This is a genomic window from Microbacterium sp. STF-2, assembly GCF_034650155.1.
Taxonomy (GTDB): Bacteria; Actinomycetota; Actinomycetes; order Actinomycetales; family Microbacteriaceae; genus Microbacterium; species Microbacterium maritypicum_A.
This window is the reverse complement of sequence record NZ_JARKMW010000001.1, coordinates 285,075-397,958: the sequence shown is the minus strand read 5'-3', so window position 1 is coordinate 397,958 and position 112,884 is coordinate 285,075. Positions and strand designations below refer to the sequence as shown.

At 67.7% G+C, this 112,884-nt stretch carries 104 protein-coding genes, 1 tRNA gene and 1 other RNA gene (1 of these 106 cut by a window edge); 55 read left to right on the top strand and 51 right to left on the bottom strand.

Annotated elements, in window-relative coordinates:
• Positions 1-20: 20 nt before the first annotated feature.
• Positions 21-1,142 (bottom strand): alkaline phosphatase family protein, encoded by a 1,122-nt coding sequence (locus MicroSTF_RS01910; RefSeq protein ID WP_168440988.1) that lies wholly within the window; start codon positions 1,140-1,142, stop codon positions 21-23.
• Between the two features lie 44 nt (positions 1,143-1,186).
• Here MicroSTF_RS01910 and MicroSTF_RS01905 point away from each other — a divergent pair, with 44 nt between their 5' ends.
• Positions 1,187-3,628: a DNA gyrase/topoisomerase IV subunit A gene (locus MicroSTF_RS01905; RefSeq protein WP_297553756.1), complete on the top strand. Its 2,442-nt coding sequence runs from the start codon at positions 1,187-1,189 to the stop codon at positions 3,626-3,628.
• Positions 3,629-3,711: 83 nt separating this feature from the next.
• Here MicroSTF_RS01905 and MicroSTF_RS01900 read toward each other — a convergent pair whose 3' ends face one another.
• Positions 3,712-5,832 carry a DNA gyrase/topoisomerase IV subunit B gene (locus tag MicroSTF_RS01900; RefSeq protein WP_021200688.1) on the bottom strand — a complete coding sequence of 707 codons (2,121 nt, stop codon included), beginning with the start codon at positions 5,830-5,832 and terminating at the stop codon, positions 3,712-3,714.
• A 181-nt stretch (positions 5,833-6,013) separates the two neighbouring features.
• On the opposite strand from MicroSTF_RS01900, the gene MicroSTF_RS01895 reads away from it, so the two are divergent.
• On the top strand, positions 6,014-6,232 hold the full coding sequence (locus tag MicroSTF_RS01895) for a hypothetical protein (protein ID WP_021200689.1): 219 nt from the start codon (positions 6,014-6,016) through the stop codon (positions 6,230-6,232).
• Positions 6,233-6,291: 59 nt separating this feature from the next.
• On the opposite strand, the gene MicroSTF_RS01890 is transcribed toward MicroSTF_RS01895, so the two are convergent.
• Both MicroSTF_RS01890 and MicroSTF_RS01885 read right to left on the bottom strand, forming a co-directional pair.
• Entirely contained in the window at positions 6,292-7,332 is a 1,041-nt protein-coding gene (locus MicroSTF_RS01890; protein WP_322953209.1) for an alanine racemase, read from the bottom strand.
• A complete protein-coding gene (locus MicroSTF_RS01885; protein WP_315073460.1) occupies positions 7,329-8,033 on the bottom strand; it encodes an alanine racemase in 705 nt (234 codons plus the stop codon). The genes MicroSTF_RS01890 and MicroSTF_RS01885 overlap by 4 nt, the downstream gene beginning before the upstream one ends.
• A gap of 80 nt (positions 8,034-8,113) precedes the next feature.
• Between MicroSTF_RS01885 and MicroSTF_RS01880 the strand changes: the two genes are divergently transcribed.
• Positions 8,114-9,130 (top strand): sugar-transfer associated ATP-grasp domain-containing protein, encoded by a 1,017-nt coding sequence (locus MicroSTF_RS01880; RefSeq protein ID WP_322953205.1) that lies wholly within the window; start codon positions 8,114-8,116, stop codon positions 9,128-9,130.
• A 77-nt stretch (positions 9,131-9,207) separates the two neighbouring features.
• Here the strand turns inward: MicroSTF_RS01880 and MicroSTF_RS01875 are convergent, their stop codons facing one another.
• The 3 genes from MicroSTF_RS01875 to MicroSTF_RS01865 form a co-directional block, all read right to left on the bottom strand.
• On the bottom strand, positions 9,208-9,903 hold the full coding sequence (locus MicroSTF_RS01875; RefSeq protein ID WP_021200693.1) for a coenzyme F420-0:L-glutamate ligase: 696 nt from the start codon (positions 9,901-9,903) through the stop codon (positions 9,208-9,210).
• Positions 9,900-11,138, bottom strand: a complete 1,239-nt coding sequence (locus tag MicroSTF_RS01870) for an RNA polymerase sigma factor (RefSeq protein ID WP_017830477.1) — start codon at positions 11,136-11,138, stop codon at positions 9,900-9,902. Before MicroSTF_RS01870 ends, MicroSTF_RS01875 begins: the two co-directional genes overlap by 4 nt.
• Before the next feature lie 168 nt (positions 11,139-11,306).
• A complete protein-coding gene (locus MicroSTF_RS01865; RefSeq protein WP_021200694.1) occupies positions 11,307-12,248 on the bottom strand; it encodes a proteasome assembly chaperone family protein in 942 nt (313 codons plus the stop codon).
• 113 nt (positions 12,249-12,361) lie between these two features.
• On the opposite strand from MicroSTF_RS01865, the gene MicroSTF_RS01860 reads away from it, so the two are divergent.
• The 3 genes from MicroSTF_RS01860 (at position 12,362) to sucB (ending at position 17,045) form a co-directional block, all read left to right on the top strand.
• Positions 12,362-13,834 (top strand): leucyl aminopeptidase, encoded by a 1,473-nt coding sequence (locus tag MicroSTF_RS01860; RefSeq protein WP_322953200.1) that lies wholly within the window; start codon positions 12,362-12,364, stop codon positions 13,832-13,834.
• Positions 13,835-13,837: 3 nt separating this feature from the next.
• Positions 13,838-15,211, top strand: coding sequence for a dihydrolipoyl dehydrogenase (gene lpdA / locus MicroSTF_RS01855; protein WP_029259306.1), 1,374 nt, complete (start codon positions 13,838-13,840; stop codon positions 15,209-15,211).
• 67 nt (positions 15,212-15,278) lie between these two features.
• The gene (gene sucB, locus MicroSTF_RS01850) at positions 15,279-17,045 is read left to right on the top strand and encodes a 2-oxoglutarate dehydrogenase, E2 component, dihydrolipoamide succinyltransferase (RefSeq protein WP_322953197.1); all 1,767 of its coding nucleotides are present in this window, start codon (positions 15,279-15,281) and stop codon (positions 17,043-17,045) included.
• 11 nt (positions 17,046-17,056) lie between these two features.
• Here the strand turns inward: sucB and MicroSTF_RS01845 are convergent, their stop codons facing one another.
• On the bottom strand, positions 17,057-18,568 hold the full coding sequence (locus MicroSTF_RS01845; RefSeq protein ID WP_322953195.1) for a hypothetical protein: 1,512 nt from the start codon (positions 18,566-18,568) through the stop codon (positions 17,057-17,059).
• A 161-nt stretch (positions 18,569-18,729) separates the two neighbouring features.
• On the opposite strand from MicroSTF_RS01845, the gene MicroSTF_RS01840 reads away from it, so the two are divergent.
• Positions 18,730-19,440, top strand: coding sequence for a DUF4191 domain-containing protein (locus tag MicroSTF_RS01840; RefSeq protein ID WP_322953194.1), 711 nt, complete (start codon positions 18,730-18,732; stop codon positions 19,438-19,440).
• 62 nt (positions 19,441-19,502) lie between these two features.
• Here the strand turns inward: MicroSTF_RS01840 and MicroSTF_RS01835 are convergent, their stop codons facing one another.
• Entirely contained in the window at positions 19,503-20,690 is a 1,188-nt protein-coding gene (locus MicroSTF_RS01835) for a RimK family alpha-L-glutamate ligase (protein WP_017830470.1), read from the bottom strand.
• Between the two features lie 20 nt (positions 20,691-20,710).
• Between MicroSTF_RS01835 and MicroSTF_RS01830 the strand changes: the two genes are divergently transcribed.
• Complete coding sequence (locus MicroSTF_RS01830; protein WP_322953190.1) at positions 20,711-21,202, top strand: ATP-dependent zinc protease; 492 nt, start codon at positions 20,711-20,713, stop codon at positions 21,200-21,202.
• A gap of 17 nt (positions 21,203-21,219) precedes the next feature.
• Here the strand turns inward: MicroSTF_RS01830 and MicroSTF_RS01825 are convergent, their stop codons facing one another.
• On the bottom strand, positions 21,220-21,648 hold the full coding sequence (locus MicroSTF_RS01825; RefSeq protein ID WP_029260307.1) for an RDD family protein: 429 nt from the start codon (positions 21,646-21,648) through the stop codon (positions 21,220-21,222).
• A 147-nt stretch (positions 21,649-21,795) separates the two neighbouring features.
• Between MicroSTF_RS01825 and glnA (MicroSTF_RS01820) the strand changes: the two genes are divergently transcribed.
• Entirely contained in the window at positions 21,796-23,220 is a 1,425-nt protein-coding gene (glnA, locus tag MicroSTF_RS01820; RefSeq protein WP_021200702.1) for a type I glutamate--ammonia ligase, read from the top strand.
• 85 nt (positions 23,221-23,305) lie between these two features.
• On the opposite strand, the gene MicroSTF_RS01815 is transcribed toward glnA (MicroSTF_RS01820), so the two are convergent.
• Entirely contained in the window at positions 23,306-24,247 is a 942-nt protein-coding gene (locus MicroSTF_RS01815) for a DUF1214 domain-containing protein (RefSeq protein WP_322953185.1), read from the bottom strand.
• Positions 24,248-24,452: 205 nt separating this feature from the next.
• On the opposite strand from MicroSTF_RS01815, the gene MicroSTF_RS01810 reads away from it, so the two are divergent.
• Complete coding sequence (locus MicroSTF_RS01810) at positions 24,453-25,928, top strand: helix-turn-helix transcriptional regulator (protein WP_021200704.1); 1,476 nt, start codon at positions 24,453-24,455, stop codon at positions 25,926-25,928.
• A 106-nt stretch (positions 25,929-26,034) separates the two neighbouring features.
• Positions 26,035-27,168, top strand: coding sequence for an AI-2E family transporter (locus MicroSTF_RS01805; protein WP_231479814.1), 1,134 nt, complete (start codon positions 26,035-26,037; stop codon positions 27,166-27,168).
• A gap of 27 nt (positions 27,169-27,195) precedes the next feature.
• Here MicroSTF_RS01805 and MicroSTF_RS01800 read toward each other — a convergent pair whose 3' ends face one another.
• Genes MicroSTF_RS01800 through MicroSTF_RS01785 form a run of 4 tightly spaced genes read right to left on the bottom strand, consistent with a single transcriptional unit; the run spans position 27,196 to position 32,716 of the window.
• Positions 27,196-28,116 carry a diacylglycerol/lipid kinase family protein gene (locus MicroSTF_RS01800; protein ID WP_029260275.1) on the bottom strand — a complete coding sequence of 307 codons (921 nt, stop codon included), beginning with the start codon at positions 28,114-28,116 and terminating at the stop codon, positions 27,196-27,198.
• Positions 28,117-28,166: 50 nt separating this feature from the next.
• Complete coding sequence (locus tag MicroSTF_RS01795) at positions 28,167-31,142, bottom strand: bifunctional [glutamine synthetase] adenylyltransferase/[glutamine synthetase]-adenylyl-L-tyrosine phosphorylase (protein WP_315073088.1); 2,976 nt, start codon at positions 31,140-31,142, stop codon at positions 28,167-28,169.
• Between the two features lie 9 nt (positions 31,143-31,151).
• Entirely contained in the window at positions 31,152-32,489 is a 1,338-nt protein-coding gene (gene glnA / locus MicroSTF_RS01790; RefSeq protein ID WP_021200708.1) for a type I glutamate--ammonia ligase, read from the bottom strand.
• A 2-nt stretch (positions 32,490-32,491) separates the two neighbouring features.
• The gene (locus tag MicroSTF_RS01785; protein WP_021200709.1) at positions 32,492-32,716 is read right to left on the bottom strand and encodes a hypothetical protein; all 225 of its coding nucleotides are present in this window, start codon (positions 32,714-32,716) and stop codon (positions 32,492-32,494) included.
• 68 nt (positions 32,717-32,784) lie between these two features.
• Here MicroSTF_RS01785 and ppgK point away from each other — a divergent pair, with 68 nt between their 5' ends.
• Complete coding sequence (gene ppgK, locus MicroSTF_RS01780) at positions 32,785-33,531, top strand: polyphosphate--glucose phosphotransferase (protein ID WP_021200710.1); 747 nt, start codon at positions 32,785-32,787, stop codon at positions 33,529-33,531.
• A 263-nt stretch (positions 33,532-33,794) separates the two neighbouring features.
• Here ppgK and MicroSTF_RS01775 read toward each other — a convergent pair whose 3' ends face one another.
• The 5 genes from MicroSTF_RS01775 to MicroSTF_RS01755 form a co-directional block, all read right to left on the bottom strand.
• The gene (locus MicroSTF_RS01775) at positions 33,795-34,373 is read right to left on the bottom strand and encodes a hypothetical protein (protein ID WP_021200711.1); all 579 of its coding nucleotides are present in this window, start codon (positions 34,371-34,373) and stop codon (positions 33,795-33,797) included.
• Positions 34,374-34,495: 122 nt separating this feature from the next.
• An RNA gene (rnpB, locus tag MicroSTF_RS01770) (RNase P RNA component class A) lies at positions 34,496-34,852 on the bottom strand.
• Positions 34,853-34,895: 43 nt separating this feature from the next.
• Positions 34,896-36,596, bottom strand: coding sequence for a bifunctional 3'-5' exonuclease/DNA polymerase (locus tag MicroSTF_RS01765; protein WP_315073095.1), 1,701 nt, complete (start codon positions 36,594-36,596; stop codon positions 34,896-34,898).
• Positions 36,597-36,618: 22 nt separating this feature from the next.
• Positions 36,619-37,353, bottom strand: a complete 735-nt coding sequence (locus MicroSTF_RS01760) for a zinc ribbon domain-containing protein (protein WP_029260271.1) — start codon at positions 37,351-37,353, stop codon at positions 36,619-36,621.
• 36 nt (positions 37,354-37,389) lie between these two features.
• Complete coding sequence (locus tag MicroSTF_RS01755; RefSeq protein ID WP_315073097.1) at positions 37,390-37,812, bottom strand: YchJ family protein; 423 nt, start codon at positions 37,810-37,812, stop codon at positions 37,390-37,392.
• 42 nt (positions 37,813-37,854) lie between these two features.
• Here MicroSTF_RS01755 and MicroSTF_RS01750 point away from each other — a divergent pair, with 42 nt between their 5' ends.
• The gene (locus tag MicroSTF_RS01750) at positions 37,855-38,703 is read left to right on the top strand and encodes an aldo/keto reductase (protein ID WP_136024267.1); all 849 of its coding nucleotides are present in this window, start codon (positions 37,855-37,857) and stop codon (positions 38,701-38,703) included.
• Between the two features lie 11 nt (positions 38,704-38,714).
• On the opposite strand, the gene MicroSTF_RS01745 is transcribed toward MicroSTF_RS01750, so the two are convergent.
• On the bottom strand, positions 38,715-39,551 hold the full coding sequence (locus tag MicroSTF_RS01745) for a helix-turn-helix transcriptional regulator (protein ID WP_322953172.1): 837 nt from the start codon (positions 39,549-39,551) through the stop codon (positions 38,715-38,717).
• 100 nt (positions 39,552-39,651) lie between these two features.
• On the opposite strand from MicroSTF_RS01745, the gene MicroSTF_RS01740 reads away from it, so the two are divergent.
• Entirely contained in the window at positions 39,652-40,416 is a 765-nt protein-coding gene (locus MicroSTF_RS01740) for an SDR family oxidoreductase (protein ID WP_029260267.1), read from the top strand.
• A 34-nt stretch (positions 40,417-40,450) separates the two neighbouring features.
• Here MicroSTF_RS01740 and MicroSTF_RS01735 read toward each other — a convergent pair whose 3' ends face one another.
• The 6 genes from MicroSTF_RS01735 to MicroSTF_RS01710 form a co-directional block, all read right to left on the bottom strand.
• Positions 40,451-41,404, bottom strand: a complete 954-nt coding sequence (locus MicroSTF_RS01735; RefSeq protein WP_322953169.1) for an L-lactate dehydrogenase — start codon at positions 41,402-41,404, stop codon at positions 40,451-40,453.
• A 74-nt stretch (positions 41,405-41,478) separates the two neighbouring features.
• Complete coding sequence (locus MicroSTF_RS01730) at positions 41,479-42,366, bottom strand: TIGR01777 family oxidoreductase (RefSeq protein WP_322953167.1); 888 nt, start codon at positions 42,364-42,366, stop codon at positions 41,479-41,481.
• 82 nt (positions 42,367-42,448) lie between these two features.
• Positions 42,449-43,006: a dihydrofolate reductase family protein gene (locus MicroSTF_RS01725; RefSeq protein WP_029265052.1), complete on the bottom strand. Its 558-nt coding sequence runs from the start codon at positions 43,004-43,006 to the stop codon at positions 42,449-42,451.
• 75 nt (positions 43,007-43,081) lie between these two features.
• Positions 43,082-44,512 (bottom strand): PepSY-associated TM helix domain-containing protein, encoded by a 1,431-nt coding sequence (locus tag MicroSTF_RS01720; protein ID WP_322953164.1) that lies wholly within the window; start codon positions 44,510-44,512, stop codon positions 43,082-43,084.
• Between the two features lie 166 nt (positions 44,513-44,678).
• Entirely contained in the window at positions 44,679-45,284 is a 606-nt protein-coding gene (locus tag MicroSTF_RS01715; RefSeq protein WP_051667816.1) for a hypothetical protein, read from the bottom strand.
• Positions 45,285-45,335: 51 nt separating this feature from the next.
• Positions 45,336-45,408, bottom strand: a tRNA-Val gene (locus MicroSTF_RS01710).
• Positions 45,409-45,561: 153 nt separating this feature from the next.
• On the opposite strand from MicroSTF_RS01710, the gene aceE reads away from it, so the two are divergent.
• The 6 genes from aceE to MicroSTF_RS01680 all read left to right on the top strand — a co-directional run bounded on the left by aceE (position 45,562) and on the right by MicroSTF_RS01680 (position 53,179).
• Positions 45,562-48,288, top strand: a complete 2,727-nt coding sequence (aceE, locus tag MicroSTF_RS01705) for a pyruvate dehydrogenase (acetyl-transferring), homodimeric type (RefSeq protein WP_021200723.1) — start codon at positions 45,562-45,564, stop codon at positions 48,286-48,288.
• 31 nt (positions 48,289-48,319) lie between these two features.
• Positions 48,320-49,516 (top strand): PucR family transcriptional regulator, encoded by a 1,197-nt coding sequence (locus MicroSTF_RS01700; RefSeq protein ID WP_297558547.1) that lies wholly within the window; start codon positions 48,320-48,322, stop codon positions 49,514-49,516.
• A 92-nt stretch (positions 49,517-49,608) separates the two neighbouring features.
• Positions 49,609-50,529: an ACP S-malonyltransferase gene (locus tag MicroSTF_RS01695; protein ID WP_322953159.1), complete on the top strand. Its 921-nt coding sequence runs from the start codon at positions 49,609-49,611 to the stop codon at positions 50,527-50,529.
• Positions 50,526-51,527 (top strand): beta-ketoacyl-ACP synthase III, encoded by a 1,002-nt coding sequence (locus MicroSTF_RS01690; protein WP_136024273.1) that lies wholly within the window; start codon positions 50,526-50,528, stop codon positions 51,525-51,527. The genes MicroSTF_RS01695 and MicroSTF_RS01690 overlap by 4 nt, the downstream gene beginning before the upstream one ends.
• Before the next feature lie 68 nt (positions 51,528-51,595).
• A complete protein-coding gene (locus tag MicroSTF_RS01685; protein ID WP_017830435.1) occupies positions 51,596-51,844 on the top strand; it encodes an acyl carrier protein in 249 nt (82 codons plus the stop codon).
• 96 nt (positions 51,845-51,940) lie between these two features.
• Entirely contained in the window at positions 51,941-53,179 is a 1,239-nt protein-coding gene (locus MicroSTF_RS01680; protein ID WP_322953146.1) for a beta-ketoacyl-[acyl-carrier-protein] synthase family protein, read from the top strand.
• Between the two features lie 138 nt (positions 53,180-53,317).
• On the opposite strand, the gene MicroSTF_RS01675 is transcribed toward MicroSTF_RS01680, so the two are convergent.
• Positions 53,318-53,983 (bottom strand): hypothetical protein, encoded by a 666-nt coding sequence (locus MicroSTF_RS01675; RefSeq protein WP_322953145.1) that lies wholly within the window; start codon positions 53,981-53,983, stop codon positions 53,318-53,320.
• A 95-nt stretch (positions 53,984-54,078) separates the two neighbouring features.
• Between MicroSTF_RS01675 and MicroSTF_RS01670 the strand changes: the two genes are divergently transcribed.
• Positions 54,079-55,482 carry a PLP-dependent aminotransferase family protein gene (locus MicroSTF_RS01670; RefSeq protein ID WP_021200729.1) on the top strand — a complete coding sequence of 468 codons (1,404 nt, stop codon included), beginning with the start codon at positions 54,079-54,081 and terminating at the stop codon, positions 55,480-55,482.
• A gap of 134 nt (positions 55,483-55,616) precedes the next feature.
• On the opposite strand, the gene MicroSTF_RS01665 is transcribed toward MicroSTF_RS01670, so the two are convergent.
• Together MicroSTF_RS01665 and MicroSTF_RS01660 are read right to left on the bottom strand one after the other, a co-directional pair.
• Entirely contained in the window at positions 55,617-56,120 is a 504-nt protein-coding gene (locus tag MicroSTF_RS01665) for a DUF3145 domain-containing protein (protein WP_017830431.1), read from the bottom strand.
• Positions 56,121-56,305: 185 nt separating this feature from the next.
• Positions 56,306-57,079 (bottom strand): hypothetical protein, encoded by a 774-nt coding sequence (locus MicroSTF_RS01660; RefSeq protein WP_322953138.1) that lies wholly within the window; start codon positions 57,077-57,079, stop codon positions 56,306-56,308.
• Between the two features lie 176 nt (positions 57,080-57,255).
• Between MicroSTF_RS01660 and MicroSTF_RS01655 the strand changes: the two genes are divergently transcribed.
• The 3 genes from MicroSTF_RS01655 to MicroSTF_RS01645 are packed head-to-tail and all read left to right on the top strand — an operon-like array spanning position 57,256 to position 60,847.
• Positions 57,256-59,259 carry a DUF262 domain-containing protein gene (locus tag MicroSTF_RS01655; protein WP_297558452.1) on the top strand — a complete coding sequence of 668 codons (2,004 nt, stop codon included), beginning with the start codon at positions 57,256-57,258 and terminating at the stop codon, positions 59,257-59,259.
• A gap of 2 nt (positions 59,260-59,261) precedes the next feature.
• Entirely contained in the window at positions 59,262-60,509 is a 1,248-nt protein-coding gene (locus tag MicroSTF_RS01650) for an alpha/beta fold hydrolase (RefSeq protein WP_416338458.1), read from the top strand.
• 56 nt (positions 60,510-60,565) lie between these two features.
• Positions 60,566-60,847 (top strand): hypothetical protein, encoded by a 282-nt coding sequence (locus MicroSTF_RS01645; protein WP_021200733.1) that lies wholly within the window; start codon positions 60,566-60,568, stop codon positions 60,845-60,847.
• 89 nt (positions 60,848-60,936) lie between these two features.
• On the opposite strand, the gene MicroSTF_RS01640 is transcribed toward MicroSTF_RS01645, so the two are convergent.
• The 3 genes from MicroSTF_RS01640 to glgA form a co-directional block, all read right to left on the bottom strand.
• Positions 60,937-61,194, bottom strand: coding sequence for a type B 50S ribosomal protein L31 (locus tag MicroSTF_RS01640; protein ID WP_021200734.1), 258 nt, complete (start codon positions 61,192-61,194; stop codon positions 60,937-60,939).
• A 91-nt stretch (positions 61,195-61,285) separates the two neighbouring features.
• Positions 61,286-62,071 (bottom strand): ABC transporter ATP-binding protein, encoded by a 786-nt coding sequence (locus MicroSTF_RS01635; protein ID WP_021200735.1) that lies wholly within the window; start codon positions 62,069-62,071, stop codon positions 61,286-61,288.
• 17 nt (positions 62,072-62,088) lie between these two features.
• Positions 62,089-63,273: a glycogen synthase gene (gene glgA / locus MicroSTF_RS01630; RefSeq protein ID WP_322953124.1), complete on the bottom strand. Its 1,185-nt coding sequence runs from the start codon at positions 63,271-63,273 to the stop codon at positions 62,089-62,091.
• 46 nt (positions 63,274-63,319) lie between these two features.
• Here glgA and glgC point away from each other — a divergent pair, with 46 nt between their 5' ends.
• The 3 genes from glgC to MicroSTF_RS01615 are packed head-to-tail and all read left to right on the top strand — an operon-like array spanning position 63,320 to position 65,988.
• Positions 63,320-64,561 (top strand): glucose-1-phosphate adenylyltransferase, encoded by a 1,242-nt coding sequence (gene glgC, locus MicroSTF_RS01625; RefSeq protein ID WP_021200737.1) that lies wholly within the window; start codon positions 63,320-63,322, stop codon positions 64,559-64,561.
• Positions 64,562-64,610: 49 nt separating this feature from the next.
• Positions 64,611-65,246: a phosphoserine phosphatase SerB gene (gene serB / locus MicroSTF_RS01620; RefSeq protein WP_136024279.1), complete on the top strand. Its 636-nt coding sequence runs from the start codon at positions 64,611-64,613 to the stop codon at positions 65,244-65,246.
• A gap of 46 nt (positions 65,247-65,292) precedes the next feature.
• Positions 65,293-65,988: an alpha/beta fold hydrolase gene (locus tag MicroSTF_RS01615; RefSeq protein WP_322953118.1), complete on the top strand. Its 696-nt coding sequence runs from the start codon at positions 65,293-65,295 to the stop codon at positions 65,986-65,988.
• Positions 65,989-66,003: 15 nt separating this feature from the next.
• On the opposite strand, the gene MicroSTF_RS01610 is transcribed toward MicroSTF_RS01615, so the two are convergent.
• Positions 66,004-66,714 carry a beta-ketoacyl-ACP reductase gene (locus tag MicroSTF_RS01610; RefSeq protein WP_017830420.1) on the bottom strand — a complete coding sequence of 237 codons (711 nt, stop codon included), beginning with the start codon at positions 66,712-66,714 and terminating at the stop codon, positions 66,004-66,006.
• A gap of 139 nt (positions 66,715-66,853) precedes the next feature.
• On the opposite strand from MicroSTF_RS01610, the gene MicroSTF_RS01605 reads away from it, so the two are divergent.
• The 4 genes from MicroSTF_RS01605 to MicroSTF_RS01590 are packed head-to-tail and all read left to right on the top strand — an operon-like array spanning position 66,854 to position 68,787.
• Positions 66,854-67,387, top strand: coding sequence for a DUF4190 domain-containing protein (locus MicroSTF_RS01605; RefSeq protein WP_322953115.1), 534 nt, complete (start codon positions 66,854-66,856; stop codon positions 67,385-67,387).
• A 52-nt stretch (positions 67,388-67,439) separates the two neighbouring features.
• On the top strand, positions 67,440-67,787 hold the full coding sequence (locus MicroSTF_RS01600) for a DUF3099 domain-containing protein (protein ID WP_031207707.1): 348 nt from the start codon (positions 67,440-67,442) through the stop codon (positions 67,785-67,787).
• Complete coding sequence (locus MicroSTF_RS01595) at positions 67,784-67,978, top strand: hypothetical protein (protein WP_081859644.1); 195 nt, start codon at positions 67,784-67,786, stop codon at positions 67,976-67,978. Before MicroSTF_RS01600 ends, MicroSTF_RS01595 begins: the two co-directional genes overlap by 4 nt.
• Positions 67,975-68,787 (top strand): SURF1 family protein, encoded by an 813-nt coding sequence (locus MicroSTF_RS01590; RefSeq protein ID WP_021200742.1) that lies wholly within the window; start codon positions 67,975-67,977, stop codon positions 68,785-68,787. Before MicroSTF_RS01595 ends, MicroSTF_RS01590 begins: the two co-directional genes overlap by 4 nt.
• A 4-nt stretch (positions 68,788-68,791) precedes the next feature.
• On the opposite strand, the gene MicroSTF_RS01585 is transcribed toward MicroSTF_RS01590, so the two are convergent.
• The 4 genes from MicroSTF_RS01585 to abc-f are packed head-to-tail and all read right to left on the bottom strand — an operon-like array spanning position 68,792 to position 72,215.
• Positions 68,792-69,241 (bottom strand): cupin domain-containing protein, encoded by a 450-nt coding sequence (locus MicroSTF_RS01585; RefSeq protein ID WP_021200743.1) that lies wholly within the window; start codon positions 69,239-69,241, stop codon positions 68,792-68,794.
• Positions 69,238-69,861 (bottom strand): pyridoxine/pyridoxamine 5'-phosphate oxidase, encoded by a 624-nt coding sequence (locus MicroSTF_RS01580; protein ID WP_051671192.1) that lies wholly within the window; start codon positions 69,859-69,861, stop codon positions 69,238-69,240. The genes MicroSTF_RS01585 and MicroSTF_RS01580 overlap by 4 nt, the downstream gene beginning before the upstream one ends.
• Positions 69,862-69,905: 44 nt before the next feature.
• Entirely contained in the window at positions 69,906-70,574 is a 669-nt protein-coding gene (locus tag MicroSTF_RS01575) for an HAD family hydrolase (protein ID WP_322953109.1), read from the bottom strand.
• A 42-nt stretch (positions 70,575-70,616) separates the two neighbouring features.
• A complete protein-coding gene (abc-f, locus tag MicroSTF_RS01570) occupies positions 70,617-72,215 on the bottom strand; it encodes a ribosomal protection-like ABC-F family protein (RefSeq protein WP_029261766.1) in 1,599 nt (532 codons plus the stop codon).
• 162 nt (positions 72,216-72,377) lie between these two features.
• On the opposite strand from abc-f, the gene MicroSTF_RS01565 reads away from it, so the two are divergent.
• From MicroSTF_RS01565 to MicroSTF_RS01550, 4 genes are all read left to right on the top strand, one after another.
• Positions 72,378-72,995 carry a DedA family protein gene (locus MicroSTF_RS01565; RefSeq protein ID WP_322953106.1) on the top strand — a complete coding sequence of 206 codons (618 nt, stop codon included), beginning with the start codon at positions 72,378-72,380 and terminating at the stop codon, positions 72,993-72,995.
• Positions 72,996-73,000: 5 nt separating this feature from the next.
• Positions 73,001-74,263: a sensor histidine kinase gene (locus MicroSTF_RS01560; protein WP_322953104.1), complete on the top strand. Its 1,263-nt coding sequence runs from the start codon at positions 73,001-73,003 to the stop codon at positions 74,261-74,263.
• Positions 74,260-74,931 (top strand): response regulator, encoded by a 672-nt coding sequence (locus MicroSTF_RS01555; protein ID WP_021200749.1) that lies wholly within the window; start codon positions 74,260-74,262, stop codon positions 74,929-74,931. The genes MicroSTF_RS01560 and MicroSTF_RS01555 overlap by 4 nt, the downstream gene beginning before the upstream one ends.
• A 98-nt stretch (positions 74,932-75,029) precedes the next feature.
• Positions 75,030-76,355, top strand: a complete 1,326-nt coding sequence (locus MicroSTF_RS01550) for an acyltransferase (protein WP_322953102.1) — start codon at positions 75,030-75,032, stop codon at positions 76,353-76,355.
• A 1-nt stretch (position 76,356) separates the two neighbouring features.
• Here the strand turns inward: MicroSTF_RS01550 and MicroSTF_RS01545 are convergent, their stop codons facing one another.
• Both MicroSTF_RS01545 and MicroSTF_RS01540 read right to left on the bottom strand, forming a co-directional pair.
• Positions 76,357-76,950, bottom strand: coding sequence for a CbiQ family ECF transporter T component (locus MicroSTF_RS01545; protein ID WP_136024284.1), 594 nt, complete (start codon positions 76,948-76,950; stop codon positions 76,357-76,359).
• Positions 76,947-77,645 (bottom strand): energy-coupling factor ABC transporter ATP-binding protein, encoded by a 699-nt coding sequence (locus MicroSTF_RS01540; RefSeq protein WP_029260243.1) that lies wholly within the window; start codon positions 77,643-77,645, stop codon positions 76,947-76,949. Before MicroSTF_RS01540 ends, MicroSTF_RS01545 begins: the two co-directional genes overlap by 4 nt.
• A gap of 62 nt (positions 77,646-77,707) precedes the next feature.
• Between MicroSTF_RS01540 and MicroSTF_RS01535 the strand changes: the two genes are divergently transcribed.
• Positions 77,708-78,292, top strand: a complete 585-nt coding sequence (locus MicroSTF_RS01535; RefSeq protein ID WP_297558424.1) for a TetR family transcriptional regulator — start codon at positions 77,708-77,710, stop codon at positions 78,290-78,292.
• Here the strand turns inward: MicroSTF_RS01535 and MicroSTF_RS01530 are convergent.
• From MicroSTF_RS01530 to sufB, 7 genes are all read right to left on the bottom strand, one after another.
• Positions 78,255-79,622, bottom strand: coding sequence for an MFS transporter (locus MicroSTF_RS01530; RefSeq protein WP_322953096.1), 1,368 nt, complete (start codon positions 79,620-79,622; stop codon positions 78,255-78,257). The two genes, MicroSTF_RS01535 and MicroSTF_RS01530, sit on opposite strands and share 38 nt — an antisense overlap.
• Complete coding sequence (locus tag MicroSTF_RS01525) at positions 79,619-80,773, bottom strand: MalY/PatB family protein (protein ID WP_322953094.1); 1,155 nt, start codon at positions 80,771-80,773, stop codon at positions 79,619-79,621. Before MicroSTF_RS01525 ends, MicroSTF_RS01530 begins: the two co-directional genes overlap by 4 nt.
• A gap of 89 nt (positions 80,774-80,862) precedes the next feature.
• Positions 80,863-81,192, bottom strand: a complete 330-nt coding sequence (locus tag MicroSTF_RS01520) for a metal-sulfur cluster assembly factor (RefSeq protein WP_021200756.1) — start codon at positions 81,190-81,192, stop codon at positions 80,863-80,865.
• A gap of 9 nt (positions 81,193-81,201) precedes the next feature.
• Positions 81,202-81,972 (bottom strand): Fe-S cluster assembly ATPase SufC, encoded by a 771-nt coding sequence (gene sufC / locus MicroSTF_RS01515; protein WP_021200757.1) that lies wholly within the window; start codon positions 81,970-81,972, stop codon positions 81,202-81,204.
• A gap of 3 nt (positions 81,973-81,975) precedes the next feature.
• Positions 81,976-82,302 carry a non-heme iron oxygenase ferredoxin subunit gene (locus MicroSTF_RS01510; protein ID WP_017830403.1) on the bottom strand — a complete coding sequence of 109 codons (327 nt, stop codon included), beginning with the start codon at positions 82,300-82,302 and terminating at the stop codon, positions 81,976-81,978.
• The gene (sufD, locus tag MicroSTF_RS01505) at positions 82,299-83,516 is read right to left on the bottom strand and encodes a Fe-S cluster assembly protein SufD (protein WP_322953082.1); all 1,218 of its coding nucleotides are present in this window, start codon (positions 83,514-83,516) and stop codon (positions 82,299-82,301) included. The genes MicroSTF_RS01510 and sufD overlap by 4 nt, the downstream gene beginning before the upstream one ends.
• Positions 83,516-84,934 carry a Fe-S cluster assembly protein SufB gene (gene sufB, locus MicroSTF_RS01500; RefSeq protein WP_021200759.1) on the bottom strand — a complete coding sequence of 473 codons (1,419 nt, stop codon included), beginning with the start codon at positions 84,932-84,934 and terminating at the stop codon, positions 83,516-83,518. The genes sufD and sufB overlap by 1 nt, the downstream gene beginning before the upstream one ends.
• A 233-nt stretch (positions 84,935-85,167) precedes the next feature.
• Here sufB and MicroSTF_RS01495 point away from each other — a divergent pair, with 233 nt between their 5' ends.
• Together MicroSTF_RS01495 and MicroSTF_RS01490 are read left to right on the top strand one after the other, a co-directional pair.
• The gene (locus MicroSTF_RS01495) at positions 85,168-86,274 is read left to right on the top strand and encodes a COX15/CtaA family protein (protein WP_322953078.1); all 1,107 of its coding nucleotides are present in this window, start codon (positions 85,168-85,170) and stop codon (positions 86,272-86,274) included.
• 66 nt (positions 86,275-86,340) lie between these two features.
• Entirely contained in the window at positions 86,341-86,862 is a 522-nt protein-coding gene (locus tag MicroSTF_RS01490) for a hypothetical protein (protein ID WP_322953076.1), read from the top strand.
• A gap of 76 nt (positions 86,863-86,938) precedes the next feature.
• On the opposite strand, the gene MicroSTF_RS01485 is transcribed toward MicroSTF_RS01490, so the two are convergent.
• Positions 86,939-87,844, bottom strand: coding sequence for a heme o synthase (locus MicroSTF_RS01485; RefSeq protein WP_021200762.1), 906 nt, complete (start codon positions 87,842-87,844; stop codon positions 86,939-86,941).
• Positions 87,845-88,064: 220 nt separating this feature from the next.
• On the opposite strand from MicroSTF_RS01485, the gene tkt reads away from it, so the two are divergent.
• From tkt to pgl, 6 genes are read left to right on the top strand one after another with little or no spacing between them, the layout of a single operon-like run.
• A complete protein-coding gene (tkt, locus tag MicroSTF_RS01480; protein WP_322953073.1) occupies positions 88,065-90,176 on the top strand; it encodes a transketolase in 2,112 nt (703 codons plus the stop codon).
• Complete coding sequence (gene tal / locus MicroSTF_RS01475; RefSeq protein ID WP_167253984.1) at positions 90,173-91,285, top strand: transaldolase; 1,113 nt, start codon at positions 90,173-90,175, stop codon at positions 91,283-91,285. Before tkt ends, tal begins: the two co-directional genes overlap by 4 nt.
• Positions 91,282-92,889, top strand: coding sequence for a glucose-6-phosphate isomerase (locus MicroSTF_RS01470; RefSeq protein ID WP_029265026.1), 1,608 nt, complete (start codon positions 91,282-91,284; stop codon positions 92,887-92,889). The genes tal and MicroSTF_RS01470 overlap by 4 nt, the downstream gene beginning before the upstream one ends.
• 21 nt (positions 92,890-92,910) lie before the next feature.
• Positions 92,911-94,461, top strand: a complete 1,551-nt coding sequence (zwf, locus tag MicroSTF_RS01465; RefSeq protein WP_021200766.1) for a glucose-6-phosphate dehydrogenase — start codon at positions 92,911-92,913, stop codon at positions 94,459-94,461.
• A complete protein-coding gene (locus MicroSTF_RS01460; protein ID WP_029260234.1) occupies positions 94,458-95,393 on the top strand; it encodes a glucose-6-phosphate dehydrogenase assembly protein OpcA in 936 nt (311 codons plus the stop codon). The genes zwf and MicroSTF_RS01460 overlap by 4 nt, the downstream gene beginning before the upstream one ends.
• A gap of 5 nt (positions 95,394-95,398) precedes the next feature.
• The gene (pgl, locus tag MicroSTF_RS01455) at positions 95,399-96,178 is read left to right on the top strand and encodes a 6-phosphogluconolactonase (protein ID WP_029260233.1); all 780 of its coding nucleotides are present in this window, start codon (positions 95,399-95,401) and stop codon (positions 96,176-96,178) included.
• 52 nt (positions 96,179-96,230) lie between these two features.
• On the opposite strand, the gene MicroSTF_RS01450 is transcribed toward pgl, so the two are convergent.
• Positions 96,231-97,340, bottom strand: coding sequence for a DMT family transporter (locus MicroSTF_RS01450; protein WP_021200769.1), 1,110 nt, complete (start codon positions 97,338-97,340; stop codon positions 96,231-96,233).
• A 61-nt stretch (positions 97,341-97,401) separates the two neighbouring features.
• Here MicroSTF_RS01450 and def point away from each other — a divergent pair, with 61 nt between their 5' ends.
• Positions 97,402-97,968, top strand: a complete 567-nt coding sequence (gene def, locus MicroSTF_RS01445; protein ID WP_322953068.1) for a peptide deformylase — start codon at positions 97,402-97,404, stop codon at positions 97,966-97,968.
• 168 nt (positions 97,969-98,136) lie between these two features.
• Positions 98,137-98,604 (top strand): septum formation family protein, encoded by a 468-nt coding sequence (locus MicroSTF_RS01440; RefSeq protein WP_231479813.1) that lies wholly within the window; start codon positions 98,137-98,139, stop codon positions 98,602-98,604.
• Between the two features lie 60 nt (positions 98,605-98,664).
• Here MicroSTF_RS01440 and MicroSTF_RS01435 read toward each other — a convergent pair whose 3' ends face one another.
• Positions 98,665-100,083, bottom strand: a complete 1,419-nt coding sequence (locus MicroSTF_RS01435) for a PucR family transcriptional regulator (protein ID WP_136024290.1) — start codon at positions 100,081-100,083, stop codon at positions 98,665-98,667.
• A gap of 113 nt (positions 100,084-100,196) precedes the next feature.
• Here MicroSTF_RS01435 and MicroSTF_RS01430 point away from each other — a divergent pair, with 113 nt between their 5' ends.
• Entirely contained in the window at positions 100,197-101,294 is a 1,098-nt protein-coding gene (locus tag MicroSTF_RS01430; RefSeq protein ID WP_322953065.1) for a Zn-dependent alcohol dehydrogenase, read from the top strand.
• 56 nt (positions 101,295-101,350) lie between these two features.
• Complete coding sequence (locus MicroSTF_RS01425; RefSeq protein WP_322953064.1) at positions 101,351-102,787, top strand: APC family permease; 1,437 nt, start codon at positions 101,351-101,353, stop codon at positions 102,785-102,787.
• Positions 102,788-103,218: 431 nt separating this feature from the next.
• On the opposite strand, the gene MicroSTF_RS01420 is transcribed toward MicroSTF_RS01425, so the two are convergent.
• Positions 103,219-104,112 (bottom strand): hypothetical protein, encoded by an 894-nt coding sequence (locus MicroSTF_RS01420; protein ID WP_322953062.1) that lies wholly within the window; start codon positions 104,110-104,112, stop codon positions 103,219-103,221.
• A 334-nt stretch (positions 104,113-104,446) separates the two neighbouring features.
• Between MicroSTF_RS01420 and MicroSTF_RS01415 the strand changes: the two genes are divergently transcribed.
• The 7 genes from MicroSTF_RS01415 to MicroSTF_RS01385 form a co-directional block, all read left to right on the top strand.
• Positions 104,447-105,160 (top strand): hypothetical protein, encoded by a 714-nt coding sequence (locus MicroSTF_RS01415; RefSeq protein ID WP_259977646.1) that lies wholly within the window; start codon positions 104,447-104,449, stop codon positions 105,158-105,160.
• Complete coding sequence (locus MicroSTF_RS01410; RefSeq protein ID WP_259977647.1) at positions 105,157-106,983, top strand: ATP-binding protein; 1,827 nt, start codon at positions 105,157-105,159, stop codon at positions 106,981-106,983. The genes MicroSTF_RS01415 and MicroSTF_RS01410 overlap by 4 nt, the downstream gene beginning before the upstream one ends.
• Positions 106,984-107,861: 878 nt before the next feature.
• Positions 107,862-108,359, top strand: coding sequence for a DUF3515 domain-containing protein (locus MicroSTF_RS01405; protein WP_259977648.1), 498 nt, complete (start codon positions 107,862-107,864; stop codon positions 108,357-108,359).
• Positions 108,356-110,200, top strand: a complete 1,845-nt coding sequence (locus MicroSTF_RS01400) for a bifunctional copper resistance protein CopD/cytochrome c oxidase assembly protein (protein ID WP_259977649.1) — start codon at positions 108,356-108,358, stop codon at positions 110,198-110,200. Before MicroSTF_RS01405 ends, MicroSTF_RS01400 begins: the two co-directional genes overlap by 4 nt.
• A gap of 169 nt (positions 110,201-110,369) precedes the next feature.
• Positions 110,370-111,032, top strand: coding sequence for a copper resistance CopC family protein (locus MicroSTF_RS01395; RefSeq protein WP_259977650.1), 663 nt, complete (start codon positions 110,370-110,372; stop codon positions 111,030-111,032).
• Between the two features lie 688 nt (positions 111,033-111,720).
• On the top strand, positions 111,721-112,386 hold the full coding sequence (locus MicroSTF_RS01390) for a DsbA family protein (RefSeq protein WP_031207733.1): 666 nt from the start codon (positions 111,721-111,723) through the stop codon (positions 112,384-112,386).
• On the top strand, positions 112,383-112,884 hold the 5' end (the start) of the coding sequence (locus MicroSTF_RS01385; RefSeq protein ID WP_259977652.1) for an NAD(P)-binding domain-containing protein. It continues 527 nt past the right edge of the window; 502 of the gene's 1,029 nt are visible here — the first part of the coding sequence; the start codon lies at positions 112,383-112,385; its stop codon lies off the right edge, out of view. The genes MicroSTF_RS01390 and MicroSTF_RS01385 overlap by 4 nt, the downstream gene beginning before the upstream one ends.

Here is a 112,884-nt window from a genome sequence, read left to right as displayed (position 1 = left end):
AGCATACCGGGCGATCGTCGTCAGCGAGCGAAAGCGCCGAGCCTGACGACGGGGACCTGCCGCTCCTCCGGTGTGAGTGCACCGTGCTGGCCGACCATTCCGCGACCGCGCTGGTCCGCAGCCGTGCCGTCATAGACCGCCCACGACCCACGCGCGATCGCGAGCACGTCACCGATCCGAGGCGAGGCCGCCTCGGAGACCGTGGGTCCGAAGAGGCCCGCACGCACGGCCTCCTCGCGGGTGACGACATCGGCGACCCCCTCGAGATCCGCACGCCAGCGCGATACCAGCGAGACGCCATCCGCATCGGGCTCCAGATAGGCGTGCAGCATCCGCGGTTCACCACCCACGTGTCGGACGCCTTCGAGGTGGTCCGCTTCGAGCACGATCTGTCGGTTCGGCGCCACATCGACCATCCCATGATCCGACGTGACCACGACCCCGACGCCCGGGGGCACCCGTGCGGAAAGAGCGGCATCGACGTCCTCGAGCGCCGCGACCCATTCGGACGAGGCGATGCCGTACTTGTGGCCGGCCTTGTCGACCTCTGGAAGGTAGCAGTAGACCAGCGAGCCCGGATGGGACTGAGCGAGCGCATAGGCGGCTTCGATACGCGACGCCGCTGTGGTGGCTGCGACGAACTCGGCACCTCGGAGAGTGGCTTTGGTGAAGCCGCTGTGCGCGTATCCGGCGAACCCCACGGCGAAACTCTCGTGGCCGGCACCACCGGCGCGCTCGAAGATCGTGGGAGCCGCCTGCCACGTATACGGGTCGATCCCGTCGGTCTCCCAGCCGCTGAGCTGGTTGACGAGCACGTCGCGGGTCGGATCGAGCACTCGGTAGCCGACGAGGCCGTGCTCCCCCGGCCAGACACCGGTGACGATGCTGGTCAGCGCCGCCGCGGTGGTGGAGGGGAAGACCGACTGCGCGACGTCCTTCTTCGCCATCCCCGCCGTCAACGCACGTGCGTGACCGGCGTGTGCCCGCAGACTGATCGCTCCGAGCCCGTCGATTACGACGAGCACGGCCGAGTCTGCGCGCGGCAACAGCGCCGATTCGCCGCGGAGGGCGGCGAGCAGGTCGTCCGCCACCCCGACGACACTCCGGGCACTCGGCGACGCGGACGGTAGCATGAAGGACATCCGAGCCAGTCTGACACAGGCTCCCGTATGCCTTCAGGAAGTCCATGCCGAAAACCCCGCCGCCCGAGCCTGTCGAGGAGCGCATCCAGGACATCGACCTCTCCACCGAGATGCAGGGCTCGTTCCTCGAGTACGCATACTCGGTGATCTACTCGCGCGCGCTCCCCGATGCGCGCGATGGTCTGAAACCGGTGCAACGCCGCATCCTGTACCAGATGGCCGAGATGGGCCTTCGCCCCGACCGCGGTCATGTCAAGAGCGCCCGCGTGGTCGGCGAGGTCATGGGAAAGCTCCACCCCCACGGCGACTCCGCGATCTACGACGCGCTGGTGCGCCTCGCGCAGGAGTGGGCGCTGCGCGTCCCTCTGGTCGACGGACACGGCAACTTCGGCTCCCTCGACGACGGTCCGGCCGCGGCTCGATACACGGAGGCACGGCTCGCCGCCGCCGCCCTCGCGCTCACCGAGAACCTCGACGAGGACGTCGTCGATTTCATCCCGAACTACGACGGCCAGTTCCAACAGCCGGCTGTCCTGCCCGCTGCTTTCCCGAACCTCCTGGTCAACGGAGCGAGCGGCATCGCGGTCGGCATGGCGACCAACATGGCGCCGCACAACCTGATCGAGGTCGTCGCGGCCGCCACGCATCTCCTGGAGAACCCGGACGCGACCACCGAGGACCTGATGGAGTTCGTTCCCGGTCCGGACTTCCCGTCGGGCGGGATCCTGATGGGACTGGACGGGGTCAAAGACGCCTACACGAACGGACGCGGCGCGCTCAAGGTCCGAGGGAAGACCTCGATCGAGCCCCTCGGCCCTCGACGCACCGGCATCATCGTGTCGGAGCTGCCGTACATGGTCGGCCCCGAGCGTCTGCTGGAGAAGATCCGCGACGCCGTGCAGTCGAAGAAGCTGCAGGGCATCAGCGACGTCACCGACCTCACCGACCGCAACCACGGACTCCGCGTCGCGATCGGCATCAAGACGGGCTTCGACCCGAACGCCGTCCTCGAGCAGCTCTACCGTCTGACGCCGCTGGAAGACTCGTTCAGCATCAACAACGTCGCTCTGGTCGAAGGCCAGCCGCGCACGCTCGGGCTCAAGGAGATGCTGAGCGTCTACGTGGGCCACCGCCTCGAGGTCATCACCCGGCGCAGCCGCTACCGCCTGAAGCGGCGCGAGGAGCGTCTGCACCTCGTCGAGGGGCTGCTCATCGCGATCCTCGACATCGACGAGGTCATCCAGGTCATCCGCTCATCCGACGACTCGGAGCAGGCCCGCACCCGCCTGCGCTCGGTCTTCGATCTGAGCGAGCTGCAGGCGGAGTACATCCTCGAACTGCGTCTGCGCCGTCTGACGAAGTTCTCCCGCATCGAGCTCGAGACCGAACGAGACGCGTTGCTGGCCGAGATCGCCGCCCTCCGCGAGCTGCTGGGGAGCCCCGTGCTGCTGCGCGCCGCGGTCGCGAAGGAACTCGATGCCGCGGCCGACGCGTACGGCACGCCCCGGCGCACGCTGCTCATGAACGCCGCACCGCCCAAGCCCCGCGCCACCAAGGGCGCGGTCGACCTGCAGATCGCCGACGCCCCCACGGCGCTCATCCTCTCGACCACCGGGCGCACGGTCCGAGTCGACCTCGGCGAAGGACAGGAGCTCACCGCCCCGGCACGTCGCAGCAAGCACGACGCGATCCTGACCACGGTCGAGACCACGGTCAGGGCCGAGCTCGGAGCGCTCACGAACCTCGGACGCGTCGTCCGCTTCTCCCCCGTCGACCTGCCTTCCGTGCCTGCCACCTCGGTTCAGCTCGCTGCCGGCACGCCGTTGCGCGACTATCTCGGGATCACGACGAAGGGCGAGCGGGTGCTCGGTTTCGTGCGGTTCGACAGCGATACGCCGATCGCCCTCGGGACCGCCCAGGGAACGGTCAAGCGCATCGTCCCGTCAGCGCTTCCCGTGCGGCCCGACCTCGAGGTCATCGGCCTGAAGCAGGGCGACACGGTGGTGGGCGCGGCCGAGGCGCCGGACGACGCCGAACTTGTGTTCGTCACGACCGACGCGCAGCTGCTGCACTTCTCGGCCTCCTCCGTGCGCCCGCAGGGGGCGCCGGCCGGCGGCATGGCCGGCGTCAAGCTCAGCTCCGGGGCATCGGTCCTCTTCTTCGGTGTCGTCGATCCCGCCACCGAGTCGGTCGTCGCCACCGTCTCCGGAGGCGACAGCGCACTTCCCGGCACGGAGCCGGGGCGCGCGAAGGTCTCGTCGTTCACCGAGTACCCGGCCAAGGGTCGCGCCACGGGCGGCGTGCGCGCGCACGCATTCCTGAAGGGTGAGGATCGCCTCACGGTCGCGTGGGTCGGGCCCCAGCCACCGCTGGCGGTCGATCCGACCGGTGCCGTGCGCAAGCTTCCCGAGACCGGCGCACGTCGCGATGCCTCCGGACAGCCCGTAGAAGGCGTGATCGGCAGCATCGGCCGCACCCTGGTCTGAGTGCTCCGCAGGCGGGGTGACCGCCTGCAGCGAAGAAGCCGGCATGGGATGACCCGTGCCGGCTTCTTCCGTGTCTCCGGGGCTCAGGCGTCGATCGACTCGCGCGACAGCCGGTCGGAGGAGTCGATGATGAACTCGCGGCGCGGGGCGACCTCGTTGCCCATCAGGAGCTCGAACACGCGGCCCGCGGCCTCCGCATCCTCCATGCGCACGCGACGCAGCAGCCGTCCGGAACGGTCCATCGTGGTGTTCGCCAGCTGTTCTGCGTCCATCTCACCCAAGCCCTTGTACCGCTGGATCGGCTCGTGCCAGCGCTTGCCCGCCTTGCGGAGCTTCGCCAGCAGCGTGTGCATCTCCTGCTCGCTGTAGGTGTAGATCGTCTCGTTCGGCTTCGAGCCCGGGTTCATCACGATGATCCTGTGCAGCGGCGGGACGGCGGCGAACACGCGGCCGTGCTCGATCAGCGGTCGCATGTAGCGGAAGAACAGGGTGAGCAGGAGGGTGCGGATGTGGGCGCCGTCGACATCGGCATCGCTCATCAGGATGATCTTGCCGTAGCGAGCCGCATCGATGTCGAAGGTCCGGCCGGAGCCTGCACCGATCACCTGGATGATCGACGCGCACTCCGCATTCGACAACATGTCGCCGACCGACGCCTTCTGCACGTTGAGGATCTTTCCCCGAATCGGCAGCAGCGCCTGGAACTCGCTGTTGCGCGCGTTCTTGGCGGTGCCGAGCGCCGAGTCTCCCTCGACGATGAAGAGCTCGCTGCGTTCGACATCGTTCGTGCGGCAGTCGACGAGCTTCGTCGGAAGGGTCGACGACTCCAGTGCGTTCTTGCGGCGCTGCGTCTCCTTGTGCGCACGTGCCGACACGCGCGCCTTCATCTCCGAGACGATCTTGTCGAGCAGCTGCGACGCCTGGTTCTTGTCGTCGCGCTTGGTCGAGCTGAATCGCTGGGCCAGGTCCTTGCGGATCACCTGGGCGACGATCTGCCGGACGGCCGGAGTGCCGAGGATCTCCTTCGTCTGCCCCTCGAACTGCGGCTCGGGCACGTTCACCGTGAGCACCGCTGTGAGGCCCGCGAGGACGTCGTCCTTCTCGAGCTTGTCGTTGCCGACCTTGAGGCGACGCGCGTTCTGCTCGACCTGGGTGCGGAGAACCTTGAGGAGTTCTTGCTCGAAGCCCTGCTGATGGGTTCCGCCCTTGGGCGTCGCGATGATGTTGACGAACGACCGCACGCGCGTGTCGTAACCGGTGCCCCACCGCAGCGCGATGTCGACGGCGCACACGCGCTCCACCTCGGTGGCGACCATGTGCCCGTCGGCCTGCAGAACGGGAACGGTCTCCTTGAACGTCCCCTCCCCCTGGATGCGCCAGTTGTCGGTCACCGGCGGATCGACCGCGAGGTAGTCGACGAACTCCGAGATCCCGCCCTCATAGAGGTAGGACGTCACCGTCCCGGTGGCATCCGCATCCTCCGAGCCGAGCTCGGGAGCATCCGGACGATTCGTCCGCTTGTCGGCGACCTCGATCTCGAGACCCGGGACGAGGAACGCCGTCTGTCGGGCGCGGGTCTCGAGCTCGGAGAGCTGGAAGGCCGCGTCCTTGGTGAAGATCTGCCGATCGGCCCAGTAGCGAACCCGCGTACCGGTCACGCCGCGGGGCGCCTTGCCGATGACGCGGAGCTCGCTCTTCTCCTGGAAGGGAGTGAACGGCGCGTCGGGACGCTTCTCTCCGGAGTCTGCGAAGACCCCCGGTTCGCCACGATGGAACGACATGGCGTAGGTCTTGCCGCCGCGATCGACCTCGACGTCCAGGCGCTCGGAGAGCGCGTTCACCACGGAGGCGCCGACACCATGCAGACCACCGGATGCCGCGTACGACCCGCCGCCGAACTTCCCACCGGCGTGCAGTTTGGTATAGACCACCTCGACGCCGGTCAGACCGGTGCGCGGTTCGACGTCCACCGGGATGCCGCGGCCACGGTCGTGGACCTCGACACTGCCGTCGGCATGGAGGATGATGTCGATCTTCGTGCCGTTGCCGGCCACCGCCTCGTCGACGGAGTTGTCGATGATCTCCCAGAGGCAGTGCATGAGTCCGGGCGACCCGTTCGACCCGATGTACATCCCTGGGCGCTTGCGGACGGCCTCGAGGCCTTCGAGCACCTGGAGATGATGGGCGGAGTACTCGGCATTCACAATATCCGAGTCTAATCTCGCTAGTCGTTCCGGCTCCGCAGACACTCCCCGCGGAGGGCTACTCGACGGGGGTCGCGTACGCGCTGAGCGAAACACGCCGCAAACCGGGCATGCGCACAGGTGGGGCGTGGTTGTATTGACCAAATCCCCCAGCGAAGCCGACACCCGAGGAGGCACCGAGATGAACGCAACGACCGAACGTGACACCTCCACCGTCGAGTTCCGCCTGACCGCCATGGATCGCTGTGATTCATGCGGCGCTCAGGCGTACATCGCCGCTGAGGTCAACGGATCCGAGCTCCTGTTCTGCGCCCACCACGGCCGCAAGTACGAAGAGAAGCTCCGCAGCATCGCCACCAGCTGGCACGACGAGACCGCCCGCCTCGTCGAGACGGTCTGATCGAATCCTGACGCACGTCGGCTGGTCCTGGTCAGTCGACTGCGGTCAGCGGACACGAATCAATCGGCGACGACTCTCCGCACACGTGATGTGAGCCGGGTGAGGATCTCTTCTCCCACGGTATCGATACGCTCAGCGAGGGTCGTCGCCGACGTCTCTCCGTGCGTCCCGGCGCCGAAGACCACGACCTGATCCCCCGCTGTCGCTCCTGCCCAGCCTTCGACAGTCGACGTCGTGTGTCCCACCGACGTGAGGGTGCGCGTTCCTGCAGAGGTGCCGACGCGACTTCCGGCCAGTGTCGAAGGGAATCCGTCGAAACTGCCGATGCCGATGGTCACGTCGTCCCGCTGGACGCTGATGACGGGCGCGACGAGGCTCGCAGCCGGGAGGATGCCTTCGAGTTCCGGTCCGTCCGCGGATCGGATGCCATAACAGAAGGCTCCGATGCGCGAGACCGTTCCGCGCAGTTCGGGGCGCCACCAGGACGCCGCCGACGCGGTCAGGTGAAGCGCGGCAGGAGTCGTCCCCGAATCCTCCACGGTACGGACCGCTTCGAGGAACACCGATTGTGCGACGTCGTCGTCCGCGTCGCTCGCCTCGGCGATATGGCTCCACACCCCCTCGAACTCCAGGAGTCCTGCGCGCTCGGCGTCGCGCGCGACAGCGACGGCCGCAGCCCAGTCGTCGGGCAGGATGCCGTTGCGATGAAGGCCGGTGTCGATCTTCAGGTGCACGCGCGCGGACGTGCCGAGCGCCTCTGCGCGCGCGATGATCCGCCGAAGGTAGTCGCTCGTGCCCACCCCGAGGTCGAGCCTCTGCATGAGGGCGTCGTCGATCTCGGCGTCCGTCGACGTCACCCACGCGAAGATCCTGGCGTCGCCGCCGGCGATCCTGCGCACGGTCAACCCAGTACGGATGTCATAGCTGCCGAACCACGTGACGCCCGCGTCGGCCGCGGACTCGACGGCCCACGAGAGTCCGTGGCCGTATGCGTCGTCCTTGAGCACGAGCATCAACGTCGACGGCGCCACTCGGGCGCGTACCGCGTCGATGTTCGCCCGGAACGTGCTGCTGCTCAGGCGCAGCTCCGGACGGCTCATGCCTCCCACCCCCGCACGGCATGTGCGCCGGCCACGGTGACGAGTTCCGCCGGGCTCATTCCGGTGACGGCGGCCCAGTGCGCGATGGAGGATCCCGCCTGACCCTCGCCGCCGAAGTACGTGACCTCCGCGCCCGCCTCGGCATCCGCGCCTTGGAGGTCGACGACGCAGACGTCCATGGCGACCCGGCCGACGATGGGGCGAGCTGCGCCGTCGATCTCGACCTCGGCACGGTTTCCGAGCGCGCGCACGATGCCTTGGGCGTACCCACCGGTCACCAGCGCCACCGTGGTCTCACGCGAGGCGCGGTAGGTGTAACCGTAGGAGACGGCGTCTCCCGGCCGGAGCCCCTTGGTGGAGAGGACGCGACCCGTCAGCCGCATCACCGGTCGCGTCCTCGTGCGTCCGGTCGCATCAGGAAGACCGTAGAGGAGCGTCGCGTCGATGTCCGGCTCACCCGTCGTGACGCCGTCGATTCCCTCGAGCTGCAACGCCTCCACCTCTCCGCGGGCGTCGACGAGCACTCGCTCGGCTCCTGCGGCCGTCACGAGCTGCGCGACGGCGAGAACACCATGACCCCAGGCGTCACGCCGAAGATCGGCGACTCGGCCGCCTGCCGACACGGCAGCAAAGGCGCCCGCGGCCAGGGCCGAACGGGAGATCATCGCACGCGGCAGGGCGCTGGAAGTCGTCTCACACACGTCTTCCACCCTAGCTTCCGGCTCTCAGGTCGGCCGTCCCGGCCCCCGTAGACTGGTGGGGACCCCGACCCTGGAGCCTCATGTCTCGTCTTTCCCTCGCGCCCCGCATCCGCTATCTGATGGGACGTGCCCGCCGCATCGACGTCGGATCGGTGGTGGAACGCGCCAAGGAGGCATCCGCTCAGCATCACAAGGCCGTCCCCGCCATCGTCGTGGACATGCTCTGGTCGGCCGCGCGCCACAACGTCGGGTTCCAGGACTACATCGACTACGACTTCGCGATGCTGACGAAGGCCGAGCGCGACACCTACATGACGCATCCCGTCTCGAACCAGCTCTCGCAGCGGTATGACCACCCTGACTACCGCTGGATCTTCCAGGACAAGGTCGAGTTCGACAAGCAGTTCTCCGACCACCTGCACCGCGAATGGATGGTCGTCGACCAGGGCAACGCCGACGCGGTGCGCGAGTTCACACAGCGACTCGGCACGATCGTCACGAAGGAACCGGTGGGACAGGCCGGAACCGGAGTGCATCGCTATCACGCCGCCGACATCACCGACTGGAACGATTTCCACCAGGGGCTCCTCGCTCGAGGCGAGCTGCTGATCGAAGAGGTGATCCGCCAGCACGACGCGCTTGCGGCCGTGTGCCCCGGCACGGTGAACACCACCCGCATCACCGCGTTCTTCGATGGTGAGAAGGCGCACATCCTCGCCATGGCCCAGAAGTTCGGTCGCGGTGCGGTGAGCGATCAGATGACCTTCGGCGGCTTCTACACGATGCTCGACGAGAACGGTCATGCCGTCGGTGCCGGGTACGACTCGCACGGGCACGTGCACGAGACGCACCCGGACTCGGGTTTCCGCATCGCCGACTTCCAGCTGCCCTACATGGACGAGGTGCGCGCGTTCATCGACGAAGTCGCCCGCGTCGTGCCCCAGGTGCAGTACGTCGGTTGGGACGTCGTCGTCTCCCCGGACGGTCCCGTCCTCGTCGAGGGCAACTGGGGCGCCGGAGTCTACGAGAACAAGCCCAGCGTCACCGGTATCCGCACGGGCCACAAACCTCGGTACCGCGAAGTCATCGGTTTCTGAGACAGAGATGACGAAGGCCCCGGATGCCGAGCATCCGGGGCCTTCGTCATCGTTCTGAGCGGATCAGATGACAGAGGTCAGACTGCGCGGACGATGCCGAGCGGTGTGGACTCGAGCCCCTGTCCGAGCGGGTTGTCCCCGAGGATCTTGACCAGACGACGCTCGCCGTCCTTGTCGAGCGTCGACCCGAGGATGTTGCCGCCGAGGTCGTTGATATCGACCACTGCCACCTCTGCCTGGCCACCGATCAGTGCCTTCAGCCGCGCGGCCACGCCGTCGGGATCCTTCGGTCCGAGCACGACAGCCTCGTTGTACGGAGGGATGGTGTGCTTGGTGGGACCGTCGATGGCCCGCGCCTTGTCACCCGCGATGCGGTAGAAGTCACCACGACGACCGAACGCCTTGGTTACCGCTGCCACGGCCGACGCGAACAGGATCCGCGGAGTGCCGCACTCCCGCAGCGCCATCTCCATCGTCTCCGGCATGCCGAGCCCGATGCCGTACGGCGTGCGGGTGACGTACTTGGAGAGGAACAGGGCGAGCTTGCGCGGCTTGATCTCGTCGAGACGGTACGACCGCCCCTGGGTGATCGCCACGATCTTCTCGGTCACGAACAGCAGGTCGCCCGGCTGCACGGCGTCCTTGGCGTACTCCGTGATGATCGCATCGAGGTCGTCCTCGGGCATGACCACACGGGTACGCAGCGGGATACGCGCATAGCTCTTGCCGTCGACGCTCGCCTCGAGCGCCTTGCCGTCGTTCGCCTGGCTCATTCGAGGTAGTCCCGCAGGGACTGCGAACGGCTCGGGTGCCGGAGCTTCGCCATGGTCTTCGACTCGATCTGACGGATGCGCTCACGCGTCACGCCGAAGGTGTCGCCGATCTGGTCGAGAGTCTTCGGCTGACCGTCGCCCAGGCCGAAGCGCATCCGGATCACGCCGGCTTCGCGCTCGGAGAGCGAGTCGAGCAGCTGTTCCAGCTGACGCTGCAGCATGGTGAAGCCCACCGCGTCGGCCGGAACCACGGCCTCGGTGTCCTCGATCAGGTCGCCGAACTCGCTGTCGCCGTCTTCACCCAGCGGCGTGTGCAGCGAGATCGGCTCGCGGCCGTACTTCTGCACCTCGACGACCTTCTCGGGCGTCATGTCGAGCTCACGGCTGAGCTCTTCCGGCGTGGGTTCGCGGCCGAGATCCTGCAGCATCTGACGCTGCACTCGCGCGAGCTTGTTGATGACCTCGACCATGTGCACCGGGATGCGGATCGTGCGGGCCTGGTCGGCCATCGCACGGGTGATCGCCTGGCGGATCCACCACGTGGCGTACGTCGAGAACTTGAAGCCCTTGGTGTAGTCGAACTTCTCGACCGCGCGGATGAGGCCGAGGTTGCCCTCCTGGATCAGGTCCAGGAACTGCATGCCGCGGCCCGTGTAGCGCTTGGCGAGCGAGACGACGAGTCGGAGGTTCGCGCCGAGCAGGTGGCTCTTGGCACGCTGTCCGTCGCGGGCGACCCACTGCAGGTCGAGTCCGAGCTGGCTCGTCTTCTCGGCCGCGGTCATCGCCGACAACTTCTCCTCGGCGAACAGACCCGCCTCGATGCGCATCGCGAGCTCGACCTCTTCGGCCGCGTTCAGGAGCGCGACCTTTCCGATCTGCTTCAGGTAGTCCTTGACAGGGTCGGCAGTCGCACCGGTGATCTGCGTCGAGTAGACGGGAACGTCTTCATCGTCGTTCGACGAGATGACGATCGCGCCGGTCGGCAGCGGCTCGGTGAACTTCGGCTTCGCGTCCTCGTCCTCGTCGTCCTCGACCGCAGCAGCGGCGGGGGCCTCGTCTTCTTCGACGACGTCCTCGGACTTCTTCTTCTTGACGGGGGCGCGCTTCGCGGCAGCACGCTTCGCCGCGCTCAGGGGCGCGGGCTTCTCGGGCGCATCGGCCTCGACCGGAGCGTCGGCGGTCGTCTCTTCGGCAGCCTTCTTCGTCCGGGTGTTCTTCGTCGTGGCAGGAGTCACGTTTCGCCTTTCACGGAGCTGCTGTGTAGCCCCGGGACATTTCGGACACTAGTAAGACCCTTGTCAAGTCCAGCGCTCGAAAACACTGATTGACAACGGGTCAGAGTCCTAGTATCGCACACGTGTGGCGATGCGGATGCATTACGACGAAGTTCTCGCGGATCCGTGTCAGTTGCGACCGGGCTTGTCCTCGTCGCCCGACGGACGCGACGCCAGGTAGCGCTCCAGTTCCGCAGCGAGCTCGTCGGCGCTGGGAAGGTCCCGCTCACTGAACCCGCCCTCGTCGTACGAATCGTCATCGGGATTGCGTCCCGCCATGTACGCGTCATATCGGCGCTCGAGGTTGTGCACCATCTGCTGCAGCTCATCGTTCCCGGCGACCTGCTCGTCGACGCGCGCCAGGTAGTCCTCGCGGCGCTCCTGAACGGCGTCCAGCATCAGCACCAGACCGGTCGAGGCCATCAGCCTCTCTGCCGCGGCGATCACCGCTTCTGGATTCTCGGTCTCGGCGAGGTAGTGCGGCACGAGGAGCACGAATCCGACGGCGGGGTCGCCGCGCTCGACGAACCGGAACTCGAGGAGGTGACCGGCGGTCGCCGGCACCTGGGTGCGCGGACGCCAGACGGAGTGCGCGACCGTGAGCTCACGGCGGTTGCCGCTGACGGTCGTACCGATCGGACGTGTGTGCGGAACAGGCATGGCGATCGAATGCACCCAGTGCAGCCCCGACACCTCGAACTCCGCCGCCAGGGCGAGGACGGTGCTCGCGAAGCGGTTCCACGCGAAGTCGGGCTCGTACCCGGCGAGGAGCAGGAAGGGACGACCGAGCGCGTCCGTCGCAAGCGACAGCTCGAGACGCGGCGGCCGGAATTCGGTGAGGTGGTCCTGGTCGAAGGCGATCACCGGTCGACGGGCGCGATAGTCCAGCAGCGCATCGTTGTCGAACACCACGACGGTTTCCGGCGACGCGGTCTCCCTCAGGTGGTCGATCAGGCCGGACACCGCGCTGCCCGCGTCGGTGAAACCGGTGAGAAGCAGCACCAGGGGCAGGCCGTGCGGCACTGTCGGCGCATTCGCGACGCGTTCGTGGATCTCACCGGAGAAGGGCATGTGTCCATGCTACGAGCAGGGCTGGGGGCCGGGGCGCAGAGCATCATGCTGAGAGCGAACACGCGCCACGAGGGCGCGCGACCATGCTGCGACAGAGATCCTAGGATGGAGGCATGACGCTTCCCGTGCTCTCGCACACCACCGCTCAGTTCCCCGGAAGCGCTGCAGATGCCGCAGTGCTCGTCGTCGCCGCTCTCCCTGATTCGGCGGATTCACTGGCCGGTTATCCCGGCCTCGCCGATGCGTTGGCCGGTATCGGCTTCACCGGCTCCGCAGGATCGTTCGCGCGCGTGTACGCCCCGGAGGTGACGTCGTTGCCGCTGGCCGTCGTCGGCGTCGGCAACGTGCCTGACCCCGCTGCGGTGCGCAATGCGACCGGGACAGCGCTGCGCACCCTCGCCGGTTTCGAGCACGTCGCCATCGCCCTCGCCGACGGCCTGGAGTCCTTCGCCGCGCCGGCAGCAGAAGGCGCGGTGCTCGGCGGACACAAATTCGACGGGTACCGGACGGAGAAGGGCAAGGCTCGCGCCACCAGGATCACCCTGCACGCCGCCCTCGACGACGAGGACGCCGAGCATGCTCAGGTCCTCGGCGACGCCGTCGCCCTCGTCAAGGACCTCGTGAACGTTCCCGCCGAGTGGCAGAGCCCTGCCCAGCTCGCCCAGAGCGCCGCCGACAGCGTCGCCGACCTCGACGTCACGGTCGAGATCCTCGACGAGAAAGACCTCGCCGATCACGGCTTCGGGGGCATCCTCGGCGTGGGGCAGGGCTCCGACCGCCCCCCGCGCCTGGTCCGCCTCGACTACTCCCCCGCCGACGCATCGCGACACATCGCGCTGGTCGGCAAGGGCATCACCTTCGACACCGGCGGGCTGTCGCTGAAGCCCGCCGCATCGATGGTCGGCATGAAGTTCGACATGGCCGGAGCAGCGACATCTCTCGCCGCGATCCGCGCGATCGCGACTCTCGGGCTCCCTGTCCACGTGACGGCCTGGCTCTGCATCACCGACAACATGCCCTCGGGCCGCGCTCTGCGCCCCGGCGACGTCATCCGCATCCTCGACGGCACCACGGTGGAGGTGCAGAACACCGACGCTGAGGGCCGCCTCGTCCTGGCGGACGGTCTGGTCGCCGCGAGCCGAGAGAATCCCGACGTCATCATCGACGTGGCGACCCTCACGGGTGCCATCGTCGCCGCGCTCGGCCACCGGCACACCGGTGTCTTCGGCGACGTCGAGACGGTCTCCGCGTTCATCTCCGCGACCGCACAGGTCGACGAACCGGCCTGGCACATGCCGCTGCCGGAGTACATGGAGGAGTCGCTCGAGTCCCCCATCGCCGATCTCCAGAACGCCAACATGGGCGACCGGATGGGCGGTGCCTCCTATGCCGGCCTGTTCCTGCGCCGGTTCGTCGGGCGCACGTCGGAGGCCGAGGACGCCCCGCGCATCCCCTGGGTGCACCTCGACATCGCGGGCTCCGGCGAACACGCCGGCGCCCCGTACGGCTTCACCGAGAAGGGCCCCACAGGGGCGATGGTCCGATCGATCGTCGCCTTCGCCGAAGCATCCCACACGGAGGCATGACATATGACAACCCACACCTTCGACATCGTCGTCCTGGGCGGCGGAAGCGGCGGCTATGCCGCTGCATTGCGCGCGAGTGAGCTCGGCAAGTCCGTCGCGTTGATCGAGAAGGACAAGGTCGGCGGCACCTGCCTGCACCGCGGCTGCATCCCGACCAAGGCACTCCTGCATGCGGCCGAGGTCGCCGAGCATGTGCGCGATGCCGCGTCGGTCGGTGTGACGGCGTCCCTGGAAGGCATCGACCCCGTCGGCGTCCGCACGTATCGCGAGGGCATCGTCGCCAAGAAGTTCAAGGGTCTCGAAGGTCTCGTCAAAGCTCGCGGCATCACCACCGTCACCGGGCTCGGTCGACTGAATCCAGACCGCAGCATCAGCGTCGGCGATGACATCTACGTCGGTGCGGACGTCGTGCTCGCGACCGGTTCGTACAGCCGATCGCTCCCCGGCCTCGAGATCGGCGGACGGATCCTCACCAGCGAGCAGGCGCTCGCTCTGGATGTCGTCCCCGACCGCGTCCTGATCCTCGGCGGTGGTGTCATCGGCGTCGAGTTCGCGAGCGTCTGGCGCTCCTTCGGCTCCGAGGTCACCATCATCGAAGCGCTGCCGCACCTCGTCCCGAACGAGGACATCGCGCTCAGCAAGGGCCTGGAGAGGGCATTCCGCCGCCGTGGCATCCAGTACTCCCTCGGGACCCGCTTCCAGACGGCCACGCAGGACGACTCGTCCGTCACGGTCACGCTCGAGGACGGCAAGGAGTTCACGGCCGACTACCTGCTCGTCGCCGTCGGACGCGGGCCGGCGACGGCCGACCTCGGCTTCGCAGAGGCCGGTGTCACTCTGGACCGCGGCTTCGTGATCGTCGACGACGACCTGCGCACCGGGGTCCCGGGGCTCTGGGCCGTCGGCGACATCGTCCCCGGCCTCCAGCTCGCGCACCGCGGATTCCAGCAGGGCATCGCCGTCGCCGAACGGATCGCCGGCCTCTCCCCCGTCAACGTTCCCGATCTGCAGATCCCCAAGGTCACCTATTCCAGCCCCGAGGTCGCGTCGGTCGGAGTGACCGAGGAAGCCGCCGCTGCTGAACACGGCGCGGACGCGATCGTCGCCTACGAGTACAACCTCGCCGGGAACGGCAAGAGCGAGATCATCGGAACGGGTGGTCTCGTGAAGGTCGTCCGCCTCAAAGACGGCCCCGTCATCGGTGTGCACCTGCTCGGCGACCGTGTCGGCGAGCTCATCACCGAGGGGCAGCTCGCCGTCGCCTGGGAGGCGCACCCGGAGGACATCGCTCCTCTGATCCACGCACACCCGACCCAGAGCGAGGCACTCGGCGAGGCCTTCCTCGCCCTGGCCGGCAAGCCCCTGCACGCCCTCTGAGCACCAACCGGTGCCCGAGTCACTAAGCTAGACAAGCGTCATACAACTTCCTGAAGGAGACTCAGTCATGAGCACATCCGTCGTCCTCCCCGCTCTCGGCGAGAGCGTCACAGAGGGTACGGTCACCCGCTGGCTCAAGCAGGTGGGAGACACCGTGCAGGCGGACGAGGGCCTGCTCGAGATCTCGACCGACAAGGTCGACACCGAGATCCCCTCCCCCGTCAGCGGCGTGATCGAGGAGATCCTCGTGGCCGAGGACGAGACCGTCGAGGTCGGCGCGCTCCTCGCGCGCATCGGCGATGGCAGCGCCGCGGCTCCGGCCGCAGATGCTCCCGCCGCCGCCGCACCCGCTGCGGAAGAAGCGCCAGCCGAGGCATCTCCCGCTGCCGAAGAGACCCCGGCTGCAGAGGCTCCGACCCCCGCCGCAGAAGCACCGGCGCCCGCCGCTGAGTCCGCACCTGCCGCACCCGCCGGCGATGCGACAGACATCGTGCTTCCCGAACTGGGCGAGAGCGTCACCGAGGGAACCGTCACCCGCTGGCTGAAGCAGGTCGGCGACACCATCGCCGTCGACGAGGCCCTTCTGGAGATCTCCACCGACAAGGTCGACACCGAGATCCCGTCGCCGGTCGCCGGCGTACTGCAGGAGATCGTGGCCGGCGAGGACGAGACCGTCGCCGTCGGCGCTGTGCTCGCACGTGTCGGTTCCGGAGCAGCGCCCGCTTCCGAGGCACCTGCTGCTCCGGCACCCGCTGCTGCTCCGGCACCCGCTGCTGCTCCGGCGCCTGCCGCTGCTCCGGCACCTGCCGCTGCACCGGCCCCGGCTGCTCCGGCACCTGCCGCTGCACCGGCCCCGGCTGCTCCGGCACCCGCTGCTGCTCCGGCCCCTGCCGCCGCTCAGCCCGCATCGAAGCTCGCGCTCCCCACCGAGAACGACAACCTCTATGTGACCCCGCTCGTGCGCCGACTGGCGTCGCAGCAGGGCGTGGATCTGGCTTCCGTCACCGGAACCGGTGTGGGCGGTCGCATCCGCAAGGAAGACGTGCTGAAGGCCGCGGAGACCGCGAAGTCGGCGCCCGCTGCGGCAGCGGCGGCCCCTGCTCCGCTCGAGGTGTCGCCTCTTCGTGGGACGACCCAGCCGATGTCGCGTCTGCGCAAGGTCCTCGCCAAGCGCGCTGTCGAGTCGATGCAGCAGACGGCACAGTTGACCACGGTCGTCGAGGTCGATGTCACGGCCCTCGCCGAGTACCGCGACAGCGTGAAGGCGTCGTTCCTCGAGAAGACGGGCGACAAGCTCTCCTTCCTGCCGTTCTTCGCTCTCGCCACGGCCGAGGCCCTGCAGGCGTTCCCGATCGTCAACGCGACGGTCGACGGTGAGAACATCGTCTACCCGGCCAGCGAGAACGTCTCGATCGCGGTCGACACCGAGCGGGGCCTGCTGACGCCGGTACTGCGTGACGCGGCGTCGAAGAACATCGCCCAGATCGCCCACGAGATCGCCGATCTTGCGGCACGGACCCGCGACAACAAGCTGAAGCCCGACGAGCTGGCCGGTGGAACGTTCACGCTGACCAACACCGGTTCGCGTGGTGCCCTGTTCGACACGCCGGTCGTGTTCTTGCCGCAGTCGGCGATCCTGGGCACCGGAACGGTCGTCAAGCGTCCGGGTCTCGTGAAGGTCGGAGGCACCGACGCGATCGCTGTCCGGTCGTACGTGTACCTCGCTCTCTCCTATGACCACCGCATCATCGACGGTGCAGACGCCGCCCGCTTCCTGGGCGCCGTGAAGGCGCGACTCGAGTCGGCACAGTTCGCCGCTCAGCTCGGCGCCTGACGGGCGAAGAGTCATCCTGGCTGGTCCGCGACGTCGTAGACGTCGCGGACCAGCCATTTCTCTCCTGTGCGGATGAGCACGACGATCGTCTGATCCGAACCCTCGTCTTCCTCCCCGCCCTCTTCCCCCTCCGCGCCTCCCTCCCGACCTGCCGATGCGAGGCGCACCACCGCGACGTCGCCGTATTCATCCACCAGTTCCGCGGCCGAGGGCGGCAGCCCGTCGAGGGCCTTCATCACTCGCGCGGCGTCGCCGGACACCGCGTCTGCGCACGAGGTGTCTCCCGCGGCCCGACAATCCGCGATCGCGCGGAGGAGCGATGAGGCCGCCGCCACGGGATCGATGCCCGCGGCCGACTCCTCGGGCTCTGAGCCCTCGGGGGCTGAGTCCTCAGGGTCGGAGTCCTCGGTCTCTTCCGGGGCCCCGATCACGGAAGCCGAGGCCGCCGGAGACGCATCTTCGGGCGAAGACGATGCCCGCGCCTGACCACTGCCACCAGACAGGTCAGCGCCCTTACCCGACGCTTCTCCCTCCGGCAGCAGCAGTCCGCCGGCAAGCACAAGCGCCGCAGCCGCGCCCGCGACGAGCAGGGAACGTCGACGCAGCTTCCCGGTCTCAGCGGATCGCCCACGGCGTACGCTCTGGCGACCGGTTCGCGAAGCCTGCGTTCCTCTCATGCGATCCACACGCGCAAGAACCTCGCCGATCGATGAGCGCATCGCATCGCCGATCGCCTCCCGCGCGCGGCTTCCGCGACGCGACCCCCTGCTCGGAGTCCGGTCCGCGCGCAGACGTCGCCCCCCTTCGTGAAGGCCAGAGACGTGCGGAACGACGGCACGGGCGACGTCCCGCGCTCGTTCCGCAGCATGGATCTCGCGTTCGAGCGGCTGCGGCGCGGCGACGTCGAGCATCGACTGCTCCCACGCCTCGGTGAGCCTGCGGGGCAGACGCGGCTGGGCGATGACCTTCCGCAGGGCCTCCTCGATCGCACCGGTCGCGCGTCTGAGCACTTTGTCCGAACTGCGCTCCGCCAGCTGTTCCAGGATCTCCACGGTCCCCGCCCTCGCGTCCGTGCCGTCCCCCAGCACGAACACCGGTCGCCCGCCATCCGTCAGCCACCATGCCCCGGTGCGCATGCCGTCGATGCCCTCTCCCAACTCGTCGAGTCCCCGCAGGAGACTGACGACGAGAGTGGTGGTTTCGCCCGGCGTGATGCCCCCTCCTCCCACCGAACGGCGGCCCAGGAAGCTGCTCACACGCTCCGTGCACCACGGAAGCAACACGTCGTGCCCTCCCTGGCGCCGGACGACATCGATCGGCGCAGCGATGTGTTCGGCGCCGGAGAAACCCCATCCCACCCACCCGCCGAGCGCCGCCGCGTCCACTCTCACGGCGACGCCGTCCCCGTTCGCGACGAGAGTGCCGGGGAAGGGCCCCTCCGTCGCATCGAGCGTTCTCACCACGCGATGCGCGCCCGGTACGAGCGGCCCGCCCCGGCCGTCGTCGATCGCGATGTCTTCCATTGCTCCATCACAGCGCAGACCTCAGCCCGATCCCGGTGCCCGGGGACGATCGCGACGGATTCCGCCGAATCCTCTGATGTGCAGGAGTGGTGGCGCCGGTCCCCTCCGCTTCGCGCGAACGCCGACATCAGGAGGCTCCGGGACTCGGTAGGCTGGTCCTCATGGCAAAGCGTGCTCCTGAACCCGAAAAGCGTCCTGGGTTCTTCTCCCAGATCAAGTCCCTCTTCCGGTTCACACGTGAGGCATACTCCTGGTTGCCGTGGGCGCAGGGTGCCATCCTCATCGGCGGCGTGCTGCTCGGCCTCGTCGCCGGCTATCTCATCCCGCCCTTCCAGATCTGGACGCTCGTCCTCTGGGGGATCACCGGTCTCATGCTCGGCATCCTCGGTGCCCTGTTCCTGATGACGCGCCTCTCGACCTCCGCCATGTACAGCAAGATCGACGGCATGCCCGGCGCCACCGGACACGTGCTCAGCACAAGCCTCGGGCGCAGCTGGCAGGCATCCGAGACTCCCGTCGGCATCAACCCGAAGACCCAGGAGGCTGTGTACCGCACCATCGGGCGCGGAGGCATCGTCATCGTCGGTGAAGGTGCACGCGGCCGATTGACGCGTCTCGTCAACGAGGAGCGCAGCAAGGCACAGCGTGTCGCGCACGGCGTCCCGGTCACCGTCCTCTACGTCGGTCACGGCGACGACGAGGTGGCGATCGCCGATCTCTCGAAGACGATCAAGAAGCTCCCGAAGGCGATCGACAAGGCCACGATGGCCGCCGTCATCCGCCGCGTGGACTCCGTCTCCCAGTCGCTGTCATCGCTGCCGATCCCGAAGGGCATCGACCCGACCAAGGTGCGCTCCCAGCGTCCTCGTTGACTCTCCGCACCTCAGAAGCACCGAGCGCGGCCATCCTCCTGTGAGGGTGGCCGCGCTCTCTTTCACTCGGAGAGAGGCTGTCGCGGCAGCCTGCGGACTTTGGCGCGCCGACGACGACGCTCAGGAACCATGGAGCGCATCTCGTCGAGCTTGCCGAAGCAGAACAGCCGGTCATCGGCTTCCAGGACGACGTGCTTGCGCGGGTTGGGAATGACACTGACTCCTCGGTGCAGCGTGAGGACCGTGATGTCGCGTTCCCAGAGCCCGGCCTCCCCCAGGGTCTTCCCGACGAGGTCGACCGCGCCGTGGACCATCAGCTCGGCGACGCCATAGCCCGTCGAGACGGTGAGACGCTGACGCACGTCGATCTCGGGGAAGGCGACCTGACCGGCGATGTAGTCGATGATGGCGCCGGCGACGTCGAGCTTGGTGGCCGTCTCGATGCCCTGTAGCCCGGGTGAGGAGTTGACCTCCATGACGAGCGGGCCGTCGTCCCCCTCGAGCATGTCGACACCGGCCACACGCAGGCCCATGATCTGGGCCGAGCGCACGGCCGCACGCTCATAGACCGGATCGAGCTCGATGGCCTCGACCGATCCGCCACGGTGCACGTTGGATCGGAACTCGTCACCGGCCGCCGATCGTCGCATCGCCGCGACGACACGGTCACCGACGACCAGCGCCCGGATGTCGCGACCGCGGCTCTCCGAGATGAACTTCTGGATGAGCACGTTCTGCTTGGTGGAGTGCAGGGTCTCGATGATGGCCTCGGCGACCTTCACCTGAGGGGCGAGGATGACCCCGATCCCCTGTGTACCTTCCAGGAGCTTGATCACGACCGGAGCCCCGCCCACGCGCTCGATCGCCGGACGGACGTCGGCGCGGTTGCGCACGAACGCGGTCGGCGGCATCGCGATGTTGTGGCGCGAGAGGATCTGGTTCGCTCGCAGCTTGTCACGTGCGCTCGAGATCCCGTTCGCCGTGTTCGGCGTGTAGACGTCCATCTGCTCGAACTGGCGCACGACGGCCGTGCCGAAGTACGTGATCGAGTTCCCGATGCGCGGGAGGATCGCGTCGTAGTCGCTGAGCTGGCGACCCCGGTAATGCAGGTCCGGTTCCTCGGCGGTGAGATCGATCGCGAAGCGCAGAGTGTTGAGCACCTTGACGTTGTGTCCGCGTTGAAGCGCGGCTGCACGCAGCCGCTGGGTGGAGTACGCCTGCGGCGCGCGGGAGAGCACTGCGATCTTCACGGGGGATTTTTCCTGCCAGGATGTATCAGGTGAGTAGGACTACCCCCCATTCAAACACCCTTACGGGGTGGCGAGAATGGGTGAGCCTGCCCGATCTCGGAGTGGACTGGCTGAAGGCCAAGATCGACACGGGTGCGCGCACGTCGTCTCTGCATGCTTTCGACATCGTGGAGTTCGAACAGGACGAGCAGCCGTGGGTGCGGTTCAAGGTCAAGCCCTGGCAGGACAGCCAGGAGGACGCGGTCGTCGTCGAATGCCCGATCCATGATCGTCGTGCGGTGCGGAGCTCGTCCGGGCACGCCCAGGAACGCCTCGTGGTCGAGCTGCTGATCCGGCTGGTGGACCGCGAGGTGCTGGCGGAGGTCACCCTGAGCAACCGCGACGAGATGGGCTTCCGGATGCTCATCGGCCGGGAGGCGCTGCGCCGCGGCTACGTGGTCGACCCCGCCCGCTCGTTCCTCGGCGGACGAGCCCCGCGCGAAGCACGTCGGCGCAACCGCGGGCGAAACTGACGGCAGCCCGCCGCAGGTCAGGTGCGGATCAGAACCGTGCCGACGGCCTTGTCGTGGAGACCGCGCTGATCGGCATCCCAGATCACCGCAGGCACGACGACCACGAGCAGAAGCGTGCGGACGATCGGACGCCACAGACCGACCCAGCTCCCGTCCATGCGAGCAAGACGCATGCCGAGGATACGGTGTCCCGGGCTGCCGCCGGCGGTCGGGATGAAGACGATCTGCAACACGGCGAACACCAGCATCGGAGCGAACTGGCTCAGGCCGGCTTCCGTCGGCAGTGCGAACTGGTTGAATCCGAGGAATCCGGTCGCGATGATCGTCGCCGCGGTGTAGTCGATCAGGAGCGCTCCGATGCGGCGTCCGGGACGGGCGATGCTCCCGGAGCCGGATTCGGGGAGTCCGAGTCGTTCACCGGGGTACGTGTTCACAGCATCCGTCACTCCCCCAGCCTACCGAGCGCGAAATGCCGCTCTGACGTCTTCGCGCCTGTAACACGCCCGAAACAAAGCGGATACCGTAGAGAAATCCCCCGTCCGTACTCTGCAGAGTGGCCGTGAAGCCATCGATCCGCATTACAGGAGTCGTACATGTTCAAAGATTCGTCCGAGGTACTGAGCTACATCAAGGAGAACGACGTCAAGTTCCTTGACATCCGTTTCACCGATCTCCCGGGTGTTCAGCAGCACTTCAACATTCCTGCATCGACGGTCGACGAGGCTTTCTTCACCGACGGCCAGCTGTTCGACGGCTCGTCGATCCGCGGCTTCGCGAGCATCCACGAGTCCGACATGCAGCTCATCCCCGACGTCACGACGGCGTACGTCGACCCGTTCCGCGAGGCGAGCACGCTCGTCATGCTGTTCGACATCTACAACCCGCGCACCGGCGAGATCTACTCGAAGGACCCGCGTCAGGTCGCCAAGAAGGCCGAGAAGTACCTGACCTCGACCGGCATCGCCGACACCGCCTTCTTCGCCCCCGAGGCCGAGTTCTACATCTTCGACGACGTCCGCTACAACGTCACGTCCAACTCCAGCTTCTACAGCGTCGACTCGGAAGAGGGCGCCTGGAACACCGGTCGCGAGGAAGAGGGCGGAAACCTCGGCAACAAGACCCCGTACAAGGGTGGGTACTTCCCGGTCAGCCCGGTCGACAAGACAGCCGACCTGCGTGATGACATCACCCTCAAGCTGATCGACGCCGGGTTCATCCTCGAGCGCTCGCACCACGAGGTCGGCACCGGCGGCCAGCAGGAGATCAACTACCGCTTCGACACGATGGTGCACGCGGCGGACGACATCCTCAAGTTCAAGTACATCGTCAAGAACACCGCCGAGGAGTGGGGCAAGGTCGCGACCTTCATGCCCAAGCCCCTCTACGGTGACAACGGCTCGGGCATGCACACCCACCAGTCGCTGTGGAGCGACGGCAAGCCGCTGTTCTACGACGAGGCCGGCTACGGTCAGCTCAGCGACATCGCGCGCTGGTACATCGGTGGCATCCTGGCGCACGCGCCGGCCCTGCTCGCCTTCACCAACCCGACCCTGAACAGCTACCACCGCCTGGTCAAGGGCTTCGAAGCTCCGGTGAACCTGGTCTACTCGGCCGGAAACCGCTCCGCCGCGATCCGCATCCCGATCACGGGCTCGAACCCCAAGGCAAAGCGCATCGAGTTCCGTGCCCCCGACGCCTCCGGCAACCCGTACCTCGCCTTCGCCGCGCAGCTGATGGCAGGGCTCGACGGCATCAAGAACCGCATCGAGCCGCACGAGCCGGTCGACAAGGACCTCTACGAGCTTCCGCCCGAGGAGGCCAAGGACATCCCGCAGGTTCCGAACTCCCTGCTCGACTCGCTCGACGCGCTGGCGGCCGACCACCAGTTCCTCCTCGAGGGCGGCGTGTTCACCAAGGAGCTCATCGAGACCTGGATCTCCTACAAGTACGAGAACGAGATCCTGCCGATGGCGCAGCGTCCGCACCCGTTCGAGTACGAGCTGTACTTCGGCGTCTGACGACCGCGGAGCATCACGAAGAGCCCGTCCCCGCTTCTGCGGGGACGGGCTCTTCTGCGGTGGGGGTGGCGGCGCGGGGCCTCACTCAGATCGTTTCGGGCCGGGGCGCGACCCACGTGCCGTCGAGCACGGACAGGCGCGGTCGGTAGAGGCGCAGTGTGTAGTTCCACCCCGGCATGACGACCAGCGCGTTCGTGAGGCCGGCAGGGTGCGCACCGAAGTGGATGGTGATCCCGCCGTCGTCGTCCGCGGTCGCCGTCAGGCTGTTGATACTGTTCACCCCGAGCTCGTTCTCCTCGAAGTAGCCGGCGGCGTTGTAGAGCGAGACGGACCAGAAGGCGTCGACGGGAACGTCCGTCAGGCGCAGACGATAGTCCCCGACCGGCAGGCCCTCGTCAACGCTGATGTAGGTCGCCTCGTACTCGGGCAAGCCGCCCCATCCGCCGGCGACGCCCAGCAGGTGCATGACGGGATCCACTTCCTCCCTCGTGCCGAACGCACGATCGTAGGTCGAGACGCCGCGCCCGAGAGTGAGCAGAGCATCACGGGTCTCCGACTGCGACGGCTCGTCGTACTCAGGGAGCGGGAACTCCCCCGATCCGCCGCCCACGAGACGAAGTGCGTCCTGGAGGCGATTCACCTCGGCGATGTCTTCGGCGTCGTTCGGGTCGACGAGGATGCGGATCAGGACCGCCGCGTAGTCGGTTCCGACGGCTGCGCGTGTGAGCGCATGGTCGCCGGGCTCGCGTAACAGGAACGGCGCGTAGTGATCCTGATTCACGACGAAGGCGGAGACGTAACGACCGCCCGTGTCGGGCAGCGTGAGCGTGACTCCTTCGCGCACATCGATGACGGCACTGCTGTAGAGAGTGTCCCGGTTCTGCCGGATGATGGGCTGATCATCGAGCGATTTCAGCTCTCGCGTGTGATTCCAGGTCCCGAGCGTGCTCCCGGCGGCGAGCCGGGAGAACATCAAGTCGGACTCGGCACGAGCGAAGTTGCGGACGTTCACCTTCGTGGCTGACATGTCGTCGTTCCTTTCTCTCGCGGCGCAGGCTCACCGCGAAGCATGGGTCGGGGTCGGATGGGCCGGCCCTGACACGATCCGGCAGCGCGGGCCCCGTTGCGATTCTGTTCGCCTCGTCGGTCTCCGGACGCACACGTCATCCTCATCGGATGAGATCTGCCGACCCCACCAACATCACGGATTCCCACGCCGATATCGTTGTCCCGTGATCGATGCCGTCCGCGAGGCCCTGTCTCCCAGCGATCCGGCACTCGCCCGCGCGGCGCTGCGCCGGAACTGGCTCCGTCTCATCCTCGAATCCCGCACCCGCGAACTCGAACAGCTCTGCCTCGCCCACCCCGAGCCGCACGACCCGCACGTCCTCCTCATCCGTGCCTGCTGCCGCGACCTCCTCGGCGATTCCCACGGTGCCACGTTCCTTCGCGGCCAAGGAATGCGCATCGCTGACGATGACTTCGTAGTCTGCTTCACCGAGCTCCTCCTCGCTGCCGACACCCTGACGAAGGCCACGGTCGCCGATCGCGCTCGAGAAGCTCTGACCGAGTGCGGGCCCGACGACGACTATCCCTCGGCGCTCTTCCTCCTCGGCTGGACGGAAGTGCGCCTCCGTCGCGACCTCTCCGGTGCCATCGGCCTCCTGCGCTCAGCCTCAGACGAAGCCCGCTTGCGCGGCCGACCGGAGACCTACCGCCTCGCCCAGTCCAATCTCGCCTTCGCCTTGACCCACGCCGGTCTCTTCACCGCTGCCGAGCAGACGCTCGATGCGCTTCCCGTCTCGCGCGAGCCGTCGGACTGGGACATCTTCGAGGGCGGGCTCCCCCAGGCGAACCGCGGCACCATCGCATACTGGCGAGGCGACTACGACGAAGCGATCGCCCACCTCGAACAAGCAGTGGACGACGGCGCTCCCGGCAACAACTTCGAAGCCCTCGCTCGGCTGTACCTGGTCATGAGCATCATCGCGCTCAGGCGCGAAGACCGATACTTCGCCGCGGCCGGCCTGCTCCACGGGGTGAGCAAGGACGATAAGCACGGCATCCCCTGGGACACGCTGCGACGCGTGATCTCCGCACTGCTCGCGCACGCCGAGGGACACGACGACCGCGCTCGAACCATCGCGGCGCCGGCACTCGCCCGCCCCGGTGCCGCCGTCGCCCACGCGGTGCTCGCGGAGCTCTATCGTGTCCTCGAAGAACCCGCGTCGGCTGCGCAGGCGCTGCGGCTGGCGATATCGGGCGCGCTGCCACGCTACGCGCGGGCGAGCACGCTCGTCACTGCAGCGGCCCTGCGCTCCACCGCAGGGCATGGAGCGGACGCGCACGAACAGCTCGACAGAGCCCTCGAATCCGCAGCCCCCGAGCGGATCCTCACTCCATTCCTCTCGGATGATCCGCTCATCGGCGATCTCCTGATCGCCCATGCCCACCGCGGATCCCGCCACGATGAGTTCCTCGGAACGATTCTCGAACGACGGGGAGAGCTGGCCCGACGACGGACGGGCGTCCTCACCCCGCGCGAGAGCGAAGTCCTCGCATACCTGCGCACGACGATGACCGCCGAAGAGATCTCCACGCGTCTGGGGGTCGCCTATCCCACCGTCAAGACCCACATCCGCTCCATCTATCGCAAGCTCGGCGTGACCTCGCGACGGGGGGCCGTCCTCACCGCCGACGCGAGGTGAGGAATCAGACGTCGCCACGCCGCGCCACCGGCTTGACCGCGCGGGATCCAGGGTGATCAACTGGTGAGTCTGACCATCGACCGGGGGAATCATGCGCCGTAGAAGAGTGACCGCGAACACCGAGCTGCGCGCGTCGGCAGAGCCGCGTTCATCGCAGCCGTCGAATGCGGTCGCCGCATACGCCAGGACCAACCCGTTCATGTTCGGCCTGCTGGGCGCCCTCGGAGTCCTCGTGGCGCTGGGGATCGGCAGCATCGTCGGGCAGCTCGCGACCGTGCTCGTCTACATCGGCGTCGCCGTGTTCCTCGCACTCGGGCTCGATCCGATCGTCACCTTCATCGAGAAGAAGCTCCCCCGCCCCGCGGCCGTCACCATCGTGGTCGCCGCGGTCATCCTGGCGTTCGCCGGCGTCATCCTCGCGATCGTCCCGCTGCTCGTCGAGCAGATCAGCAACCTGATCAAAGACGGACCGCAGATGATCAAGGACTTCATGGCCAGCGACTGGTTCAAGGACGTCAGCGGTCAGTTCGGCTCGACGATCGACGACGCCGTGCAGGGCATCCTCGGCTTCGTGCAGGACCCCAACAACTTCCTCGACATCGGGGGTGGTGTGTTCGCCGTGGGCGCGGGTATCGCCGGCGGCTTCACCGGGATCACGATCGTCCTGATCCTGACGCTGTACTTCATGGCGTCCCTGCGCAGCATGAAGCACGTGGCCGCCCGCTTCGTGCCCGCCTACCAGCGCGACACCTTCAGCGGCCTCCTCGAAGACGTCTCCGGCGCCGTGGGCCGCTACGTCATCGGCCAGGTGAGCCTCGCACTCATCAACGGCATCCTGAGCCTCATCTTCCTCAGCATCATCGGCGCCCCGGTTCCGGCCCTGCTCGCCCTGATCGCCTTCATCGGCTCGATGATCCCGCTGGTCGGCACGCTGACCGCGTCGATCATCAACTCGCTGATCTGCCTGTTCGTCTCTCCGCTGACCGCGCTGATCGCGATCATCTACTACCTCATCTACATGCAGATCGAGGCATACGTGCTGTCGCCGCGCATCATGAGCAAGGCCGTCGCCGTGCCGGGTGCGCTCGTCGTGATCGCCGCGGTGGCCGGCGCCGCGCTGGGCGGCATCCTGGGCGCCCTGGTCGCGATCCCCGTGGCCGCGAGCATCATCATCATCATCCAGAAGGTGACGTTCCCCGCGCAGGACCGCAAGATCGTCCCCCCACCCATCACCCGCTGACACGGGGACGGGACGGGGCGTTCGACCTCAGCGGACCAGGAGGGCGCCCGGCTCGACGCGGACGTCGAACGCGGTGACCTCGCCCATCTCCTCGCCGTCGATCTCGAACACGAGGGGCGTCTTCAGCTCGACCGAGATGCTCTCGACCGGAAGGTGGCGGGCGGACTCGGTGCTCACGGCCTCGTCGGTGGCACCGAAGAGACGGCGGATGCCGTTGTCCCAGACGAAGGAACGGAGTGTGTCGAGCCACTGCAGCGCACCGTCCGCGCTGATCATGAGCACGTCGAGCTTGCCGTCGTCGAGCACCGCATCGGGAAGCAGCCGGATGCCGCCCTGCACCATCCCGCAGTTGCCGATGAGCATCGTGTGTCCCCGCACGGCCACGGCCTTCTCCCCGTCGATCGCCAGAGTGATGTCGGTCATCTCGGTGCCGGCGAGTGCGCGGCCCATCGCCTCCACGTAGGCCAGCCAGCCGGCCTTGGACTTGAGGTCGTCGTCGGTCTCCACCAGCATCTGCGCATCGACGCCGAAGCCGACCATCACGGCGAAGGCGTGCTCGGTGCCGTCGTACGAGACCCAGCCGAGGTCGATCCGACGGGGCTCGGCGTCGCGCACGCGCTCCAACGCCGCCTTCACGTTGTTCAGCGGAACGTCGAGGTTACGCGCAAGCAGATTGCCCGTCCCCTGCGGCACGATCCCCAGTGCTGTGTCAGACCCCGCCAGGGACTCCGCGACGGCGCGTACAGTGCCATCGCCGCCGACGGCGATCACGATGTCCCGGCCGTCTTCGCGGGCCTCACGAGCCATGCCCCGGCCCGGGTCCTCCGGAGTCGTCTCCCACCAGCGGATGTCGTACTGAGCGTCGAACACGCCGCTCACGGCGGTCTGCAGGACCTCCTGCTCGACCTTCGAAGGGTTCCAGACGATGCCGATACGTGCGTGGGTCATATCGTCAGCTTGGGACACCTCGCCCGATACCGCAAACTCAGGCTGCGGACTCAGCCGTAGAAGAGCTGCTCGAAGGTCTTCCGCGCGCGTCGGGTGACCCCGAGGTAATCCTCTTCGAGCTCGGTCGCCGATCGATCGGGGTAGCCCAGGAGCCTGCCGATCGCGTCGAGCTGTCGACGATCCGCCGGCAGCACGTCACTCGTCTGCCCCGTGAGCAGGGTGATCGCAGAGCGGAGACGGCTGGACAGGAGCCAGGCTTCACGAAGGCGCAGCGCGTCCTCCTCGGAGACGAGATCAGCGGCGACGGCAGCCTCGAGGGCACCGAGCGTCGACGTCGTGCGCAACCCGGGAACCGCGTGCGCATGCTGCAGCTGCAGCAGTTGCACCAGCCACTCCACGTCGCTGAGCGAGCCGGGACCGAGTTTCAGGTGACGCCGCGGATCGGCGCCCTGCGGCAGCCGCTCCCCCTCGACCCTGGCCTTGATCCGCTTGATCTCACGTGTGCCCTGCAGATCGACGGACTCGGGATAGCGGATCGTGTCGGCCAGGGCGGTGAAACGCGTGATCAGCTTCGCGCTCCCGGCGACGCCGCGGGCGCGGAGCAGGGCCTGCGCCTCCCACGACAGCGACCAGCGTCGGTAGTACTCCGTGTACGCCTCGATGGATCGCACGACCGGCCCGTTGCGTCCCTCCGGCCTCAGATCGGCATCGAGGTCGAGCGGGAGGCGATGATCGGTCAGGTGCTCGCGCAGCCCCGCCACGATCTGCGTCGCCAGCTTCTGGGCGCGCTGCGGATCGACGCCGTTCGCGTCGTACACGTAGAGGATGTCGGCGTCGGACCCGAAGCCGAGCTCGGCGCCACCGAACCGTCCCATCGCGATGACGGCGAAGTCCAACGCCTCGTCTTCGAGCGGGACCACCTCGCGGATCACCGCGCGCAGGGCGGCTTGAATCGTGGCCTCGGTGATCTCGGTGAGTGCGGTGGCCACCTCTTCGATGGTGAGGACGTCGAGGACTGCTCCCATAGCGGTGCGCAGGAGCTCACGCCTGCGCAGCGCCCTGACGGCGCGCAGCGCATCGCCGATGGACTCATGACGCGTCTGTATCGCACGAGCCTCCTCGTCGAGCGCTGCCGCGCCCCGAGGGCGCAGACGCCCCGTGCTGTCCAACCATGCCACGGATTCGGGGATCCACTCCAGGAGCTCCCCGACGTAGCGTGAGGATGACAACAGGCGGGTGAGGCTCTCGGCGGCCCCTGAGGAGTCCCGCAGCATCCGCAGGAACCAGGGAGTGTCCCCGAGACGCTCGCTGATGCGCCGGAATGCGAGGAGCGCATAGTCGGGGTCGCTGCCGTCCGCGAACCACCGCACCATGATGGGCATCAGGTGGCGTTGGATCGTCGCCTTACGGCTCAGTCCGCTCGTGAGGGCGCCGATGTGCCGGAGAGCTCCCGCCGGGTCACGGAACCCGATCGCCGCCAGGCGGTCGTGCGCCTGGGCTGCGGAGAGCGTGCGCTCCTCCTCCGGCAGCCCGGCGACGGCGCTGAGCAGCGGCCGGTAGAACAGGCGGGTGTGGATCTCGCGCACCTCGCGACGCACGCTCTCCCAGCGCGCCCACACGCCCTCGCCGCTCTCGGCCAGTCCGGTGCCTCGCGCCAGGATCCGAAGACCGGCAGGAGTGCGCGGCATCAGATGCGTGCGGCTGAGCTCCCTGAGCTGGAGGCGGTGCTCCATGAGCCGCAGCAGGCGATAGTCGTCGGCGAACGCGGCTGCATCGACGCGTCCGATGTAGCCGCCCTCGACGAGTGCGTCGAGACTCTCCAGGGTTCCACGCGTGCGCAGCGATTCGTCGGTGAGACCGTGGACCAGCTGCAGCAGCTGCACCGTGAACTCGATGTCTCGCAGACCGCCGGCTCCGAGCTTCAGCTGATACGGCGCATCCTCGGGATCGATGTGCTCCATCACGCGCTCCCGCATGCGCTGCACGCTCTCCACGAAGTCCTGTCGCGCCGCGCTCGACCAGATCTTCGGCTGCACCGCGGCGATGTACTCGCCCCCGAGCTCGGCGTCTCCCGCGATCGGACGGGCCTTGAGCAGCGCCTGGAACTCCCAGCTCTTCGCCCAGCGGTCGTAGTACGCGAGGTGCGACGCGAGCGAGCGGACCAGTGCACCCTGCTTGCCTTCGGGGCGGAGAGCGGCGTCCACCTCCCACAGCGGCGGCTCCACCTCGATGGCGTCGAGGTTGCGCATGGTCTCGCGCGCGAGTCGCGTGGCGATATCGATCGCCCGCGCCTCCGAGAGGATCTCCTCGTCGCTACTCCCGCCGACGAAGATCACATCGACGTCGCTGACGTAGTTCAGCTCGCGAGCCCCGGCCTTGCCCATCCCGATGACGGCGAGACGCGTCGCGGCCACTTCCGCACGGCCCATCGATGCCTGCAGTCTGGTCCTGGCGACGGCGAGCGACGCTTCGAGGGCGGCACCCGCGATGTCCGCCAGCGCCGCAGACACCGGTCCGACGATCGACTCCGGGTGCGGATGCGAGAGATCATAGGCGGCGATCGCGGCGAGATGCCGACGATACGCGATTCTGATCGCGACGACCGCATCATCGTCACCCGACTGCGCGAAGCCGTCTTCCGCGCCCACCGCAGCCAGCAGGCGCTCCTGCAGCTCCGCCGACGAGGGCAGCCCGACGATCGGCCCTTCCAGGACCGAGAGCTGATCCGGGTGGCGGAGGAAGAACTCGGCGAACCCTTCCGACGCGCCGAACACCCGCCATACCCGCCGACGGGTCTCCTCGTCGACCAGCAGCCGCCGCAACGGCTCCTCGTCGCGGCGCGCCACCCGCAGGAGTCCGCGCACCGCTGCATCGGGGTCGGCGGCGTCGGCCGCCTCGAGCAGGACCGAGCGCGGCTGATCCAGAATGGCCGCCAGCTCAGCGAGAGAGGCCGCGGCTTCACTCAGCTCGGAGAAACCGAGCCTCGCCAGCGCGGAGAGGGAGACCGAATCGTCAGGACGCGCCATCTGTGCGGATCAGAGCAGTTCGAGATTGCTCTTCAGCTCGAACGGGGTGACCTGACCTCGGTAGGCCTCCCATTCCTTGCGCTTGTTGAGCAGCACGTAGTTGAAGACCTGCTCGCCCAGCGTCTCCGCGACGAGCTCGGATGCCTCCATGTACTCCAGGGCATGGTCGAGACTCGCCGGCAGCGCCTCGTAGCCCAGTGCACGCCGCTCGGCGTCGCTCAGCGACCACACGTTGTTCTCGGCCTCGGGCGGGAGATCGTATCCCTCCTCGATTCCTTTGAGCCCCGCTGCGAGCAGGAGTGCGTACGCGAGATACGGGTTCGACGCCGAATCGATGCCCCGGTACTCCACGCGGGACGACTGGCTCTTGTTGGGCTTGTACATCGGCACGCGGACGAGAGCGGAGCGGTTGGCGTGGCCCCAGGTCACGAAGCTCGGCGCCTCGTCGCCGCCCCACAGGCGCTTGTACGAGTTGACGAACTGGTTGGTGACTGCAGAGATCTCGTTCGCATGACGGAGCAGGCCCGCGATGAAGTGCCGCCCTGTCTTCGACAGCTGGTACTTGGCGCCTTCTTCGTAGAAGGCGTTCTGGTCGCCTTCGAACAGCGACATGTGCGTGTGCATCCCGCTGCCGGGCTGGTCGCTGAGGGGCTTCGGCATGAACGTCGCATAGACGCCCTGCTCGATCGCCACCTCCTTGATCACCGTGCGGAAGGTCATGATGTTGTCGGCTGTCGTGAGTGCGTCCGCGTAACGGAGATCGATCTCGTTCTGCCCGGGGCCGCCTTCATGGTGGCTGAACTCCACGGAGATGCCGAGGTCTTCCAGCATCCGCACCGAGCGGCGGCGGAAGTCGTGTGCCGTGCCACCGGGAACATTGTCGAAGTATCCGGCCGAGTCCACGGGCACGGGGCCGTCGGGACCGAACGAGGAGGACTTCAGCAGATAGAACTCGATCTCCGGATGCGTGTAGAACGTGAATCCGGCGTCCGCGGCTTTCGCGAGCGTGCGCTTGAGCACGTGACGCGGGTCGGCGACGGCCGGCTGCCCGTCGGGCGTCGTCAGGTCGCAGAACATGCGCGCGGTCGGGTCGATCTCCCCGCGCCAGGGCAGCGTCTGGAACGTCGTCGGATCGGGCTGCGCGAGCAGATCGGATTCGTAGGTGCGTGTCAGCCCCTCGATCGCCGAACCGTCGAACCCGATGCCCTCCGCGAAGGCGCCCTCGACCTCGGCCGGCGCGATGGCCACCGACTTGAGTGTGCCGATCACGTCCGTGAACCATAGCCGCACGAACTTGACGCCGCGCTCCTCGATGGTCCGGAGGACGAAGTCCCTCTGCTTGTCCATGGCTACTCTGCGCCCTGGCCCTTTGCGTCGCCCTTGACATCCCAGCCCTGCTCGACGGCCTCTTCCTCGGCCCAGGCGCGCGAACGCTCCTTGACGACCTCGGGCGCACGGCGGGCCTCGGCCTCCGTGTCGAACGGACCGATGCGGTCGATGGAGGGCGAGATCATGCCGAACTCGATCTCGCCGGTCGTGGAGTTGTACCAGTACTTGTGGTCGCCGTCAGACATGTCTGCCCCTTCTTCACGTGATGTCATCGATCCTACTGGCGCGCACCGCGGTCGCTAAGCTATCGCCCATGGCAAAAGCGATCGGCGTCGACATCGGCGGCACGGGTATCAAAGCAGGAATCGTCGACCTCGAGCACGGAATCATGGCATCCGACCGGGTGCGGGTCCCCACTCCCGAGGGCGCATCGCCGCAGGATGTGCTCAACGCCGTGCAGACCGTTCTGAAGACGCTCGACGTCCACGACTCCACCCTTCCGCTCGGTGTCGCCTTCCCGGCGATCGTCAAGCGCGGCAAGACCCTCTCCGCCGCGAACGTCTCGAAGGAGTGGATCGACTTCGACGCGGAGCGGTTCTTCCGGGACGGCCTCGGCCGCAACATCGTCTTCGTCAACGACGCCGATGCCGCCGGCGTCGCGGAGGCCCGCCATGGAGCCGCCAGGGACGTGCGCGGCTTCACCCTTCTGACGACCCTCGGCACCGGTATCGGATCGGCTTTCCTCTACGACGGTGTGCTGCTGCCGAACACCGAGCTCGGGCACCTGAACTTCCGTGAGTACGAGTCGGTCGAGACGTACGCCGCGACCTCGGCGCGCGAGCGCGAGAACCTCACCTGGGCCGAGTGGGCCGAGCGCCTGCAGGCGTTCTACTCGCACATCGAGTTCCTGTTCAGCCCCGACCTGTTCGTGGTCGGCGGCGGCGTGTCGAAGAATGCGGGCGACTTCCTCCCGCTTCTCGATCTCAAGACCCCGATCGTCCCGGCGATCCACCGCAACAACTCCGGCATCATCGGCGCGGCGTCCCTGGCCGGGGACTGATCGCCACGACACCGGACACCCGAAGGCCCCGCTGACTCTGCAGTCATCGGGGCCTTCGTTCGCCTTCGGGGACGATCAGCCGCTGGATGGTGGACCCCCTGGCGGTCTTCGGTGGGCAGATCCACCCCCCGCGAGCCTCGCGGAGGTCACCGAATCCTCGTGCACCCACCGGGGGTGGGTCGACCAAGTCCGGTGAGGTGAATGGCCCGACTCATACGGGCGACGTCCCGCCTCTCGTCCGGGGGCAAAACGCCCGCGGCCGGTCAGCGCTGCGGCGGCAGGACGAACGTGGTCTCGTACGCGTGCACTTCGCCGTTCACATCCCCCACGCTCGTGATCGTGTACGGGCTGAGGTTCAGCGTGTCACCGGCGTAGAGCGGGGTCAGGTACGTCTGGTTCGTGGGGTCGACAGAGTGCAGGCTCCCGCGACGAACCGCGTTCAGGGCTTCGTACGAGTACGGGCCGAGACAAAGCCGTTCGAGGATCGCATCCTTGTAGTCGCCCGACGCGACCAGGTACGACGCGAGCGAGCCGTCATCCGCGGACACGACGGTCCCATTCGCTCCTGCGCGCGATCCCAGGTCGACCATGCCGTCGTACAGACCGACGTCCAGCGGCTCGCCGTTGGAGATCGTCCCATCTCCGCCTGGCCGCCGGCACTGGGGTGTGGCCGCGGGGACCGGGTCGGCGCCCGACGTCGGCTGGATGCTCGGTGCCAGGGTGGGCTGAGCCTCGGCAGGTGACTCGACGGCTCCCGGGGTCGGCGCGCCACAGCCGGTGAGCGCTGCGGTGGACAAGCCGAGGAGAAGCGCCGTGGTCGCGGCGGGCGTGCGGTACGACATGAACGAACGCTACAGGGCAGCCGGCATACGAACCAGCAGCGAACGCCGAGCGTGTCACTGCGAGGTCCCCACGCGCCACCTCGACGTACAGAATCGAAATGAACTTGATCAGATCGTGAATGCGAATGGGCCGACCTGTACGCCGGGTTCTGTTCCGGGGTTCTTCGCCCCTTCGACGGCCATCTCTCTCGGCGACACGTTGCCGTGGCACTCTAGCGGTCTACCCGAGGACTCGGCGAGCCGCGTCAACATCCTCTGTCTGACCTTGCTCCGGACGAGGTTTACCTGGCGGGCCATGTCACCATGGCCCCCGGTGGTCTCTTACACCACCCTTTCACCCTTACCCCTTGCGGGGCGGTCTACTCTCTGTGGCACTTTCTCGCGGATTGCTCCGGGTGGGCGTTACCCACCGTCCTGCCCTGAGGAGCCCGGACGTTCCTCGGTGCGGTCACCCGCAACGCGGCCGTCCAGTCGACCCATTCGCGTCTCCAGTCTACGTTCTCCGGATCCCGCGGCCTGCGACTACTTCTCCGCCGACTCCGCGATGCGCAGGTCGAGGGGCACATCGATCGGGAAAGAGCCGAACAGTCTCGTCGTCGCAGTGGCCGCTGCCTCTCGCACGGCCTCCGCGGCGGCCTCGGCATGTTCGAGCGGAACGTGCAGGATCACCTCGTCGTGCAGGAAGAACGCCAGGTGCGGCGCGCGTGCGAACGGACCGGATGCCGCAGCCTCGGCGAACACCTCGGGGATCTGCTGCAGCCGATGACGGATCTCCGCCAACCAGATCAAGGACCACTCGGCAGCCGTGCCCTGCACCACGAAGTTGCGGGTGAACCGCCCCCAGTCGCGTGCTCTGCGGCGCGCGAGAGCCACGACCGCCGGGTCGGCGTCCGCGTCGGTCGCTTCCGACTGCAGCCGCATCCACTCCACCGATGGCCGCGGGGAGGATCGGCCGAGCCAGGTCGACACGATGCCACCGTCCTCTCCCGTCCGCGCTGCGGCATCGACGAGCGCCATCGCGCGCGGGTACACCTTCCGCAGGCGCGGAACCAGCCGGCCGCTGTCGCCCGTCGTGGCTCCGTACATCGCTCCGAGAACCGCGTACTTCGCCTCCTCTCGGGTCGCCACCGCACCGGAGGCGACGACTCCGGCGTAGAGATCACTCCCCCGGGCGGCCCGCGCCATCGCCTCATCGGCCGCCATCGCGGCGAGCATCCGGGGTTCCAGCTGCGCGACGTCCGCCACGACCAGAGTCCATCCGGGATCCGCCCGCACTGCGGGGCGCAGGCTCCTCGGCAGCTGAAGCGCCCCACCGCCGGCCGAGGCCCAGCGCCCGGTGACGACGCCACCCGGGATGTACACCGGACGGAATCGTCCCTCGTGCACCCACTCCGCAAGCCATGCCCAGCCGTTCGCGCTGAGCAGTCTCGAGAGCTTCTTGTACGCGAGCAGCGGTTCGACCACCGGATGATCGTGCTCGGCGAGCTCCCACCGACTCGTCGACTCCACCTGGATGCCGACGCGATGCAGCGCCCGAAGCAGCTTCTGCTGGCTGTCGAGGTGGAGCGACGAGTCACCGAGGAGCTCACGCACCCGATCGCCGAGCTCGACCATGCGGCTCGGCACTCCCCCGGCGACCGGACGCGTCCCCAGGGCGTCGGTCAGGATCGCTTCGTGCACGCCCGCGTCCCAGGGCAACCCTGCGACCCGCATCTCCTCGGCGATCAGGCCACCCGCCGATTCGGCGGCGCACAGCAGTGTGAGACGTCCGTCCGGTGCCGCAGCGATCACGTCGCGCTGCGCCCGGTACTGATCGAGCGTCACGGCGACCGCATCGTCATCGACGACATCGTCGAACACGTCGAACAGCGATGGGACCGCTGCGGCCGGTTCGCGTCGCTCCCAATCGGGCGATGCCGGGAGCGGGCTCGGAACCGACGAGGTGTCCCGCAGGATGGCGTGGCACAGGACCAGATCATGGCTGCGCGTGATCCGAACTCCGTGGCCCAGGAGAAGCGCGTAGGTTTCCGCGGCGGAGCGCATGATCCATCGCGGAGCATCGGAATCCTCGACCGAACGAACCCACGCGGCGAGATCATCGGCGCGCAGAAACGTGCGGTCCTGTTCTCGGTCGTTCCCGTCGAGTTCGATCGCCGCGTACTCCCGCGGCCCGACGGATATCAGCACGATGCGTCTCTCGACGCGCGACGCCGGTGTCGTCATCGCCGGCGCGCGCAGGCGCCGCTCATGCGAGCCCGGACTCCTCGGTGCGCACGAGGATGCAGCCGCACTCAGGACATGAGACGACGAGGTCGTCGGCCGCGCGACGGATGTCATTCAGGTCGGTGCTGGGGAGCAGGATGCGGCAGCCTTCGCAGGTGCCGCGAGTGAGCAGCGCGGCGCCCGCGCTGTTCGCGGCACGGCGTGCGTACTCGGCCAGCAGCTCCGGCGCCACGCCTTCCGCAACGGCAGCCCGATCGCGGGCGAGTTGTGCACCGAGCTCGGTGGCCGCGGCGACATCCGCCTTCGCCTGCGCCGTCAGCGCGGAGCCCTCCGCCGTCGTGGTGTCGAGAAGTGCCTGCTGCGCGGCGAGGGCGGCTTCTGCTTCCTCGAGCCGTCCCATCACATCGAGTTCGGCGTCCTCGAGGTCGCTCTGCCGGCGGGCGAGGCTCGCCAATTCGTGCTCGAGCGCCTGCGCGTCCTTGGAGTTCGTCGATGCGGCGAGCCGCTCCGCGTCGCGATTCCGTCGTGCCTCGACGACGGCGACATCGGATTCCAGGCGCTTCAGCTCGGTGCGCACATCGTCGCGGGTGCCGGCGAGAGAGGTCAGCTCGCGGAGCTGCTCCTGGCGGATCGCGACGAGCTCGGTGATCCGCCCCGCCTGGCTCGGCTTCGTTCGTGCACGCTCGGTCTGCGCGATGCGCCGATCGAGGTCGGCGATGTCGAGCAGGGTGCGCTGGTTCTCGGGGCTGGCGTTCACGCTCTCAAATCTAGTCGCTGTCACGACATCCGCCCATCAGTCCACGTCGCCGTCGACGTAGTACCAGTGACGGTCCTCCCGCACGAAGCGGCTGCGCTCGTGCAGCGACCCCCTCGCTGCTCCCTGACGCCAGAGCGCCTCGAACTCCACCACGCCGTCGCGGTCGAAGGGGCCTCCGGCCACGCGATCGATGAGGACCAGCCGCCGCCACTCGAGGTCGGGCTCGAAATCGATCGTCTCCGGCCTCGTCGTCGGATGCCAGCTGCGCAGAAGGTGCGCCGCGTCCTGAACGACGAAGGCCGTGTAACGCGAACGCATCAGACGCTCCGCCGTCGGAGCAGCGGCTCCATCGAGAATCGGGCGGCAGCACGCGCCGAACGTGTCCCCGGACGAGCACGGGCAGCGTGACCCGTCGTCGATCACGACGTCATCCGGCGCCATCTCCGCCTCCGTTGTCATCCCCTCAGCGTACGCTCGACGAAAAGGCCAAGAAGGAGCATCGTGACCACTCAGCCCGTCGTCCCCTCGTTCACCGCCCACAACGGGTTCGCCCTCCCGGCCATCGGCCTCGGCACCTACGGACTCCACGGCGATGTCGGGGCGGAGGCCGTCAGCGGCGGCATCGGCGCGGGCTACCGCCTGGTCGACACGGCGTTCAACTATGAGAACGAGGGATCGGTCGGGCGCGGGGTCGCCGCCTCGGAGGTCGATCGCTCCGAGATCATCGTGACCACCAAGCTCCCCGGCCGCCACCATCCCTCGGCGAAGGCGCGCACGAGCATTGAGGAGAGTCGTTCCCGCCTCGGTCTCGATGTGACGGACCTGCACCTCATCCATTGGCCGAACCCCCTCCAGGACGAGTACGTCCAGGCCTGGGTCGCGCTCGTCGATGCCCAGGCTCGGGGTGTCGTCCGGCAGATCGGCGTGTCGAACTTCCTCCCGGAGCACCTGGAGCGCATCGAGCAGGAGACCGGGGTGCGGCCCGTCGTCAACCAGATCGAGGTGCATCCGTACTTCCCGCAGGAAGAGCAGCTCGCCTACCACCGAGAGCACGGCATCCTCACCGAGGCATGGAGTCCGCTGGGTCGTGCGAAGGAGCTCTTCGACGAACAGGTGATCCACGACATCGCCGCGGCCCGTGGCATCACGAACGCGCAGACAGTCCTCGCGTGGCACGTCGCCCGCGGCACGGTGTCGATCCCGAAGGCGTCGTCGCTCGAACATCAGGTGGCGAACCTCGCAGCCGCCGAGATCGTTCTCGACGATGCCGAGGTCGCGGCGATCACTGCGCTGGGACGCGCGGACGGACGCCTCTTCGACGCCGACCCGCGGACGCACGAGGAGTCCTGACGCCGATCGCGTCAGACGTTCTGCGTACCCAGTACCCGCAGGAACTCGAGCTTGCTCGCCGATTCGCTTCCGGGTGCGGCGGTGAGAACGATCAACGCGTGCGATTCATCCTCGGTGAAGAGCGCCTGACAGTCCACCTCGATCTCGCCCAGTTCCGGATGCACCATCACCTTGTGCTGCTCGAACCGACGGCTCACCACGTGGGCGTCCCACAGCTCGACGAACTCCGGGCTCCGGGCGGTCAGCTCCGCGACGATCTCCCCGGCGCGGGATCGGGCGCCCATCACGCCGTGCGCCGCACGCAGCGACCCGACCAGGGCGCGGGCCTGTCGCGGGTGATCGGCCTCGCGATACCGACGTCGTTCGACGTCGGGATACGCGAACCAGCGGTAGATGCCGCTGCGGTCGAGCCCGGTGAGCGCGCTCGCATCGCCCACGAGCGCGCGGGACGCATCGTTCTGCACCAACACTTCTTCGAGGACGGAGACGACGAAGGCCGGGGTGTCATGTAGTCGGTCGAGCACGCGGAGGATGCCGGGGCGTACGTACTCCGTGATGTGTGCACGATCGGGGGCACTGTGGCCGCAGAGCCGGAAGAGGTAGTCGCGCTCGTCCTCGGTCAGGCGCAGAGCCCGGGCCAGCGCGGCGAGGATCTGCACGCTCGGCTGCGGACCACGCCGCTGCTCCAGACGGGCGTAATAATCCGTCGACATGGTCGCCAACTGCGCCACCTCCTCCCTGCGCAGTCCCGCGGTGCGTCGTCGCGGCCCCGCCGGGAGCCCGACGTCGACGGGCCTCAGCGCCTCCCGCCGACGGAGGAGGAATTCGGCCAGTGCATCACGATCCACCCCTGAAGTATCCCCCGCTGTCGACCCCGGTTCCAGGGATCCCCGATCCCTGGATGTCCGCTCTCTGGATGGACGGTGCCAGGAGGCCGAGGCTGGTCGCATGAACACCAGCGGAAACACCATCTTCATCCCGGGAGCGACGAGCGGTATCGGCCTCGCCCTCGCGCTGCGCCTGCACGATCGGGGCAACACCGTGATCGTGGGCGGACGCCGCGAGGACCGCCTCGCGGCCATCGCGACCGCGCACCCCGGCATCCACACGATCCGCATCGACACTGCCGACGCGCGCAGCATCGAGGCCGCTGCCCGTACTGTGCTCGCCGAGCACCCTGATCTCAATGTGCTCATCACCATGGCCGGCGTCATGCGGGCAGAGGACTGGACGACCCCGTCGGGCTTCCTCGCCACCGCCGAGGAGACGGTGACCACGAACGTCCTCGGGCCCATCCGGCTCATCGCCGCTTTCATCGATCACCTGCGCGCGCAGCCGGATGCGACGATCATGACGGTCTCCTCCGGGCTCGCGTTCGCCCCGCTCCGGGTGACCCCGACCTACAACGCCAGCAAGGCCGCCATCCACATGCTCAGCGAGTCTCTGCGCCTGCAGCTCGAGGGGAGCAGCGTGTCGGTGCTCGAACTGGAGCCGCCGGCCGTGCGCACGCCACTCATGCCCGGGCACGAGGAAAACGAGTCGGCGATGCCGCTCGACGAGTTCATCGATGAGGTCATGATGCTGATCGAGTCGCAGCCGGACGCCACCGAGATCCAGGTCGAGCGGGTCAAGTTCCTCCGCTACGGCGAAGCCCGCGGCGACTACGACCAGGTCGTCGCGACGCTGAATCGCACCGACCCTCACGGTCGCTGAGAACTGAGGGCGTGGGCCTCCGAGCCCGGCGCCCTCAGGGACGCAGGGTGGCAGCCGCGGCGGTGAGGGCGTCGGCGGACTGACGCAGCAACGCCAGCTCACCGTCGGAGAACGACGTGTTCCGGATCGGCACGGCACCCGCCGCGCTCACGATCGACGGCACCGAGAGGGCGACACCGTCGAGCCCGTGGAAGTCGCGCAGCACCGTGCTCACCGGCATCACCGCATGCTCGTCGCTCAGGATCGCCTCGACGATGCGCGCGCTCGACAGGCCGATCGCATAGTTCGTGGCTCCCTTGCCCTGGATGACCTTGTACGCGGCGTCACGCACGTCGACCGCGATCTCCTGCAGCTCGTCGAGCGTGAAGCGCGGGTACCCCGGCGTCTCCCACTCCAGGATCGGCACGGTGCCGATCGTCGCGCGGGACCAGAGCGGGAATTCGGTGTCGCCGTGCTCGCCGATGATGTGGGCGTGCACGCTGGCGGTCGACACTCCGGCGCGCTCACCGAGCTTCCACCGCAGCCTCGACGTGTCGAGCACGGTTCCCGAGGCGAAGATCCGCTCCGGCGGAAGCCCCGTCTCCTCCTGTGCGATCACCGTCAGCACGTCGCAGGGATTCGTGACGATCACGTAGATGGCGTTCGGTGCGACTTCGAGCAGATCGGGCATCATGCGGCGGATGATGCCCGCGTTGACCTCGGCGAGCTCGATGCGGGTCTGGCCGGGCTTCTGCTTGGCCCCGGCCGTGATCACCACGACGTGCGAACCGGCCGCGACGGAGATGTCGCTGCCGCCGATGATGTCGCTGGAGCCCGTGAACTGCGTGCCGTGGGCGAGGTCGAGCACCTCGGCCTCGACCTTTTCGGTCGCGATGTCATACAGCGCGACGTGCCGGGCAGAGCCACGGATCAGTGCCGCATAGGCGACACTCGATCCCACGCTTCCCGCACCGACAACCGTGAGCTTCGAGTTCTCGATGATCTCCATGCGCACAGTCTTGCAGTGCGGCACCCCGATCCGGGAGGGGTCTCACCGGAAGAATGCCGTCCCGCTCGACGACGTCACAGCGTGGCGGCGACAGCCTCCGCCGCAGTCGCGTGTGTGAACCGGAATCCGGATCGCTCCAGTACCTGCGGCCGGACATCGGCGTCGGGGAGCAACAGCGATTCCGCAGCGTCCCCGAGAGCCCAGCGCAGCGCCCAGGCCGGCGCGGGCAGCCAGAACGGCCGATGCATCCGCGCGGCGAGCGCACGACCGATGTCGTTCGCGGAGGCCGGAGTGGGTCCGGTGAGGTTGACCGGCCCCACGATCTTGGCGTCCAGGATGTGGCGGATCGCCCGCACCTCGTCATCGAGCGAGATCCACGGCCAGATCTGCGTGCCGCGGCCCAACGGCCCGGAGACGCCGAATCGGGTCAGCTGGATGAGGGGCTTGAGGACTCCGCGTCTGTGCACCACCGGCGCGGTACGGAGCAGGGTGACCCGGGTGTGGTCTTCCGCACGTCGCGCTTCGGCTTCCCACCGCACGGTCAGATCGGCCAGGAAGGTCTGCCCTGCGGCCGAGTCCTCGGTGAGGATCTCACCGGGGGCGGAGCCGTAGTACCCGACGGCGGATGCCGAGACGAGCGCCGGGGCGTCGGAGCGCAGTGCCCGAAGCGCGGTGGTCAGGGTACGCGTCGCCTGGAGCCGCGAGTCGACGAGCTCCCGACGATAGCCGCGTGTCCAGGGCAGCCGTCCCACGCTGGCTCCGCCGAGGGCGACGACCGCGTCTGCGCCCGTCAGAACCTCGGGGTCGAGTGCGCTCTCCCCCGGCGCCCATTGCGCCTCGTCCTCCGATCGCGGGATCCGACGGACCAGAGCGGTGACTTCGATCCCATCCGCGCGGAGCGATGCGGCGAGTGCGGTGCCGATGAGGCCCGATGCCCCGCTGATGACGATACGTCCCGCCATGTGTGAAAACTCCCCTGTCCGATCGCCGAATCGTGTCGTGCGGTCCAGCGTACGCGCCGCCTCGCTCCCCGGAGGTCAGGTCTCAGCGGGCCCGCCGATAGTGCGTCGCTATGACCCCGCTGCGAAGCGGTGTGGCGGAGATCAGCTCGAGACGGCGTGTTCCTGGCAGTCCGTCCTGATAGAGGGTCGGGCCGTGACCCACGATCCGGGGGTGCACGAGGAACCGGTACTCGTCGATCAGGTCCAGGCGATCGAGTTCGCTCGCCAGCATCCCGCTGCCGAGCAGGACACCATCGGGGGTGTCGTCCTTGAGTCTCTGCACGCTCGTGCGCAGGTCTCCGACGAGGCGATGGCTGTTGACCCAGGGGAAGTCGTCTCGCGTGGACGAGACCACATACTTCGGCTTCGCGTCCAGCGCGACCGCCCAGTCGTACAGCGCGCGTGGAGCGTCCACCTCACCGCGGGCGACCGCCGGCCAGGCGTCCTCCATCATCTCGTAGGTGGTCCGGCCCCAGAGCATCGCACCGGATTCCTGCAGCAGTCGCGTGAAGTGGGCGTGGGTCTCGTCGTCGGCGATCCCCTCACGATGATCGACGCAGCCGTCGAGGGTGACGTTGATGCTGAAGGTCAGAAGTCCCATGCGGGGAGCATAGGTCTGCGGCGAGGCGACCGCCAGGGGTTCTCGGGCGGTCGCCTCGCCGCTCATCGGCTGCCTTCACCCGCCCTTGGTGCCTCGCGAACGCGTGACGCCGATGACCGTGTCGAGGATCACGAAGCCGAGGAGTGTCCATCCGACGAGCGGAAGCCAGAAGCCGATGAGAACGGCGGCGACTCCCACCGCTCCGATCCCCCACCACGGTGCCGTCGGCAGCACGCGGCGGGGTGGGGCCCCGACGACGGGGCCCGTGACACGCGGCGTCCTCCGTTTCCACCACAGGAGATAACCGAGCACGACCATCGCGGCGAGTCCGACCGCGACGACGAACAGCACGACCTGGTTGACGAGTCCGAACATCACCCCCATGTGCACATTGATGCCCCAGCTGGCGAGCTTTGCCGCGAGCGGGAGGTCCGCGAAGTCGATCCGGTCGACGACCTGCATGGTGATCCCGTTGATCGCGAGGGAGTCGCCTTCCGTGGGGAAGCTGCTCTTGATCTCGCGGATCGTCCATGCCGTGCCGGGTTCTGCCGGTGGTTTGATCTCGACCTGCCCCGTGTTGACGTTCTCTTCTTGCGCGATCGCGAGGATCGCGTCGAAGGTAGCAGGATTGGCGGCGCCGGTCGGTGCGGTCATCGCGCCGTTGTGGCCGGCGTGCTCATCCGCTGACGCGGTTCCGCCGTCGAGGCTGGTCTCGATCGAGGGCGTGCCCCAGTCGAGTGCGGCGCGAAGACTGCTGACGTTGTTCCCGGCATACTGCGACCAGGTGATTCCGGTGGCGGAGAGGAAGAGCGCACCGAGGATGACCCAGATCCCGATGCTCGTGTGCCAGCCCAGCATCCCGCGGTAGCCCTTGTGGGCGAGGTTCGGGCGAAGGAGGTCCTTCTTCGCACGGGACTTCCGGATGCGGACGATCCGCAGCGCCAGACCCGCCACGACCACGATCCCGAGCCAGGAGGCGGCGAGTTCGCTGTAGAGACGTCCGGCGTCTCCCAGGTGGAGGTTGCGGTGGAGATTGCTGATCCAGGTGCGGAGCGGCGTCGCGCCGCTGGTGCCGTAGACGACCAGATCGCCGCGGATCTCTCCGGTTCCGGGATCGACGAACACGGCCCTGGATTCGCTCGGTCCCAGCCCGTCCTCGGCGTACATGATCCGTGTGGTGTCGCCGGGTTCGGGTGCGGGCCGCACAGCGAGGAGTCCGGAGGGGTCGCCACGGTACTCGGCGGCGGCCTCGATCTGCTCCGCGAGGGTGAGTGATGTCTGCGTGTCGGGTGCACGCAACTGTTCCGCGTAGACGGCCTGTTCCAGCTGCGGGGTCAGCGCGTACAGGGCGCCGCTGACGGCGGCGATGAGGATGAACGGCCCGACGAGGATGCCCGCGTAGAAGTGCAGACGGAGCAGCAGAGGGACGAACCATCCGCGTCGACGGGACCTGGCGGGCGGGGAGGGTGGGGAGTGTGGGGCGGATTCGGACGATGTGAGGGTCATGGTGATGCTTTCCGGATGTGAGGGGTCGCCGATGGATCGTCGTGCACACCCGGAAGAAGGGAATGCCCCGGGCGCAGACGGACGGCACCGACGGTCGTTCAGGAGGCTCTGGGCGCGCGTGGCGACCAGAGCGGGAACACACCGGCCGCAGACGAGCCGGTGCGGATCAGATCACGCCGTGCGCCGGCGGAGCCCGCCCCCGGAGACTCGCCAGTGTCGACGACTCACGCAGACGACGACCATGCGGCGAGACGCCGGGTTCGCGCAGATCGAGCATCGCGGGCGCGCCCAACGCCGCTGCCACCCGACGACGCACCCAGAGGACCACCCGAATCGCGAGGTCTCGCAGCGCGAGCAGCATCCGCTCACCGCGATGCGCGGCGGCGACCGTCACGATCGCCGCCGACAGGTGTCCGATCCACATGGTCCCGTCGGCGACGACCAACTCCGTCGTGCCGGAAGCACCGGGCAGAACCATGGCAGTGCCGTGCACGTGACCGAGGGACCGCCCCGAGGGCTCGATCGTCCCCAGGACGAACAGGAGGTGGAACAGGAGTTGGCTGATAGCGATGGAGATGCTCGATCGGATCACCGAGAGCTTCCGGCCCGCGAGGAGCACGCAGACCATGAGGGAGAAGATCCAGGGCACCAGGATGCCCAACGGGCCCGGCATCTGTCCGCCGCCGGTCACGTGGCCGGCCAGCGCCGCGAACGTCGCGAGCGACGCCGAGGAGAAACCACGCACGAGTGCGCTCTTCCTCGACGGGATCATGTTCCCATCCTGTCATCGCCCCGGCGACAGGATGGAGCTCGCGATCTGGGGTGGGCCCTGCCGGGATCGAACCGACGACATCCACGGTGTAAACGTGACGCTCTACCAGCTGAGCTAAAGGCCCTGGTGTCGTCAGTCTATCGGGAGCCCGATGCGCACCCGTGTCGTAGAAGAGGGATAGGCTGAATCCGGCGCGCGTTGTGCACAGCTGACAAGGCTGCCCGTGTCGCTTCCCGTTTCCTTGGCATGACCTGCCAGCTTGACGAAAGGTTCCCCCGTGACCGTGCACGACCAGGATCCGTACTCCCAGGGCCCCCTCGACAGCGATCCGGAGGAGACCGGCGAGTGGCAGCAGTCCCTCGATGAGCTGGTGGATGCCAAGGGCCACGGCCGCGGCCGCGAGATCATGCTCAGCCTGCTCAAGCGCTCGAAGGAGCTGCACCTGGGCGTGCCGATGGTCCCGACGACGGACTACATCAACACCATCGCCTCGGAGAACGAGCCCGAGTTCCCCGGCGACGAAGAGGTCGAGCGTCGCTACCGTGCATGGATCCGCTGGAACGCCGCGATCACCGTGCACCGCGCGCAGCGCCCCGGCATCGGCGTCGGCGGACACATCTCGACGTACGCGTCGTCGGCCGCGCTGTACGAGGTCGGCTTCAACCACTTCTTCAAGGGTGCCGACAACCCCGGCGGCGCCGACCAGATCTTCATCCAGGGTCATGCCTCGCCCGGCACCTACGCCCGCTCGTACCTCGAGGGACGTCTGAGCGAAGACCAGCTCGACGGCTTCCGCCAGGAGAAGTCGCACGCCCCGAACGGCATCCCGTCGTACCCGCATCCGCGTCTGATGCCGGAGTACTGGCAGTTCCCGACCGTGTCGATGGGGCTCGGGCCGATCAACGCCATCTACCAGGCGATGTCGAACAAGTACCTCGAGAACCGCGGCATCAAGGACACCTCGCAGTCGCACGTCTGGGCTTTCCTCGGCGACGGCGAGATGGACGAGGTCGAGAGCCGCGGCCAGCTGCAGGTCGCCGCCAACGAGGGCCTCGACAACCTCACCTTCATCGTCAACTGCAACCTGCAGCGCCTCGACGGTCCGGTGCGCGGCAACGGCAAGATCATCCAGGAGCTCGAGTCGTTCTTCCGCGGTGCGGGCTGGAACGTCATCAAGGTCGTCTGGGGTCGCGAATGGGACGACCTGCTCGCCCGCGATACCGAGGGCGCACTGCTCAACCTGATGAACGTCACCCCGGACGGCGACTACCAGACGTACAAGGCCGAGTCCGGCGCTTACGTGCGCGAGCACTTCTTCGGACGCGACGAGCGCGCCGCGGCCCTCGTCAAGGACTACTCCGACGAGGACATCTGGAACCTCAAGCGCGGTGGCCATGACTACCGCAAGGTCTACGCCGCGTTCAAGGCGGCGACCGAGCACAAGGGCAAGCCCACCGTCATCCTCGCGAAGACCGTCAAGGGCTACGGCCTCGGTCCGCACTTCGAGGGCCGCAACGCGACCCACCAGATGAAGAAGATGACGCTGGACAATCTCAAGACGTTCCGCGACGCGATGCACATCCCGATCACGGATGCGCAGCTCGAGGAGAACCCCTACCTGCCCCCGTACTACAACCCGGGCCCCCAGGACGAGACGATCCAGTACATGCTCGAGCGTCGTCAGGCTCTCGGCGGCTACCTGCCGGAGCGCCGTTCCACCCACGTCGGACTGTCGCTGCCGGACGACTCGGCGTACGCCCTGCCCAAGAAGGGCTCCGGCACGCAGGAGATCGCCACGACCATGGCGTTCGTCCGCCTGCTGAAGGACCTGCTGCGCTCGAAGGACTTCGGCCACCGCATCGTCCCGATCATCCCGGACGAGGCCCGCACGTTCGGAATGGACGCCTACTTCCCGTCGGCGAAGATCTACAACCCCAACGGCCAGCACTACACGTCGGTCGACCGCGAGCTCCTCCTCGCCTACAAGGAGAGCCCGCAGGGCCAGATCGTGCACGTCGGCATCAACGAGGCGGGTGCGCTCGCCGCGTTCACCGCGGCCGGCACCTCCTACGCCACGCACGGCGAGCCGCTGATCCCGATCTACCTCTTCTACTCGATGTTCGGATTCCAGCGCACCGGCGACGCCCAGTGGGCGGCGGGCGACCAGATGGCCCGCGGGTTCATCATGGGCGCCACGGCAGGTCGCACCACCCTCACGGGTGAGGGCCTGCAGCACGCAGACGGCCACTCGCACCTGCTCGCCGCCACGAACCCGGCGACGGTCTCGTACGACCCGGCCTACGGCTACGAGATCGCGCACATCATGCGCTCCGGTCTCGAGCGCATGTACGGCGGCAACCACGAAGACCCCAACGTCATGTACTACATCACGCTCTACAACGAGCCGATGGTCATGCCGGCGGAGCCGGAGAACGTGGACGTCGACGGCATCGTGCGCGGCATCCACCGCGTTTCGGTCGGCGAGGGCGAGGGCCCCCGCGCCCAGCTCTTCGCGTCGGGCGTCGGTCTTCCCTGGGCACTCGAGGCTCAGCAGCTGCTGAAGAACGACTGGGGTGTGATCGCCGACGTCTGGTCGGTCACGTCCTGGACCGAGCTTCGCCGCGACGGCCTCGCCGCCGACGAGCACAACTTCCTGCACCCGGAGGAAGAGCCCCGCACCGCGTACCTCACCCAGAAGCTGCAGGGTGCCGAGGGTCCGGTCGTCGCGGTCAGCGACTTCATGCACGCTGTGCAGGACCAGATCCGCCCGTGGGTGCCGAACCGCTTCGCCACGCTCGGTGCCGACGGCTTCGGCTTCTCCGACACGCGGGCCGCGGCTCGTCGCTTCTTCAAGATCGACGGCCCGTCGATCGTCGTCCGCACTCTGCAGTCGCTCGCCGAAGACGGGGTCGTCGACCGTTCTCTCGCCGCGCAGGCCATCCAGAAGTACAGCCTGCACGATGTGAACGCCGGAACCAGCGGCAACGCGGGCGGCGAAAGCTGAGCCCTCGGTGACAGGTTCTCCTCCTTCCGGCATGGACAAGGCCGCGACGCTCACCTGGCTGCGCCGGATCTCCGGTGACATCGCCTCGGTGACGATCAAGCGCCTGGAGGACACCCTCCCGTGGTACGCCGATATGCCACCAGCCCGCCGCTCTGCGGTCGGGCTGGTGGCCCAGGCGGGCATCACGTCGTTCATCCAGTGGTACGAAGACCCCACCTCCACACCGTGGATCGCGGCCGACATCTTCGCCGCCGCCCCGCGTGAACTCCTGCGCAGCGTCAGCCTCCAGCAGACCCTGCAGCTGATCCGCGTGACGGTCGAGGTCACCGAGGAGCGCGTCGCCGGACGGGGAAACGATCTCCGCGAAGCGATCCTGCTCTACTCGCGTGACGTCGCCTTCGCGGCGGCCGACGTGTACGCCAGGGCTGCGGAGGCCCGGGGCCTGTGGGATGCGCGCCTGGAGGCGCTCGTCGTCGACTCGATCCTCACGGGCGAGGCCGACGAAGAGCTCCCGAGCCGGATCGCCGCGCTCGGATGGCACGGTCACGGGGAGGTCGCCGTCCTCGTCGGCACCACGCCTCCCCAGTTCGACGTCGATCTGGTCCGACGTACGGCGAGGAAGCTCGCTGTCGACGTGCTCATCGGCGTGCAGGGCTCCCGACTCGTCCTGGTGCTCGGACGCGCCCGAGTCGAGGGGCACGAGGTCGAAGACGAAGAGCTCGGCTTCCAGGAGATCGCCTCCCGCCTCGAGCCGTCCTTCGGCCCCGGATACGTCGTACTCGGCCCCGAGGTCGCCGCCCTCGTGGACGCGAGCCAGAGCGCACGCGCCGCGCTCGCGGGGTTCGCCGTCGCCCGTGCATGGCGCGGTGCTCCCCGTCCCGTCGAAGCCGATGACCTGCTCCCGGAACGGGCGCTCGCCGGAGACCCGTTGGCGAAGCAGACCCTGATCGAGCGCATCTTCCGCCCCTTGCAGGCGCACTCCACCGATCTGGTGACGACTCTGTGGAGCTACCTCGACAACGGGCGCTCCCTCGAAGCCACAGCACGCGAGCTGTTCGTGCACCCCAATACCGTGCGCTATCGCCTGAAGCGCGTGAGCGAGGTCATCGGCTGGGACGCCACCGGCCCCCGTGAGGCTCTCATCCTGCAGACCGCGCTGATCCTCGGTTCGATCGGTGCGGCGGATCAGGTGCGGCGGCGGCCACCGCTTCGACGTCCGCAGCGCTGAGCGCGCCCTTCTGTACGCCACACACAAGGGTTTTTCCGAATCTTGTGATGGATCATCCACCGATCTCCGGCAATCGTTGGCAGACTGGGTGGGTGATTGTCGTCGTATGCCCAGGTCAGGGCTCGCAGACCCCCGGATTCCTCGCCCCTTGGCTCGAGCTCGACGGGGTGGCCGAGCGCCTCGCCTCGTACTCCGACGCCGCGGAGGTCGATCTGCACGAACACGGCACGGTGTCCGACGCCGACACGATCCGTGACACGCGTGTCGCGCAGCCGCTGATCGTCGCCGCGTCGTTGATCGCCGGTGACGCATTGACGCAGCGCGCCGGTCGTCGCGCCGACGGCATCGCCGGCCACTCGGTCGGAGAGATCGCGGCACTCGTCGGCAGCGATGTGATCGACGCCGACACCGGCATGCGCCTGGTGGGCATCCGCGGCCGTGCGATGGCCGACGCTGCGGCGCAGGAGCAGACCGGGATGAGCGCCGTGCTCGGGGGCGACGAAGACGCCCTTCTGGCGCGCCTCGCCGAGCTCGACCTCTCCCCCGCCAACTACAACGGCGGCGGACAGATCGTCGTCGCCGGCGCCCTCCCGGCTCTCGCCGCTCTCGCGGAGGAACCCCTCAAGGGCACCCGCGTGGTCCCGCTGCAGGTTGCCGGAGCCTTCCACACGCGGTACATGGCGTCCGCCGTCGCCGCTCTCCGCGATGCGGTGGCCGACGTCACCCCCGCGAACCCCGACATCACTCTCTGGACCAACCGTGACGGCTCCGTCGTCGCGGACGGGGCCCAGGCGCTGAGCTTCCTCGTCGACCAGGTCTCGTCGCCGGTGCGCTGGGACCTCTGCATGCAGTCCTTCGCGGACGCCGGCGTGACCGGGATCATCGAGCTCGCCCCCGCCGGCGCCCTGGTCGGCCTCGCCAAGCGCGGCCTCCGCGGTATCCCGACCGTCGCCGTGAAGACTCCCGAAGACCTCGATGCAGCCGTCGCGCTGCTGAATGGAGAAGCCGCATGAGTGCCACCCTCGCCCAGGTGACCGGCCCGGCATACACGCGCATCTACTCCTACGGCGCCGCCCGCGGCGAGAACGCCGTGCCGAACGAAGACCTGGTGGGTCCGATCGACTCCAGCGACGAGTGGATCCGCCAGCGCACGGGCATCATCACCCGCGCGCGAGCCGACAAGGGGACGGACGCGATCGACCTCGCGACCACGGCGGCGGCCGAGGCGATCGAGAAGTCGGGTGTCCCGGCGGACCAGGTCGATCTGGTGATCGTCGCGACCATCAGCAACCCCAAGCAGACCCCGTCCGTCTCGGCGATCGTGGCCGACCGCGTGGGGGCGAACCCCGCGGCGGCCTACGACATCAACGCTGCCTGCGCCGGCTACGCCTATGCGATCGCTCAGGCCGATGCGCTGATCAAGGCCGGCGCTGCGCGCTACGCACTGGTGATCGGCACCGAGAAGCTGTCCGACGTCGTCGATCCGACCGACCGCAGCATCTCCTTCCTCCTCGGCGACGGTGCGGGCGCTGCGCTCATCGGCCCGAGTGACACGCCGGGCATCGCTCCCGCGGTCTGGGGCTCCGACGGCTCGAAGGCCGACGCGGTAGGCATGAACGGCACACTCACCGACTTCCGCGACGGCGTGGTGCCGTGGCCGACCCTCCGCCAGGAGGGCCCGACGGTCTTCCGCTGGGCAGTCTGGGAGATGGCCAAGGTCGCACGCGAGGCGCTGGACAAAGCGGGCGTCGAGCCCTCCGACATCGCCGCGTTCATCCCGCACCAGGCCAACATGCGCATCATCGACGAGTTCGCCAAGCAGCTGAAGCTGCCCGACACCACGGTGATCGCGCGCGACATCGAGACGACGGGCAACACCTCCGCGGCCTCCATCCCGCTGGCCAGCCACCGCCTGATGGCCGAACACCCCGAGCTGTCGGGCGGTCTCGCCCTGCAGATCGGCTTCGGTGCCGGTCTCGTGTTCGCCGCACAGGTCGTCGTCCTTCCCTGAGAATGCGCTGACCTTCCCTAGACTGTTCCACGGTTCCGAAAACAACCCGCAAGAAAGAGGAAGACCACATGGCTTTCACCAACGATGAGGTCCTCGCCGGCCTCGCAGAGCTCATCACCGACGAGACCGGCATCAACGCTTCCGAGGTCGCCCTCGAGAAGTCGTTCACGGACGACCTCGACATCGACTCCATCTCGATGATGACGATCGTCGTCAACGCCGAGGAGAAGTTCGGCGTCACCATCCCCGACGACGAGGTCAAGAACCTGAAGACCGTCGGCGACGCCGTCAGCTTCATCGTCGCGGGCCAGGAGTAATCCCGGCAGGATGCCACTCCCGCGCCTCGCGGGGAGTGGCATCCTCCGCCTGCCCTCTCACCCGTTCGACTTCGTTTCGACAAGGAACCACACCTCATGACCAAGCGCATCGTCGTCACCGGCATCGGCGCCACTTCCGCCATCGGCGGCACGGCCCCGGAGAACTGGACGAACCTGCTGGCCGGCATGTCCGGCACTCGCACGCTCGAACACGACTGGGTACAGCAGTACGAGCTGCCCGTCACCTTCGCCGCCGAGGCGATTGTCCGCCCTGAAGAGGTGCTCCCCCGCCACGAGGCCAAGCGCCTCGACCCCTCGTCGCAGTTCGCGCTGATCGCCGCACGCGAGGCCTGGGAGGACGCCGGTTCTCCCGATGTCGCCCCCGAGCGCCTCGGCGTCGACTTCGCCACCGGCATCGGCGGCCTCTGGACGCTTCTGGACGCCTGGGACACCCTCCGTGAGAAGGGCCCGCGCCGGGTCATGCCTCTCACCGTTCCGATGCTCATGCCGAATGCCGCTGCCGGAAACCTGTCGCTGCAGTTCCACGCCCGCGCTTACGCGCAGACCGTGGTCAGCGCGTGCGCCTCCAGCACCGAATCGATCATCCACGCTTTCCATCACCTGCAGGACGGGCTCGCGGACGTCGTGATCGCCGGCGGCACGGAATCCGCGATCCATCCGATCACGATGGCCTCCTTCGCCTCCGCGCAGGCCCTCTCGCGCCGGAACGACGACCCCGCCCATGCCTCGCGTCCCGGCGCGATCGACCGTGACGGCTTCGTCATGGGCGAGGGCGCAGCCGCGCTGATCCTCGAGACCGAGGAGCACGCCAAGGCCCGCGGCGCCAAGATCTACGGCTATGTGCTGGGCGGTGGCGTCACCGCAGACGCCTATCACATCACCGGCAACGACCCCGAGGGCAACGGCGCGGCCCGTGCCGTCACGCAGGCGCTCGAGGAGGCCGGGGTCACGGCCGACCAGGTCACGCACATCAACGCGCACGCGACATCGACGCCGGTCGGCGACCCCAACGAGTACGTGGCACTCAAGAAGGTCTTCGGAGACCGGATCGACGAGATCCCCGTCTCGGCGACGAAGGCATCGACCGGGCACCTTCTCGGTGGCACCGGTGCGCTCGAGGCGATCTTCTCCCTCCTCGCGCTGCGCGACCGCGTCGCCCCGCCGACGATCAACATGACGGAGCCCGACCCGGCAGTCCCGTTCCGCCTCTCCGGCGACGCCACGCCCCTCGGAGACGGTCCGCAGGTCGCGATCAGCAACTCGTTCGGATTCGGCGGTCACAACGCGGTCCTCGTGGTCGCCAGCGCCGACTGACACGCCACAACGATGAGCGGCCCTCGGGATTCCGAGGGCCGCTCTTCTCATCTGCATGAAGATCACACGGAAGCATGAGCATCCGCCGGTACTCGGTAAAGCAAGCGTGCACAGGTCATGCAGGTGCGCGGTGTTCCGTCAGACGGTGCGGAGGCTCCCGAGCTTCTGCGATCGGGCCCCGCGCATCCGGGTGATGCGCGGGAGGAACCAGCCGATCAGCGGGCCGACACCGAAGGCGAAGAGCACGGTGCCGACGCCGACGGGACCGCCCAGCAGGAAGCCCACGAGCAGCACGCTCCCTTCGATCAGTGTGCGCACCAGCCACACCGCCCATCCGGTTCGACGGACGAGCCCCGTCATCAGGCCGTCACGAGGGCCGGGGCCGAAGTCGGCGGCGATGTAGAGGCCGGTCGCGAAGGACAGCAGAAGCAGCCCGAAGACGAACATCGGAGCGCCGATCCACACCGAGGACGGTTGCGGGATCAGGGCGAGCGCGAGATCCGCACTCGGACCGACGAGCAGGGCATTCAACACGGTGCCCAGCCCCACGCGTTGGCGCAACGGAATCCACAGCAGAAGGACGATGATCGAGACCAGCACGGTCATGACGCCGTAGCCGAGGCCGGTCTGCGCGGCGAGACCGAGAGCCAGCACGTCCCAGGGAGCGACGCCGATGCCTCCCCGCACCATGAACCCGAGCGCGACGCCGTAGAGGAACAGACCGGCGAGCAGCTGCACGAGCCTCTCGACGAGGTCGCGCCGACTGGTCGCCGTCACGGGGAGGAGCACAGAACGCAGGAGCATCCCTCCACTCTGGCCCCCGATCCGCCTTTCGAGGCGAAGCCACTCGCCGCAAAGTGGTCTGCAGAGATCAGGCCACTTTGCGTCATGCTGGACGTATGGGATCACGACTCGTCGAACAGCTCGGAGCGCACAATGTCGCCGGCGCCACGGCGTCGGGGCTCGCGGACCGGATCAGGGCACTGATCCTCGACGGCCGACTCACCGTCGGCGAGCGTCTGCCGAGTGAGCGTGCACTCGCAGTCGAGCTGCGCCGTTCCCGTTCGACGGTCACCCGCGCCTACGGCGTGCTGGAGACCGACGGCTACGTCTCACGTCTGCACGGCGGAAGCACGCGTGTCACGCTCCCCAACGGCCACACCGCTCCGGGCGCGGAGGCCGACGACGACTCCATCGACCTGTCGATCGCGTCGATGGACTCGACCCCGGGCCTGTACGACGCGACGGTGCGCTCGCTGCCCCGCCTCGCGGCGCTGCGCGGCACCAGCGGATACTCGCTGCGTGGACTTCCCGAGCTGCGAGAAGCCGTCGCGCAGCGGTTCCGTGATCGCGGCGCACCGACGTCGGCCGACGAGATCATCATCACCTCCGGTGCACTCAACGCGGTGAACCTGATCCTCACGGCGATCGGGCGGCGCGGTGAGCGAGCCCTGGTCGAGCAGCCGACGTTCCCTCACGCTCTCGAGGCGCTGAACCGCCACGGGTACCGGCTTCTCCCCACGCCGGTGGACGCCGACGGGTGGGACACGCGGCATCTGAACGAGACACTGATGAGCTCCCGGCCTCATGTCGCGTATCTCATCCCCGACTTCCACAATCCGACCGGCGCGACCCTCCCCGACGACGAGCGGCCGCGCATCGTGACCACCGCGCGCAACGTGGGCACTCACCTCATCGTCGACGAGACGACGACCGAGCTCGACATCGACCGGGGCTGGGCACCGATTCCCATGGCCGCGGGCGGCCCCAACGTGATCACCGTCGGATCGATGTCGAAGATCGCATGGGGCGGGATGCGCATCGGCTGGGTCCGCGCGGAGCGTTCCGTCATCGCGCGGCTGCTCGCGGTGCGCCCCTCGTTCGAACTCGGTACGGCGCTGCTCGAGCAGTGCATCGCCGTCGAGCTGCTCTCCGACATGCCGGCGCTCAGCGCGCACGTCCGCCGGCGCCTGCGCGCGGGTCGTGGGGCGGTTGAGGCGGGTGTGGCCGGTATCCCCGGGTTCCGGATGCCGCCGACGCCCGGAGGCCTCTCCGCGTGGATCGACATCGGCGCGCCACTGTCCACCTCGCTCTCCCTCGCCGCGCGCGAGCGGCGCCTCGTTCTTCCGCCCGGCCCCCGCTTCACGACGGGCGGCGTGCTCGAGCGCCGGGTGCGCATCCCGATCACGCTCCCACCCGAGCGGATGGCGGAGGCGATGCGGCGGTTGACCCTCGCCTGGGGAGACGTGCGCGAGGGAAGCGCATCGCGCACCGCGGAACTCCAACACTCCGCGGTCATCTGATCCGGATGACGAAGACGCCGCCCCGTTTCCGGGGCGGCATCTTCGTGGGAGCGGGGATACGTCTTCTCAGCGTCCGGGATGACTCACCGGCTTCCGATACTCACGCCTCCCCCGTTCCGGTCTGTGGTGTCGGCTCAGCCGACCTTGTGGAGCCAGACGACCCTGGCATCGTCGCTGGCGTGGCGGAAGGGTTCGAGCTCCTCGTCCCAGGCGGAGCCGAGGGCGATGTCGAGCTCGCGCTGCAGCTCGACCGCGCTCCCGGCGGCGATCTCCATCGCATAGCGGATGCGGTCTTCACCGATCACGATGTTGCCGGCGGCGTCGGTCTGTGCGTAGTGGATGCCGAGATCGGGTGTGTGCAGCCAACGGCCGCCGTCGCTGCGGGGCGTCGGGTCCTCGGTCACCTCGAAACGGAGGTGTTCCCACCCGCGGATGGACGTCGCGAGAGCCGCTCCGGTGCCGACAGGGCCGTCCCAGTAGAACTCCGCGCGTCGTGCGCCGTCCAGGACGGGCTGCTCGGTCCAGTCGAAGTTCACCGCACGCCCGATAGCGCGACCCACCGCCCATTCGAGGTGCGGGCAGAGCGCGCGAGGCGCAGAGTGGATGAACACCACTCCACGTGCGTAAGCCGTCGCCATGATCTCTCCGTTTCATCAGGTGCGTCTTCCCCAACGACCTGAACCACGAAGTGGCGAGAATATGCGGTTGTGCGCCCATTCTCGCCGAGATCCACAGAAATCACAAGCATGTCATTCCATGACGAAGGCCCCGGTCACAGGGACCGGGGCCTTCCGACCGCAATCGGTCGTGGAGCTGACGAGGATCAGGCCTCGCTCATGGCCTGCTTGACCTGCTGGCCCTTGGCGGCGTAGTACGCCGCACGAGCGGCGTCCTTGCGCGCCTGCTCGGCGTAACCGAACTCCAGCGTCTCCTGGTCGACCTCGTAGTTGGGCACATCGTCGGTGCCGTGGTACTTCTCGATGTAGGCGTCGAGCTCCGGGCCCGAGGTCCACGAGGTGATGAGGCAGTAGCGCGGCTCGGTGCCGTTGTGCGTGGCCGCGTGCCAGAGGCGCTGCGTGTCGACGATGAGCTGCGCACCGGCCGGAAGGGCGATGCGGTACTCGATGCTCGGGTCGGTGCGGTTCTCGCGCAGGACGAAGTAGCTGTCCTTGTCGTCCGTCAGGTTGAAGAAGCCGCGGACCACCCAGCCCGTGCCGTCGGGGTTCAGGCGGTTGTTGTCATCCTGGTGCAGGTTGTAGAGGCAGTCGCCGTACGGGGTCGGCTGCAGCTCGATCACGCGGCAGCGGCCGACGTTGGCACCCGGCTCCTGCGCGCGGCGCGCGAGGTTCGGGGCCTTCTCGGTCTGCGAATCGATCCAGACGCCATCCTTGTCGGTGCGCGGCGGCTTGTGGTTCCAGAAGCCGTTGCACTCGATGTCACCGAAGGCACTGGCGAGAGGGGCGAAGCGGGTGTCACCCGACGACTTCCAGTCGTTGTACTCGATGTCGAGCCATTCCTTGGGGTCGAGCTCCTGGTTGTAGCTGTCGAGGACGACGAATCCCTTTTCCTCGAGGGCAGCGGACTTGATGTAACCCATGATCGAGTCATGTTCCTTTCATCGGGGGCCAGCACGTTTTAACAGGCCCTGATAAGGCAAGCCTAACAGCGTGGTCCGGGAGCCCTTCGGAGGTCGGCCGTGCATAACCGAATAGACTGATCGGGGCGCCCGGCGAGTCCTCGGCGCCCGTCGCTACGGGAGGACGAGACACCAGCATGAGCACCGCGACCAACGTCGAGGCGACAGCAGTCAACACGATCGAATGGCTCGCGGCAGGGAGCACGACCATCGTCGTCCCCGTGTATCAGCGGCAGTACCGGTGGGACATCGGCGGCTGCGAACGTCTCCTCTCCGACATCCGCGCGGTCGCCGGCGAAGACGACGCCCACCGTCACTTCATCGGCTCGATCCTGTCCGCCGAAGACGGCTCCGCAGCCGACTCCGACCTGATCCTCATCGACGGCCAACAGCGCATCACCACTCTCATGCTGCTGGTGGCCGCCCTGCATCATGCGATCCGCGATACCGACAGCGCCATGGCCGCAGCGCTCGAACGCGTGCTGGTGCGCTCCGACGCTCCGGACCGCACCAAGCTGCGCCCGCACGATGCCTGGGCCGACCTGTACGAGTCCGTGGTCCTGGATCGACGCGATGACGCCGACCGAGAGTCGCGCTTCGACGACAACTACGCCTTCTTTCGCAGCCAGATCCACGTCGACGAGGTTCCGGCCATCTGGCGCGGGCTGCAGAAGCTCGAGCACGTGTCGATCACCCTCGGCGCGCAGGCGAACGCGCAGCAGATCTTCGAGAGCCTGAACTCGACGGGCGAGCCGCTGCGCGACCACGAGCTCATCCACAACTACATCCTGATGGGCCTGAGCCACGCGGAACAGGTCGACGTCGAGGCCCGGTTTTGGGTTCCGATAGAACGGCACACCGGCGAGGCGATCGGTGCCTTCTGGCGGCATTACCTCGTACTCGTCACCGGACGCGAGGTCGCCGCGAACGGCGAGCACGGCGTGTACAGCGCCTTCCGGCAGTCGTTCCCGCGCGTCGACGTCGACCATCTGCAGGCGGACGCGGCCGAGTGGCGGCACTACGCCGAGATCTACGGCACCCTGCTGGATCCGTCGCGGGAGCAGGACCCGGAGATCGCGCGGCAACTGCGCCACGTCAACACGTTCGGCCGCTCCTCTTACCCGCTCGTGATGAGCGCCTACAGCGATCATCTGCGCGGCGTGATCGACCGTGCAGAGCTCATCGAGACGTTGGAGTGGTTGCAGGCCCTCTCCCTCCGCCGCGCCCTCGTGAACCTGCCCGCGGAGAGACTCGTCGCCAGACTGTGCCGAGCGCGCCGCGACGGTCGCGATGCGCTCGCCCGGGCGTTCGCGCGCATCACGCCCTCCGACGAGCGCGTCAGTGCGGTCGTGAAGTACAGCGAGCTCCCCCACCCCGCGTATGTGCTGGGACGGCTCGAAGGTGTCGACGACGTCGACGACTTCGACGTCGAGCACATCGTCCCGACCGTACCCGGAGATGCGTGGTCGGGCGACGGGGAGCGATCGTGGATCGACTATTCCGAAGACGAGCAGAACAGCCACCGTGCCCTCGCTCCGACCCTCGGCAATCTGACCCTGCTCGAGCAGTCGCTGACGGAGCGGGTGTTCGGTGCCTCCTTCCCCGTCAAGCGCTCGGAAGCCTACGCGCACAGCTCCGTGCCGGCCACGCGCGATCTCACCGACCTCGGCTCCTGGAACACGGCGGCGATCACCCGCCGCACGATCGCGCTCACAGCCGACCTCATCCGCATCTGGGCGCGCCCCGCGCTGCCGGAGATCGATGACGACGGCCTGACGCCGATCCTCGATGCGGTCCGTCGCCGCGGATGGCCGACGGGCTGGGAGCGGGAGTTCGATTACGTCGAGTATCGCGGTGAACGATGGGAGGTTCCCGACGTCAAGTATCTGTTCAATCGGGTCTTCCGTCGCGCCTGGACCGACACGAGAGAGGCCGCCCTGGCGTACTGCGCCGCGCACGGCGGTCCGATCTACCAGGACATGGCCTGGAAGGGGCAGTGGGATGAGCTCGACGAGGGTCATTTCCTCTACATGGGCTGGGATTCCAACTACATGATGACCGCGGTGCAGGGCGTGCTCGAGGAGTCGGGCATCGCCTCGGAGGTCTTCGTCAAGTACTCCTATATCGGAAATGTGATGTGAACATGAGCACCATCGTCCGCACGCTGCAGGATCTGACCGTCGAAGAGCACACGCTCACCGTCCCGCTGGTCTGGGGCGATCCGGCCGATCACCGCACCATCGAGATCTTCGCCCGCGTGGTCACCCGCGAAGGCGGCGACGCCCTCCCCTACCTGGTCTTCCTCCAGGGCGGGCCCGGGCATGAGGCTCCGCGCCCCTTCCACTCCTCGACATCGCCAGCCTGGCTCGACGAGGCCCTCGCCCACTATCGCCTGGTGCTTCTCGACCAGAGAGGGACCGGTCGGTCCACTCCTGTGGGCGACGGCGACCTCGAGCGCGGCTCGGCCGCCGTCGCCGAGCACCTCACGCATCTGCGCGCCGACGCGATCGTGCGCGACTGCGAGGCCGTGCGCGAGCACCTGGGCGCCACCACCTGGAGCGTGCTCGGACAGTCGTTCGGCGGCTTCACGACCTTGGCGTACCTCTCCACCGATGCCTCCTCCCTCGAGGACGTCTTCATCACCGGAGGCCTCAGCTCCGTGGGGCGGCACCCTGACGACGTGTATGCGCTCTGCTACGACAAGATGCGCGACGCCTCGGAACGCTACTACCGCCGTTTCCCGGAGCACCGCGATGTGATGCGACGGCTCGTCGAGCTGGCGGATGCCGGCGACATCGTCCTGCCCGACGGAGAAGTCGTCTCCCGCTCACGCCTCCGATCTGTGGGATCGGCACTCGGCACCGACGATGGCTGGCAGACCCTGTGGTCGATTCTGGAGCGCGATCCCTCCTCAAACGCCTTCCGATACGACCTGATGCACGCGATGCCCTACGACGGCCGCAACCCGCTGTACTTCGCCTTCCACGAATCGAGCTACGCGGACGGGCACGCGACCCGGTGGTCGGCCGAGCGCACCGAGCCCACGGACTTCCGCGACGACCCCACGCTGTTCACAGGTGAGCACATCCGGCGCGAGTGGGCCGAGACGGTGCCCGCGTTCCGGCCATGGCGCGAGGTCGCCCTCGAGCTCGCCGAGTTCGAGTGGCCGAGCCTCTACGACGCGGCCGCGATCGCCGGGTCGGAGGCGACCGGTGCGGCCGCGGTCTACGTCAACGACGTCTACGTGCCATATGAGTTCTCTCTCGAGACGGCGAAGCTCATCCCGGGGGTGCAGCTCTGGCAGACGAGTGAGCACGAGCACAACGGGCTGCGTTCGGGACCGGTGCTGTCGCGCCTCATCGACCTCGCGCACGGTCGCCGCATCCGCTGAACATCTCCTCCCGAAGGAGGATGCTCTCGCTCCACCCGACGCCTACTCTGGAGCACATGGAACAGGGAGTGGGCGTGCTCGTCACGGTCGGAGTGCTGCTGCTCCTGGTCTCGGCGGTGATCGTCGTGATCGCCTTCGGCTTCTCGAGGGTGCCGATCGAGAAGAAGTACGAGACCAGTGGAGGGGGACTCGGCGGCGCATTCGACGCCGTCTGGTCTCCGTCTGCGCACGAGGCGGGTATCGAACGCGACCGCCAGACGCAGCGGACGGCCCCGGCACCATCGCCGGGGGATCCTCCGGACACGATCGACGACGGCCGGATCCGACTCGACCTCTGAGGTTTCGGGCACGGCCGCGAACGCAGTGGCCGGGGAACGAAGAAAGCCCCACGCTCCGAGGAGCATGGGGCCTTGTTCGTTGGCGATCGTTACTTGGACGAGCCGCCGAAGCCCTTGAAGCGCTGGTTGAACTTCTCGACGCGGCCGGCCGAGTCCATGATGCGCTGCTTACCCGTGTAGAACGGGTGCGAAGCCGAGGAGATCTCGACGTCGATGACGGGGTACTCCACGCCGTCCAGCTCGATGGTCTTGTCGCTCGACACGGTCGAACGGGTGAGGAACGTCTCGCCCGAACCGAGGTCGCGGAACACGACAGCCTTGTACTCGGGGTGAATGTCAGTCTTCATGGGATTCCTTAGTTGCTGCCCTGGATTGTGCCAGGGACGAGGGAAGTCTGCGGTGCAGAGAGCACCAAGGGTCGATTCTATCAGACCCGGATCAGGATGCTGCGCGGGCGGCGTAGCGGCCGTCCTCGCCGCTGAGCACGATCGGCATGCCGAACGTGTCGCTGAGAGCCTCGGCCGTGAGCGTCTCCGCGATCGGGCCCGCCGCGACCACGGCACCGTCCCGGATCAGCATCACGTGGGTGAATCCCACGGGGATCTCCTCCACGTGGTGCGTCACCATCAGCATGGCCGGGGTGGTCGGCGAGGACGCGTACCCGCTGAGGAGCGCGAGGAGCTCTTCACGAGAGCCGAGATCGAGCGAAGCCGTGGGCTCGTCGAGAAGCAGGAGCTCGGGGTCCGTCATGACGGCACGCGCGATCTGGACCCTCTTCTGCTCGCCGTCGCTGAGGGTGCCGAAGGTGCGGTCGGCCAGATGGTCGAGACGCCAGTCGCCGAGGACGCGGAGCGCGCGGCGCTCGTCGATGGCCTCGTAGCTCTCGTTCCAGCGGCCGAGCACGGAGTACGCGGCCGTGAGCACGGTGTTGAGAACCGTCTCGTCCCGGGGCACACGCTTGGCCATGGCCGACGAGGCGAAGCCGATGCGCGGGCGCACCTCGAACACGTCGGTGCGGCCGAGGGTCTCCCCCAGCACCGTCACCGTTCCCGACGTCGGGTGCATGAGAGTGTCGGCCAGCTGCAGGAGCGTGGTCTTTCCCGCGCCGTTCGGGCCGAGGATCACCCATCGTTGATCGTCGTCGACCTTCCAGGTCACGTGATCGATGATGTTGCGCCCCTCACGGCGCACGACGACGTCGGTGAATTCCAGAGCGCTCGGCATGCCTTCAGCCTATCGGCTCAGGCGGTCAGCTCCGCGTAGAGCGCGCGCGTCGTCTCGGCGATCGCCGCCCAGCTGAACTCCTCGCGCGCCCGCTCCCGTCCGGCCTCGCCGTACGCGCGTGCCCGATCCTGATCCATCGCCACCTCCGTGAGCACGGCGGCCAGATCCGCGACGTAGCGGTCAGGGTCCACCGGCGTGCCGGTGCCGTCCTGAACCTGCTCGATCGGGACGAGACGCCCGGTCACACCGTCGGCGACGACCTCGGGGATCCCGCCGGTCGCGGTCCCGACGACCGCCGCCCCGCACGCCATCGCCTCCAGGTTCACGATCCCGAGGGGCTCGTAGACGGACGGGCAGACGAACGCCGTCGCGGCCGTCAGGACCGTCGACAGCTCGTCGCGCGGCAGCATCCGCTCGATCCAGATCACCCCGTCCCGCTCCTGCTGGAGCAGCCGGACGCCTTCTTGGACCTCCGCCATGATCTCCGGTGTGTCCGGCGCTCCGGCGCAGAGCACCAGCTGCACCTCTGGCGGCAGCAGACGCGCGGCCTGCAGCAGAAACGGCAGCCCCTTCTGCCGCGTGATGCGACCGACGAAGACGACCGACGGTCGAGCAGGGTCCATTCCGATCGATCGCAGGAACTGGTCGTCGCGTACCGGACGCCAGCGTTCCACGTCGATCCCGTTGTGGATCACCCGCACCTTCGCCGGGTCGACCTGCGGGTAACTGCGCAGGATGTCGGCACGCATCCCCGCGCTCACAGCGATCACCGCTGCGGCGTTCTCATACGCCAGACGCTCGATCCCACTGGAGACGGCGTAGCCGCCGCCGAGCTGCTCCGCCTTCCATGGTCGAAGGGGTTCGAGGCTGTGCGCCGTGAGCACGTGGGGGATGCCGTGCAGCTGCGAGGCGAGATGCCCGGCGAAGTTCGCGTACCAGGTGTGGCTGTGCACCAGATCGGCCTCGGCGATGGCCGACACGATCTCCAGATCCGTGCCGAGCGTCTGCAGAGCGGCGTTCGCCCCGGCGAGCTCGGCGGGCGTGCGGTAGGCGAAGGTGCCCGCCTCGTCACGGGGTGCGCCGAACGCACGGACCCGCACGTCGACGTGCTCCCTGAGGGCCGCGACGAGCTCGGCGACGTGCACGCCGGCACCGCCGTAGACCTCCGGCGGGTACTCCTTCGTGATCATTTCAACTCGCATGTCTGAACGCTAGTACAGCGACGATGATGGCATCTATGGTGGAGCCATGTCCGCTCCAAAGAAGGTCTTCGGGATCATCCTCGCCGGCGGCGAGGGCAAGCGCCTCATGCCTCTCACGGCCGATAGAGCGAAACCCGCAGTGCCCTTCGGCGGACAGTACAGACTCATCGACTTCGCGATCTCGAACCTCATCAACTCCGGGTTGCGGCAGATCGTGGTGCTGACGCAGTACAAGTCGCACAGCCTCGACCGACACATCTCGCAGACCTGGCGGATGTCGGCGCTCCTCGACTCCTACGTGACCTCCGTGCCGGCCCAGCAGCGCCTCGGCAAGCGGTGGTTCTCGGGCTCCGCCGACGCGATCCTGCAGAGCATGAACCTCATCAACGACGAGAAGCCGGACATCGTCGTCGTGATCGGCGCGGACCACGTGTACCGGATGGACTTTCGCCAGATGCTCGAGGCGCACATCGAGTCCGGTGCCAAGGCGACCGTCGCCGGCATCCGCCAGCCGCTCGCGCTCGCGTCGCAGTTCGGCGTGATCGACGCCGACGCGGAGTCCGGACGGATCAAGCAGTTCCTCGAGAAGCCGACCGACATCGCGGGCCTCGAGGATTCGCCCCACGAGGTCCTCGCCTCGATGGGCAACTACATCTTCGACGCCGACGCGCTGATCGCCGCCGTCGAGGCCGACGGGGAGTCTCCCGTGTCCGGACACGACATGGGGGGCGATATCGTCCCCTACTTCGTCGAGCGCGGCGAGGCCGGCTACTACGACATGAAGCAGAACGAGGTCCCCGGTTCTTCTCCACGCGACCGGTCGTACTGGCGGGACGTGGGAACGATCGACTCGTTCTTCGACGCGCACCGGGACCTCATCTCGACGCTTCCCGTCTTCAACCTCTACAACATGGAGTGGCCGATCCACTCGCAGGCCGTCAACTCCCCGCCGGCGAAGTTCGTCAGGGACTCGGTCGGACGGATCGGCAACGCGATCGACTCGATCGTCTCCCTCGGCTCGGTGCTGTCCGGAACGCACCTGGAACGCAGTGTGGTCGGTCCGTGGACACTCGCCGGAGGAGGATCGACCATCACCGACTCGGTCGTGTTCGACCACGTGCACGTCGGCCAGGGGGCACGCATCCACCGGGCGATCCTCGACAAGAACGTGGTGCTGGCTGATGGAGCGACGGTCGGTGTGGACCGTGAACGCGACCTGGCGCGCGGCTTCACCGTCACGGAGTCCGGCATCACCGTCGTGGGCAAGGGCATCTTCATCGACCGCTGAGCACGTCACGCCGCACACCGACCACTCGGGCGATCGCTAGGCTCGACGGGTGACCAGCGCGCGCTTCCTCGTCGTCCTTGATGCCGATTCCACCCTCATCCGCAACGAGGTGATCGAATTGCTCGCCGACGAAGCCGGACGGCGTGCCGAGGTGCAGGCTGCCACCGAAGCGGCGATGCGCGGTGAGGTCGACTTCTCGACGAGCCTGCGCTCGCGGGTCTCGGCTCTGAAAGGTGTACCGGTGTCGGCCTTCGAGCGCGTCCGCGCGCGCATCGAGCCCACCCCCGGCGTGCGAGAGCTGACTGCGGCCGTCCACGACCGCGGCGGGGTGGTGGGCGTCGTCTCCGGAGGATTCCACGAGATCCTCGACAGCGTCGCGCCGGCCCTCGGCGTCGATCGCTGGCGAGCCAACCGCCTCGACGCCGCAGAAGGCGTGCTGTCCGGCCTGGTCGACGGCGACATCGTCGACGGCGCGGCGAAGGCATTGTCGCTCCGGGAGTGGGCGGCGGAACTCGGGGTCGCTCCCCGGGCGACCATCGCGATCGGCGACGGTGCGAACGACCTGCCGATGATGGCGGTCGCCGGTCTCGGTCTCGCCTTCAACGCGAAGCCCGCCGTTCGGGAGGCCGCGAGCCTCGTCATCGGCCCGCAGGACTTGGCGGAGGTCATCGCCCTGCTGCCGTAGGGGGAACGCTGTGGTGAAAGTCCGACGCCACCGCTAGCGTCAGCTCATGGACATCATCCTCATCCCGGGACTCTGGCTCGATGCGTCCAGTTGGGAAGAGGTGATCCCTGCCCTCGAACAGGCTGGGCATCGCGCACATCCGCTGACCCTCCCCGGTCTTGGCGCGCCCGCCTCGGCTTCGTCGGAGATCGGCATCGCCGAGTGGATCGCCGCTGCCGTCGATGCCGTCGATGCCCTGCCGGGAAAAGTCGTGGTGGTCGGCCACAGCGGCGGCGGGAACGTCGCGTGGGGCGTCGCTGATGCGCACCCTGAGCGCCTGGACCGGGTCGTCCTCGTCGACACGGTTCCGCCGCCGCCGGGGAGTGGGATCAGCGAGTTCGAGATCGTGGACGGGGTCGTGCCCTTCCCCGGTTGGAACTTCTTCCCGGACGAGGATGTGAGCGACCTCGACGACGCGACTCGAGCGCGTACGACTCGCCTCACCCGCAGCGTTCCCGCGAGGGTGCCGACCGACGGCATCGTCCTGGAGAACCGCTCACGCCATCGGGTTCCGGTGACGCTGCTGATGGCTGGCCTCGATCAGGCCACGTTCGACGAGATGATCGACCAGTGGGGCGCGTACGCCGACGAATACCGGTCGATCGATGACGCCGAGGTCGTGCGCATCGACTCCGGCCACTGGCCGCAGTTCTCCGCGCCCGAACGGCTCGGTGCGCTGATCAACGCGGCGATCGCGCGCTGAACACCGGTCTCGGGGTCAGTGCCCCATCCCGAGGCCGCCATCGACGGGGATGACCGCACCGGAGATGTACCCGGCGTCGTCGCCCGCGAGCCACGTCACGACGCCCGCGACCTCATCGGGGGTGGCGAAGCGTGCGGCGGGGATGCTCGCCTTGTACTGCTTCTGTGTCTCCTCAGGGAGCTCCGCAGTCATGTCGGTCTCGATGAACCCGGGAGCGACGACATTGGCGGTGATCCCCCGAGCGCCGAGCTCGCGGGTGATCGAACGGGCGAAGCCGACCAGGGCGCTCTTCGACGCCGAGTAGTTGGCCTGGCCTGCGGAGCCGTAGAGTCCGACGACGCTCGAGATCAGGATGATGCGGCCGAAGCGCGCGCGGAGCATCCCTTTCGAGGCACGCTTGACGACACGGAACGTGCCCCCGAGGTTCGTCGCGACCACACTGTCGAAGTCGTCCTCGCTCATGCGCATCAGCAGGGTGTCCTTGGTGATGCCCGCATTCGCGACGACGATCTCCACCGGGCCCAGCTGCTGCTCCACCTCGGTGAACGCCGCATCGAGCGCGGCCGCATCCGTGACATCCGCCCGGACCGTGAGAGTCCCCTCCGGCCCCTCGCCGCTGCGAGCGGTGACCGCGACGCGGTATCCGTCCCGCACGAAACGCTCCGCGATCGCGCGGCCGATACCGCGGTTTCCGCCGGTGACGAGGACGACGCGCTCAGCGCTCATGGGGACACTCCTGCTCTGGCCGGTGGCTCGGGGTTCCGAGCCGTCATCGATCCTACCGACGATGCCCGCGACGACCGTCGTGCCTCGTTTGACAGGTCTGGACGCTGCTGGGACTCTGTTCGAGACGAAAGGCTTCCTCGTGAGCGAAAACCACATCCCGTCTCCCGGTGCCGAGCCGCCATTCACGCCGCCACCGCTCCCGGTCCGGATTCCCGCAGCCCCTGCGTCCGCCGCTGCGCTTCCCGCGTACCCGATGCAGCCCCCGCCGCAGCCGACGCAGAGCTATCCCGGTGCCCCGCCCACCTATGCACCCCCCGGCGGACTCCCGCCCGCACAAGCGGCATACGCCCCGTACGCTGCACCGACCTACCCCGCCGTCGCGCCGCGTCCCACGAGTGGACTCGCCGTCGCAGCGCTGATCTGCGGAATCGCCGGGGTCGTCCTGTTCTGGGCCCTCATCCCGGTCCTCGCGTCGATCGCGGCGGTCATCACCGGTCACATGGCGCTCGGACAGATCAAGCGCGACCCCGGGATCGGCGGGCGCGGCCTCGCCATCGCCGGCCTGATCCTCGGGTACGCGGTGATCGCGCTCAGTGCCATCACGCTCGTGGGCACCATCATCAGCTTCCTGTTCGTCGGCGCATTCAGCCTGCCTTTCCTCTTCTCGACCTGAGCGGGAGCAACGGCACGCCGGGAGGCTCGTACCGGCGTAGGCTTGAGACATCGTGAAGAACGCGCGTCAAGTCCCGGCCGTCACCTCACTGCCGCAGTCTCCGCGGGATGAGGCAGACCATCGTGTGCGCCGTTATGTCCTGACGATGTCCATCCGCATCGCGTGCTTCGCTCTGATGGTGCTGGTCCAGCCGTACGGTTGGTACACCTGGGTTTTCGGGATCTCCGCCGCCGTGCTGCCGTACATCGCCGTGGTCTTCGCCAACGCGGGCAGCGACAGCACCGAGACCGGTGCCGAGTCGCCGGTTCAGGAGCTGTCCGCCCCGGCGCCCGCACCGATCGAGAGCCAGCCCGCGACACCACCGGTGTTCACGATCCACGAAGGCCCGAAGGACCGATGACAGACCTCGAATGCTCGCGTGCCGGCTGCCGGAGCGCGGCGACCAGACAGGTCGTATGGCGCAACCCCCGCATCCATGCCGCCGATCGGGAGAAGATCTGGTTGGCGTGCGATGAGCACGTCGCCTACCTCCGGGACTATCTGGCAGCACGTGACTTCCCTGTCAGTGTTCGGGATGGGATCCCCGCATGAGCGGACGTCTGACCCGATGGGCCGTCTACGTGCTCATCGCGATCGGTTTCGCGGTCGCGTGCGTCTTCCTGTCGAACTGGCAGTTCGAGCGCAACGAGACCAGAGCCGCGCAGATCGAGCTCGTTGAAGAGAACTACGACGCGAAGCCTGTTCCCCTCTCCGACCTCATCGGGGAAGACGGTGCCCTCGATCCCTCCGACGAGTGGCGACCGGTGATCCTGCAGGGCGAATACCTCGCCGACCAGCAGCTCCTGGTGCGCAACCGCCCGCACGGCGGGACGAGCGCCTTCGAGGTGCTCGTGCCGTTCCGCGACGTCGATGGTCGCATCTTCATCGTCGATCGCGGCTGGGTGCCGCCGGGTGACGGGGACGCGCCGGATTCGGTGCCAGCGCCGCCGGAGGGCGAAGCCGAGGTCACCGTGCGTCTTCGCCCGGGTGAGCAGGTTCCGGCGTCGGGCCGTGGCGCGCCCGAAGGTCAGGTGCCGACCATCAATCTGCCGACCATCGCCGATCTCGTCGACGGTGACGTGATCACCGGAGCCTACGGACGGATGATCAGCGAGGACCCGGCCGGCGCAGGGACGCTGGGGGGATTCGACTCCCCCACCGACGATCCGGGTCCGCACCTGTCCTATGCCATCCAGTGGATTCTCTTCGCGCTGATGGGCTTCATCTTCATCGGATACATCATCCGGACGGAGATCGTGAAGCACCGCGAGGAGGTCGAGGGAGTCCAAGCCCCCGTCAAGAAGTCGCGCCGCAAGGACCACGACGCCGACGTCGAGGACGAACTGCTCGACGTGCGGTGACTCTTCAGCCGGTGCTCGCTCGGTCCGACCATGGCATCGGGCGCTCCGGTAGCCGCGAGCTGTCATCCGGAAGGTGCGGCAGTTCCTCGCCGCCGGCGCGGAGACAGAGCCAGCGCAGTTCGCCCGGACTGTCCGGTCGCGCCCGCCACGTGCGAGCGACGCCCTGACCGACGCGGATCACGGTACCGGGGCCGACCTCCACCACATCGTCGTCCAGCCCCATCTGCCCTCGCCCTCCGAGGAACACGTAGACCTCTTCGATCTTCCGGTGCACGTGCCAGTAGCCGGCCTCTTCGCCCGGCTCCAACGCGTTCGCGGTCATCCCGATGTACTGCATCGTCAGCTCATGGTCGACGACGCGACGCCCGTCGCGCGATCGTGCGGCATCGAAGCCACCATGGTGGGTGCGCCACTCGTCGAGCGACCCGATCTCGAGCACCTGATAACCGCTCATGTCCGCTCCCCTGCGACTCTATATCTCGCCACACCGGCGGCCTCACCCGTCACGCTGCGGCTCCAGCCGCCCTCCGCGCGCTGAAAGACGATCCGGCTGTGGTTCCGGTCCGCCGATCCCTGCCAGAACTCGACGCGCGCCGGGACGATCCTCCAGAGCACCCATTCCCCCGGCGCGACACCGCGACGAGCGTCAGCCGACCGCGCGGCGAGATCTGCGGCGCTCTCCGCCTCGGACGCTTCCTGGATCATTCCCCGAACCCGCACGGCCCGTCGGAGCGGCTGCCACCAGAAGTTCAACGCCGCGGCAGGGCGTGCGGCGATCTGCTCGCCCTTGCGGGACGAGCGCGTCCCGGCGAACGCCCATCCTCGCGCGTCGACGCCCTTGAGGATCAGTGTCCTCGCATCCGGCACGCCGTCATCGTCGACCGTCGCCAGGGTCGCCGCGTGCGGTTCCGCGACCCCGCTCTCGGCGGCCTCTCCGATCCAATCGACGAAGAACGGCACGGGATCTTCGGGAAGCGCTGCGAGATCGAGCGGCGGCGCGACCCCGGTGAGGGAAGGCTGCGCACGCAACCAGTCGCTGATGTCTGACGAGGACGGGGGATGCGCGAACGGCATGCTCTCGACTATGCCATGGGTCCGCCCCGGGCAGGGCCGAGTGGTCAGGCGAGTTCGGCGGAGGCGGAACCCACCGGGAGCGGCCCCAGGAGGTCGATCAGCTCGCCGAGCGTCGAGACCCGGCGGGTGTCTCCCGCCCACTTCTGGTGCCCGCCGTCGAAATGGACGAACTCCGCGCCGAGATCGTCCGCGATCTCTCGATCGTGATTGGTGTCGCCGACGACGAGCACATCATGCGCAGTCATCCCGGATGTCGCCAGCCATCGCGAGATCACATCGTGCTTGGAGGCGCGGAAGGGATCGTCGATCGACAGCACCGCTTCGAACGCCTCGCCCAGGTCGTGCGGGGCCATCTGCCGAGCGAGGGCATCCGGAAGAGTCGCCGAAGCGAGGACCTGGCGGATCCCTCGCTCACGGAGCACCGCGAGCGTGGCCCGCACGTCGGAGTGGAGCGTCGCCTCGCCGACGCGCTGGGCGAGCAGGTCGAGATACGTGGTTGCGGCCGACACGAATCGGTCGTCCCCGAGTCCGACCGAGCGGTAGAAGTCCCGGATCGGGAAGCGGAAGACGGAGCGGTACGCGTGCTCGTCGGCGAGCGGTTCGAGCGCGTGCTCCTCGAGCACGGCGTTCATGACCTGACGGCAGATCTCGGCATCGTCGAGCAGCGTGCCGTTCCAGTCCCAGCAGATCGCGCGGATGTGACCCAGCCCCATGTCCGTCACGATATCCCGGGCCGCCGACACGGAACCGACCCCCTAGGCGAGCTCGATGAGGTCCTGGTACTCCTGGCTCCAGATGTCCTCGACCCCGTCCGGCAGGATCAGCACACGCTCGGGGTTGAGTGACTGCACGGCACCGGGGTCGTGCGAGACGAGCACGACTGCGCCCTCGTAGTGCGCGAGCGCACCGAGGATCTCCTCGCGCGAGGCAGGATCGAGGTTGTTGGTCGGCTCATCGAGCAGCAGCAGGTTCGCCGACGACACGACCAGCGTCGCGAGCGACAGACGGGTCTTCTCACCACCGGAGAGGACGCCGGCGGGCTTGAGCACGTCGTCACCCGTGAACAGGAACGACCCGAGCACCTTGCGCGCTTCGGTCTCCGTGATGTGCGGAGCGGCCGAGACCATGTTCTCGAGCACCGAGCGATTCACGTCGAGGTTCTCGTGCTCCTGCGCGTAGTAGCCGACCTTGAGGCCGTGCCCCGGCTCGAGCTGTCCCGTATCGGGCTGGTCGACTCCGGCGAGCATCCGCAGCAGGGTGGTCTTTCCTGCACCGTTGAGTCCGAGCACGACGACCTTCGAACCGCGATCGATCGCCAGGTCGACGTCGGTGAAGATCTCGAGCGAGCCGTACGACTTCGAGAGGCCGGAGGCCATCATCGGCGTCTTACCGCAAGGGGCGGGCTTCGGGAAGCGCAGCTTCGCCACCCGGTCCTCCTGACGCACCTCGTCCAGGCCGGCAAGCAGCTTCTCGGCGCGCGCGATCATCTGGTGCGCAGCAGCGGCCTTCGAAGCCTTCGCACCGAAGCGGGCGGCCTGCAGCTGCAGGGTCGTCGCCTTCTTCTCGGCGTTCGCGCGTTCCTTCTTGCGGCGCTCCTCATCAGCCACCCGCTGACGCAGGTAGTTCTTCCAGTTCATGTTGTACGTGTCGATGATCTGGCGGTTCGCGTCGAGGTAGAACACCCGGTTGACGGTCTCGCCGACGAGCTCCACATCGTGACTGATCACGATCAGCCCGCCCTTGTAGCCCTTGAGGAACTCGCGCAACCACACGACACTGTCGGCGTCGAGGTGGTTGGTCGGCTCGTCGAGGATCATCGTCTGCGCGTCGGAGAAGAGGATGCGCGCGAGTTCGATCCGACGGCGTTGACCGCCGGACAGCGTCGACAACGGCTGGTCGAGGATACGGTCGGGAAGCGACAGGTTGTTGGCGATGGACGCGGCTTCGGCTTCGGCCGCGTAGCCGCCCTGCGCCTCGAACTGCTCGGTGAGTCGGGCGTAGCGCTTCATGGCCTTGTCGGCCACCGCGGGGTCGTCGGAACCCATGGCGAGGGCCGCCTCGGTCATGCCGAGGTTGAGCTGACCGAGCCCGCGGGCATCGAGGATGCGCGTACGCGCGAGGTCTTCGGGATTGCCCGAACGAGGGTCCTGCGGCAGGTAGCCGAGTTCCCCGGAGCGGGTGACGCTTCCGCCCGACGGGAGCACGTCACCGGCGAGCACCTTGGTGAGCGTGGTCTTCCCGGCCCCGTTGCGGCCGACGAGTCCGATCTTGTCTCCGTCGGCGACGCGGAACGAGACGTTCTCCATCAGCAGGCGCGCGCCAACGCGGATCTCGAGGTCGTGCACGGCAAGCACAGCGGACGTCCGTTCTTTCGGGGAGGTTGTCGGCCGATCGGCCAGCCTCCCAGTATAAGCGGCGTCGCCGGGAGTCGCGCTCAGCAAGATCACTCCGAAGGGTGAGGGTCCCGATACCCGAGAGGGATGCCCGGCTCGGGATCCGCTGCATAACGTACGGGAGTGGACATCCTCAACGAGCTCATCATGCAGGCGATCGCCTCGCCCTGGCTGTATCTGGTCCTGTTCGCCGTCACCGTCATCGACGGCTTCTTCCCCCCGGTTCCCAGCGAGACCGTGCTCGTCGCCGCGGCGGCGGTCGCCGCCTCCACCGGCGAGGGAAACCTGGTGCTCCTCGGGCTCGTCGCCGCGATCGGTGCGGCGATCGGAGACAACGTCGCCTTCGTCATCGGGCGAGCGGTGGGCACGACGAGGTTCGCGTGGATGCGACGCCCCCGGGTGGCGGCGGCATTCGCTCACGCCCAGCGCGCACTCGACCGTCGGAGCGCGACGCTCATCCTCGGTGCCCGCTACATCCCGGTCGGTCGGGTCGCCGTCAACATGAGCGCGGGCGCTCTCCACTTCCCCTGGCGGCGCTTCCTCCCCTTGAGCCTCATCGCCGGGGTCAGCTGGAGCGTGTTCAGCCTCGCGATCGGTCTGCTCGCCGGCGCCTGGATCAAAGACCAGCCCCTGCTCAGCGCTGGGCTCGGCATCGTCATCGCCCTCGTCATCGGGTTCGTGATCGACCGGATCGCCGCGGCCCGTCGCCGCCGTGCGCCGGCGCCCCAGCTGGCAGGATGACAGTCATGGCACGACGCCGGGAGCGCACACCGCTCCACCAACGGATCAACCGCCGCACCTCCGCCCTCGTGGCGCTGGGTGCGGCGGTCGTGGCGCTGTACGCGGTGCTCGTCCCGCTGCAGACCCTCCTGTACGGCACACCGCTGCCGCTGTCGTTCATCCTCGGAGCTGTGCTGTGCGCTTCGCCGCTCCTCGCGATCTCACGTCCTCGCTGGGCTCTCATCCTGTTCACGGCGAGTGCGTTCACCCTGCCGCTCACGGTCGTGCCGGAGCTGGCGATCCAGTCTCCCTGGCCGTGGTCCGTTCCGGCACTCCTCGTCTTCGTCCTCTTCGTCGGCGTCGTCACTTTCCTCCATGGGACGAGGATCGGTGCCTTCGCCCTGATCCTCGGGGCGATCGCCTCGCTTCTCGCCCCCGTGCTCCGGCCCGACATGGTCGCCCTCCCGGCGTCATCCGCCAGTGCGACCGCCGACCTGATCGTCACGACTGCAGTCGCTTCCGCGATGTTCCTCATCGCAGCGCTGATAGCCGGGCGCGTCCGCGTCGCCGCCGAGCTGACGCGCGAGAAGGAGCACAGCGCGCTCGAGGAGGCCAGGCGCGCGCTCGTCGAAGAGCGCACACGGATCGCCAGGGAGCTGCACGACGTCGTCGCCCACAGCATGTCGGTGATCCAGGTGCAGGCCTCGACGGCCAAGTATCGGATTCCCGAGCTCGGCACCGCCGCCATCACGGAGTTCGACGACATCGCCGCCACCGCCCGGACCTCGCTCACGGAGATGCGACGCATGCTCGGGGTGCTCCGCACCGAAGACCAGAGCGCCGAACTGGCCCCGCAGCAAGGTGTCGACGACATCCCCGCCCTGGTCGACAGCATCCGCCGCGCCGGTGTCGACGTCGGACTCGTCCTCGAGGGAACCGAAACCGCCTCCGCCACACCTGCTGTCCAGATCGCCGCCTTCCGCATCGTGCAGGAGGCACTGAGCAACGCCGTGCGACACGCACCCGGTGCGCGCATCGCCGTGCGCGTGCGCGCAGAGGCGCGCAGCATCCACATCCAGGTGCACAACGACGCACCGCCGCACCGCGCCGAGAGTCACGGCACCGGCTACGGGCTCCGGGGCATGCGGGAGCGCGCCGAGATCCTCGGCGGCAGTCTCTCCGCCGGCCCCGCGTCCGACGGAGGATGGGATGTCGACGCCGTCCTCCCCCTCGACGCCGCCCCGGCCGGCACGCCTTCATCCCCTTCCCCTGACAAGGAGAGCCTGTGACCATCAGCGTCCTCATCGCCGACGACCAGGCCATGGTTCGAGCGGGGTTCGCCGCGCTCCTCGACGCCCATGACGGCATCCGTGTCACCGGGCAGGCGGCGAACGGTGCGGAAGCGGTCACCCTCGCCGCGCGTCTCGATCCCGATGTGATCCTCATGGATGTGCGCATGCCGGAGCTCGACGGGATCGAGGCCACGAGGCGCATCCTCGGCCCCTCCTATCCGGCCGCGCACGTACCTCGAATCCTGATGCTCACCACATTCGACATCGACGACTACGTGTACGACGCGCTCGAGGCCGGCGCCAGCGGCTTCCTGCTGAAGGATGCTCTACCGGAGGAGCTCGTGCACGCGGTTCGGGTCGTCGCGGACGGCGATGCGCTGCTCGCGCCCAGCGTGACGCGCCGCATGATCGAGCAGTTCGCCGGCCGCCGCCCCCGCGCACCGCGCTCGGCGACGGCTCTCGCCGAGCTCACGGATCGCGAGCGCGAGGTGCTCGTGCTCATCGGTCGAGGTCGTTCCAACACCGAGATCGCCGCCGATCTCTTCATCGCAGAGCAGACCGTCAAGACGCATGTCGGCAAGGTGCTCGCCAAACTGAGCCTGCGAGACCGCGTGCACGCCGTGATCCTCGCGTACGACACCGGACTCGTCGAACCGTCGTCCTGACTCACCCCGTCGTAGGGGGTCGTGACGGCACCCACGGGTGATGCCCTCGCCGGCACCACCTCCATAGTCTCCTGGAACATCGCTTCCGAGGAGGACTCATGGCCATCGTCCAGGCACCGCGCGCCGTCAGCACCACGGCTCCCCCACGCGCATCCCGCGACACCGGGATCGACTTCCTCCGGGCCCTCTGCGTCCTCGGGGTCGTGCTCCTGCACGCCATCATGGTCGGCGTCACCGTGACCGATTCCGGACCGGTCTTCGCCAATGCCAGCGACGGGACCGGATGGATCGCGCCGCTCAGCTGGTTCCTCCAGGTGATGCCCCTGTTCTTCGTCATCGGAGGGTTCTCGGGTCTGCTGGCCTACCGGCGGATGCATCAGCGCGGAGGCACGGCCATCGGCTTCGTCGCCGGCCGTGTGCATCGACTGCTGCGTCCGGCGATCTTCACGATCGCGGTCATCGCACTCGCACTCGCGCTGCTCACGGTCTTCGGCGTTCCCGCCGACCTCATCGCGACGGCGGGATTCCGATACGGGCAGCCGCTGTGGTTCCTGGGCGTCTTCCTGCTCTGTCAGGCTCTGCTCCCTCTTCTCGCCTCCGCCCATGAACGCGCACCGCTGGGCACGATCGGCGCGCTGGTGCTCGCCTCGATCACCGTCGACGTGCTGCGCACAGCCACCGGCATCGACGGGCTGGGGTTCCTGAACCTCGCTTTCGTGTGGATGACCCTCCAGCAGCTCGGGTTCTTCCTGGCCGACGGCAGCATCGACCGCCTCGCCAGGCGCGTACGCGCCACCGCCGGGATCACGGCCCTCCTTCTGCTCGTCGCGACCTTCGCCTTCGGCATCTACTCCCCCGACCTCATCGCGAACATCAACCCGCCGACCGCGGCGCTCCTCCTCGTCGGAATTGCGCACACCAGCCTGCTGTCACTGCACCGCGAGCGTCTCGAACGGTTCAGCCGTCGGCCGCGGGTCGCCGCGTTCACCGCCTTCGTGACGGTGCGCACCATGACGATCTACCTCTGGCACATGCCGGTACTGCTCCTGATGGCCGGTGTCACCGCAGTGTACGCACTCGTCGCCGGAGCCAGCCTGCCGGCGTTGGACAGCGCGGGATGGTGGGCCGGGCGTCCCCTCTGGCTGGCGACGGCTCTCGCTCTCACCGCTCTCGTCGCCGTCGCCTTCACGCGATTCGAGTCGCAGCCCGCGCCCTCGGCGACGACCTCGATGCACCGCATCGTCATCGGAACCTTGAGCGGTCTGGTCGGGATCGTGCTCCTTCTGGTGCTCGGCACCTCGGTATCGACCGCGCTGATCGCGATCGCGCTGATCGGCGCCGCGCTGCGACTCTCGTCGCTGTCGGCTTCTCAGCGACCGACACAGCGAGCACGAGTCGCAGTCAACGCGCCCGTGCCGGCCTGAGTCAGACGATGCCCCGGGCCGCCAGCGCTTCGCCGACGTCATCCGCGTGCCGCAATGCGAGCACCAGCAGCGGCACGACCGTGCGGATCCCCAGGCGCACATCGCGGGCCTGCTCGGCTTCGCGCACGCGTGCGGCGAACCCGGCGATCACCGGGACTGTCGTGAGGGTGAGCGATATCGTCAGCGCCACCGCCTCCGGATCGACCCCCATGCTGCGAAGCGGACGGAGGAGACGATGGAGCACCGCGAGAAGGTCCGACATCCGAGTGGTCAGGGTCAGCAGGCTCGCCAGGAGGAGCACCGCCACGACCCTCCCTGTGCTGATCCACGCGGCGACGGGCGACACGAAGATGAGCAGCGCCGCGGCGAGGACGAGGACGATCCAGCGCAGACGCCAGGCCTCCGTGACGAGCACACGGAACGGTAGTCCGCTCAGGCCGTACAGCCCCACGACGATCGCGAGCGAGACGCCGATGCTCAGCGAGTCGTGCGGATACAGCGAGAGCACGAGGGCGCCGACAGCCAGGGCCGCGAGTTTGAACCCTGCCGGCGCTCGATGGATGAGCCCCGTTCCCGGACGGTAGAGCGGGATCATGCGCACGCCCGCCGGTAGGCGTCGATCACGCGCGCCGGCTCACCGGAGGCGGCGATCCTCCCGTCCTCGAAGAGCAGCGCGGCGTCGCAGCGGGCAGCGAGGTCGAGGTCGTGCGTGACCACCACCACCTGCGCCTGCTGTGCGAGCAGGAGGTCGCCGATGCGGCGGGCGTTCCGTAGATCCAGCAGCGTAGTCGGCTCGTCGGCGACGATCACGCGCGGTTGCGCGATGAGCACCGACGCCAGCGCGAGCATCTGCTTCTGCCCACCGGACAGCATCGATGCCGGGACCTCGGCGTGCGCGCCCAGTCCGTTCGTCTCGAGGGTCTCCTGGACGCGCGCGGCCACTTCCGCCTTCGGGCGACCGCGCAACGACAGCGCGAGATCCTCGGCCGGTGTCGGCATGAGGATCTGCGCATCCGGATTGGTGAAGACGAAGCCCACGAGGCGGCGCACCGCTGCACGCTCCTGCACGGTGTCATGTCCGTGCACACGCACGGTGCCGCTGTGGGGTGTGACGAGTCCGTTCAGCAGCCTCGCGAACGTCGACTTCCCCGAACCGTTCGCCCCGATCACGGCGATCGTGGAAGCCGTGAGCTCGACGCTGATGTCATGCAGCACCGAACGTCCGTCGAGTTGCACCGACACCCGCTCGAGCGTGATCGGAGCCCCGGCGACCTGAGGGCACCCCGTCATCTGATCTCCCCGTCACGGTCCTGAACACTGTTCACCTGAACGTCGTTCACTATAATCGGAGCATGAGTCCCGAGCACAATCCGGCACGTCACGACCGCGACAGCGTGACCAGGCGCGCTCTCGCCCTGCTCGACGAGGTGGGACTCGCCGATCTCTCGATGCGGCGCATCGCCGCCGGGCTCGACGTGCAACCCAGCGCGCTCTACTGGCACTTCGCGAGCAAGCAGGAGCTGCTGGCCGAACTCGCCGACCGGATCACCGCATCGATCCCTCACGGGAGCACCGACGTCCTCACGACCGCGCGCGGCATCCGCGACGCACTCTTCGCCTACCGTGACGGCGCCGAACTGGTCCTCAGCACCTATGCGCTCCAACTCGGCTCGTCGCAGGCGCAGACCGCGCTGACCGATGCGCTCCGCGCGCAGGGAGCCCCCGATGCGGATGACCGTGGAGCCGCGATCCTGCATTTCGTGCTCGGACACGCAACGCTCGTCCAACAGCGCATGCATGCCGACAGCCACGGCGCTCTGCCCGACGCCGGCGCTCTCGACGTCACCGCCGGACTCGATGGCGTGTTCGACCTCGGGGTCACCGCCCTCGCGGGAGCCCTCAGCGCGCCGGCGCCTCCGCCGCGTGCCCGAGCCTGAGCCCGGGTACGACAGCCAACGCGACGAGAGCGATACAGAACGCGAAGACCGCGCTGAACGCCCCGGCCTCGCCGCCGAGCGTCGCGACACCGAGACCGGCGAGTGCGATGGCGACGGCCGATCCGGCCGCGTCCGAAATCGACAACGCGGAGGAGTTGAACCCCTGATTGGTCTCGTCCGAGTAGGCCAGGGTCAGGACGGTGAGGCGTGGATAGAGCAGTCCCATCCCGCCGCCGGCGAATGCCCAGCCCACCACCACGACGGCCGCCGAGACGTCGAACACGGCGGCGGTGAGCACGCACAGCATCGCGACCAGGAGTGACCCCAGGCTGATCGTCGTGATGCGGTGATTCCCGAGTCTCTCGCCGAACCGTCCCTGCAGGGCCGAGGCACCCGCCCACGCGAGGGCCGCGAGCATGAGGGCGACGCCCGCCCAGGTCGCGCTGAAGTCGAACTTCTTCATCAGCAGATAGGGGATGTAGGCCTCCGCAGCGAAGAAGGCTCCCGCCACTATTCCTCGCATGAGCACCACGCTGGGAAGCCCCAGCCCTGCCCGCAAGGTACGCCGCGGCAGGAGTGGCAGCACGGCGAAGCCGATCGCCAGCACGGCGCCGAGCGCCACCGGCCATCTGATCGAGGGGGTCATCTCGGCGGAGAAGCCGACGACGACGGCGAGGACCGCGACGACGACCGCGAGCAGCAGGCGGACGATGAGCGTACGGCGATCCTGCGGCTCGCCACGCCCGAGGTCGACCCCACGGAGGCGGACGGCGATCATCAGGAACGCCGCAGCGGTGAGCACGGCCACGCCCAGGAAGGCCCAGCGCCAATCGAGATACTCGGCGACGGCGCCCGCCAGAAACGGACCGACCATGGACGGCACGACCCACGCCGCGGCGAAGGCGGCGAAGATCCGACCGTGCAGATGGGGCGGATACAAGCGTGCGACCACGACGTACAGTGCGACCGTCTGCCCTCCCGTCCCGAGCCCCTGGACGAGGCGTCCGACCAGGAACTGATGCATCGTGACGGCGAAGCCCGAGAGGAGCAGGCCGATGATGAAGAGCGTCACCGCGACGTAGAGGGCACCGCGGGGGCCGCGGGCATCTGACCAGGCTCCGGTCGCGACCATGCCGATCACGCTCGTCGCGAGGGTTCCCGCGAAGGCCACGGCGAACAGGGCCTCACCATCGAGAGCCCCGCTGACGATCGGCATCACCGTCGTGACGGCCAGAGCCTCGATCGCCGCGAGGAAGATCAGCGCGACCGCGCCGAGAGTCACCCAGATCCGTTGGCGATCCCAGATCGTCGCGGCGTCGGCGGCGGTCATCGGCCGACGAGCGACGCGATGCGCTCGATGGCCTCGGTGAGGATCTCGGGGCTGGTGCCGAAGTTCAGTCGCACGTGGCCCGCGCCCTCCGCGCCGAACGACGGCCCGAAGTGCAGGGCGACCTTGGCGTCCTTGAGGATGCGCCGAGCGGGGTTGTCGCCCCACTCCAGTGCGGAGAGATCTATCCAGGCGAGGTAGCCCGCATCGGGGATGCGGTAGCGCGCGCCGGGAAGACGGGCGGCGAGAAGATCCTCGAGCAGCACGCGGTTCTCGTCGAGAGTGCGCAGCAGACCGTCGAGCCACTCATCGCTCTCCTCCGAGAACGCCGCGACGGCCGCGAGCAGCCCGAACTGCCCCGTTCGCCATTCGACCTCGACCGGAAGACGTCGGACGACGGCGCTGGTCGCGTCGTCGGCGGTGACCATGAGGGCGCACTTGAGCCCGGCGAGGTTGAACGCCTTGCTGGCGCTCACGACGGCGTAGCCCACCCGCTGCGCGGCGTCGCTCACGGACAGGAAAGGGGTGAACCCCGTGCCCGGTTGGGCGAGCGGAGCATGGATCTCGTCCGAGACGACCGCGACGCCGTACTCGTCGGCCAGCTCCGCGAGCGCTGCGAGACTGTCCCGATCGTGCACCGTGCCGGTGGGGTTGTGCGGGTTGCAGAGCAGGATCGCCGTCGCACCGTCGTCGAACGCCGCGCGGATCCCGTCGATGTCGAGCTCCCAGCCGGTGCCGGTATCGCGAAGCGGTACCCGTTCGACCTCTGCACCGGCCTCGGCGACCAGATCGTAGAAGGGCGGGTACACGGGCGGCGTCACGACGATCCGCTCCCCCGGCTGCGTCACGCGACGCAGGATCTCCACGATCCCCATGCTCACGTCAGCCGTGCTGCGCATCCGGGCCGGGTCAGGGTCCCACCCGTAGCGTCGGTTCGCGAAGGCCGCGAACGACTCCGCGAGCGGCGTGCGCGAGGCGACATACCCTGTGTCACCGATCTCCACGGCACGCTGCAACGCCGTCGAGATGGCCGGAGCCAACGGGAAATCGGTCTCCGCGACGAACAGCGGCAAGACGTCGGCGGGGTACTCCCGCCACTTCTCGCTGCTGCGCTCGCGGAGTTCCGCAAGAGGCAGGGCCTTCACCTGAAGCATTGGTTCTCCCGAGGTTCCGACACGCGCCGTCGCGGTGCCATCCGATCCGACGCGCGCCGATGATGCCTTCCGGCAATGCTCCTGCGGGGTCAGATAGCGAAGCCGAGGGCGCGCATCATATCGCGTCCGTCATCCGTGATCCGCTCCGGACCCCACGGCGGCATCCAGACCCAGTTGATCCGGAAGCGATCGACGACGCTGTCCAGAGCCTGGGCGGTCTGGTCCTCGAGGACGTCCGTGAGCGGGCAGCCGGCGCTGGTCAGCGTCATGTGGATGACGAGAGCATCGTTCTCGTCATCCCAGGCGAGGTCGTAGATGAGGCCGAGGTCGACGACGTTGATCCCGAGCTCGGGGTCCATGACGTCTTTGAGAGCCTCAGTGACCGCGTCGTACTTCTCGTCCGTGAGGGTCGCTGTCATGCGATCAGCCTACGCCTCGATGGGGGCTGCAGGGTCGAGGAAACGGTCGTATCCCTCGTTCTCCAGCCGGTCCGCGAGCTCGGGGCCCCCCTCTTCGACGATCTTGCCCGCGACCACCACGTGGACGAAGTCGGGCCGGATGTAGCGGAGGATACGGGTGTAGTGCGTGATCAGCAGCACGCCGAGCCCGGTGGACTCCTTCGCACGGTTGACGCCCTCGGAGACGATCTTGAGCGCGTCGACGTCGAGGCCGGAGTCGGTCTCGTCGAGGATCGCGAACTTCGGCTTCAGCACCTCGAGCTGCAGGATCTCGTGACGCTTCTTCTCGCCACCGGAGAAGCCCTCGTTGACGTTGCGCTGCGCGAACTTCGGGTCCATGCGCAGGTTCGACATGGCCGCCTTGACGTCCTTGGTCCAGCCGCGGATCGCCGGCGCTTCGCCGTCGAGTGCCGTCTTGGCCGTGCGCAGGAAGTTCGTCACCGTGACGCCGGGGATCTCGACCGGGTACTGCATCGCGAGGAAGAGGCCGGCGCGGGCCCGCTCGTCGACGCTCATCTCCAGGACATCCTGGCCGTCGAACGTGATCGAACCGGAGGTCACCGTGTACTTGGGGTGCCCGGCGATCGTGTAGGCCAGCGTCGACTTGCCAGAGCCGTTGGGGCCCATGATGGCGTGGGTCTCACCCGTGTTCATAGTGAGGTTGATTCCGTTGAGGATCGGGGTGGTCCCCGCATCGGTCTCGACCGTCACATGCAGGTCGCGGATCTCGAGAACAGACATTCTTCAGACTTCCTTAATCACAGTCGGATCGATGAGCACGTCGTCGCCGTCGATCTGGACGACGTAGACGGGGACGGGCTCATATGCGGGGAGATTCTGGGGCTTGCCGGTGAGCAGCGAGAAGGCGGAGCCATGGGCCCAGCACTCCACGGTGTCACCCTCGACGAAGCCCTCGGACAACGAGATGTCGCCGTGGGTGCAGGTGTCGCCGATGGCGTGGATGACGCCCTCGCCGTCTTTGATCACCGTGATGGGGACGCCGCCCGGGTCCACGCGCAGCGGCATGTCCTGTTCGAGGTCGGCGACGCCGCAGACGCGCTCGGCGGTCATGCGCTCACCTCGGCGAGCTCCGTCTCGATCGCTGCCAGCAGTTCGGTCTCGAGGGTAGGGATGCCGAGGCGCTGCACGATGTCGGTGAGGAACCCGAGCACGACCAGACGTCGCGCCTCCTCCTCGGTGATGCCGCGAGCCTGCAGGTAGAACAGCTGCTCGTCGTCGAACCGACCGGTGGCACTCGCGTGTCCGGCGCCGAGGATGTCACCGGTCTCGATCTCGAGGTTCGGGATGGAGTCGGCACGCGCACCCTCCGTCAGCACCAGGTTGCGGTTCGCCTCGTAGGAGTCGGTTCCGGTCGCGTCGGCGCCGATCAACACGTCGCCGATCCACACGCTGTGCGCGCCCTCACCCTGCAGCGCGCCCTTGTAGAGGACATCGCCCTTGGTGTGGGGTCCCTTGTGGTGCAGGTAGACCTGACTCTCGAGGTGCTGCCCGGCATCCGCGTACGAGAGCCCGTACAGGTACCCCTCGGACCCGGCGCCCGTCAGCTCAACGCTCGGGTTGACGCGGACCACTCCGCCGCCGAAGCTGATCACGAAATGCCGGAGAGTCGCGTCTGCTCCGACCGTCGCCTGGTGAGCGGACGCGTGAACCGCGTCGTCTTCCCAGCGCTGGAGACTGACGACGGTGAGCTTGGCTCCGTCGCGCACGATGATCTCGACGTTCTGCGCATACTGCGCGGAACCGGAGTGCGCGAGCACGATGGTGCCGCGCGAATGCGGGAGGGCTTCGATGAGGATCTGCCCGAAAGCGCGCTTGTCTGCACCCTTCCCCTCGACCGGGACGATGATCGGCTCGTCGAGTTCGGCCTCGGCAGGGATCTGGATGTGCAGACCGCGGGGGCTGTGCTTCCACGCGAGGGCGCTCGGCAGATCCTCGGGGCGGAAGAACTCGCCGTACGGGCCCTTCTCGTCCGCAGACGGCTCGAGGAACGCTTCGGCCGCGCCGAGACCATAGGTCACCGCGTCCTCGTCTCCCTGCTCGTCGGTGAAGAGTCCGCCGAAATTCGCGACCGGCGTGTGCTTCCAGTTGACCTCGCGCCCGGTCGGGGCGCCGAAATCAGCGGGGTCGAAGGAGTGCGGGCGCTCCGAGCGGGTCTGCACGGGGACGAATCCCGCGGCGGCGACCTGTGCCGCCGGATCGATGTGCGCGCTCGCGGGCGCGTCGGTGTTCTGCGCCTCGGCGGGCGCTGTCGTCGAGGCCGTCACTAGCCGACCGATCCTTCCATGCCCATCTCGATGAGCTTGTTCAGTTCCATCGCGTACTCCATGGGAAGCTCCCGTGCGATCGGCTCGATGAAGCCGCGCACGATCATCGCCATTGCCTCGTCCTCGGGCATGCCGCGGGACTGCAGGTAGAACAGCTGCTCCTCGCTCACCTTCGAGACCGTGGCCTCATGGCCGAGCTGCACGTCGTCGACACGGATGTCGATGGCCGGGTAGGTGTCGGAGCGGGACTTGGTGTCCACGAGCAGAGCGTCGCAGCGCACCGTGTTGGCGGAGTGGTGCGCCGCCGCGTCGACGCGCACCTCGCCGCGGTATCCGGCACGTCCGCCACCACGAGCGATCGACTTCGAGACGATCGACGACTGCGTGTAGGGCGCCATGTGGATCATCTTGGCGCCGGCATCCTGGTGCTGACCGGGACCGGCGAAGGCGACGGACAGGGTCTCGCCCTTGGCGTGCTCGCCCATCAGATAGATCGACGGGTACTTCATCGTGACCTTGGAGCCGATGTTGCCGTCGACCCACTCCATGGTCGCGCCCTCGTACGCCACGGCGCGCTTGGTGACCAGGTTGTAGACGTTGTTCGACCAGTTCTGGATCGTCGTGTACCGAACGCGGGCGTTCTTCTTCACGATGATCTCGACGACGGCCGAGTGCAGGGAGTCCGACTTGTAGATCGGAGCCGTGCAGCCCTCGATGTAGTGGACATAGCTGTCCTCGTCGGCGATGATGAGCGTCCGCTCGAACTGCCCCATGTTCTCGGTGTTGATGCGGAAGTAGGCCTGCAGCGGGATCTCGACGTGCACGCCCTTCGGGACGTACACGAACGAACCGCCAGACCACACGGCGGTGTTCAGCGCAGCGAACTTGTTGTCGCCTGCGGGGATGACGGTGCCGAAGTACTCCTCGAAGAACTCGGGGTGCTCGCGCAGTGCCGTGTCGGTGTCCATGAAGATGACGCCCTGGGCTTCGAGGTCTTCGCGGATCTGGTGGTAGACGACCTCGGACTCGTACTGAGCCGCGACGCCGGCCACGAGGCGCTGACGCTCGGCCTCGGGGATGCCGAGGCGCTCATAGGTCTCGCGGATCTCGGCGGGAAGGTCTTCCCACGTCTGCGCCTGCTTCTCGGTGGAGCGGACGAAGTACTTGATGTTGTCGAAGTCGATCTCGCTGAGGTCTGCACCCCAGGTCGGCATCGGCTTGCGCCCGAAGAGCTGGTACCCCTTGAGACGGGTCTTCAGCATCCATTCGGGCTCATTCTTGAGGCTCGAGATCCCACGGACGACGTCTTCGGAGATGCCGCGTTTCGCGATGGCACCCGCAGCATCCTCATCGTGCCAGCCGAATTCGTACACCCCCAGACCGTCAAGCTCCGGGCGGTCGATCAGCACATCCGACATCCAACACTCTCCTCACAGGTCCCAAACGGTGTCATCCGCCCCGACACACCTGATCCCCGTCGAGTCTGCGGGAGCGGGTGCCGTTGGTGGGCCCTCATCACCGGCGCTTCCATCGCGCCTAAACTGTTGACGATGCTTCAGCGCTGTCAGCGCTCATCGCAACAATCCGATTCTACAGGTTCCGCCTGACAGACGGGCCATGCCCGCCGCGTCCCGTGCGGTCCGGAGGACTTATGCCCGAGACGATGATCCCCACCAGCTCGACGACGCCGGCGGTCCCCGCCCGTTCCTCGTCCTGGGGGCGCGCGTTGACGGTCTTCGCGTGGTTGTCGTTCATCAGCGAGACCATCATCATCGGCACCGGCGGCGCCGTCCGTCTCACCGGATCGGGCCTGGGATGCTCGGACTGGCCCCTGTGCACGCCGGACTCACTGGTGCCGATCCTCGAGGTGCAGGGCATCCACGGGATCATCGAGTTCGGCAACCGTCTGATGACCGGCGTGGTCGGGATCATCGCGCTGGTCGTGGTGCTGCTGGTGCTGCGTCTGTTCAGCGGGAAGCGCGGCCTCGTCAACGCGCTCTGGTTCGCGGCCGGCGGCCTCGTCGCCGCGGGTGTCGCCTACGCCATCGCCGCTCCGTTCCACATCCCCGCCTTCCCGATCGCCTCCGGTGTCCTGCTCATCGCGGTCATCGCCGCGGCTGTCCGATCCGTGCGCACGACTCCCGCGAGACGGGACCTCGTCCTGCTCGCCTGGCTCACGCTGATCGGCGTGGTCGCGCAGGCGCTCGTCGGCGGCATCACGGTCCTCACCGGACTCAACCCGTTCATCGTGGGCTTCCACTACACCTCGTCGCTGCTGCTCGTGTGCATCACCGCGGCCTTCCTCGTGCGGTTGAAGACCTCCCCCGGACCGCGCGAGCGTGCGGTGCCCTCCTGGTTCGCCGTCGTCACGCACGTGACCGGCCTGGCTCTGGCCGTCACGATCGTCTTCGGCGTGCTGACCACCGGTTCCGGCCCGCACTCGGGCGACGCCGATGTGCTGCGTCACGGGTTCGACGCGACCGTGCTGGCACACGTGCACTCGTGGCCGGGCTACATCCTGGCGGCGCTAGTGCTGTTCCTCACGGTCGCGGCGTGGGTGCTGCGACTCGAGCCGCGCCGGTGGCTGCTCGTCCTCGTCCTCGCGATCCTCGTGCAGGTCGGCGTCGGCGTCTGGCAGGCCAGAGAGGGCCTCCCGCCTCTCCTCGTCGGCATCCACATGGTCTTGGCCTCGCTCTCCGCCGCGACCTACACCGTGGTCGTGCTGCACCTCAAGCGCACGGCCGCAGCCGCGGACTGACCCCGCACAGGCGATCCACAGGCGGCGCATCGTCGACTCATCAGGATGTCGGCGATGATGGTCCGCATGAACAAGTCACTCACACGAAGCATCGGATTCTGGCTCCTCCTGGTCGTGTCCCTCGCCACGACGGCGGTCGGCGCCTGGCTGATCTCCGGTCAGATCGGCACGATGACGACCACGCTGCTCGATGGCACCGCCACCGGCGTCGAGGTATACGTCGGTCAGTCGCTCGTCGTGGTGGGTGCCGGCGTGCTCGCAGCCGGAATCGTCGGCATCCTGCTGACCCTCGGACTCGTCGCTGCACGTTCACTCGTCCCCACGCCCGCCCCGGCCGTCGTCGAAGCGATCGACTGGACCGTCGAGACCGACGAGACGCCCGCCCCTGTCGCGGTCGCCCCTTCGGTCGGCACCACGCCGTCGACCGACGCCACTCCTGTGTCCGAGGACGTGGCGACCGACGCCGTTCCCGAGACCGCGGCCACGAACGACACGGCCACGAACGACACCGCCACGAATGACGCGGCCACGAACGGCGCGCCCGCGACCGACGCCGAGCCGGACAGCACTCCGCCGATCACCCGCTGATCGTCGGAACGGATGACGACGGAGCGGCGCCGAGGAATTCCTCGGCGCCGCTCCGTCGTCTCAGACGTAACCCGGGTCAGAACGGCAGCAGCGGGTCGACCGCAACCGCCACGAAGATCAGCGTGAGGTAAGTGATCGACGCGTGGAAGACGCGCATCGGACGCGGTTCGGTTCCGTGGACCGCACGGTTGTAGAGGCGGTGCGACTCGTAGATGAACCATCCGCCGAACACCGTCGCAGACACGGTGTACACCAGCCCCATGTTCGCGATCGGGATGAGGAGAAGCGAGCAGGCGACGGTGGCCCACGCGTAGAGGATGACCTGGAGGCCGACCTGCGAGGCGTTGCGCGTGACGCCCAGCATCGGAACGTCGACGTCTTCGTAGTCGTCCTTGTACTTCATCGACAGCGGCCAGTAGTGCGGCGGCGTCCACAGGAAGACGAGGAGGAACAGGATGAACGCCGGCCAGTCGAGCGAACCGGTGACCGCGGACCATCCGATGAGCACCGGGAAGCAACCGGCGATCCCGCCCCAGATGATGTTCTGCTCGGTGCGGCGCTTGAGGATCATCGTGTAGATCACGACGTAGAAGAAGATGGCCGTCGCCGAGAGGGCCGCCGTGAGCCAGTTCGTCGTGACGAGGAGCCAGACGGTCGAGGCGACGGCGAGTGTCCACGAGAAGATCAGGGCGCCGCGCGGGCTGACCTCGCCGGTCACCAGCGGGCGGTTCTCGGTGCGGTGCATGTGCGCATCGATGTCGCGGTCGAGGTACATGTTGAAGGACGCCGCGGAACCGGCGCTCAACGAGCCGCCGATGACGGTGGCCAGCACGAGCCACAGGTTCGGGAGTCCGCCCTGCGCCAGGAACATCACCGGCACCGTCGACACGAGCAGCAGCTCGAGGACACGCGGCTTGGTCAGCGTGACGTAGGCCTTCACCGTGCGACCGATGGACGACTTCCTCACGGTCTGATCAGACATCGTCGAGATCTCGATCGCCTCCTCCGCACGTGTGACCGGACAACCTCTCCAGTGTATGACACGGGATGACGTGTTCCGGCTCGCGGGCCCGCGTAGCGCAAGGCACGTCACCGCTATGCTGAAAACACTCGCGCGCCCGGCGATGTGCACACTTCTCCGTGATGATGCGGATGCGCCAGGGAATACGGGCGCCCTCGAAACTGTCGGAAAGGGCATGAACGTGTCGGAATTGCAGTGGGATGAGATCGATCGACGCGCGGTGGACACCGCTCGAATCCTGGCGGCCGATGCCGTGGAGAAGGTCGGTAATGGTCACCCCGGCACAGCCATGAGCCTCGCTCCGGCCGCGTATCTCCTCTACCAGCGGGTGCTGCGTCACGACCCGACCGATGTCGACTGGCTCGGTCGCGACCGGTTCATCCTTTCGGCCGGACACTCCTCCCTCACCCAGTACGTCGAGCTGTACCTCGGCGGCTTCGGTCTCGAACTGGACGACCTCAAGGCGCTGCGCACCTGGGGCTCACTGACGCCGGGCCACCCGGAGTACGGCCACACCAAGGGCGTGGAGATCACCACCGGCCCGCTCGGTCAGGGCCTCGCTTCCGCCGTGGGCTTCGCGTACGCCGCCCGCTACGAGCGCGGTCTCTTCGACCCCGAGGCTGCGGCCGGCACGAGCCCCTTCGACCACTTCGTGTACGTGATCGCCGGTGACGGCGACCTGCAGGAGGGCGTGACCAGCGAGGCCTCCTCGCTCGCGGGCCACCAGCAGCTCGGCAACCTGATCGCGATCTACGACTCCAACCAGATCTCCATCGAGGACGACACGAACGTCGCCTTCACCGAAGACGTCGCGAAGCGCTACGAGTCCTACGGCTGGCAGGTGCAGGTCGTGGACTGGAAGAAGACCGGCGAATACGTCGAAGACGTCGCCGAGCTGTTTGCTGCGATCGAAGCCGCCAAGGGCGAGACCTCGAAGCCGTCGTTGATCATCCTCAAGACCATCATCGGCTGGCCGTCGCCTGGCAAGCAGAACTCGGGCAAGATCCACGGCTCCGCTCTCGGCGCCGACGAGCTCGCCGCGACCAAGAAGGTGCTCGGCTTCGACCCCGAGCAGAACTTCGTGGTCGCTGATGACGTGCTCGCACACACCCGTGGACTTGCAGCTCGCGCCGCCGACGTCCGTGGCGCCTGGCAGGAGTCTTTCGATGCCTGGGCCGCCGCGAACCCCGAGAAGAAGGCCCTGCTCGACCGCCTGGAGGCGCACGAGCTGCCCGGCGACATCACGAGCGCGCTGCCCGTCTTCGAAGCCGGCAAGGAGGTGTCGACCCGTGCCGCGTCCGGCCAGGTCATCAACGCCCTCGCTGCCGAGCTCCCCGAGCTGTGGGGCGGTTCGGCCGACCTCGCCGAGTCGAACCTCACCACGATCAAGGGCGTGCCCTCGTTCATCCCGGCGGAGTGGTCGACCCACGAGTGGTCGGGCAACCCCTACGGTCGAGTGCTCCACTTCGGCATCCGCGAGCACGCCATGGGCGCGATCATCAACGGCATCGTGCTCCACGGCCCGACGCGCGCCTTCGGCGGGACCTTCCTGATCTTCAGCGACTACATGCGCCCGCCCGTGCGTCTCGCGGCGCTCATGAACGTGCCCAGCATCTTCGTCTGGACCCACGACTCGGTCGCCCTCGGCGAAGACGGTCCGACCCACCAGCCCGTCGAGCAGCTCGCGACGCTCCGCGCGATCCCGAACTTCACGGTCGTGCGCCCCGCGGACGCGAACGAGACGGCAGCGACGTGGCTGGAGATCCTCCGCCGCCACGAAGGACCCGCCGGCATCGCCCTGACTCGCCAGAACATCCCGGTGTTCGAACGCGGCGAGGGCGCAGCCTCCGGCGACACCTTCGCGTCGGCCGACAACGCCGCCAAGGGCGCCTACGTCCTCGCCGAGGCCCCCAACGGCACCCCGGACGTCATCATCGTGGCCACCGGCTCGGAGGTGCAGCTCGCGGTGAACGCCCGCGAGGCACTCGCTGCGGAAGGCGTGAACGTGCGGGTCGTCTCCGCTCCGTCGTTGGAGTGGTTCGACGAGCAGGATGCGGAGTACCGCGAGAGCGTGCTTCCCGCCTCCGTCACCGCCCGTGTCTCGGTCGAGGCGGGATCCGTGCTCAGCTGGCGCGGCATCGTCGGCGACCGCGGCCGTTCGGTCGGCATCGACCACTTCGGCGCCTCCGCCGACTACAAGACCCTCTTCGAGAAGTTCGGCATCACCACCGAGGCCGTCATCGCGGCCGCCCGCGAGACCATCGCGGCCAACAGCACCAAGGAGAACGCATGAGCACCCCCACCGCACAGCTCGCCGCCGCCGGCGTCAGCATCTGGCTCGACGACCTCTCCCGCACGCGCATCTCCTCGGGTAACCTCGCCGACCTGATCTCGTCGCGCAACGTCGTGGGCGTGACGACCAACCCGACGATCTTCGCGAACGCGATCACCGACAAGAACGACACGTCGTACGACGCTCAGGTCACCGAGCTCGCCGCCTCCGGCGCCACTGCGGAGGAAGCGGTCTTCGCCGCGACCACCCAGGACGTCGCTGCCGCCCTCGACGTGTTCCGCCCCGTCTGGGAGGCATCGAACCACGTCGACGGCCGCGTCTCCATCGAGGTCTCCCCCGACCTGGCGCATGACACCGCCGGCACCGTGGCACAGGCCAAGGAGCTGTGGTCCAAGGTCGACCGCCCGAACCTGCTCGTCAAGATCCCGGCGACCAAGGCCGGTCTCCCCGCCATCGCCGAGGCGATCGGGGCGGGCATCAGCGTCAACGTCACGCTGATCTTCAGCCTGGAGCGCTACGCCGAGGTCATCGAGGCATACCTGACCGGCCTCGAGACCGCCAAGGCCGCGGGCATCGATCTGTCGACGATCCACTCCGTCGCCTCGTTCTTCGTGTCGCGCGTCGACACCGAGACCGACAAGCGCCTCACCGCGATCGGCACGGAGGCCGCAGAGGCCCTCAAGAGCAAGGCTGGGCTCGCCAACGCACGCCTCGCCTACGAGTTGTTCGAGAAGACGTTCGCCGGCGAGCGTGCCACGGCTCTCCTCGACGCGGGCGCGAACCTGCAGCGTCCGCTGTGGGCGTCCACCGGCGTCAAGGACCCGGCCCTGCCCGACACGCTCTACGTCACCGAGCTCGTCGCCCAGGGTGTCGTCAACACGATGCCCGAGAAGACGCTCGAGGCCACGTTCGACCACGGTGTCGTCACGGGCGACACCATCACCGGTGGCTACGAAGAGGCCCGCGCCGTGTTCGCCGGGCTCGCCGAGGTCGGCATCGACTTCGCCGATGTCACCCAGGTGCTGGAAGACGAGGGTGTATCGAAGTTCATCGACTCGTGGCACGATCTGCTGACGCAGGTCGCCGAAGGACTGGAGTCGCAGCGATGACGTTCTCGATCCACGCATCCGGCGCGCCCCGCGCCGCGATCGATGAGACGGTACCCAGCCTCGTCCATGATCTGATCGCCTCGCGCATCACCGGCGGAGACGCGACTCTCTGGGGCCCCTCGGCCGAAGCCGAGGCCTCCGTGCGCCTCGGATGGGTGGAGGCCGTCTCGGTCTCCCGTCCGCTCGTCGCCGAGATCGTCGCCCTGCGCGCCGATCTCGAGGCCAAGGGCGTCACCCGCGTCGTGCTGGCGGGCATGGGCGGTTCGTCGCTCGCGCCCGAGGTCATCGCGCAGACCGCGGGCGTCCCCCTCACGATCCTCGACTCCACGGCTCCGGGACAGGTGCTCGCCGCTCTCGACGAGGGCCTCGCCGACACCGTGCTCGTCGTCTCGTCGAAGTCCGGCTCCACGGTCGAGACCGACTCGCAGCGGCGCACGTTCGAGGCGGCGTTCCGCGACCTCGGCATCGACCCCGTCGAGCGCATCGTGGTCGTCACCGATCCCGGCTCACCGCTCGACGCCTCGGCTCGCGAGGCGGGTTACCGCGTCTTCAACGCGGACCCGAACGTCGGCGGACGCTACTCGGCGCTCACCGCCTTCGGCCTGGTGCCGTCCGGGCTCGCGGGAGTCGACATCGATGAGCTGCTGAACGAGGCCGAGGCCTCGCTGCTCGAGGTCGCCGTCGACTCGGCCGAGAATCCCGCCCTGCGCCTGGGCGCGGCGATCGCCGCGACGAACCCCCGCCGCGACAAGCTCGGGCTGATCACCGACGGCACGCACATCAAGGGTCTCCCGGACTGGATCGAGCAGCTCATCGCCGAATCCACCGGCAAGGAGGGCACGGGCATCCTCCCGGTCGTCCTGCTCCCGGTCTCCCCCGAGCTCGATCCCGTGCCCGCCGACCTGCAGATCGTCCGACTGGTCGATGACGCCAACGAGTTCCACCTGCACGAGCGTCACGAGGGCGAGATCCTCGTCAGCGGAACGCTGGGCGCCCAGCTGATCGTGTGGGAGTACGCCACGGCGATCGCCGGACATCTGCTGCACATCAACCCGTTCGACCAGCCCGACGTCGAGTCGGCCAAGGTCGCTGCTCGCGGCCTCCTCGACGCGCGTCCGGAGCCGACCGCTCCCGCATTCGTCGAGAACGGCGTCGAGGTCCGCGTGTCGGATCCGGCTCTCGCCGTGTCCGGCAACGTCGAGGGCGTGCTCGATGCTCTCTGGGCCCAGCTTCCGGCAGACGGCTACGTGTCGATCCAGGCCTACGTCAACCGTCTCGAGGTGCCGCAGCTCCAGGGCCTGCGCGAGCTGGTCGCGGCAGACTCCGGAAGACCCACCACGTTCGGATGGGGGCCGCGGTTCCTGCACTCGACCGGCCAGTATCACAAGGGCGGCCCCGCGCAGGGCGTGTTCCTGCAGATCCTGGAGCGCACCGAGGTCGACCTCGAGATCCCGGACCGTCCCTTCACCTTCGGGCAGCTCATCCAGGCCCAGGCCGCCGGTGACGCTGCTGTGCTCGCCGAGCACGGCCGCCCCGTCGTCACGCTGACGATCACGGAGTCCTCCGACGACGTGCTCGCCCTCTTCGAAGCCGCACAGAAGTAACAGCAGGAGAATCCCCCACCGATGTCTGTTCCCATCTCGCGCGGGCACAACCCGCTGCGTGACCCCGATGACCGCCGTCTCAACAGGATCGCCGGGCCCAGCGCCCTGGTGATCTTCGGCGTCACCGGAGACCTGTCACGCAAGAAGCTGATGCCCGCGGTCTACGACCTCGCGAACCGCGGCCTTCTCCCTCCCGGGTTCGCCCTGGTCGGATTCGCCCGCCGAGACTGGGAGGACCAGGACTTCGCGCAGGTCGTCTACGATGCGGTCAAGGAGCACGCTCGCACGCCGTTCCGTGAGGAGACGTGGACCCAGCTGCTGCAGGGCATCCGGTTCGTCTCGGGTGAGTTCGACAATCCGGACTCGTTCCGCAAGCTCCGCGAGACCATCGAGAAGCTCGATGTCGAACGCGGGACGATGGGCAACCATGCGTTCTACCTGTCGATCCCGCCCAAGGACTTCCCGCTGGTCGCCAAGCAGCTGAAGGACTCCGGCCTCGTCGGCGAGAACAGCGACGACGACGAGCGCTGGCGCCGTGTCGTGATCGAGAAGCCCTTCGGGCACGACCTCGAATCGGCGCGCGCACTCAACGCCGCGCTCGAGGTGGCCTTCCCGGCCGACTCGATCTTCCGCATCGATCACTACCTCGGCAAGGAGACGGTCCAGAACATCCTGGCGCTGCGCTTCGCGAACGAGCTGTACGAGCCGATCTGGAACCGCAACTACGTCGACCACGTGCAGATCACCATGGCCGAGGACATCGGTGTGGGTGGACGCGCGGGCTACTACGACGGCATCGGCGCGGCACGCGACGTGATCCAGAATCACCTTCTGCAGCTGCTGGCCCTCACCGCGATGGAAGAGCCGATCAGTCTCTCGGCGGAGCACCTGCGCGCCGAGAAGGAGAAGGTCCTCGCCGCAGTCCACGTTCCGGACGACCTCTCCCTCGCGACCGCGCGCGGTCAGTACGCGGGTGGGTGGCAGGGCGGCGAGAAGGTCACCGGTTTCCTGGAAGAGGAGGGGATGAACCCCGAGTCGACCACGGAGACGTATGCCGCGATCAAGCTCGAGATCGATACGCGCCGCTGGGCGGACGTGCCGTTCTATCTGCGCACGGGCAAGCGCCTCGGACGGCGCGTGACCGAGATCGCCGTCGTCTTCAAGCGCGCACCGCAGCACCTCTTCGGGCGCGGCAACGCCTCGGAGCTCGGACAGAACGCTCTGGTCATCCGCGTGCAGCCGGATGAGGGCGTGACGATCCGCTTCGGCTCCAAGGTGCCGGGCAACGGCACGAACGTGCGCGACGTGACCATGGACTTCGGATACGGCCACGCCTTCACCGAGGCGAGCCCCGAGGCCTACGAACGCCTGATCCTCGACGTCCTCCTGGGCGATCCGCCGCTGTTCCCGCGGCACGAGGAGGTCGAGCTCTCCTGGAAGATCCTCGACCCCGTGGAGAAGTACTGGGCAGCCGAGGGCGGTCCGGTCGAGCAGTACGCGCCCGGCTCGTGGGGACCGGCATCCGCCGACGACCTGCTGGCCCGCGATGGACGAGTCTGGAGACGCCCGTGATCATCGACCTTCCCGACACCACCGTCAGCCAGGTCGCGAAGCAGCTGGTCAAGGTGCGCGAAGAGGGCGGCGCCGTTGCCCTCGGGCGTGTGCTCACCCTTGTGATCGCCGCACGCAACGGCGTCGCCGAAGCGGCGATCGATGCGGCGAACGACGCCTCACGAGAGCACCCGATGCGCGTGATCGTGATCACGACGGGCGAGGGCGACTCTCGTCTCGACGCGCAGATCCGCGTCGGCGGAGACGCCGGCGCCAGCGAGGTCGTGGTCCTCCGCGCCTTCGGGGACGCCGCCAGCAACGAGGAGAGCCTGATCACCGGACTCCTGCTTCCGGATGCTCCCGTGGTCGCCTGGTGGCCCGAAGCCGCCCCCGTGGCACCCGCCCAGTCACCCCTCGGCAAGATCGCCCAGCGCCGCATCACCGATGCCGCGACGGCGACCGACGTCCGCGACCGGCTCGCCCTCCTCGGCGAGACCCACGCCCCTGGCGACACCGATCTGGCGTGGACCCGTCTGACCCACTGGCGCGAACAGCTCGCGGCCGTGCTCGACCAGCCGCCGTACGAGCCGATCACCGGCGTCGAGGTGCGCGGAGCCGCGGCATCGCCGTCGACCGCTCTGCTGGCCGCCTGGCTGCAGATGGCGCTCGACGTTCCGGTGCGCTGGTCGTACGAAGACCCCGAGCACTGGGCGGAGGGTATCAAATCGGTGCGCCTGACGCGCGAGTCCGGGGACATCCTCCTGGAGCGTCCCACTCCCGGCGTGGCCGTGCTCACGCAGCCCGGGCAGCCGAACCACGATCTGCACCTGCCACGACGCACTCTTCGCGAGTGCCTGGCGGAGGAGCTGCGTCGACTCGACCCCGACGTCCTGTACGGTCGAGTCATCACCGAGGGCTGGGAGAAGTTGGGTCCGCCCGAGACAGGAGAGTGACGTCGATGACGACATCGTCCGCCGAGAAGCGGGTCGTGGTGGAAGCCACGCCCGCCGCCCTCGCCACCCGTGTGGCCGACCGATTCCTCACGCGGGTGCGCGCGCGCACCCGCAACGGTCGGATCGCACACATCGCCCTCACCGGCGGTTCGATGGGTGGAGCGGTGCTGCGTGCGGCGTCCGAGCACCCGCGGGCGACGGAGATCGACTGGTCACTCGTGCATTTCTGGTGGGGTGACGAGAGGTTCGTGCCGCGCGACGACGTCGACCGCAACTCGCTGCAGTCGCGACAGGCCCTCCTCGATCACATCCCGGTGCCCGTCGAGAACGTGCATGAGGTCGCGGGGCCAGACAGCGGTCTGACATTGGACGAATCCGCGGCGGCCTACGCCGCCGAACTCGCGCGGTTCGGCACCGAGGAGCATGCCTGGCCCTCGTTCGCCGTGTGCTTCCTCGGCGTCGGTCCCGACGGCCACATCGCGTCGCTCTTCCCCGATCGGGAAGAGGTCACGGTGACGGATGCGGCCGTCCTCGCCGTCCGCGACTCACCGAAGCCGCCGCCCGAGCGCGTCACGCTGACCCGCCCCGTGCTCAACTCGTCGAAGCGCGTGTGGCTCGTGCTGACGGGTGCGGACAAGGCATCAGCCCTGGGGCTCGCTCTCGCGGGAGCGAGCTACACGAGCGTGCCCGCTGCCGGGGCCAAGGGGCGCAAGCGCACGGTGTTCTTCGTGGACGAGGCTGCGGCCGCCGAGGTGTCGGTCGACCTGATCGATCAGGCGTACTGAGTCCGTATCGCCACGGGCGACCGGCACACCTCCACGGACGAGCGGATCGGCGCTAGGGCCGGTCAGCGGAGCCGTCGTACGGCGGCGGAGTCTCCGGGCTCACCGACCCGCTCGAGCGCTCAGGCGCAGCCGTGGAGGAGGAACTCGATGATGCTGCGCCCTCCGTCCCGCCCTGCCCAGCTCCACCCGGGGTGCTGCCACCCGGGGTGCTGCCGCGTTGGATGCCCAAGTCCTGGCTGTCGCTGAGCACCTGAGGATGGTAGCGGGCCAGGCCGACCACCCCCCACACGGCGATGGCTCCGGCGACCGCGAAGATCACGAGCACCCACCACGGTGCCGCAGCGGCCTCGCCCAGCACGACCATGCCGATGAGCACCGCGACGAGAGGGTCGACGACCGTGAGCCCGGCGATCACGAGGTCGGGTGGACCTGAGCTGTACGCCGTCTGCACGAAGTACGCACCGACCGCGGCTGCCGAGACGAGCGCGAGCACGCAGATGCCGGTGATCCACTCGAACTGACCGGCTTCGATGCGCTTGATGACCACCTTCGCGAGCGTGGCGACGAATCCGTAGAGGATGCCGGCGCCGATCACGTAGAAGAGCGCCCGCATGCGATGGCGCAGGATGAGCCAGCACGCGCCGAGCACGATGATCACGACCAGGAGGAGGGCCAGGATCACGAACAGCTCGCGATCGGTGACGTCCTGCTCGGTCGCGTAGATCGCCGCGAAGAAGACGAACAGGAAGATGCCGCCCACACAGGCCACGATCGCGGTGAGCGACTGCTTGGTGGGCGTATGACCGGAGACGCGGGCGTTGAGCAGAGTGGTGATGACGAGCGCGATGGCGCCCAGCGGCTGCACCACGATGAGCGGTGCCTTCACGAGCGCGGCGAGCTGGCAGATCACGGCGAGCCCGAGCATGAGTGTGCCGATGAGCCATGATGGGCGGGTGAGAAGCCGTTTGAGCTGATCGAAGCTCAAGCCCGACGCGCCGTTGGCACCGCTGAGACGCTCGACCTTCTCGACCCCGCGGTGCTGGTACTGCGCTCCGAGCGACATGAAGACGGCACCGGCGAGAGCGAGGGGGATTCCGAGCAGAAGGCCCGGGTTCTGGAAGGCGCCGACGAGCTGATCGCCGACATCCTCGACCGCGTTCATCCATACCCCGGCATTCACAGTACGACCCTACCTGCCGACTGCCGCCGACTAGGGTTGTGACGTGGCTGTACTTCCGATTCGCATCATGGGCGACCCCGTCCTGCACTCCCCTGCTTCCCCCGTCGACGAGATCACGGAGGACATCCGCACCCTCGTGGCCGACATGTTCGAGACCATGGACACGGCGCCTGGAGTCGGCCTCGCCGCTCCGCAGGTGGGCGTTCCCCTGCGGATCTACACCTACGCGTACGTCGATGACGACGACCAGCCCTGGCGTGGCGTTCTCATCAACCCCGTGCTCTGGATGGTGCCCCTCGAGCCCGGCGACCCGGACCCCGACCTCGAGTCCGAAGGCTGCCTCTCCTTCCCGGGCGAGCGGTTCCCGCTGCGGCGGTCGGAGCGGGTCTACGTGACGGCGACCGACCTGGAAGGCCAGCCGGTCTCGATCGACGTCGACGGCTGGCGCGCACGCATCATGCAGCATGAGTTCGATCATCTCGACGGCATCCTCTACGTCGATCGCCTCTCCGACGGCGATTGGAAGACAGCCCAGAAGGTCGCCCGCAAGCGCGGTTGGGGCCGCCCGGGATCGAGCTGGATGCCCGGCGTCGACGACCTCGAAGGCTGAACCGCTCTCAGCCGAACCACAGGCTCCTCGAAGTTGCATCACAGACTCGCGAACGGCTAGCGTGTTCGCGGCGGGGGCTTTTCGCATGCCTCCACATCACGCTTCGGAGGGGAACCAATCATGATGAAGATGCGCACGCGACGCGCTCTGATGCTCGCAGGATCCGCAGTGGCACTCTCAGTCGCCCTGAGCGGCTGCAGTGCTCTCAACAGCCTTCTCGGCAGCGGCTCCGGCGACGCCAACCGCGATGAGGAGACCGGCCAGGTCACGGAGAGCGCGAACGTCGGCGTCTTCTCGGTGAAGCTGGGCGACTGCATGCTCGACACCGGCTCCGGCATGCTCACGGACGCCAACGTCCTCCCGTGCACCGACCCGCACGACCAGGAGGTGTACTACGAGATCACCATGCCCGACGGCGAGTTCTCCGACTCCGACGTCGACGCGGCGACGCAGGAGTGCATCGGCGATGCCTACACGACCTTCGTCGGTGTGGCCTACCAGGACTCGGCCCTCGACGTCACCACGCTCGTTCCCACCAAGGACTCCTGGGAGCAGAACAACGACCGCGTGATCCAGTGCATCATCTTCGATCCGGCCGGACAGACCACCGGATCGCTGGCCGGCGCCGCACGCTGACCGACAGCCATCAAGGAGGGTCTCGCCAATCGGCGGGGCCCTCCTTCGTGCACGCGCGCATCAGTCGTCAGAGGCACGTATCGCGAGCCAGGCGGCCACCCGATCATCGGGATCGGCGAATGACAGCCCGATCAGGTCTTCGATCCGTCGGATGCGCGCTGCCAGAGTCTGCCGGTGAATCCGCAACCGCGTGGCGCTCTCGCCCCAGGCGCCGTTCGTGGCGAGGAACACGCGCAGGGTCTCGATGAGCTCGCTCCGCTGCTCGGCGGCCCTCAGCGGATCGAGAAGCCGCGCGATCCTCTGCGTCTGGTCCGCATCCAACTGCCCGAGCACGAACGACACCGTCGGGATCGACGCGTAGCGGACGACGCGCTCCCCTCCCGCGCGAGCCGTCTCGCAGGCTTGACGGGCTTCATCGACACTGCGGGCGAGCGCATCCGTCGTGGCGGGCCGACCGAGCCCGAGATAGAGCGTCGAGGCGAAGGACCGCGCCCGATGCGCGATCTCCTCCGCATGTTCCTCGCGCACGACGCCGCGGATCAGACCACGCTGCGCGGCGAAGACATGCTCCGCCCCGAGCTCATCCAGCCACAGCGCCAGCAGATGCTCCACGTCCACGCCACTGGTGCGCGAGGTCAGGACGAATCCCACCAGGCTTCGTTCGTGCACGCCCCAGCGACGCAGGAGACGCGTCGCCTCCTCCCCTCCCTCGAGCACGGTCTCCAGCATCATGGATCGGCCGAGACGCTCGAGGTGGCTGCTGTCCCGCGTGCGCATCAGAAGATCGAGCAGTGCCGCGGCCTGCGAGCTGAGCTCCCTCCCCCGACCCGAGCTGTCGTTGCGGGGTGCGGTGACGAGTTGAGCGGTGATGTCCTGCCCCGGGCCGACCGGATGCACCTGGAGCGCGCGATGGCGCACGCGAACCGGGCGCCCCACGGCGACCGCCACGGCGTCGTCGATGTGCAGGCTTCCCGCTCCCGCCGTCGTGATCACCTCCCCGTGGCGGTCGAGGAGCACCGCCCATCCGTCGATCCGATGCGCGAGCTCGGCGATGACCCCCGTGATGCCGCTGCGGCGTGCGGCCAGGGTCAGCACCCGCATCGCCGAGGTGATCGCTCGGGCCTCGGCTGCCTGGTCGACGGCGAGCAGGGCCGTCAGCATCGGCGTCAGCAGCTCGCCCGACGTTCCTGCCCCGACGATCGCCGTGATGCCTCCGTCCTCGAGCAGACGTCGGAAAGAGGGCGTGTCCGCATCCGTCACGACGACCACGTCCCGGAGCAGGGCGACCCGCTCCGCATCGTCGGCGAGCCGGTCCAGTTGCCAAGCGTCGACGGTGACGAGAGTGGTGAAGAGACTGTCGGTCGGGGCGCCGAACACTTCGAGCGCGACGACGGAATTCACATGTCGCGAACTCGGAACGCGCCCGTGCAGCAGCTCCCCTTGGAGGTATCGCGCCACGGAGGCGACATCACGAGCCACCTCCTGATCATACAAAGTGTGAAAACGTTCTCTGCAATCCACATATTTGTCGGATGCCTGCGGTCCCGCACTCTCCTAGCATCGTCGGCAGCCCCCTCCACCCGAAGGATGTCATGAAAGCTGTTGTCTTCCGCGATCCGCAGTCCCCGATCGAGTTCGTCGACGTCGACCTCGCCCCGCCGCGTGCAGGTGAGGTTCGAGTACGCATCGCCGCTGCCGGCGTGTGCCACTCCGACCTCCACGTCAAGCGCGGCGAATGGGATGCGGCCGCTCCCCTGGTCATGGGACACGAGGGTTCCGGTATCGTGACCGAACTCGGTGAAGGTGTCACCACACTGGCCGTCGGCGATCACGTCGTCCTGAGCTGGGTGCCGCCGTGCGGTGAGTGCCGCTACTGTCGCGCCGGCCACGAGGCCCGCTGCCAGAAGGTCGCGACCGTGGTCGCTCCCCTCGGCGTGCTGTTCGACGGCACCTCGCGCCTCAGCCTCGACGGCGAACCGCTGCACCACTATCTCGGAGTCTCCTCGTTCGCGGAGGAGGTCGTCGTTCCCGCCTCGGGGGCCGTCAAGGTCCGTGACGATGCGCCGCTCGATGTCATCGCCGTCGTCGGCTGCGCGGTGGCCACGGGCGTCGGCGCCGTTCTCAACACGGCGGCGGTCGAGCCCGGTTCCACCGTCGTCGTGATCGGCTGCGGCGGCGTCGGCCTCAATGTCGTGCAGGGCGCGCGCCTGGCCGGCGCCGAACGCATCATCGCGATCGACGTGCGTCCGGAGAAGACGCAGATGGCGCTGCAGTTCGGCGCGACGGATCGCATCGATGCCTCGCTGGGCGACCCCGTCGCCCAGCTGCGCGAACTCATTCCGGACGGCGTGGACTACGCGTTCGACGCGATCGGCCGCACATCGACGACCGAGCAGTCGATCCAGATGCTCGGCCTCGGCGGTGCCGCCGTGATCGTCGGCCTCCCTCCCACGGGAGCCCGTGCCTCGTTCGAACCCCTCGTCCTCGCCGAGGCCGACCAGCGCATCCTGGGATCGAACTACGGCTCCGTGCGTCCCTCGATCGATGTCCCGGCGCTGGTGGACCGCTACATGGACGGCCAGCTCAAGATCGATCCGCTCATCTCCGGTCGACGTCCGCTCGCCGAGGCCGCTGCGGCGCTCGACGATCTCGAGACCGGCTCCGCGCTCCGCACGCTTCTCATCCCCTGACCGCACGCCACCCGCAGCCTCCACCCCATCCCCGGAAACCCGAATCCAGGAGAACCATGTCAGACACCGTCGTCGCCCCACCCGGCACGCCCACCGATGCCGGTCTTCGCACCGGCGTCATGAGCGGACCGGAACTCGCCGCCCAGGCCATCGCGAACATCGCCCCCAGCGCCGTCATCGCGTTCACCGCTGCGGCCATCTTCCTCGGTGCCGGCAACGGCACCATCTACGCCTTCGCACTCGCGACCATCGTCATCCTGTGCGTCGGCTACTGCGTTGTCGTGTTCGCCCGCAAGCACGCCTCTGCGGGATCGCTCTACACCTATGTCTCCAAGGGGCTCGGTCCGTTCGGCGCATTCCTCGCCGGCGTCACACTGCTGATCGGCTGCTTCGGCATCGCTGCGGCTTCGCTCAGCGGCTCCGTCAGCTACATGGCGCAGTTCCTCACCATGCTGGGCCTCCCCGCCCAGGGCCTCGGGTGGGACATCGGCCTCGCCGTCGTCCTCGGCGGCCTGGCGACGCTGTTCACGATCCGCGGGATCCGCCTGTCCGCCCGGGTCTCGCTCGTGCTGGAGCTCGTCTCGGTGGGAATCATCCTCGTTCTCCTGGTCGCCGCGCTCGTGTGGGCCGGCCCCGCCGCGTGGGACCCCGCGCAGGTGCTCGCTTCCGGATCGTCGTTCCAGGGGGTCGCGTCCGGCATGGTCCTCGGCATCCTCGGTTTCGTCGGCTTCTCCTCCGCCGACGCGCTCGGTCGCGAGGCCAAGGAGCCGTACAAGGCCATCCCCCGCGCGATCATGTGGAGCGCCCTCGGTGTGGGGGTGCTGTACGTGTTCGCCGCCTACACCCAGATCACGGTACTCGGTGACGACCTCGCCACCTCGTCCAGTCCCCTGGAGAGCATGTCCGCACTGATCGGGATGCCCGGCTGGTTCGCGGCCGTGCTCACGTTCGGTGTCTCCGCGTCGTTCTTCGCCGTGGTCGTCGCTCCGCTCAACGTGATCGGTCGCATCGTGTACGTGATGGGCAAGGAGGGCGTCGTCGCCGAACGATTCGGACGCACCCACGAGCAGCATCTGACGCCTCACCGCGTCCTGATCATCGCCGGCGCTGCAGCCGTGGCAGTGGACATCGTGCTGCTGCTCTCGGGCGCGGCGACCGGCGAGATCCTCGTCTGGGTGAACACCTGGGGCACCTACGGCTACATGGTCGCCTACGCACTCGTCGCGATCGCCTGTGTCGTCTACACGCAGCGCGCGAAGATGCGCAATGGACTCGTGAAGGTCTGCGCGACGGTCGCCGTCGTCACCATGGCCTACGTCTTCTTCGCGAACGTCTGGCCGGTACCGGTCTTCCCCTACAACGTGATCCCCTACGTGTTCCTCGTGACGGTCGCCCTGGCCCTCACCCGGTACGCCTACCTGGCCCGCCGTCGGCCCGACGTCATCGCCCGCATCGGCAACACCGAGACGAGCGCGATGGAGGGCGTCGGCTGATCCGACCTCCTCGGACGAGAAGAGCCCCTTCCGATGAAGGGGCTCTTCTCGTCCCTCGGCTGATCGACGTCGGCTCTTCGACGGCGCCTGCTCGACGGCGCCCGTTCTATGCACGGGAAAACGAGAGAAGCCCCCTCCGTGGAGGGGGCTTCTCTCGTTGGCTCCCCGGCTTGGACTCGAACCAAGAACCTGCCGTTACTGTACCGCATGCTCCGGCCCCGCCGGACAGCGCCACATCCTGAACGAATAGTGACCGGAAAACTCCCGATCAGCCCATAGTTTTATGGAGCTGAACACGTGAGTTGACCTCAGCCCACGATACGCGTTGTTTCGTGTTGGATCGACATGATTCGGGTTATTTCGCGTGGGTTGAGGGGGTTTTCGGTGAGTAAAAGGTGAGCGCAACTGCGCCTGCCCGGGGACCCCGAGACTCAGATTCGGTAGTCGTCGTGGAGGACCACGCGGGCAAGTTCGATTGCCCCGCCGGGCATCGCCCAGTAGTGAAGGCGCCGCGCCGACGCGGCCTTCTGCTCGACGTACGAACGCCACGCGGAGGCGCCGTCCCCGCGCTCCGGACCCAGTCGGTGTGCGTCTCGATCTTGCCGAGTCAGCACTCGCACACAAGCCCGCGCGATTTTGTCGCGCAGCGCCGGATCAGCGCCCGCGACCTCTTCGACAGATGCTGCGAAGCTCTCCGAGAAGGTGAACGACGCGAGGGGAAGCTCGACCTTCTGCTCTGCGGGGATCTGCTCTGCCCACGTCGTGGTGATTCGGTAGTGCATGTCCTCGCACGTGTCGAGGAAGTAGCGGCCGAGCCTCATCGGGAGATCCGCGGTGCGCTGCTGCTTTCGGGTCTTCGACGCGAGCTGCCGGGCCGTGCTCAGCTCCTTGCTGAGTCCTTCGATTTGCTGGCGCGCCGCGGTGAGCTCCATCGCAAGGCCTTCCGCCTGCAGTCTCAGCCGGGCTATCTCCGCGTCGTTCTCCGTGAGTTGCGGCGTGGGTGCGGGCACCGCTTCGGGCTCCGGAGTCGAGGTGGTGAAAGTGCCACCGACTCGGTTCGAGACGTTGGCGACGACCCGAATGCCATCGGCCTCCGTGCGGGCGGTGAAGATCGGGGCCAAGTCTGCATCCAGCGGTCCTGTCGGGTACAGGCGGGTCGCTCCCCCGTACACGTTCAGGTCTGACCGTCCGAGTTCCTCGAGCCGTGTGGAGAGCCAGTTCGACGCCTGCTGAGTGACGGCGACCACGTCGGCCCGGTGGCTGATGGCGTCGATGAGCTCGGCGGCCGGCACGTACGGATCGGTGCGTCCCGCTGGCGTTGTCACGACAACGAGAGGGAAGAGCCGGCGTGGGTCAAGAATCTGCTCCGCCAAGGCCTCAGCAGCGTGACGGTCAGCGATGGTCACGGGCTTGCCGTTCGTGTTCATGCACGCCTCCCCTCTGGCGCCCACGATGATATCCGCATTCGCCGACGGCGGTCGTCGACGAGTACGCACGCGGCCTCAGTGCCCTTGCGCCCACCAGGCGATGGCGAGGGGCCGCCACCACCTCAGCCAGGCAGCGACGATGGCGCCGCCGGCGAGGAATCCGATTGTGAACTTCATGCCCGCCACATACCCGGTCCTTCCCCGAACGGGAGGCACCGGGTATGTGGCGGGCATGACATCTCTCGTTCCCGTTGCAGCCGAGCAGGCGTCGCTGCGCCGCACGACTCGGCGCCGTCACTTCCGCGACGACAGCCGGGATGTCCGCATCGCTCTCGCTGACTCGTACATGGCTGAGCGGACAGGTCGATTCGAGTGGCGTGCGGAGCGGTATCGCGCTGCGCTCGACGCCATGCAGGAGCTCGGCCTCAACCACAATCAGACCGTCCTCGATATCGGGGCTGGCTGGACGGAGCTTGATGCGGTGCTGCGCACGGACGGCCGGTGGCGAGGGCGGTACATCCCCGTCGACTTCGGCGTCGACGGAACAGACCTGGAGACCTGGACCTCGCCGCGTTCCGTGGACTTTGCCGTCGCGCTGGAGATCATCGAGCATTTGCGTGATCCGTGGCGACTCGTCGACGAGCTGCAGCGAACGGCACCGGCAGTCATCGTCAGCGTCCCGAATCCGGAGACCACCGACGTGCTCGGCATGGATGACGACCACAAGACGGTGATCCACCGGGCAGAGCTCGAGGATCGAGGATTCGTGATCTCCGATCGCACCTTCTACGGCGGCTTCTACTCCGCGGGTCTTCCCGACGCGCTCCTGGCCATCTGGTGTGCCTCGCCGACCAGCGTCACGCATACGCCGCCCGCGCCCCCGATGTACCGCCGTGGGATGATGCCCGCGGATCCCACTCTCACTCGACGAAGGGGAGACCGATGACTCAGAACCGCGCGAAGCAGCGCAGGAACGATGCCCGGGCGTCACGGGCGCTCGACCTGGGCGGAGTGCAGCTCCCCCTCGACCTCGTGACGGAATCGAATGCGCTCCTCGGGAAGAAGGGATCCGGGAAGACGACCGCCGGGATCGTCCTTTTCGAGGAGATCTACGGCGTCGGCGTGCCTGCCGTCTCGATCGACCCGAAAGGCGATCACTGGGGCGTCCGATCCGGCGCCGACGGGACTCCCGGGGGCGGCCTCCCCGTCCCGGTGTTCGGCGGCCTCCACGGTGACCTGCCGCTGGAGCCGGACAGCGGCGAGTATCTCGCTGATCTGCTGCGCGGCAAGAACCTGAGCGCGGTGCTCGACGTCTCAGAGTTCTCGACCGCCGAGCGTCGGAAGTTCCTGACCGCCTTCGTCGGACGCCTGTACCGGCGCCCCGAACGCGAACCGATGCATCTGCTCATCGAGGAAGCGCACGAGGTCATCCCGCAGCGCGTCGATGCGGGCGACGCACCGATGGTCGGCGCTTTCGAGCGCCTCGTGAAGCTCGGACGGTTCAAAGGCATCGGCGTCACGATGCTGTCACAGCGCAGCGCATCCCTGAACAAGAACGTGCTCACCCAGGTCGACAACCTATTCATGCTGCGCACCGTCTCTCCGCAGGACCGGGCAGCCGTCCGGGCGTGGATCGAGACGCACAGCGAGTCGTCCACGATCATCGACAGCCTCCCCTCGCTCGCGACAGGCGAGTGCTGGTTGTGGCAGCCCGAGCGTGGGGAGCCGGTGAAGTTCCGGTTCCGGGAGCGTCGTACCTACGATGCCGGAACGACACCGAAGGTGGGTGAATCGCCGCGGCCTCCGGCGACCCTCGCTGACATCGACCTGCGGGCCATCGAAACGGAGATGGCGTCGACGATCGAGCGGGCGAAGGCGGACGATCCGAAGGCGTTGCGTCGACAGATCACGGAACTGCAGCGGCAGCTCACCGCGAAGTCCGCAGTCGCCGCTCCGGAGCAGGTCCCCGTCGAGATCCCCGTGCCGGTGATCACCGACGCCGAGCGGAGGGACTTCGAGGCGATGATCTCTCGGTTCGAGCACCTGGTGGTGAACGAGTCGGGCGGACTCATCCGAGAGCTGAAGGACATGATGACCTCGGGTGAGGCGCTGGTTCAGCGCCTCCGATCGGCCATCGACTCCGCACCGACTCCATCGCGCGGTGAGGCCGTCGCCGCGCGAGTCGTCACTCGACGGACGCCTGCCGCGCACAAGCGGACCTCACCGGTTCCGCTCCGGCAGACAACCTCCAAGGCGTCGCCTACGCCACCCGCCGGCGACGATCAGAAGCTCACGAAGATGCAGAAGGCTATCGCCAGCGCTCTGGCCACGCACGGCACGCTCTCGCAGCGTCAAATCGGGCTCTTCACTGGCTATGCGCACAAGTCCGGATCGTTCGCGAACAGCCTGTCCGGGCTGCGCACGCGCGGGTACATCGAAGGCGGCGGGCAAGCGATCAGCATCACATCCGCTGGTCACGACGCTCTCGAGGCGAACGGCGGCTATGAGCCGTTGCCGACAGGACGCGACCTGGTCGACTGGTGGTTGAGTCGCCTTCCGAAGGCTCAGACGGCGATGCTGGGCGCGCTACTCAAGGTGTTCCCCGACCCGCTGAGCGTCGACGAGCTCGCGGAGCGAACCGGCTACGCGGCAAGGTCGGGGTCGTTCGCTAACAACCGATCGAAGCTGAACGTCGCCGAGCTCATCCATGGCGACCGAGATGCTCTCTACGCAGCGGACGCGATCGGCGAGGCGTACCCACACGGCTGAGGCGGAAGGGCGCAAGGGTTCCCCGGTTGCCGTCTTCGACGATCGATCTCGAACTCACGAACTACTGCGCACGGGCTTCTCGTCGGATGCTGTCCAACAGGGAGCGAATCATCCGACAATGTTCGATTTCGTCTCAGGCTGGGCAAACGACATCATCGATCCATCCATCACAGGTGAGCATTCGAGACATGCCCTCGATTGGGATTCGTCGTGCCTCTTGCTCTTAGGCCCGTAGCGCCCGTTTCAAGAGTCTCGCACAGATAGTCTGGTGGGAATGGTCCCGAAACTCCCTTCCTGGCAGCACATGCCCCGGAGCCGGAACCGAGTGATAATGAGGCTCGTTATCACTCTCTCGGTGAGTGTCCTCCTTTCGTTCGGAATTGCATCCACTGTCCATGGAGAGCTCAGTGGCGCCGGCAACCCCACGGCTGTCGCGAAGCTGGCTGGGACACTGGCCGATCCTGAGGCCCATGTGACACATGTCGGCACATGGGAGCCCGGCGACGCGGGAGAGCCCCTCAGCGGTTCTGTGCTTTGCCTCGTCGGCGCCTTGCTGGGGCTCGCCATCGTCTGGTGTATCGGGACGCGACGCGCACAACCCGAACGACGAGCGCTCGACTCCCACCTCTGGTCGGTTACCCTCGCGCCGTTCCCCCGTCGCCTCCAACGGTCTCGGGTTCTCCGTTTGTCACTGGCTCAACTAGCGCTGTCCAGGACCTGATTTTCTGAACTGCTCAAGAATCTCTCGCAGGCATCCCACGAGAGTTTCGTTGCCGCGCCGATGACACACTTGGAGAACTTCGATGTCCCGTCCTGATGCCCAGCCCGCGACCAGGATCGCTGCGCCCCTACGCACGCGTTCACCGCGACTCACTGCGATGTTCGCCGGCGTCGTTGGCGTTCTCCTGCTTATGGTCGGGTGCGCGCCGACCGTCGACTTGCAGCCAGCGGATGATGCCAACGTTCCCGAGTGTGCGGACGTGACAGTCCGCCTGCCTGATGTCATCGGAGATCTTCCGAGCCGAACTACGGACGCGCAAGCTACGGCCGCGTGGGGCGATCCCACGGCCGTCGTCTTCACCTGCGGACTCGAACCGCCCGCGCCCACCACGTTGCAGTGCGTCACCATCGGTGCGGTCGACTGGATCGTCGACGACTCGGACTCCCCAAACCTGCGCATAACCACGTACGGAAGGGAACCAGCCGCACAGGTGTACGTCGATACCACTCGTCTCTCGGCGGACAACGTTCTGGACGCCCTTGCCCCAGCCGTGCAGAAGCTGCCCAAGTCCGGCGCGTGCACAGCTCCCGACACTGATACGAACGCGACCTCAGCCCCGCAGCCGCAGTCCGAGGTCACGAAAGGCCTGTCGTGAATGCGCAGCCCCTGCGGGTGGCAGGTCCCGCCATCCTGGTCGCCGCCGGCATGCTCACCCTCGTTGTCGGCTTGATCATCGGAGGCGGTGCGGCCCCTCGGATGACTAGCGATCCAGGTGCTCTGGTTCGCTGGGGGCTACCGGCCGCAAAGCTCTTCGTGAACCTGTCCGCCGCGGTCATGGCCGGTTCTGCCGTGCTCGCACTTTTCGCGCTTCGTGCAGGAAAGAAGGAGTACGATGCGGCCCTCGACCTGGCATCGGCCGGAGCGGCTATCCTCACGGTCAGTAGCGGAACCACCGCGTTCCTCACCTTTCTGTCATCGTTCAACCCGCAGGTGTCGTTGGGGGCGGAGTTCGGTCAGCAGTTGGGGCGGTTCCTGCTGGAGACTGAGCTCGGGCGCGTGTGGTTGATCACCACGGTGGCCGCCGCAACGATCACGGTGCTCGCATACGCGTTCCGTGGCTGGGGCGCTGCGGCGCTTGTCGGTGCGTTGTCCCTGATGTGCCTGGTTCCGATGGCCACACAGGGCCACTCGGGCAGCCTCGCGAACCATGACTCCGCAGTCATGGCACTCGTCTTGCACATCATCGGCGCCGCCGTGTGGCTTGGCGGACTCGTGACTCTGATCTTCCTGCGTCCGTGGCTGCAGGAGACCCGGATGCGGGTCGTCGTCGAAAGGTACTCGACGCTCGCGCTGGTCGCGTTCATCGTCGTGTTCGTGTCCGGCATCGCGCGGGCGCTCACCTCGATCACGGGTTGGGGGGACCTGATCAGCGCGTACGGTGCCGTGCTCGCGCTCAAGGTCCTGGCTCTTGCCGCACTTGGAGGGCTGGGGATCGCTCACCGACGGAGATTCATCCATCGTGGCGTGGGAGAGAGGGGCGCATTCTGGGTTTTCATTGCCGTCGAGTTCGCGGTGATGGGGTTGGCCAGCGGCGCGGCTGCGGCGCTGGCGCGCACACCCGCGCCCGCTGACACCAGTGCGCCCCCGCTGACGACGCCGGCTGAGATCCTCACCGAAGCCCCCCTTCCGGTAGAACTCACGATCGGGCGCTGGGTCGTCGGCTGGGACATCGATTTGCTGTGGACCCTGGTCGCCGGCTTCGGAATCTTCTTCTATCTCGCAGGCGTCCACCGTCTCCGGCGACGCGGCGAGTCATGGTCCACCCCGCGTACGCTCTCATGGGTTGCGGGGATGCTCCTGTTGTTCTGGGTGAGCTCCGGCCCGATCGCGGTGTACGCGGACTATCTGCACAGCGTGGATGCGATCGGCCGAGCACTGCTGGCCACCGTCGTCCCGTTGCTTCTCGTGCTGGGTGCCCCGTTCGCGCTTGCGATGCCGGCGATCAACAGCCGCACCGACCAGAGCAGGGGCGTACGCGAATGGATGCAGGTAGTCGCCCGGTCGCGGCCGATGACACTTCTCACCCATCCCGTCGTCGCAGCCGTCCTGTTCGCGATGGTGCTGTGGGCGGCGAGTGCAACCGGGATTCTCCGGTGGACACTGGTCGACCCTCTCGCCCACGAACTCCGTACCGTGGCGCTGCTCGCCGCGGGCAGCATCCTGATGCACTCAGTGGTCTCGCCCCGGCGGGCGCGTTCTCGGGCTCTGCGGGCGATCGTCATCGCATCGGCCATCCTCACACCTGTTGCCCTAGGCGCATGGGTCATCATCCAAAACGGCCTCATCGCGGCCAACTGGTTCGGAGCGATGGGACGCACCTGGGGTCCTGATCCTCTTGCCGACCAGGGCACAGCCGGGTTCGTGCTCGCGACGGGAGCTGTCGGCGTCGGGCTGGCAGCTCTTCTCGGGCACCTCAAGCGAGCGCGGAAGCCATGAGCAGCATCCCTGATCCTCCCGACCGGGCGGCCCGGCGCGGCGTCACGATCGTCAGTCCCGTTGACAGGCCCCGGCGGGCGCCGCCTGAAACGCCCAAAGCCCCTCTCTTTCCCCCGGCCCCCTTCAACAAGACTCCGCCGCTTCTCAGGACAGCGCCAAGGACCAAACCATGCCCTCGAAACTCTCTCGCTCGATACGCCTGACCACGACCGCCCTCATTTCTGCTGCCATCGCGACCTTGCTGTTCGCCGACCCGGCTGCCGCCCACGACAATCTTCTCGACTCCACACCATCCGCTGGCGACACCGTCGCGAGCCTGGAGGCCGTCTCCCTCACGTTCAGCGGTGAACTGATCGACTTCGGGCAGGCGAGCTTCGCACAAATACAAGGGCCTGACGGGCTGTATTACGAGACATCGTGCTCGACCATCGACCTCAACGTTCTGACCACTCCGGTTGCACTCGGCGAGGCGGGGACCTACACGATCCTCTGGAACGCGGTCTCCAGCGATGGGCACCCGATCTCCGAGTCCTTCCAGTTCCAGTACGCACCGGAGGAGGGTGCCGAGCCTGCACTCGGATGGGATCTGCCCGCCTGCCAGAACGAGCAGACCCGCATCCAACCCGGCGCAGTCGCGTCGGCGTCGCCCACGCCTACCCAGAGCGGGCAGGCAGCAGCAGCCACCCCCGCTCCAGCCAAGTCGGACAGGGCATCCGACGGGTCCTCCGAAGGCATGTTCGTTCTTGTCGTCCTCGGAGGGGTGTTCGTTCTCGCCGCCGTGATCGCGATGGCCGTCTGGCTCATCCGAGCGCGTGGCCGCCGGTCCAAATAGGCACAGGTGGTGGCGGGCGGGGCTCTAAGGCGCCTCTGCTCGTCACCACCGACCGACATTTCAACCGTGAACTCCGCCGGACATGGCCTGCTCGTCGCTCCCTGCCCGCTCAAAGAATGCGCAAACATGGGACGAGTATAATTCGGAGGATGCACCGTTCGTTGCGGATCCCCGGTTCCTCGCGAACGAACGAGCAGCTATTGATAATGCGGCTCATTACCAGTACCGGACTGGCGTTGCTGTTGCTCTTCGGAGCGACCGCCACGATGGGGCATACGGATTCTCGGGGCGGCGAGGGCGTTCCCGTTGCCGTGACCGGACACGACAGCTCCGCTGTCGAATCGCCCGCAGCCGACCCCAGTCCCCAGCAGATCGTTGCTCTCTCGGGAGAAATGAACGCATCGCTGGGTGTCGCTCTGTGCACTCTGGGCATCCTGTGCGGGCTCACAGCGATCATCCTGATCGTGCGGCTGCTCTGGTCTTCTCGGCTGGCTTCCCCTCTCCGGGCCGGACCGCGCCCACTACCTCGTGTGTCGGTGTTCGTCTCCCCGCTGCGCACCACTGCGTTCTCCCTCTCTCAGCTCGGTCTCTCGCGAACCTGACGTCCGATGCGCCACCCTCGCGGTGGCGATACCGCGAGCTCACGCTCGTCCCGTCGTTCGTCTTGTCGTGTCATTGGAGTACCCCGTTGAAACCTGGTGTGAAAGCTGGCATCGTCACCGCTGCAGTCGTCGTAGTGCTGATGCTCGTCGTGTTCGTCGTTGTCCTCGTCAATCAGAACGGAAAGGAGCCGCCCGCGTCACCCGGCTCCGCATCCTCCGTCCCCGTCCAGCGCGAGAACTCGCATGTGCTCGACGAGGGCGGTGAGGGTGCCGTCACCGTGGTCGAATTCCTGGACTTCGAATGCGAGGCCTGCGGAGCCTTCTATCCGGTCGTCGAAGACCTGCGGACGAAATACGACGGAAAGATCAACTACGTCATCCGCTATTTCCCCCTGCCGGGGCATCTGAACTCCAAGAACGCCGCCGTCGCTGCCGAGGCCGCCGCGCAGCAGGGTCAGCTCGAGGGCATGTACCGCAAGCTGTTCGAAACACAGACGGAGTGGGCTGAGGCGCAGGAGTCCCGTGCGGACGTCTTCCGGGGCTTCGCCGAGCAGCTCGGCCTGGACATGGCAGCGTACGACAGGGCCGTGGCAGATCCCGCCACCGCCGAGCGCGTGGATCTGGACGTGAACGACGGCCAGGCGCTCGGAGTCGACAGCACGCCGACGTTCTACGTCGATGGCAAGAAGCTCCAGCTGCAGCGGTTTGACGACCTGGAGAGCGCCATCACGGCCGCGATGGAGACTCAGTGACGATTCTGGGACTATCGCATCGCCGAGCCATTATCGTCGGCGCCGGACAGGCCGGGCTGGCAGTCGCCTCCGCGCTCAGAACTGCGGGCCTTGCCCCGCAGCGAGACTTCGCGATCATCGACGCAAACCCACGCGGAGAGCGCTCCTGGGCCTCTCGGGCGGACTCCATGCAACTCCTCACCGACGCTCAGCACAGCGCCATCGGAGGCGTCCCCCTCCCTAGCGATCCCGCCCGCCGCCCGTATCCACCCGAGATGGAGCGGTACCTCACCGCCGTCGAGACATCGATCGGCGTAGCCACGATGTGGGGGATCCGCGCCACCGGAGTAGAACATCGCGGAACTGGCTCAACGCTCCTCCTGCGCACCGCCGAGGGAGCGGTCCAGACGCGCAACGTTGTCTGCGCCACAGGATTTGCCTCGCGGCCCTCGCTCCCCGCATGGGCGTCAGAGCTCATCGTGCCGGGAGTGATTCTTCACAGCGCGGACTATCGCCTCT

Excerpts from the sequence above, each read along its gene's own strand:
- MicroSTF_RS01910 (WP_168440988.1), bottom strand. The coding sequence starts at position 1,142 with ATGTCCTTCATGCTACCGTCCGCGTCGCCGAGTGCCCGGAGTGTCGTC.
- MicroSTF_RS01905 (WP_297553756.1), top strand. The coding sequence starts at position 1,187 with ATGCCGAAAACCCCGCCGCCCGAGCCTGTCGAGGAGCGCATCCAGGAC.
- MicroSTF_RS01895 (WP_021200689.1), top strand. The coding sequence starts at position 6,014 with ATGAACGCAACGACCGAACGTGACACCTCCACCGTCGAGTTCCGCCTG.
- MicroSTF_RS01890 (WP_322953209.1), bottom strand. The coding sequence starts at position 7,332 with ATGAGCCGTCCGGAGCTGCGCCTGAGCAGCAGCACGTTCCGGGCGAAC.
- MicroSTF_RS01880 (WP_322953205.1), top strand. The coding sequence starts at position 8,114 with ATGTCTCGTCTTTCCCTCGCGCCCCGCATCCGCTATCTGATGGGACGT.
- MicroSTF_RS01875 (WP_021200693.1), bottom strand. The coding sequence starts at position 9,903 with ATGAGCCAGGCGAACGACGGCAAGGCGCTCGAGGCGAGCGTCGACGGC.
- MicroSTF_RS01865 (WP_021200694.1), bottom strand. The coding sequence starts at position 12,248 with ATGCCCTTCTCCGGTGAGATCCACGAACGCGTCGCGAATGCGCCGACA.
- MicroSTF_RS01860 (WP_322953200.1), top strand. The coding sequence starts at position 12,362 with ATGACGCTTCCCGTGCTCTCGCACACCACCGCTCAGTTCCCCGGAAGC.
- lpdA (WP_029259306.1), top strand. The coding sequence starts at position 13,838 with ATGACAACCCACACCTTCGACATCGTCGTCCTGGGCGGCGGAAGCGGC.
- sucB (WP_322953197.1), top strand. The coding sequence starts at position 15,279 with ATGAGCACATCCGTCGTCCTCCCCGCTCTCGGCGAGAGCGTCACAGAG.
- MicroSTF_RS01845 (WP_322953195.1), bottom strand. The coding sequence starts at position 18,568 with ATGGAAGACATCGCGATCGACGACGGCCGGGGCGGGCCGCTCGTACCG.
- MicroSTF_RS01840 (WP_322953194.1), top strand. The coding sequence starts at position 18,730 with ATGGCAAAGCGTGCTCCTGAACCCGAAAAGCGTCCTGGGTTCTTCTCC.
- MicroSTF_RS01830 (WP_322953190.1), top strand. The coding sequence starts at position 20,711 with ATGTATCAGGTGAGTAGGACTACCCCCCATTCAAACACCCTTACGGGG.
- glnA (WP_021200702.1), top strand. The coding sequence starts at position 21,796 with ATGTTCAAAGATTCGTCCGAGGTACTGAGCTACATCAAGGAGAACGAC.
- MicroSTF_RS01815 (WP_322953185.1), bottom strand. The coding sequence starts at position 24,247 with ATGTCAGCCACGAAGGTGAACGTCCGCAACTTCGCTCGTGCCGAGTCC.
- MicroSTF_RS01800 (WP_029260275.1), bottom strand. The coding sequence starts at position 28,116 with ATGACCCACGCACGTATCGGCATCGTCTGGAACCCTTCGAAGGTCGAG.
- MicroSTF_RS01795 (WP_315073088.1), bottom strand. The coding sequence starts at position 31,142 with ATGGCGCGTCCTGACGATTCGGTCTCCCTCTCCGCGCTGGCGAGGCTC.
- glnA (WP_021200708.1), bottom strand. The coding sequence starts at position 32,489 with ATGGACAAGCAGAGGGACTTCGTCCTCCGGACCATCGAGGAGCGCGGC.
- MicroSTF_RS01785 (WP_021200709.1), bottom strand. The coding sequence starts at position 32,716 with ATGTCTGACGGCGACCACAAGTACTGGTACAACTCCACGACCGGCGAG.
- ppgK (WP_021200710.1), top strand. The coding sequence starts at position 32,785 with ATGGCAAAAGCGATCGGCGTCGACATCGGCGGCACGGGTATCAAAGCA.
- MicroSTF_RS01775 (WP_021200711.1), bottom strand. The coding sequence starts at position 34,373 with ATGTCGTACCGCACGCCCGCCGCGACCACGGCGCTTCTCCTCGGCTTG.
- MicroSTF_RS01765 (WP_315073095.1), bottom strand. The coding sequence starts at position 36,596 with ATGACGACACCGGCGTCGCGCGTCGAGAGACGCATCGTGCTGATATCC.
- MicroSTF_RS01755 (WP_315073097.1), bottom strand. The coding sequence starts at position 37,812 with ATGACAACGGAGGCGGAGATGGCGCCGGATGACGTCGTGATCGACGAC.
- MicroSTF_RS01740 (WP_029260267.1), top strand. The coding sequence starts at position 39,652 with ATGAACACCAGCGGAAACACCATCTTCATCCCGGGAGCGACGAGCGGT.
- MicroSTF_RS01735 (WP_322953169.1), bottom strand. The coding sequence starts at position 41,404 with ATGGAGATCATCGAGAACTCGAAGCTCACGGTTGTCGGTGCGGGAAGC.
- MicroSTF_RS01730 (WP_322953167.1), bottom strand. The coding sequence starts at position 42,366 with ATGGCGGGACGTATCGTCATCAGCGGGGCATCGGGCCTCATCGGCACC.
- MicroSTF_RS01725 (WP_029265052.1), bottom strand. The coding sequence starts at position 43,006 with ATGGGACTTCTGACCTTCAGCATCAACGTCACCCTCGACGGCTGCGTC.
- MicroSTF_RS01720 (WP_322953164.1), bottom strand. The coding sequence starts at position 44,512 with ATGACCCTCACATCGTCCGAATCCGCCCCACACTCCCCACCCTCCCCG.
- MicroSTF_RS01715 (WP_051667816.1), bottom strand. The coding sequence starts at position 45,284 with ATGATCCCGTCGAGGAAGAGCGCACTCGTGCGTGGTTTCTCCTCGGCG.
- MicroSTF_RS01700 (WP_297558547.1), top strand. The coding sequence starts at position 48,320 with ATGGACAAGGCCGCGACGCTCACCTGGCTGCGCCGGATCTCCGGTGAC.
- MicroSTF_RS01690 (WP_136024273.1), top strand. The coding sequence starts at position 50,526 with ATGAGTGCCACCCTCGCCCAGGTGACCGGCCCGGCATACACGCGCATC.
- MicroSTF_RS01685 (WP_017830435.1), top strand. The coding sequence starts at position 51,596 with ATGGCTTTCACCAACGATGAGGTCCTCGCCGGCCTCGCAGAGCTCATC.
- MicroSTF_RS01680 (WP_322953146.1), top strand. The coding sequence starts at position 51,941 with ATGACCAAGCGCATCGTCGTCACCGGCATCGGCGCCACTTCCGCCATC.
- MicroSTF_RS01675 (WP_322953145.1), bottom strand. The coding sequence starts at position 53,983 with ATGCTCCTGCGTTCTGTGCTCCTCCCCGTGACGGCGACCAGTCGGCGC.
- MicroSTF_RS01670 (WP_021200729.1), top strand. The coding sequence starts at position 54,079 with ATGGGATCACGACTCGTCGAACAGCTCGGAGCGCACAATGTCGCCGGC.
- MicroSTF_RS01665 (WP_017830431.1), bottom strand. The coding sequence starts at position 56,120 with ATGGCGACGGCTTACGCACGTGGAGTGGTGTTCATCCACTCTGCGCCT.
- MicroSTF_RS01660 (WP_322953138.1), bottom strand. The coding sequence starts at position 57,079 with ATGGGTTACATCAAGTCCGCTGCCCTCGAGGAAAAGGGATTCGTCGTC.
- MicroSTF_RS01655 (WP_297558452.1), top strand. The coding sequence starts at position 57,256 with ATGAGCACCGCGACCAACGTCGAGGCGACAGCAGTCAACACGATCGAA.
- MicroSTF_RS01650 (WP_416338458.1), top strand. The coding sequence starts at position 59,262 with ATGAGCACCATCGTCCGCACGCTGCAGGATCTGACCGTCGAAGAGCAC.
- MicroSTF_RS01645 (WP_021200733.1), top strand. The coding sequence starts at position 60,566 with ATGGAACAGGGAGTGGGCGTGCTCGTCACGGTCGGAGTGCTGCTGCTC.
- MicroSTF_RS01640 (WP_021200734.1), bottom strand. The coding sequence starts at position 61,194 with ATGAAGACTGACATTCACCCCGAGTACAAGGCTGTCGTGTTCCGCGAC.
- MicroSTF_RS01635 (WP_021200735.1), bottom strand. The coding sequence starts at position 62,071 with ATGCCGAGCGCTCTGGAATTCACCGACGTCGTCGTGCGCCGTGAGGGG.
- glgA (WP_322953124.1), bottom strand. The coding sequence starts at position 63,273 with ATGCGAGTTGAAATGATCACGAAGGAGTACCCGCCGGAGGTCTACGGC.
- glgC (WP_021200737.1), top strand. The coding sequence starts at position 63,320 with ATGTCCGCTCCAAAGAAGGTCTTCGGGATCATCCTCGCCGGCGGCGAG.
- MicroSTF_RS01615 (WP_322953118.1), top strand. The coding sequence starts at position 65,293 with ATGGACATCATCCTCATCCCGGGACTCTGGCTCGATGCGTCCAGTTGG.
- MicroSTF_RS01610 (WP_017830420.1), bottom strand. The coding sequence starts at position 66,714 with ATGAGCGCTGAGCGCGTCGTCCTCGTCACCGGCGGAAACCGCGGTATC.
- MicroSTF_RS01595 (WP_081859644.1), top strand. The coding sequence starts at position 67,784 with ATGACAGACCTCGAATGCTCGCGTGCCGGCTGCCGGAGCGCGGCGACC.
- MicroSTF_RS01590 (WP_021200742.1), top strand. The coding sequence starts at position 67,975 with ATGAGCGGACGTCTGACCCGATGGGCCGTCTACGTGCTCATCGCGATC.
- MicroSTF_RS01585 (WP_021200743.1), bottom strand. The coding sequence starts at position 69,241 with ATGAGCGGTTATCAGGTGCTCGAGATCGGGTCGCTCGACGAGTGGCGC.
- MicroSTF_RS01580 (WP_051671192.1), bottom strand. The coding sequence starts at position 69,861 with ATGCCGTTCGCGCATCCCCCGTCCTCGTCAGACATCAGCGACTGGTTG.
- MicroSTF_RS01575 (WP_322953109.1), bottom strand. The coding sequence starts at position 70,574 with ATGGGGCTGGGTCACATCCGCGCGATCTGCTGGGACTGGAACGGCACG.
- MicroSTF_RS01560 (WP_322953104.1), top strand. The coding sequence starts at position 73,001 with ATGGCACGACGCCGGGAGCGCACACCGCTCCACCAACGGATCAACCGC.
- MicroSTF_RS01550 (WP_322953102.1), top strand. The coding sequence starts at position 75,030 with ATGGCCATCGTCCAGGCACCGCGCGCCGTCAGCACCACGGCTCCCCCA.
- MicroSTF_RS01545 (WP_136024284.1), bottom strand. The coding sequence starts at position 76,950 with ATGATCCCGCTCTACCGTCCGGGAACGGGGCTCATCCATCGAGCGCCG.
- MicroSTF_RS01540 (WP_029260243.1), bottom strand. The coding sequence starts at position 77,645 with ATGACGGGGTGCCCTCAGGTCGCCGGGGCTCCGATCACGCTCGAGCGG.
- MicroSTF_RS01535 (WP_297558424.1), top strand. The coding sequence starts at position 77,708 with ATGAGTCCCGAGCACAATCCGGCACGTCACGACCGCGACAGCGTGACC.
- MicroSTF_RS01530 (WP_322953096.1), bottom strand. The coding sequence starts at position 79,622 with ATGACCGCCGCCGACGCCGCGACGATCTGGGATCGCCAACGGATCTGG.
- MicroSTF_RS01525 (WP_322953094.1), bottom strand. The coding sequence starts at position 80,773 with ATGCTTCAGGTGAAGGCCCTGCCTCTTGCGGAACTCCGCGAGCGCAGC.
- MicroSTF_RS01520 (WP_021200756.1), bottom strand. The coding sequence starts at position 81,192 with ATGACAGCGACCCTCACGGACGAGAAGTACGACGCGGTCACTGAGGCT.
- sufC (WP_021200757.1), bottom strand. The coding sequence starts at position 81,972 with ATGTCTGTTCTCGAGATCCGCGACCTGCATGTGACGGTCGAGACCGAT.
- MicroSTF_RS01510 (WP_017830403.1), bottom strand. The coding sequence starts at position 82,302 with ATGACCGCCGAGCGCGTCTGCGGCGTCGCCGACCTCGAACAGGACATG.
- sufB (WP_021200759.1), bottom strand. The coding sequence starts at position 84,934 with ATGTCGGATGTGCTGATCGACCGCCCGGAGCTTGACGGTCTGGGGGTG.
- MicroSTF_RS01495 (WP_322953078.1), top strand. The coding sequence starts at position 85,168 with ATGCCCGAGACGATGATCCCCACCAGCTCGACGACGCCGGCGGTCCCC.
- MicroSTF_RS01490 (WP_322953076.1), top strand. The coding sequence starts at position 86,341 with ATGAACAAGTCACTCACACGAAGCATCGGATTCTGGCTCCTCCTGGTC.
- MicroSTF_RS01485 (WP_021200762.1), bottom strand. The coding sequence starts at position 87,844 with ATGTCTGATCAGACCGTGAGGAAGTCGTCCATCGGTCGCACGGTGAAG.
- tal (WP_167253984.1), top strand. The coding sequence starts at position 90,173 with ATGAGCACCCCCACCGCACAGCTCGCCGCCGCCGGCGTCAGCATCTGG.
- MicroSTF_RS01470 (WP_029265026.1), top strand. The coding sequence starts at position 91,282 with ATGACGTTCTCGATCCACGCATCCGGCGCGCCCCGCGCCGCGATCGAT.
- zwf (WP_021200766.1), top strand. The coding sequence starts at position 92,911 with ATGTCTGTTCCCATCTCGCGCGGGCACAACCCGCTGCGTGACCCCGAT.
- pgl (WP_029260233.1), top strand. The coding sequence starts at position 95,399 with ATGACGACATCGTCCGCCGAGAAGCGGGTCGTGGTGGAAGCCACGCCC.
- MicroSTF_RS01450 (WP_021200769.1), bottom strand. The coding sequence starts at position 97,340 with ATGAACGCGGTCGAGGATGTCGGCGATCAGCTCGTCGGCGCCTTCCAG.
- MicroSTF_RS01430 (WP_322953065.1), top strand. The coding sequence starts at position 100,197 with ATGAAAGCTGTTGTCTTCCGCGATCCGCAGTCCCCGATCGAGTTCGTC.
- MicroSTF_RS01425 (WP_322953064.1), top strand. The coding sequence starts at position 101,351 with ATGTCAGACACCGTCGTCGCCCCACCCGGCACGCCCACCGATGCCGGT.
- MicroSTF_RS01415 (WP_259977646.1), top strand. The coding sequence starts at position 104,447 with ATGACATCTCTCGTTCCCGTTGCAGCCGAGCAGGCGTCGCTGCGCCGC.
- MicroSTF_RS01410 (WP_259977647.1), top strand. The coding sequence starts at position 105,157 with ATGACTCAGAACCGCGCGAAGCAGCGCAGGAACGATGCCCGGGCGTCA.
- MicroSTF_RS01405 (WP_259977648.1), top strand. The coding sequence starts at position 107,862 with ATGTTCGCCGGCGTCGTTGGCGTTCTCCTGCTTATGGTCGGGTGCGCG.
- MicroSTF_RS01395 (WP_259977650.1), top strand. The coding sequence starts at position 110,370 with ATGCCCTCGAAACTCTCTCGCTCGATACGCCTGACCACGACCGCCCTC.